The organism is Cryptosporangium minutisporangium, assembly GCF_039536245.1.
In the GTDB taxonomy this organism is placed as follows: Bacteria; Actinomycetota; Actinomycetes; order Mycobacteriales; family Cryptosporangiaceae; genus Cryptosporangium; species Cryptosporangium minutisporangium.
In genome coordinates, this window is the sequence record NZ_BAAAYN010000047.1 from 115,344 (window position 1) to 227,993 (window position 112,650).

Sequence of the window (112,650 nt, forward strand, 5' to 3'; positions counted from 1 at the left end):
GTCCAGCTGCGCGTCCGTCCACGGCAGCGGGTCGCCGTCGGGCTCGTCGGTCGCCGGCCGCACCGGCAGCCGGTTGCGGAAGTCCCGCACGGCGTCCGCCTGCAGGGACGGTGGGCAGTTGTCCAGGTACGGACGCTCGAGGATCGCGGTCGTCAGGTCGGGCACGTCCCAGTCGGCGCAGAGCGCACCGAAGCGGGCACCGAACCACTCCCAGGCCTCGGCCGGCAGCGGCCCCAGCCCGTGCACCGCGTGCCGGGCCCCGGTGCGCTCGGCTGCGATCGCACCGGCCAGCTCGGTGATCGGGTGGACGACCAGATCGGGCTGCCACCGCTCGGCGCGGGGCACCAGCGCCGCCGCCCGCTGCGGCGCGGCGGCACCGAACATCCGCCGGATGACCGTCGGCATCCGCTGGTCGGGTGGGAGCGCACCGAGATCGGGTGGGTCGGCCCGGAACGCGGCGTCCGCCTCCGCGCGGCTCGGCCCGACGTCCCAGACGGCGATACCTCGCCGGGACACCTCCGCCGCACCCTCGGCACCGGACGCCACGACGACGTCGTGCCCGGCGCGCTGGGCCGCCCGGATCAACGGCAACAGCGGAAGCACGTGGCCGTGCGCAGGCCAGGTACTGAACAGGATCCGCATCGATCGGTCCTTTCCCTACTTCGGGGCCGCCCGGTCCAGTAGACCGCGCCGTGCTGGCCGTTGCACCAACCTGCAGAAGGGCCGTGCCCCGGAGCGAGCAGCCGGGGCACGGCCCGCGGTCGACGGGGGTAGCGAATCCCGCCGACCCGGACCAGCGCGGTGGCACGGCCGGGGATGCAACGGCCCCGGCGGCGCAGCCGGGTGATGAGCCCGGCCGCCCAGCGCTGGTCGCAGTCGCCGTTCGCGCGACGCGCGGCCGCGGCGACTGCTGTGGTCACAGAGGAAGAAAGCCGCCCGATCCCGGGAGGGAGGGCGGCGAGGAACAGCGGCGCGCTACCCGCGCGCTACTCCTGCCACCGGCGGAAGTGGATCTGCGGTGTCATGCCGATCTCCTTCCGGGACGAGGTGGCGCTGACAGGTACCGAGCGTACGAGCACGCACGGCGCCGGCCCAACCGAATTTCAGGTCCGGCCGGTTCCTTTGCAGACGAAGCAGTGCCGCGTGCGTAATCGGCGCGCGGCCACGAACGTCGTCGTGCCCCGGCCGCGGCAGTGCGGGCAGAGGTCGGGATGACGCCGCGGCCAGCTGCGGATCGCCAACGACGCGGCGGCCGCCGTCGCCAGCACTAGCAGCACGTAGGTGACCAGGCGCATTCCGGTCGTGGTGAGCACCGGCTCCGCCGCGAGAGCGCCCACCCCCACCACGAGGATCGCGACGATGAGTCTCACTGCGTCCCCCAGCCAACGTGGTCCTGCTACCCCACGCCGAGTAAGAACGACACAATAGAGACAAGTCAATACATGCGTAATGCACCGGGGTATAACCACCGGGCACCGTCCATGGCGTCAGCATGGCTATCCCGGAAATGGCTGTCGGATCCCGTACCTCAGGGGGTACGGGATCCGACAGCCATTCACGGCGACGATTCGACAGCGAACCGATCACCCTCAGTACGGGTGTCCGCGGTACGTACCGAACGACCAGAGGTTGCCCTCGGGGTCACGGGCCGCGAAGTTCCGAGCCCCGTAGTCGGTGTCGACCAACGCCACCACGATCTCCGCACCGGCGGCCACCGCCCGGTCGTGGATCGCGTCCGGCGTGCTGGTCACCACGTAGGCACCGAACGAGCCCGGCGGCATCTTCCACACGTGCTCCGGGTCGTTCCGATCCTGCCCGAGCATGACGCCCCCGCCCTCCGGCCAGGCCAGCTCGGCGTGCTGGATGACGCCGCCGTCCGCGTGCGCCACGATCTCCTGGAAACCGAACGCGGTGACCAGGAAGTCGATCAGGGCCCTGGCGTTCGTGGCACTGAGGGTCGGCCACACCGTCGGCGGCGGTTCGGTGGCGGCTGTGGGGGCGGTGGTCTGCGCTGATGTGGTTTCGGTCATGGCGTCAGACTGCATCCAGCACGTCGCCGTGCGCTTGGATGAATCGGCGCTCCTCCCCCAGCCACTGGCTGGGCGAGACGCCGGCGAGCTCACGGAAGTCCCGCGCGAGGTGCGCCTGGTCGTAGTAGCCGCAGGCGACCGCCAGGTCGGCCAGACCCAGACCGGGTCCGCCCATCGGTCCGGCCGCGACCGGGCCGGGCACCGCGAGGAGCCGCCGGCGCGCCCGGTCGAAGCGGGCGATCTTCGCCGCGGTCTTCGGCGATATCCCCAGTTCGGCGCCGAACCGCTCGGACAGCCGGCGCGGGCTCCAGCCGACGGTGTCCGCCGCCGCGGCGACCGTGTACTCGCACGCGACGAGCAGGCGCCAGGCTTCGGCGAGCTCCGGTGCGGGGTACGGGTTGCGTCGGCCCGCGCACGCCCGCAGCAGGACGTCGTCGAGCGCCGCGAAGCGGGCCGGCCAGGTCCGCGCGGCGCGCAACCGCTCGTGCAGTTCCACCGCGACCGGGCCGAGCACCTCCTCGCCGCAGAGGTCGAGGTGACCGATCTCGCCGGCCGGCAGGCCGAGCAACGCGCGGGCTCCGAGCGGATGCAGGGCGAGCTGCACCCCGGACTGCCGGCCGTCGTGCGTGATCAGCGCCGGAACCGTGTGCAGCCCGCCGACGAGCGTGGTGTACGTGGCACCGGGTTGCGCTGGATCGGGGTGCGCCTCGACGACGAGCGGGTCGTCGAGCGTGACGATGAGGGTCAGGTAGGGCGAGGGCAGCCCGCGGTGCCGCCCCGGGGCGAGGCCGACCTGCCGGTAGCCGGAGTACCAGGCGACGTAGGGTCGCAGCGCCGGGGCGGGCCGGACGTGGACCGCCTCGTTGATCACCGCCCCATTCTCGCGCTGGTCAGCCGTGAGCATCCAGGAACGCTTTCGCCACGCGCTTCGGGGCGCGGAGCAGCCAGGCCTCGGTGACCACCTCGGCGAGCTCCTCGACCCCGATCCGGTCGAGCCGGACGAGCACCGCCGGGTACCCGTCGAAGTGCGGAATCGTGAAGAACACGTCCGGGTCGTCGGCGATCAGCGCGGCCTTCACCCCCTCGTCCGCGACCTGGACGCCGAGGACGGGGCCGTCGGGTGCGGCGGCTCCGAGCTGGTCATGATCGGCCTTGCGCAGCGGCCGGTCCCAGACGAAGCCCTTGTTCCGGACCTTCCAGGCCGGAGCGCCGTACGAGACGCTTTCGCTGGTCTCCGGCAGCGCGAGGGCCAACCGGCGTACGTCGTCCCAGGTAGCCATCGGCCGACCCTACCGGCGATTGGCGGCGAGCTCGCCGCGCAAGTGTCCCAGCGCGGCACGCGCGAACTCCGGCCATCGGTCGACGTGGTCGACCGGGACGACCACCCACCCCTTGGTCGGGCGCTGCATGCCGGACGGGTCGAACAGCTCCGCACCGGCGAGCTCCAGTGCATCCGCGTGCGCGGGCGTCCCGGCGCCGAGCCGGAACACCATGTCGTCGCTGTGCACGACCGCGAAGACCTTGCGGTCGAGCTTCAACGCCCGGCTGCCGAACATCTTCGAGGCGTGCACCCCCTCGGGGACCAGGTCGTCGACGATGTCGTCGAAATGCTCGTCCGGTGTCATGCCGGCCTCCTCGCAGTCGCGTCGCCCTCCGGTATAGCCCCTCCCTCCGACAGTATCGACACTGTACCTACTAGTATGTACAGTGCGGCCATGGACACTGCGGAGCGCCTGATCGCCGGGATGCAGGAGCTGCTGTGGGAGCGCGGATACGTGGGCACCAGCCCGCGAGCGATCCAGCAGCGGGCCGACGTCGGCCAGGGCAGCATGTACCACCACTTCACCGGCAAGCCCGACCTCGCCGGAGCCGCGATCCGGCGCAGCGCGGCCGATCTGCGTGCGCTCGCCTCCGCGGAGCTCGACGGCCCGGGTAGCGCGTTCGACCGGATCGCCGCCTACCTGCGCCGCGACCGGGACGTGCTGCGGGGGTGCCGGGTCGGCCGACTCACCCAGGACCCGGACGTGGTCGCCACGCCCGAACTGCGCGCACCGCTGGAGGAGACGCTCGGCTGGCTGCGCGAGCGGCTCGCGGGCCTGCTCGCCGAGGGCATCGCGGCCGGTGAGTTCGCCCGCGACCTCGACCCCGACGACGTCGCCAGGACGCTGGTCGCCGTCGTCCAGGGCGGTTACGTCCTCGCCCGCGCGGCCGACGACCCGGACGAGTTCCGCCGGGCCGTGAACGGGGCGCTCGCACTGCTCGCCGCCGCTCGATCCGAATAGGACCCGCCGGGTACGCCATGCAGTACGAGATTCCGCTGCCCGCCGATTACGACATGGACGTCATCCGACACCGGCCGCCACTGGTAGGCCGGCACCCGGCCGGTACCGGAGGGGGCGTTACCCGGGGTGCGCACCCGGTTTGATCCAGCCGAACGTCCGCTCGACCGCGCGCTGCCAGTTGTCGTACTCCTCCGCCCGGCGATCGGCCGCCATCGCCGGTATCCACTGGGCCGCCCGGTGCCAGTTCTGCCGCAGCGCCGCCAGATCGGCCCAGTACCCGACCGCCAGCCCGGCCGCGTACGCCGCGCCGAGCGACACGGTCTCGGCGACCATCGGCCGTACCACCGGCACGTCCAGCACGTCGGCGAGGAACTGCATCAACAGATTGTCCGAGGTCATCCCCCCGTCCACCCGCAGCGTCCGCAAGTCGAGCCCGGAGTCGGCGTTCATCGCGTCGACGACCTCGCGGGTCTGCCAGCCGGTCGCCTCCAGCACCGCACGGGCGAGGTGGCCCTTGGTGATGTACGAGGTCAGCCCGACGATGACACCCCGGGCTTCGCTCCGCCAGTACGGCGCGAACAGCCCGGAGAACGCCGGGACGATGTAGCAGCCGCCGTTGTCCTCGACCGTGCGCGCCAGCGTCTCGATCTCCGGTGCAGTGCTGATCAGCCCGAGCGAATCCCGGAACCACTGCACCAGCGACCCGGTGATCGCGATCGAGCCCTCCAGCGCGTACGTCGCCGGCTCGCCGGCGATCTGGTACCCGACCGTCGAGAGCAGACCGTGCGTCGACTGGACGACCTCGGCGCCGGTGTTGAGCAGCAGGAAGCTGCCGGTGCCGTAGGTGCACTTGGCGTCGCCGGGCGCGAAGCAGACCTGACCGAACAGCGCGGCCTGCTGATCGCCGAGGGCGGCCGTGATCGCCACCCCCGGCAGCACCGTGGAACACACCCCGTACACCTCGGCCGACGACCGGATCTCCGGCAGGATCCCGGCCGGGATGTCGAAGAACTCGAGCTGCTCCGGACTCCACTGCAGCGTCCGCAGGTCCATCAGCATCGTGCGGCTGGCGTTGGTGACGTCGGTGACGTGAACGCCGCCCCGCGGACCCCCGGTGAGGTTCCAGATCAGCCAGGTCTCCATCGTGCCGAACAGGATCTCGCCACGTTCGGCCCGCTCCCGCAGCCCCGGCACGTGCGCGAGCTGCCACCGCAGCTTGGGTGCGGAGAAGTAGGTGGCCAGCGGTAACCCGCAGCGCGTCTCGACGTCCTTGGCGTCGGCGTGCGCGGCCAGCTCCTCGACCACACCGTCGGCCCGGGTGTCCTGCCAGACCAGCGCCTGACCGACCGGCTCGCCGGTGCGCCGGTCCCACAGGACGCTGGTCTCCCGCTGGTTCGCGATGCCGATCCCGACCACCTGGCTCGCGTCGATCCCCGCCTCGGCGACCGCCCGCGGCACGATCCGCCGGACATTGCGCCAGATCTCCACCGCGTCGTGCTCCACCCAGCCGGGCCGCGGGTAGAGCTGGCGGTGCTCACGCTGCGCGACCGAGACCAGGCTCCCGCGTTGGTCGAAGACGATGCAGCGGGTGGAGGTGGTTCCCTGGTCGATCGCGATCACGTAGCGCGACACCATCAGCCCGACCTCCTCCGGTCGCGTCCCTGCGCCGGCGCCCACAGGGGCGTTTCGATCCTATGTCGCACAGCGCACTGCAGCAGTCACGATCTGACTAATGGCACCACATCGGCGGCGCCCAGCCGGGTGGCGTCCGCGGTCTCGTCGTCCGGTTGGTCCTGGGACGCCCGCTCGGCCTCGACCCGCCGGAGGTAGTGGTCGACCTCCCGGTCGACCTGCTCCTCGCTCCAGCCGAGCACGCCGGCCATCAGCTGCGCCGCCGGCCGGGGCGCGGCGACGCCGCGGTCGGCGATCTCGATCGAGATCCGGGTCCGCCGGGTGAGGACGTCCTCCAGGTGCCGGGCGCCCTCGTGCGAGGCGGCGTAGGCGATCTCGACGCGCAGGTAGTCCTCGGCGCCCTCCAGCGGGCTGCGCAGCGACGGGTCGGCGGCCATCAGCGCCAGCAACTCGTCGATCAGCGACCCGTACCGGTTGAGCAGGTGCTCGATCCGCGCCACGTGCAGCCCCGAACGGGCAGCGAGCGCGTTCCGCTGGTTGCGCAGCGCGGTGAACCCCTCCGCACCGAGCAGCGGCACGATGTCGGTGCACGACTTCGGCGCACCCCGGTCGAGGTTGTGGACGGCCGCGTCGACGGCGTCCCGGGCCATCACCCGATAGGTCGTGTACTTGCCGCCGGCCACCACGACGAGCCCCGGCTGCGGGCTGGCGACCGTGTGCTCGCGGGAGAGCTTGGAGGTCGACTCGGACTCCCCGGCCAGCAGCGGGCGCAGCCCGGCGTACACGCCGACCACATCCTCCTTGGCCAGCGGCGTGATCAGCACCTTGTTGACCTCGGTCAGCAGGTAGTCGATGTCGCGGCTGGACGCGGCCGGGTGCGCCTTGTCCAGCGCCCAGTCGGTGTCGGTGGTGCCGATGATCCAGTGCCGTCCCCACGGGATGACGAACAGGACGCTGGTGGCGGTGCGGAGGATCAGGCCGGTGGACGACTGGATCCGGTCACGGGGCACCAGCAGGTGAATGCCCTTGGACGCCCGGACGTTGAACTGGCCGCGCTCCCCGACCATCGCCTGGGTGTCGTCGGTCCAGACGCCGGTCGCGTTGATGACCTGCTTCGCGCGGATCTCCAGCACCCGGTCGTGCTCCAGGTCGCGCACCCGGACGCCGGTGACCCGCTCGGACTCCCGGAGGAACCCGACCACCTCGGCACGGGACAGCACATGCGCCCCATAGGCCGCGGCGGTGCGGGCCAAGAACAGCGTGTGCCGGGCGTCGTCCACCTGTGCGTCGTAGTACTGCAAGGCGCCGACCAGGGCGTCCTTGCGTAACGAGGGGCAGACGCGCAGCGCACCGCGTCGGGTCAGGTGCCGGTGGCGCGGCAGCTTCCGGCTGGCGCTCGACAGGCTCAGCGCGTCGTAGAGCGCCACGCCACTGCCGGCGTAGAGCCGTTCCCACCCGCGGTGCTTGAGCGGGTAGAGGAACTTGACGGGGCGCACCAGGTGCGGTGCGAGCCGCTGCACCAGCAGGCCCCGTTCGTGCAGCGCTTCCCGGACCAGCCCGAAGTCGAGCATCTCCAGGTAGCGCAGGCCACCGTGGATCAGCTTGCTCGACCGGCTGGACGTGCCGCTGGCGATGTCTCTGGCCTCGACCAGCGCGACGGACAACCCGCGGGTCACCGCGTCCAGCGCGGTGCCGGCGCCGACCACACCGCCGCCGATCACCACCACGTCCAGCTCGGTGCCGTCGGCGAGCGCGGTGAGTGCTGCCTCTCGTGCTTCCGGCGACAGTCGGCCCGTGTCCATGGTTCCTCCCCTGGAAATGCGTCCGGGTGGGTCGCCCCGCGTTTCCGCGGGGCGACCCGAGGTGGCACCGGGCGGCCGACGAGCGGGCCGCGGCGGCGCCGATCAGCGCGTCAGTCGACGTCCACCCAGTCGAGGGTGCGCTCGACGGCCTTCCGCCACTTCGCGTAGCCCACGGCGCGCCGATCCTCGTCCCAGCTCGGCTGCCAGCGCTCCGATTCGTTCCAGTTCTCCCGCAGCTCGTCGGTGTTCTTCCAGAACCCGACGGCCAGTCCGGCCGCGTAGGCCGCGCCGAGCGCGGTGGTCTCGGCGACGACCGGCCGGCTCACCGGCACGCCGAGGATGTCGGCCTGCAGCTGCATGCACAGGCTGTTGGCGGTGACACCCCCGTCGACCTTGAGGACTTCGAGGTGGACGCCGGAGTCGGCCTCCATCGCCTCGGCGACGTCCCGGCTCTGGTAGCAGATCGACTCCAGCGTCGCCCGGGCCAAGTGCGCGTTCGTGTTGTACCGGGAGAGCCCGACGATCGCCCCGCGGGCGTCCGAGCGCCAGTACGGCGCGAACAGGCCGGAGAACGCCGGCACGAAGTACACACCGCCGTTGTCCTCGACCTGGCGGGCCAGCGCCTCGCTCTGCGCCGCACCGCTGATGATGCCGAGCTGGTCGCGCAGCCACTGCACGGCCGAGCCGGTCACCGCGATCGAGCCCTCCAGCGCGAACACCGGCGCCTGCTCACCGAACTGGTAACAGACCGTGGTGAGCAGCCCGTGCTCCGAGCGCACCAGTTCGGTGCCGGTGTTGAGAAGCAGGAAGTTGCCGGTGCCGTAGGTGTTCTTGGCCTCGCCGGGCGCGAAGCAGACCTGCCCGACGGTGGCGGCCTGCTGGTCGCCGAGGTCGCCGGTGAGCGGGACCGCCCCGCGCAGCGGCCCGTGCGCGGCGGCCTCCCCGTAACCGTTGGGGTCGGACGAGGGTCGGATCTCCGGGAGCATCGCCCGCGGAATGTTGAAGAAGCCCAGCAGCTCGTCGTCCCAGTCGAGCGTCTCCAGGTTCATCAGCATCGTGCGGCTGGCGTTGGTGACGTCGGTGACGTGCGAGCCGCCGTCGGTGCCGCCGGTGAGGTTCCAGAGCAGCCAGGAGTCGGTGTTGCCGAAGATCGCGTGACCGGCCTCCGCGGCCTCGCGCACGCCGTCGACGTTCTCCAGGATCCACTGGATCTTGCCGCCGGAGAAGTACGTCGCCGGCGGCAGGCCGGCCTTCTGCCGGATGACCTTGCCGCGCTCGTCACGGTCGAGGGCGGACGCGATCCGGTCGGTGCGGGTGTCCTGCCAGACGATCGCGTTGTAGTAGGGGCGGCCGGTGCGCCGGTCCCACACCACGGTCGTCTCGCGCTGGTTGGTGACGCCCAGCGCCGCGAGATCGGACGCGGAGAGGTTGAGCTGGTTCATCGCGGTGCGGATCACCGAGGTGGTCCGCTCCCAGATCTCCACCGGGTTGTGCTCGACCCAGCCGGCCTGCGGCAGGATCTGCTCGTGCTCCAGCTGGTGACGGCCGACCTCGTTCCCACCGTGGTCGAAGACCATGAACCGGGTGCTGGTCGTGCCCTGATCGACTGCGCCGACGAAATCAGGCATGTGGTGCTCCTCGCGTGGTGAACGGTGGGTCAGGCGATCTTCTCGGAGGGGCGGGGCACGTCCCGTGCATCGGCCGACGGAACCTCACCGGGCTCCGGCGGCTCGGCCGACGGCAGGAACCGTCCGACCAACAGACCGTAGAGGGCAGCACCGATGAGTCCACCGACGATCGGGCCGACGATCGGCACCCACCAGTAGGGATTGCCGTATTGATCACTCCAGGCCGTTTCGTAACCGGTGAAGTACGACGCGAGCCGGGGACCGAAGTCGCGGGCCGGGTTGATCGCGTACCCGGCGTTCGTGCCCCACGCCATGCCGATCGCGACCACCAGGAACCCGATGATGAGCGGCGCCAGATTGGCCAGCGGCGGGTTGTTGCGCAGGTCGGTCACGGCCAGGATCACGAAGAGCAGGATCGCGGTACCGATGATCTGGTCGCGTAACGCGCCCCACTCGGAGACCGGCAGCGTCCCGTTGCCGGGCAGCGTCGAGAAGACACCCTGCGTCTTGATCGTGTTGCCGGGGTCGACCTTCGCCAGGACCTCGGAGTAGTTCCACCGCACGAGCAGGGCCGCGACGAACGCGCCCAGTGTCTGGGCGGCGATGTACGTCGGCACCTTGCGCCAGGAGAAGCCCTTGAACGCCGCCAGCGCGATCGTCACCGCGGGGTTGAGGTGCGCGCCACTGATCCGAGCGGCGACGAACACCCCCATCGTGACACCGAAGCCCCACGCCCAGGTGATGCTGTCGTGATCACCGATCTCGCCGCCCACGACCTGAGCGACCACACCCACGCCGAACAGGATCAGAATCATCGTCCCCGCGAACTCGGCCGCAAACTCGCCGACGATGCCGGGAACCTTCGGGATCTTCAACCGTTCCGCCATTGGACCTCCCGGGGCTGGGGCCGACGGCCGATGTTGGCCGTTCCGGCCAGGCACCCGTCAGACGGTAGGAACCCCGGGTAGCGCGCTCAACGAGGGGCGTTCGACATTGTCGAACCCGGCGCTTACGTACGATCGGGACATGCCCGGCTCCGTCCAGTCCATCGAGCGGGCCGCGGCGATTCTCCGGCTGCTGGCCGGCGCCTCCGGCCCGCTGGGCGTCAGCGAGATCGCCGAGGCGCTCGGGCTCGCGAAGGCGACCGCGCACGGTTTGTTACGGACGCTGCACCGCGTCGGTTTCGTCGATCAGGACGGGACCGGCGGCAAGTACCGGCTCGGCCACTCGCTGCTCGACCTCGGCGGCGGCCCGCTGGACCTCAACGAGCTGCGGTCGCACGCGATCAACTGGGCCGACCCGCTGGCGGCGCGCACCGGGGAGGCGGTACGCATCGGGGCGCTGCAGACCGGCGCGGTGATCGTCGTCCACCACGTGTTCCGGCCCGACGACACCCAGCAGAAACTCGACGTCGGCTCGTCGCTCCCGGCCCACGCGACCGCGCTCGGCAAGGCGCTGCTGGCCTACGCACCGAACGCCGCCGTGGTCCTGGCGAAGGGCCTGCCGCCCTTCAGCCACCGCACGATCACCGACCCCCGGATCCTGCGCGCCGGCCTGGAAGAGGTGCGTGAACGCGGCTGGGCCGCCGAGGTCGAGGAGATGACCGTCGGGCAGGCCGGTATCGCGGTGCCGATCCGCGGGCACGGCGGGCTGGTGGTCGGGGCGATCGGGGTGTCCGGCCCCGTCGACCGGATCTGCGACCCCGGCCTGCGGCCGCGGTCGGCGCTGGTCAACCGCGTGCGCGAGGCCGCGCGGGCGGTCTCCCGCGACCTGACGAACAACTGAGATCTACGCCCGGCAGGGCACCGAGAGTCGCGGCGGAACACCAGCGCCCGGCCCGAGTAGCGGCCCTCCCGCAAGCCACCGCCCCCAGGCCCCCGGACGGCCACCGCCCGACGCGCATTTTCGGAACACCACCCCTGGCGCAGCGCCGCGACGGCGGATTTCGGGACGACCACCTCTGGGGCGGCGCCGCGACACCGATCTTCGGGAACACCACCTCTGCGGGCCCCGGGGACACGGATTTTACGGAAAACCACCGCGGGGGCACCGCTCCCGGGCGAGCGATGTCCGTACGGCAGACTGCACGCCGTGCTCCGTCGCTGGACAGCTCCGCTCGTCGTGCTCCTCGCCACCGTGGCGCAGCTGGTGGTCGCCAGCGTCGCGAGTGACCTGCCGCAGTTCGCCGGCAAGGGCTTCGGGGCCCGCCTGGTCCTCTACCCGCTGATGATGCTGGTCGTCCCGCTCTGGTGGTGGCTGGCGCACCGGGGCCGAGTGGCCACCGCACCAACCGTCGGCTTCACGCTCGTCATGCTCCCGTTCCTGATCGACGTCACCGGCAACACGCTGGACCTCTACGACTCGATCTCCTGGTGGGACGACGCGAACCACTTCGCGAACTGGTTCCTGCTCTGCCTGGGCCTCGCGCTGGTGCTCGGTGTGGGCGAGATCCGGCCGGCGTGGGCCCGCGCGGTCGTGGTGATCGGCGGTGGCGCGCTCCTGGCACTGCTCTGGGAGATCGGCGAGTGGTACGCGTTCATCCGGCACGGCACCGAGCTGGACACCGCGTACGAGGACACGCTCGGCGACATGACGCTCGGCACCTGCGGCGCCGTCGCGGCCCTGCTCGTCGCGCAGGTCATCGCCCGCCGACGGAGTAGTGCCAGTGCGCGTGTTGCCGACACGTCTCCAAGTTCCGCTTGATCCCGAACATGATCGCGGACGCGTCGGCGTCGGTGGTCACGAGCCCGCAGCGGAGATCCACGGCCTGCCCTCGGTAGTGCAGCGAGCCCCGGCTGTGGCACTGCCCGAACAGGACGTTGATCGTGTAGGCGCCGTGGCTCATCCCGAGGTCGGCGAGGAACCGCAGGATCCGGATGTCCGGTCGGATCCGTACCAGCCGTCCGTCGTGGCAACGCCTGGACAGGTTCGCCCGCCGTCCGGCGGCGATGTCGACCAGCTGTTGGCTGGCGAGTGACCGGTCCGCCCGGTCGGCCTCCTTGCGGGCGGAGTAGTCGTAGATGCCGATCCGTCCGGCTGCCCGGAGGTCCAGGATCTGCTGGGCCAGTTCGGCTGCGGAGTACTGCGTGGCCGCTTCTCGACCGGCGACCGCTGAGGGCGCTTGACCTCGCAGAACGCCGGCGATTGAGAGGGGTTCCGCGGTCCGGCCGGGCGCCACGGGCAACAGCAGGCAGACGACGAGCGCGCCGATGACGCCCGTCCGGCGGGAGAGAGCCATGACGACACCCAAACGGCCGTTCGCCGTAGCGCCCCTGCGACACGCCCGAATGGCTCAATTATGGAACGAACACCCCTAAACCTTAGGACCATCCGGCCGGTGGGCGCGTGCGGTCGCTTTATCGCCTTTCAGTGCGGTATGAACCATCCCGCACTGAAAGGGGAACGATGTGCGTCGACGGGTGATCGTTGCGGTGCTTGCTGTTCTGACCGCGCTGGTGGTGGCACCGATGCCGCCAGCCGTGGCGGCCGACGTCGTCCTCGACGCGTTGACCGTGGCGGCCACCGCCGAGGAGGGCCAGGCGCTCTCCGCGACCGCCCGCCTCCGGTCGACCGGCGGGCCGGTCACCGTCGAGGCGATCACGGTGGCGGTTCGGGACTCCGAGGGTGCGCACTTCGACTTCCCCGGCGCGCGCGCCGGGGAAGTCCCCGCGGACGGACTCACGTTCACCACCGGTAGCCGGACGTTCCCGGCCGGGGACTACGAGATCCTCGTCGCGGTGCGGGTCGCCGGGCGCTGGGTCGGGCTGACGCCGCATCGGTACCTGACCGTACGGACCAACCCGGTGACGTTCCGCCAGGAGTTCAGCGGCCCGTCCGCGGCGGGTCCGAACTACGGTCTGTCCACCGCGATGTGGTTCGCCGATCCCTGCCGGCCCGGGGATTGCACGGGCGGGCTCACCCGGTACTCGCCGGACCAGGCGCGGCTCGACGGGCGCGGGCACCTCGCGCTGGTCGCCGAGCGCGTGGCGGACACCGACACCCGGTGCGGTGGTTCCTCCTGCCGGTACGCCAGCGCGCGGCTGACGATGCTCGACTGGACCGGCAACGACGGCGTCGCGGCCTGGTCCCAGCAGGGCGGACACTTCGCGGTGCGGCTGAAGGCACCAGCCGGCCGAGGCCTACGGCCCGCGCTCCGGACGATCGGCGCCGACCGGGCGGGCGCGGCCCAAGCGAGCGGAGAGCAGGCGAGCGCCGAACGAGCCGCGTCCGGGACCATCGACGTCGTCGAGGCGCCGGGGCACCGGCTGGAGTCGGTGCGGCAGCGGGCCTCCGGCGGCGTCTCCGACCTGGAATTCAGCCGGACCTCACCACTTCCGGACGGCGGCCGGACCACCGACTGGCACGTCTACGCGCTGGACTGGCGATCCGGGCCGGACGGCTACCTGAGGTGGTCGGTCGACGGCGCCGTCACCGCAGAGCTGACCGCAGCCCGGGCGGGAACCGCCTGGACGACGTTCCGCCGACCGCACACCCTCGTCCTGGAGCTCGCGGTCGACGATCCGGACACCACCGCCCGCTTCCCGGCCACCGCACTCGTCGATTGGGTGCGTGTCCAGCGCTACCCCATCCGGTAGCCCGGCGTCAGCCGGCGCCCGCGCTCCGCAGCAGGCGGGCGAGCAGGTCGGCCAGCACGGTGCGCTCCGCCGGGCTCAGGTCGGCGAGCAGCTCCTCCTCGGTCGCCAGGTGGTCGGGCAGCGTCTCCTCGACCGCGGCCTTCCCGGCCGGCGTGAGCGTGACGAGGCTCCCCCGGCCGTCCTCCGGGTTCGGCGCCCGGGCCACCAGGCCGCGCGCTTCGAGGCGGTTGAGACGCTGAGCGACCGCGCTCGACGTGATCATCGAGTCGGCGGCCAGCGCCGCCGGCGTCAGCCGGTGCGGCGGCCCGTTCCGGAGCAGGGTCGCGAGGACGTCGAAGGACGCGCGGTCCAGGCCGTGCGCGGCAAAGTTCCGGGCGAGCCGCGCGTCGACGGCGACCGCCGCTCGGCTCAGCCGCCCGATCACGGCCATCGGTGACACGTCCAGATCCGGACGCTCGCGGTGCCACTGGGCCAGGATTCCGTCGACGTGATCGGTCACGGCTCGAGGGTAGCAATTTACCTAAGCACTTAGCTATTATAGCTAAGTGCTTAGCAATCGAACCCGCGTCCTGCTCGCCACCGCAGTCGCTCCGGCGACGTGGGGCACCACCTACCTGGTCACGACCGAGCTGTTACCGCCGGGACGCCCGCTGCTGGCCGGGGTACTCCGCGCCCTCCCGGCCGGCTTGCTGCTGCTCGCGATCGTCCGGGTGCTGCCCCGCGGCTCGTGGTGGTGGCGCGCGGCGGTGCTCGGCACGCTGAACATCGGCGCGTTCTTCGCGCTGCTGTTCGTCGCGGCGTACCGGCTCCCCGGCGGGGTGGCCGCGATCGCCGGTGCGCTCCAGCCGCTCCTGGTCGCCGCGCTCGCCACCGTCGTGCTGCGCGAGCGACTGCGGCTCCGCACCGTCGGGGCCGGGGTGGCCGGAGTGGTCGGCGTGGCCCTGGTCGTCCTCACCGCGTCGGCCCGCCTGGACGCGATCGGCGTCGCCGCGGCCCTGGCCGGCGCCGGGTCGATGGCGGTCGGCATCGTCCTCGCGAAACGCTGGACGCCGCCCGCCTCACCGCTGGTCACCACCTCCTGGCAGCTGATCGCCGGTGGGCTCGTGCTCACGCCGGTCGCGCTGCTGGTCGAGGGCCCGCCGTCCGAGGTGGACGCCCCGGCGATCGGCGGTTACGTCTACCTGTCGCTGGTCGGTACAGCGCTGGCCTACGTGCTCTGGTTCCGCGGTCTCGCCGCGCTCCCGGCCGCGACGACGTCGTTCCTGAGCCTGCTCAGCCCGGTGGTGGCGGTGCTCGCGGGATGGGCGGTGCTCGGCCAGGGTCTGTCGCTGTTCCAGCTGCTCGGCGTGGCGGTCGTGCTCGCCGCCGTCCTCGTCGCGACCCGCCCGACGGACCGCCCCGCGGACCGGGCGGAAGCACCCGACCTGACTCGCCCCGTTCGGTACGGAACCGCACCGGTGGACGGGACGCCTTAGGCTCGACGCATGGGCATGCTCGTCGTCGGCGCGTGTTACGCCGCGGTGATCGGCGTCCTGCTGCTGCTCGCCGCCCGGGTCCGCCGCCGGGGCATCAGCGCACCGATCCTCGACGTCTTCGACCAGTGCACGGCCCGCCGAGGGCGAGCCTGACGGCCGCGCGCGACAACTTGGGTAATCATCTATTCGCGGCGTCGACGCGCGCGGACGCCAGCCTCGCCCTCAGCGGGCTCCAGGTCCGTTGAAGGGAAGTCAGCGGCCGACGGCCGCCGCGGCGGGTTCTGCCGCGCCGGTGGCCGGCGTTCGTGCCGCGGGCAACGTCACGGTGAACCGGGCCCCCGGCCCGGACGGATTGTCCGACGCGGCGATCGTGCCGCCGTGCCGCTCGACGATCCGCGCGCAGATCGCCAGCCCCAGACCGGTGCCGGCGTACCCGGCGTCCCGGTGGGCGCGGTGGAAGTTCGCGAAGATCGCCTCGTGCTGACCGGGCGGGATTCCGATTCCGCGGTCGGTGACCGTGAGGTGGACCCGGTCGTCGTCGAGCAGCTCGGTTCCGATCGTCACGTGCGGCACCGTCCCCGGCGCGGTGTACTTGACCGCGTTGCTGATCAGGTTGTCCAGCAGCTGGCGGGCGAGCACCGGGTCGGCCTCGATGTCGTGGAGCCGCCCGACCGAGAAGCGGGGCGGCAACTCACCGGCCGCCGTCGCCTGGTCGATCCGGGCGGACACGATCTCGTCGACCAGGTCGTCCAGCGACACCCGCGCGAGCGCCAGCGCGCCGTCCCGCGCGGTCGTGTACGCGAGCAGATCGTTGATCAGGTGCCGCATCCGCGTCGCTCCGCGGCTGATCCGGACGATGCCGTCGCGCGCCCCGGGAACCTCGGGATGCTCGGCGAGCAGTTCGGAGAGCGCCTCGGTCCAGCCCTCGACGGTGGTCAGCGGGTTGAGCAGGTCGTGCGCGACGACGCCGGCGAACGTGGTGAGCTCGTCCCGGTGCCGCCGGTCGGACGTCACGTCGTGGTACAGCACGACGGCCCGACGGCCGGAGCCGTCGTCCGCCAGGGGCGCCGCCGAGACCTGGAAGATCCGCTCGATTCCGGTGGCCGACTGCCGCACCGCGAGGTCACGGTCCACCACGGTCTTCCCGGCCAGCGCGTGGGTGAACGGCAGGTCGGCCACGTCGATCGGCCCTCCACCGGGTTCGGCCAGGATGATCTCGGAGTTGTCGCCGACGAACTCGCTGCGTCGCGAGACCCCCGGAAAGAGGTTCATCGCCGCCGGGTTGCGCAGCAGGATCCGACCGTCCGCGCCGATCACCATGAGCCCGTCGCTGATCGAGTCGACGATCGTGCTCAGCGTCTTCGCCTGGGCCGCGCTGGCCGCCGCGGCGTTGCGCAGTTCCTGGCTGAGCGCCTCCCGCTCGTCCCGGCCGAGCGCGAGCACCGGTCCGAGCACCCCCACCATCGCGACGAACGCCTGCGCGACCAGCGCGCGCATCGGGTGCGATTCGATCGCGGCGAACGGACCCGCGCCGTGCAGCGTGAACAACACGCCGACCGTCCCGACGACGACGCCGTGCACGGCCACCAGCGGCGTCGGGAACCGGGCACCGGCCCACACCGTGACCACGAGCAGCGGGAACGCCAGCGGCAGCCCGTGCGGGAGCGCGAACGCCACGACGTACGCGGCGAGCGAGCAGACGGCCAGCGCGACCAGCTCCACCAGCCGCCAGCCACGGAACCGCTCATCGACGCCCACACGGCCGATCAGCAGCAGCCCGAGGATGCCGATCAGCAGGATGCTCGAGATGTTGCGGGTGAGCCACACCAGCTCGCCGAGCCACGACCAGGAGCCCGCGTACCAACTGGCCAACGTCGGTCCGACGATCGCACCGCAGACCGTGCTCGCGGCGGTCGCGGCGATCATCCGCCAGAGGTCGCCGAGCCGGACGAGCGGCGGCGCGTCGCCACGCCGCCAGTCCGGTTTGAGACGTCCGAAGAGCGTCAGGAAAACACCGATCTGCACCGCGTTGGCGAGCACGAAGCCGACCGCGAGCACGACCGCTGCGCCGGTCGCGAGGTTCACCGCCAGCGTGACGCCGACCAGCAGCACCCAGTCCACCGCCGGAACCGGCGCGCCCCGCTGCGCGACGAACCAGACGACCGCGACCCCCGCAGCAGGCCAGACCAGACTGAGGCTCGCGCCCTCCAGAATCGTGAGCCGCCCCCCGATCGCGGCGAGGGTGAAGAGGCAGGCGAAGCCGACCGACCGGGCCAGGGCTGCGGCTGGGCTCATCCGGGCGCCGAGGGTTTGTCCGGGCCGGGCCCGCCGCTCCCACCGGGGCCGCCGGGGCCGCCGGGGCCGTCGCTCGCGGGCCCGTCGACGGTGGCACGCCCCTCGCCGCCGAGCAGGTCGTCGAGCGCGGCACGGAGGTCCGCGGCGGTGAACGGCTTGGTGAGGTAGGGACAGCCGGTCGCCTTCATGCGGGCGAGCAACTCTCCCGACCAGAGCACGGTGATGAACAGGGCAGGCAACTCGGGCTGACGCTGCCGGAGGTCGGCGAGCAAGGCGACGCCGTCCTGACCCGGTAGATCGACGTCGAGCACCGCAGCGTCCGGCAGACCGTTGTGCGCGAGCGTCCGGAGAGCAGCGGCACCGGTGGCCACCGGCATGACCTCGTGACCCACCGCCTCGATCCGCTGGACGAGCAGATCCCGCAGGTCCGGCTCGTCCTCGACCACCAGCAACCGCGCCATCCCCGGATCCCCCCGTCAGAGAATTCCTCTCCCCATCGGCACCTTCGGGGGTGCTCTGAGTCGTCGCCCGGTATTGCTTGTTTGGGCTTGTTATTTTTGACGCCCGGAAGCGTGTGGTAGACGTTCCGCATGTCGACGGGGTGGGTCTGGAACGAGCGGTACCTGTGGCACGACACCGGCACCGCCGGCGGCCCACTCCCGATCAGCCGCTGGGTCGAGCCGATGGCCCACATCGAAAGCCCGGACGCGAAGCGCCGCTTCGCGAACCTGGTCGCCGCGTCCGGCCTTCTGGACGATTTGACCCCGCTCCCGCCACGGCCGGCGACCGTCGCCGAGCTGACTCGCGTCCACACCGCCGAGCACGTCGCCGACGTCGCTCGGCAGGCCGCCGCGGGCGGCGGCAACCTGGGCGGCGGAACGCCGTTCGGCGAGTTCTCCTGCGAGATCGCGCTGCTGGCCGCCGGTGGGGTGCTCACCGCGGTCGAAGCCGTGGTCGACGGCACGGTCGACAACGCGTACGCGCTGGTCCGTCCGCCGGGCCATCACGCGGCCCCGGACCATGGCCGCGGGTTCTGCCTCTTCAACAACGTGGCGATCGCGGCCCGCCACGCGCAGGCCGCCCTGGGTGTGGAGCGGATCGCGATCGTCGACTGGGACGTCCACCACGGCAACGGCACTCAGGACGCGTTCTGGGACGATCCCTCGGTACTGGCCGTCTCGATCCACCAGGACGGCGTCTACCCGCCTGGGTCGGGGCCGGTCACCGACGTGGGTGGGCCCGGCGCCGAGGGCACCACGATCAACGTCCCGCTGCCGCCGGGCTCCGGCGACGGCGCCTATCGGGCCGCGTTCACCGAGGTGGTCGAGCCGGCGTTGGACCGGTTCGCTCCCGACCTGATTCTGGTCGCGTGCGGCTTCGACGCCAACGGCTTCGATCCGCTGGCCAGGCAGATGCTCTCCTCGGAGTCGTTCCGCGAGCTCACCCACCGGGTCAAGGACGCCGCGGAACGGCACTGCGGCGGTCGATTAGTGCTCGCTCACGAAGGCGGCTACTCCCCTTTCGCGGTGCCGTTCTGCGGGCTGGCGGTCGTCGAGGCGCTCAGCGGCGTCCGGACCGAGGTGGAGGACCCGTACCTGCCGATCGTCGAGAACTACGGCGGGCAGTTACGGCCGCACCAGGCGGAGGCCGTCGCCGCGGCGGCCGCCGTGGTGCCCCGCGTACCGCGCGGCCTGCCGGAGACCGTAGGGCGCGGGAACGACAGCGGATCAGGCGCGTTCCCGCGCGCCTGATCCGCGATCACTCAGCCGACCGCCGCACTCTCACCCCGCCGGGATGAGGGCTCGAACGCGTCGAGCCGCGAGGGTGGGAGGCCGGAGCCAATCCTGGAGGCGTCGATGAACGGCTGGCTGATGTGGGGCCTCATCCTGCCCGTCCTGCTCGTGGTCGCGGGTGTGATCACGATCCGGCGTCGCAACGGCCGTTGACCGCGGCGGCTAGAGGAACGACACGTCCTGCGCGAGCAGGAGCTGACCGGAGGCGTTGATCGTGTTCGTCGCGCGCCGCATGTACGCGCGCCACGCGTCCGATCCGGACTCCCGGCCACCGCCGGTCTCCTTCTCGCCGCCGAACGCGCCGCCGATCTCCGCGCCGGACGTCCCGATGTTGACGTTGACGATGCCGCAGTCGGCGCCGTCCGCGGCCAGGAACCGCTCCGCCTCCTGCTGGTCGCGGGTGAAGATGCCGGACGAGAGGCCCTGCGGCACGTCGTTGTGGAGCGCGATCGCCTCGTCGAGCGTCTCGTAGCCGAGGACGTAGAGGACCGGGGCGAACGTCTCGGTGCGCACGATCTCGGTTTGCGACGGCATCCGGACGATCGCCGGCTCGACGTAGTATGCGTCCGGCGCGCCGGGGACGTCCCGCCGCCCGCCGCCGACCAGCACCTCGCCGCCGTCGGCCCGGGCGGCGTCCAGCGCGCTGTTCATCGCGCGGTAGGAGTTCTCGTCGATCAGCGGCCCGACCAGCGTGCCGCTCTCCAGCGGACTGCCGATCGGCAGCTTGCGGTAGGCGGTGGTGAGCTTCTCCAGTAGCTCGTCGGCGACCGACCGGTGGACGATCAGCCTCCGCAGCGTCGTGCAGCGCTGCCCGGCGGTGCCGGCGGCGGCGAAGACGACCGCGCGGGTGGTGAGGTCGAGGTCGGCCGACGGCGTGACGACCGCCGCGTTGTTGCCACCGAGCTCCAGCAGGCTGCGGCCGAAGCGGGCGGCGACCCGCGGGCCGACCTCGCGACCCATCCGGGTGGAGCCGGTCGCGCTGACCAGCGGCACGAGGGCTGAGTCGACCAGCGCCTCGCCGACCGCACGGCCGCCGACGACGAGCCGGTGCAGGTCCGCCGGGGCGCCGTGCTCGGCGATCACCCGGTCGAGCAACGCGGTGCAGGCGAGCGCGGTCAGCGGCGTCTTCTCCGACGGCTTCCAGACCACCGCGTCGCCGCAGACCAGCGCGATCGCGGTGTTCCACGACCAGACCGCCACCGGGAAGTTGAACGCCGAGATGACGCCGACCACGCCGAGCGGGTGCCAGGTCTCCATCAGCCGGTGGCCCGGACGCTCGGACGGCATCGTGCGCCCGTAGAGCTGCCGGGACAGCCCGACCGCGAAGTCGCAGACGTCGATCATCTCCTGGACCTCGCCGAGCGCCTCGGAGCGGATCTTGCCCGCTTCGAGGGTCACCAGCGTGGCCAGTTCGTCCTTGTGCTCGCCGATCAGCTGGCCGAGCCGCTTCACCAGCGCCCCGCGCACCGGGGCGGGCACGGTCTGCCACTGCTGGTACGCGGCGTGGGCGGCGCGGACCGCGGCGTCGGTCTCCGGTCCGTCGGCCTCGTGGACGGAGAGCAGCTCGTCGCCGGTCAGCGGCGTGCGGACCGTTAGCGCGCCGGCGAGCGCGGAGTCCGCGACGCCACAGGACTTCAGCGCGCTCCGCGCACTCTCGCGGAACTCCTCGGGGGTCATCACAGTGTCTCCAGGTTCAGGATCTCGGCGAGCGCCTGCTTCGAGGCGCGCGTCAGTTCTTCGTTGCGGACGAGAGGGTCGGCGACGTCGCGGCCGAGCGCATCGCTCAGCCAGCCGGCGTCCCGATCGGCGCCGGTGAGCGCGTCGTTGCGGGCCCCGGCGTCGGTGAGGTTGGACTGGAAGATCCCGGCCGCGGATCGGGGCAGGAAGTCTTCGTAGACGATCGGCTCCCGGAGCGCGACCCCAGCCGTCACCAACGCGTGCACGTCGAGTATCCGCTCACCGCGCAGCGTCGAGTTCCCACCGGGCCCGGCCGCCGCCGCGAGGCGTTCGCGCGCGTCCGGCGCAGGGCGGTAGGTGAACGCACCGAGGCCCCGGCGGTCGAGGGTCTCCTCGGTTCCCGGGAGGTTCTCCCGCCATACCTCCGCGGCGACCTCCGTCCGGGCCCGCCCCGACTCCGCCCGGCGGGCGTCCACCTCGGTGAGCAGGCGGTCGTAGAGCGCCCGTCCGGCGGTGGTCAGCGCGATCCCCCGCGCCTCGACCTCGCCGAACCGGACCCGCAGCTCACCCGGCCCGTCGGTGAACGCACGGGGCTCGGCCAGCGCCCGGAACGAGGTCTGCCGGAGCAGCACGTCCGGGCCCTCCCACGCCGGTGGCCCCTGGATTTCGTCGATCATCGTGACGCCGAGGTCGGTCATCCGCCGGTAGAGCTCGTCGATGTCGAGCACCCGCGGCGTGAGGTGGTTGATGTGGGTCGACATGACACCACCGATGTCGGCGGCGACCGCGGAGATCCGGGACAGCTCGTCGTACCAGGCCCGATCGATCGGTTCCCGGGACAGCGCGAAGCACGCGGTGGCCCCGGCCACGAACTCGTCGGCGTCCGACCCGTCGAGGCCGTGCTCGGCCTCGGCCCGCGCGGCCAGCTCCAGCACCCGCGGCGGGAACAGGTCGCGCCGGGCGAGGAACGTTTCGAGCCGGGCCTGCAGGTCGGCGCCGAAGAACCGCCGGTCGTCGGTGACCAGGACGGACGTGAAGACGCGGAACGGATTGCGGGCCAGTTCGTCGGCGTCGAGCGGCCGGAACGCGGTCGAGACCACCGGTACCGAGCTCGCCGACGCATCGCGGAGGTCGTAGAACCCGACCGGGTGCATGCCGAAGCCGGCGAAGATCTGGCCGACCTGGCGCAGCTCCTCGGGCGTGCCGACCCGGATCGCGCCGTGCCGCTCGGCGGTCACCCGATCGATGCTGCCCAGCCGCTGGGCCGCCGCACCCTGCTTCGCCAGCACGTCGGCGTTGACCTCGGCCGATACCCGCAGCAGCGTCGTGTAGGCGGGCACCTCCCGGCCGTACATGTCCGACAGCGCGCGGGCGAACGCGGCCCGCAACTCCCATTGCTGCACAGACGTCACCGCCCTAGTCGAGTGAGCACCCGGTCGATCGCCGCCACGCCGGCGTCCAGCTCAGCCTCGCTGATCGTCAGGGCCGGACGGAAGCGCACGCTCCGGTTTCCGCAGCCGAGCATGAACACGCTCTCGTCTTGCCGCAGCCCGTCCAGGAGCGCGTCGCGGAGGCCGGCGTCGGCGAGCGTGAAGGCGCACATCAGGCCACGGCCGCGGACGTCGCTCACGCCGGGGTGGCGGTCGGCGAGCGCGCGCAACCCCGCCTGCAGGTGCGCACCGAGCGACGCCGCCCGCGCGACCAACTTCTCGTCGCGGATCACCTCGAGGATGCGGCGGGCCCGCACCATGTCGGTGAGGTTGCCGCCCCAGGTGGAGTTGAGCCGGGACGCGACCGCGAACACGTTCTCCGGCACCTCGTCGACCCTGCCGCCGGCCATGATGCCGCAGACCTGGGTCTTCTTGCCGAACGCGACGACGTCCGGGACGACGTCGAGCTGCTGGTAGGTCCAGGTGGTGCCGGTGAGGCCGACGCCGGTCTGCACCTCGTCGAGGATGAACAGCGCGTCGTGGGAGTGGCAGAGGTCGCGGAGGGCGCGGACGAACTCGGGGCGGAAGTGGTGGTCGCCGCCCTCGCCCTGGATCGGCTCCATGATCGCGGCGGCGATGTCGTGCGGATGGGCCGCGAACGCGGCGCGGGCGGCGGCGAGCGCCTCGCCCTCGGCGGCCTCGATGTCGATGCCGGAACGAAGGTACGGCGCCGGGATCCGCGGCCAGTCGAACTTCGGGAAGCGCGCGACCTTGTTCGGGTCGGTGTTCGTCAGCGACATCGTGTACCCGGTGCGTCCGTGGAACGCGTGTTCCAGGTGCAGCACGCGGGTGCCGAGCGCCGGGTCGATGCCGTGCGCCTCGTTCCACCGGCTCTTCCAGTCGAACGCGACCTTCAGCGCGTTCTCGACGGCGAGCCCGCCGCCCTCGACGAAGAACAGGTGCGGGAGCCGTTCGTCGCCGAGCACCTCGGCGAACGTCTCGACGAACCGGGCCATCTCGACCGTGTAGACGTCGGAGTTGCTCGGCTTGTTCGTCGCGGCCCGCAGCAGCTCGGCCCGGAATCCCGGGTCGGCGAGCGCGGGGTGGTTCATCCCCAGCGCCGAGGACGCGAAGAACGTGAACAGGTCGAGGTACTCGTGCCCGTCGCGGGCGTCGACGAGCGTGGAGCCGCGCGAGGCGTCGAGGTCGAGGACCAGGTCGAGCCCGTCGGCGAGGAGATGCTTCCCGATCACGGCGTGCACGTCGTGCGGGCGGAACGATCCGGGGGCGTCCACGATCTGGGTCATGACGACACGTTAAGGGGATCTTTCCTGTCCCACAACGTCTCGGCAGGAAATTTTACGGGTGCGAGAGCCTTCTCTCGTAGAAAGTCTGGAGGATCACGGTCGTCCGAGTGCGGACGTTGGCGACGGAACGGATCTGGCGGATCAGATCCTCCAGCGCGCGCGGCGAGGGCACCCGGACGAGCAGGACGTAGCTGTCCTCGCCGGCGACCGAGTAGCACGCCTCCACCGCGTCGAGCTCGGCCAGCTGCTCCGGGGCGTCGTCGGGCTGGGCCGGGTCGAGCGGCGAGATCGCGATGAACGCGGCCAGCGGCAGGCCGAGCGCCTCCGGGTCGATGTCCGCGGCGTAACCACGGATGACCCCGCGCTGCTCCAGGCGCCGAACCCGGGCCTGGGTCGCCGACACCGAGAGGCCGGCGGCGGAGGCGAGCGTCGAGAGCGTGGCACGACCGTCGGTGGCCAGCAGCGCGACCAGCGTGCGGTCGACGTCGTCTTCGAGTGGCGAGGTCACGCCTCGGGACGCTACCGGTCGGTTCAGCGCGAGCAGCGGCACACCGACCGCGATGTCGACGACGCTGCGAGATGTGTCCTACAGATGCTCGTAGTAGTTTTGGTGAGTTTATGGATGCCAAACCGCGAGACACCCGGCTCTGGAAGTCCGCACCGCGCCTAGCGGTCGCCGCCGCGCTGCTCACCGGCGTCACGACCACCGCGACCCTGACCACCGTCGTCGCGCCGGCCGCGGCCACCGCCCCGGCCACGCAGTCCCAGTTCCCCACCACGTACCGGCTTCCCGACGGCTTCCGCCCCGAGGGCATCGCGATCGGACGTCGTCCGGTCGCGTACTTCGGGTCGCTCGCCGACGGTGACATCCTCAAGGTCGACCTCACCAACGGGCGATCGCGGGTCATCGCACAGGGCCCGGGCACCCCGTCCGTCGGGCTCAAGCTCGACGACCGCGGCCGGCTGTTCGTGGCCGGCGGGGTGGCCGGCACCGGCCGCGTGATCGACACCGCGACCGGGAAGACCCTGTCGGACCTGACGCTCGCGACGAACCCCACCGCGACGCCGACGTTCGTCAACGACGTGATCCTGACCCGGTCCGCGGCGTACTTCACCGACTCGCGACGGCCCGTCCTCTACCGGGTCGCGATCCCGCGCAAGGGCGCCCCGACCCAGGCGGACGTCACGACGATCCCGCTGAGCGGCGCCATCCAGTACGTGCCCGACGTCAACAACGCCAACGGCATCGAGCGCACACCGGACGGCAAGGGACTGATCATCGTCCAGTCGAGTACCGGGAAGCTGTTCCGGGTCGACCCGCGCACCGGCGTCACCACGGAGATCCCGGTGACCCGGGACGGCGCGCCCTATCCGCTCACCAACGGCGACGGGCTGCTCCGAATCGGACAGACGCTGTTCGTCGTCCAGAACCGGCTGAACACGATCGCGGCGCTGCGGCTGGACGGCGGCCGCGCCGCCGTGAACGCGACGATCACCGACTCCCGCTTCGACGTGCCGACGACGCTCGCGGTATTCCGCGACCGCCTCTACACGCCGAACGCCCGCTTCACGACCCCGCCGACCCCCGCCACCCCCTATACGGCGGTGAGCGTCCCGCTCCCATGAGGAGTCGCACCGGCATGTGGACGCTACGGCGCGCGCCGTAGCGTCCACATGGCGTTGATCAGGATCCGGTGAACTTCGGCGGACGCTTCTCGACGAACGCGACCACCGCTTCGGCGACGTCGCTCGTCTGCAGCAGCCGGCCCTGGTTCTCCAGCTCGCGGCCGAGCGCCTCCTCGAGCGCGGTGAGCGTCGACGCGTTGATCGCGCGCTTCGTCGCGGCCAGCGCCAGCGGCGCCCCGGTGGAGAGCCGATCGGTGAGCGCCTTGACGGAGGCGTCCAGCTCGCCGGCGTCGACGACCTTGTAGATCAACCCCCAGGCCAGCGCCTCGGCCGCCGGGATCCGCTCCGGGACCAGCGCCATCGCCATCGCCCGAGCCCGGCCGATCGAGGTCGGCACCAGCGCGGTCGCACCACCGTCCGGCATCAGGCCGATGCTGGTGAACGAGAGCAGGAAGTACGCGTCCGCGGACGACAGCACCAGGTCGCAGGCGAGCGCCAGCGAACAGCCGATGCCCACCGCCGGCCCGTTGACCGCGGCGATCGTCGGCTGGCGCGCGTCCCGCAGGGCCCGGATGACCCGGTTGCCCGCCACGATCGTGTCGGTGCCGGGCGGCCCCTCCCCCGCCTGACGGGACTTGAGGTCGGCGCCCGCGCTGAACGCGCGTCCGGCGCCGGTCAGCACGATCACCCGCACCTCGGCGTCGGCCGCGGCCTCTTCGATCAGGTCGGCGAGGTCGTTGAGTACCGCGGCAGTGACGGCGTTCAGGCGCTCCGGACGGTTGAGCGAGATCGTCAGCGCGGCTCCATCCCGCTGCACCGTGACATCGGACGTCATCCCGCCACCCCCACCGGGTCGGCCGCCACCAGGCCGGCGAGCCTACCGCGGATCAGCTCGGCCGCCTCGTTCACGATCCGCGTCACGATCTCGCCCGCGGTCGGGATGTCGTGGATCAGGCCCTGGACCAGGCCGACCGACCAGATTCCGGCCTCGACGTCGCCCTTCTCGTAGACCAGCCTGCCGCGCGCACCGGCCACCAGATCCTTGACGTCGGCGAACTCGCCGCCTTCGTTGAGGATCCGCACGACCTCGGTGCTCACCGAGTTCTTCGCCACCCGGGCGGTGTTACGCAGCGGACGGAAGATCAGCTCGGTGTCCCGCTCGTCGCTGTCCACGATGGCCTGCTTCACGGCGTCGTCGATCGGCGACTCGACCGTGCACATGAACCGGCTGCCCATGTTGATGCCGTCCGCGCCGAGCGCCAGCGCCGCGACCAGGCCCCTGGCGTCCCCGAACCCGCCGGAGGCGATGAACGGGATCGTCAGCTTGTCGGCCGCGGCCGGGATCAGAATCAGGCCGGGGATGTCGTCCTCACCGGGGTGACCGGCGCACTCGAACCCGTCGATCGAGACCGCGTCGACGCCGATCCGCTGTGCCTTCAGCGCGTGCCGCACGCTCGTGCACTTGTGGATGACCTTGACGCCGTGCTCGCGGAACAGGTCCATGTGCGGCTCGGGGTTGGAGCCCGCGGTCTCCACGATCCGGATGCCTTCGTCGACGATGACCCGGCGGTACTCGTCGTACGGCGGCGGGCTGATCGTCGGCAGGATCGTCAGGTTGACGCCGAACGGCTTGTCGGTGAGCGTCCGCGCCCGGGCGATCTCCTTCGCCAGGTCGGCGGGGGTCGGCTGGGTCAGCGCGGTGATCAGCCCGAGGCCACCCGCCTCGGAGACCGCTGCGGCGAGTTCCGCCCGGCCGACCCACTGCATCCCGCCCTGGACGATCGGGTGCTCGATCCCGAACGCCTCGGTGAACCGGGTCTTCAACACGCTCACTGTGTCCCCTTGTGGCTCGCGGTTGTCGTGGGCGCACTCACCGGGGAGTCATCCGGATCGCGCCGTCGAGGCGGATGACCTCGCCGTTGAGCATCGGGTTCGCGATGATCTGCGACGCCAGCAGCCCGTACTCGGTGGGTGCGCCCAGACGCGACGGGTGCGGCACCTGGGCGCCGAGCGCGGTCTTGATGTTCTCCGGCAGACCACCGAGCAGCGGAGTGTCGAACAGCCCCGGTGCGATCGTGACGACCCGGATCTTCAGCGCCGCGAGGTCCCGCGCGATCGGCAGCGTCATGCCGACGATGCCGCCCTTCGACGCGGAGTACGCGGCCTGTCCGATCTGGCCCTCGAACGCTGCGACCGACGCCGTGTTGACGATGACGCCGCGCTCACCGTCGACCTCGTCGGCCTGTGCGATCTGCGCCGCGGCCAGCCGGATGACGTTGAACGTGCCGATCAGGTTGACCTGGATGACCTTCGTGAAGGCGTCCAGCGGGAACGGTGTGTTCTCCTTGCCCACGGTCTTGTGCGCGTTACCGATCCCAGCACAGTTGACCGCGGCCCGGAGCGTGCCCTGCTCGGACGCGACCCGCACCGCCTGGGCGACGTCGGGCTCGGACGTGACGTCGCCGGGCGAGAACGTGACCTTCGACCCGAACTTCTCGGCGACCGCCTTCCCGTCCGAGCTCGGCAGGTCCAGGACGACGACCGTCGCCCCGTCGTCGACCAGCTTCTCGACGGTCGCCAGGCCGAGCCCGGAGGAGCCCCCGGTGACCAGCGCGACGTCGCTGTCGGAAAACCTCACAGCCGTCCTCTCAGAGACGTTCGATGACTGTGGCGTTGGCCATGCCGCCGCCCTCGCACATGGTCTGCAGGCCGTACCGACCACCGGTGTCCTCGAGGTAGTTCACCAGCGTGGTGAGCAGCCGGGTACCGGACGAGCCGAGCGCGTGGCCGAGCGCGATCGCACCGCCGCGCGGGTTGAGCTTCGCCGGGTCGGCGCCCAGGTCGTGCGCCCAGGCCAGCGGCACCGGCGCGAACGCCTCGTTGACCTCGTACGCGTCGATGTCCTCGATGCTCAGGCCCGCCTTGGCCAGCACCTTGCGGGTGGCCGGGATCGGGCCGGTCAGCATCAGCAGCGGGTCGTCGCCGACCACCGAGAACGAGTGGAACCGGGCCCGCGGCCGGAGGCCGAGCTCGGCGGCCTTCTCGCCGGACATGATCAGCACCGCGGACGCACCGTCGGTCAGCGGCGACGAGTTGCCGGGCGTGATGTGCCAGCCCACCTCGGGGAAGCGGGCCGCGAACGCCTCGGTGTAGAAGCTCGGCTTGAGCCCGCCGAGCTTCTCGACGGTGGTGCCGCCGCGGACGGTCTCGTCCGTGGTCACGTCCCCGACCGGGATGATCTCCCGCGCGAACGCACCGGCCTTCGCCGCTTCGGCCGCACGCGCGTGCGAGGTGGCCGAGTACTCGTCCAGCGCTTCCCGGCTCAGCTTCCACTTCGCCGCGATGATCTCGGCCGAGACGCCCTGGTTGACCAGGCCCTCCGGGTACCGCTGCGGGAACTTCGTGCCGAACGGGTTCTGGCCCATCGTCGACGTGCCCATCGGCACCCGGCTCATCGACTCGACGCCGCAGGCGATCACGACGTCGTACGCGCCGGCGATGACGCCCTGCGCGGCGAAGTGAGCGGCCTGCTGGCTGGATCCGCACTGCCGGTCGACGGAAGTGGCCGGCACCGACTCGGGGAACCCGGCGGCGAGCACCGCGTTGCGGGTGATGTTCACCGCCTGCTCGCCCGCCTGGGCGACGCAGCCGCCGATCACGTCGTCGACCAGGGCCGGGTCGAGGCCGGCTCGCTCGACCAGCGCGGACAGCGCGCCGGAGAGCAGGTCGACCGGGTGGACGCCGGAGAGCGCGCCGCCTGGCTTGCCCTTTCCGGCCGGAGTACGGACGGCTTCCACGATGACCGCGTCGCGCACAGGTGCCTCCCAGGCTGCCCGTCGTCGGGCACCGTCGTTGGCGCCCGTGCCGATTCCGAGTCTCGTCGCGCGCCCCAGAAACAGTCAAGGCGGACCGTAAATTGCGGAGGGTGATCCAGGTCGCTTTTGTGCCGGCCACTCCGCGTCGCGGCCGCGTCAGGACGCCAGCAGAATCGCCTTCGCCAGCTGCTTCCAGTTCGCCAAGCTCGGCTCGGTGGACGGATCGCGCTGGTCGAACGCGTAGGTCAGCGCGACCCCACGCATGCTCGTGAACAACGTGTGGCGGACCAGCGGGTACCTCGGGTGCGCCGCCAGCTCCGCGCCGAACAGATTGTCCATGGACGCCCAGATCGCCCGTCCCAGGCGACGTTCGGCCGGGCGGATCACGTCGGCGAGCGCCGGCTCGGTGCGGGACGCCACCCAGAGCTCGGTCGCGGCCCAGAACTGGTTCTCGTTGAACGTCGACCAGAGCAGTTCGACGACCGCGTCGATCCGCGCGCCGGGCTCCGTGGGCAGCGACGTCTCGGCCCGCTGGTTCTCGCCGCGCCGCCGCTCCCAGACGTGGTGCGCGGCCGCGACCAGCAGCTCCTCCTTGGAGGGGAACTGGTGCAGCAGCCGGCCACGGGAGACCCCGGCCTTCGCCTGGATCGCCAGCGTGTTCGTTCGGGAGTACCCCTCCTCGACGAGTAGCGCCACCGCGGCGTCCAGGATCCGGGTGCGCGTCTCCTGGCTCCGCTCGGCCTGCGGACGGCGCTCCACGCCTCGCCGACGGGTCGGCGGCTCCTCCATCGGCGGGGCGTCCGGCGTGCTCGACATGCGGTCGAGCATACGAGCCGCCGGGAGCGTCCTAGGATTTCGTACGGCGAGAAGAGCAGAAAGGAAACACGGTGACCGGTCGTACCGAGACGCTGGAGTTCCAGGCCGAGACCCAGGCACTCATGCAGCTGATGATCCATTCGATCTACTCGAACAAGGACATCTTCCTGCGGGAACTGATCTCCAACGGCTCCGACGCCCTGGACAAGCTCCGGATCGAGAGCCTGGTGAACTCGGACCTGGACGTCGACCGGTCCGACCTCCACCTGGAGCTGGAGCCGGACGCCGAGGCGCGGACACTCACCGTCCGGGACAACGGCATCGGGATGTCGCGGGACGAGGTCGTGTCGCTGATCGGGACGATCGCCAAGTCCGGGACGGCCGAGCTGCTGCGGAAGCTCCGGGAGTCGAACTCGGCGGACAGCGCCGAGCTGATCGGCCAGTTCGGTGTCGGGTTCTACTCGTCGTTCATGGTCGCCGACCGGGTCACGCTGCTGACCCGCCGGGCCGGCGAGTCCACCGGCACCCGTTGGGAGTCGACCGGCGAGGGCACGTACACGATCGAAGACGTCGACGACGCTCCGCAGGGCACCGCGGTCACGCTGCACCTCAAGCCGGTCGATACCGACGACCAACTGCACGATTACGCCGATCCAGCGGTGGTGCGTTCGATCGTCAAGAAGTACTCGGACTTCATCGCGTGGCCCATTCGTCTGGCGGGCTCCGACGAGCCGATCAACTCGATGAAGGCGCTCTGGGCCCGCCCGCGCGCTGAGGTCACCGAGGCCGAGTACGCCGAGTTCTACAAGCACGTCAGCCACGACTGGACCGACCCGCTGGAGACGATCCACGTCAAGGCGGAGGGCACGTTCGAGTACGACGCGCTGCTGTTCCTGCCCGCCCGGGCGCCGTTCGACCTGTACACCCGGGACGCCCAGCGCGGCGTCCAGCTCTACGTCAAGCGGGTGTTCATCATGGCCGACTGCGAGGCGCTGGTGCCGCAGTACCTGCGCTTCGTCAAGGGGGTCGTGGACGCGCAGGACCTCTCGCTCAACGTGTCGCGGGAGATCCTGCAGCAGGACCGGCAGATCCAGGCCGTCCGGCGGCGGCTGGTGAAGAAGGTGCTGGGAACGCTGCGCGACCTGCAGACCCAGCACCCGGAGAAGTATCAGACGTTCTGGGCGGAGTTCGGGCGGGCGCTGAAGGAGGGCCTGCTCGAGGACTCCGCCAACCGCGAGCAGATCCTCGACCTGCTGTCGTTCTCCTCGACGGCGGACCCGTCGAAGCTGGTCACCCTTCGCGAGTACGTCGAGCGGCGTCCGGAGGGGCAGACCGAGATCTACTACCTCACCGGCGACTCCCGGGCGACGATCGAGAACTCCCCGCACCTGGAGGCCTTCCGGGCGAAGGGCTACGAGGTGCTGGTACTCACCGATCCGATCGACGAGGTCTGGGTCGACCAGGTCACCGAGTACGACGGCATTCCGCTGAAGTCGGTGGCGAAGGGCCAGGTCGACCTGGGTTCGACGTCGGCGGAGACTCCGGCCGAGTTCGACGGTCTGCTCACGTGGATGGCCGGCGCGCTCTCCGAGTCGGTCAAGGAGGTGCGACTCTCGACCCGGCTGGTCAGCTCACCGGCCTGCGTGGTCGGTGACGCGAACGACCTGACGCCGACGCTGGAGAAGATGTACCGGGCGATGGGACAGCCGCTACCGCCGGTGAAGCGGATCCTGGAGCTCAACCCGTCGCACCCGCTCGTCACCGGCCTCCGCGACGCCCACGCCCGGGCCGCCGACGACCCGGCGCTGCCGGAGACCGCGGAGCTTCTCTACGGGATGGCGCTGCTCGCCGAGGGCGGAGAGCTGACGGACCCGGCGCGGTTCGCGCGGGTGCTGGCGGATCGCTTGACGAAGACGCTGTAGGGCCACGCGGGGTGCGGCGGGTTCCGTACCCGCCGCACCGCAGGGCGCGGGGGGCCGCGGGGGGGCGCGGGGCCGATTTTCGGGAAGAGCACCTCACGCCGCACCTCGGGAGGCGCATTTTCGGGAAGGCCACCTCACGCCGCACGCCGCGAGGCGGATTATCGGGAAGTCCGCGGTGGCCCTGGCCCGGGCGCGGGTCAGCCTGCGCGGCGCTCTTGCCAGCGCCGCACCACGCGGTCGATGTCGATCGGCATCAGATTCAGCGGCGGTCCGACCGGCGGCACCCGGATCGCCGCCCGGATCTTCTTGTTGATCGGCTCGAGCAGGTCCCAGATCTGCTGCTCGCTACGCGCCGCGTAGGCCTTGTCGAGGGCGTCCTCGACCTCTTTGCGCAGGGCGAGCGACGGCGGGACCACCGAGAGATTCTCCCGGCGCATCTTCTGCTTCACCCACCAGAGCGGGTCGGGCGGATCGTCGATACCGGGGATCGGCTTGCCCTCACCCGGCAGGTTGTCGAACTCCCCGCGCTCGATGGCCTCGCTGATCATCCGCTCGACCCACGACTCGATCGGCCCCGTCGGCCGCTCCGTTTCCGCCATGACCCCAGTGTGCCTCGGCGCGATGGGCGGAAATCCGGCACAAAGGGGTGCACGCCGCGCGGCGTCAGCTGCGGGTGACGCGGAACGACGTACAGCCGGGGGCGGTGTCGATCGTGCCGGTGATCGTCGTCGCGGTGATGCTCGTCGAGGAGATGTTGACCATCTGGTACCCGTCCGGCTGGTCGATCCAGGTCGTCCCGATGAGCACCATCCGCCCGTTGGTGACGTTGCCGCCCATCTTGTACGAGCCCTTCTTCACGCTCGGATTCTCCGACGTCGGGTAGAACTCGAACGTGGCGGCCAGCGCCTCGTCCTCGCCCTCGATCGTGAGCGTCAGCCCGGTCGCGCCCTGGCTGCAGGTGTACGTCCCCTTCCACACCCCGGCGACGCCGTCCGGCTGCTCACTGGCGGCCGACGGGCTGCCGAGCGTCGTCGTCGACGGGGCGACGCCACGAGGCTTGGTGTCCGCGGCGGCCGACTCCCCGCTCTCCTTCCCGGTGAAGTACCCGGCGCCGAAGCAGCCGGCCCCCACCACGACGAGCGCGACGATCACACCGATGATCAGTGGTAACAGGCTGCGCTTCGGTGCGGGCGCTGGCGGCGGGAACCCGGACGGCGCTCCGAACGTGCCGGGCGGTGTTCCTGCGGCTCCCGGTGCCCCGCCGAAGTTGGGCGGCGGCGGCAGGGACGAGGTCGGGTAGCCCGACGCCGGGGCGTCCGGATACGAAGGGAACCCGGCAGCCGGGAAGTTCGACGTGGGCGGCGCAGCCGGGAAACTCGCCGTCGGCGAGTAGCCCGAGGACGGCGAGGCCGGCGCACCGGAAGCCGGCATCCCCGACGAAGGCGGGGCCGACGCGGGGTAGGCCGCCGGTCCGGACGGGTAGTAAGGATCGGCTCCTGATGTGGGGGGTTGCACCCGGCTCACTCCAGATCGAGAGACGGAGGGGTCTGCGCCGGCTGGCAGCCTACAGTGTGGAGACCAGCAGGATTTATCGGAACCGAGACCGGGAAGACGCGACGGATGAACGTCAACGAGCTGCTCACCGAGGGTTACGGCCGCCTGCCGGACCTCGTCCGCTCCGCCGTCGAGGGCCTCAGCCCGGAGCAACTGCGCTGGGCGCCGGCCGAGGGTGCGAACTCGATCGGCTGGCTGGTCTGGCACCTGACCCGGGTCCAGGACGATCACGTGGCCGAAGTGCTGGGACAGGAGCAGGTGTACGCGACCGGCGACTGGCCGGGGCGCTTCGGGCTGTCCGACCCGACCGACACCGGCTACGGCCACTCCCCCGCCCAGGTCGCGGCCGTGCGGCCGGAGAGCGACCAGGTGCTGATCGACTACTACGAAGCGGTCGCCGCCCGCACGAACAAGTTCCTCGCCGGCCTGTCCCCCGCCGACCTGGACTGGGTGGTCGACGAGCGCTGGGACCCGCCGGTCACGCTCGGCGTCCGCCTGGTGAGCATCCTCGACGACGACACCCAACACGTCGGCCAGGCCGCGTACGTGCGCGGGCTGCTGCCCTAGGGCGGACCGATGGAGGCGGACCGGGATCTGATCCACCAGGTGCTCACCGAAGAGCGCGTGGACACCGCGGCCCAGATCAGCGCGCTCACCGCAGACCTCGACGGGATCATCGAGGCGGCCGCGATGGTCGCCACCGACGACGAGCACGACCCGGAGGGCACCACGATCGCGTACGAGCGGGCGCACACGGCGTCGCTGCTGTCGGCCGCGGTGACCCGCCTCGGTGAGCTGGACCGCGCGCTGGCCCGGCACGCGGCCGGCGACTACGGCCGGTGCGAGTCCTGCGGTGGCCCGATCGCGCCCGAGCGCTTGGTCGCACGCCCCGCCGCCACCACCTGCATCACCTGCGCGCGCGCCTGATCGCACCCAACCGCGGGCCGCCGCCACCACCTGCATCACCTGCCCGCGCGCCTGATCGCACGCGACCACATGCAGCAGCGCCCGCCGGCTGAATTGTCGTAGGCGGTGGCTACGGTTCGGCACACATCGATCAAGGGAGTACCGCGTGCCGTTGCCCGCCGCCGACAGCCACGACGTCATCGAGGTCCGTGGAGCGCGCGTGAACAATCTGCGCGACGTCTCGCTCGACGTGCCCAAACGTCGCCTCACGGTCTTCACCGGCGTCTCCGGCTCCGGCAAGTCGTCGCTGGTGTTCGGGACGATCGCCGCGGAGTCGCAGCGCCTGATCAACGAGACCTACACCGCGTTCCTGCAGTCGTTCATGCCGAGCATCGGCCGGCCCGACGTCGACGCGCTGCGCAACCTCTCCGCGGCGATCATCGTCGACCAGGAACGGATGGGCGCGAACTCCCGCTCGACGGTCGGCACCGCCACCGACGCCCTTACGATGCTGCGGATCGTGTTCAGCCGCCTCGGCACCCCGCACGTCGGCACGTCCAGCGCGTTCAGCTTCAACCTTCCCGAGGGCATGTGCACGGAGTGCGAGGGCATCGGCAAGGTCTCGACGATCGACGTCGCCGAGCTCGTCGACGAGACGAAGTCGCTGAACGAGGGCGCGATCACCGTTCCGAACTTCACGCCGGACTCCTGGTACTGGCGGGCGTACCCGGAGTCCGGCCTGGTCGACCCGGATCTGAAGGTGCAGGACTTCAGCCCGCAGATGCGGGAGGACTTCCTCTTCAAACCGGCCACCAAGATGAAGCTGGGCGGGATCAACACCACGTACGAGGGCCTGGTGGTGAAGGTCAAGCGCCTCTTCATCGACAAGGGCAGCGAGAGTACCCAGCCCCACGTCCGGGCGTTCGTCGAGCGCGCGGTGACGTTCGCACCGTGCCCGGCCTGCGGTGGCGCCCGGCTCAACCCGGCCGCGCTGGAGTCGCGGATCGCCGGGAAGAACATCGCCGAGTGCGCGGCGATGCAGATCAGCGACCTGGCTGACTTCGTGCGCGCGATCGACGAGGAGTCGGTGGCCCCGCTGCTGGCCACGCTCCGCCAGACGCTGGACTCGCTGGTCGAGATCGGACTCGGCTACCTCAGCCTGGATCGCGAGTCGGGCACGCTCTCCGGCGGCGAGTCGCAGCGGGTCAAGATGATCCGGCACCTCGGGTCGAGCCTGACCGACATCACCTACGTCTTCGACGAGCCCACCGTCGGCCTGCACCCGCACGACATCCAGCGGATGAACGACCTGCTCCTGCTGCTGCGCGACAAGGGCAACACGGTGCTGGTCGTGGAGCACAAGCCCGAGGTCATCGCGATCGCCGACCACGTCGTCGACCTCGGTCCTGGCGCCGGCCCGCACGGTGGAACCCTCTGTTACGCCGGTGACCTGGCCGGGCTCCGCGCGTCCGGCACGCTCACCGGACGACACCTCGACCACCGGGTGACGCTGCGGGAGAACGTCCGGAAGCCCACCGGGCACCTGCCGATCAGGAGCGCGGCCCAGCACAACCTGAAGAACGTCGACGTGGACATCCCTCTGGGCGTGCTCACGGTCGTCACCGGCGTCGCCGGCTCCGGCAAGAGCTCGCTGATCCACGGCAACCTGACAGGGCAGGAGGGCGTGGTCGTCGTCGACCAGTCGGCGATCCGCGGCTCGCGGCGCAGCAACCCGGCGACCTACACCGGCCTGCTCGACCCGGTGCGCACCGCGTTCGCCAAGGCCAACGGTGTGAAGGCGGCGCTGTTCAGCGCGAACTCGCAAGGCGCCTGCCCGAAGTGCAACGGGATCGGGCTGATCTACACCGACCTCGCGATGATGGCCGGCGTCGCGACCGTCTGCGAGCAGTGCGAGGGCAGGCGGTACACGCCCGAGGTGCTCGGCTACACCCTGCGCGGCAAGAACATCGGCGAGGTGCTCGCGATGCCGGTAGCGGAGGCCCGTGAGTTCTTCGCCGAGGGTCCCGCGTCGGCGCGGGCCATTCTCGCGCGGCTGGACGACGTCGGGCTGGGCTATCTGGGCCTGGGCCAGCCGCTGACCACCCTCTCCGGCGGTGAACGCCAGCGGCTGAAGCTGGCGATCCGGATGGCGGAGAAGGCCGTCACGTACGTCCTGGACGAGCCCACCAGCGGGCTGCACCTGGCCGATGTGGACCAGTTGCTCGGCCTGCTCGACCGCCTCGTCGACGACGGCAACACGGTGATCGTCATCGAGCACCACCAGGCCGTGATGGCGCACGCCGACTGGATCGTCGACCTCGGGCCGGGCGCCGGTCACGACGGCGGCGAGGTCGTGTTCACCGGGACGCCGGCCGAGCTGGTGCGGGCCGGGAAGACCCTCACCGCCACACATCTCCGGACCTACCTGGAGCGCTAGCGCTACCGTGTGCGCGATGAGCCGCGCGCGCCTCGGGTGGTTGCTGCTGGCACCTGGCTTCGTCGCGCTGCTCTGGACCTACCTGATCCCGACCGGCACGACGCTCGGGAACTCGGTGTGGCGGCAGCCCGCCGGGAGCGAATGGCGCCTGACTCCCAGCGGGACGGCCGAACGCGTCGAACCGCTCGAGGGCCGGCTGAACCTGGGCAACATCGAATACGTCCTCAGCTCGTCCTATCCGGAGCAGCTGGGACGCTCCGTGTTGCTCGCCGTGGTGCCGCTCGTCCTGACCCTGCTGGTGGCGCCACTGCTGGCCATGGCGGCGCAGCGCACCGGCCGGGGTGGGCGCCTGTTCACCCGGGTGCTGATCTCGGTGCCGCTGGCCGGCTACGCCCCGGTGGCCTACCTGATCGCCTGGACGTTCGGAAACACCGACGGTCGTGTCGACCGGGATCCGTCGCCGCTGGTCGCGGCGGCGGTGTGCTCGCCCGGGCCGGTGCTCGCCGTGGCGGTGACGCTCTACCTGGCGGCGTTCCGAAGGACCGGCGCGAGGCCCGGCCGTGGGCCGCGGGAACGCGCGGCGTACGTCGTCGGGGGCGTGCTGGCGCTCGCCGTGCTGGCGGTGGCGATCCAGAGTTTCACCGCCCGGCACGTGGCGGGGGGTGCGCAAGTCCCCCGACGCGGTCCGACGGGTCTGCTGCCGGCGGCGGTCCAGGCCAGCACGCACCTCCAGCCGGTGCTCTCGACGATGATGCTCGTCCCGCTGGCGGCGCTCGGGCTGCTCGCGATGTGGCTGTTGCTCGCGGCCCGGACCCGGATCGACCTCGCTCCGCCATCCCTGCCCGACCGGCGCCACCCCGGCTGGTGGCTCGTGCTGATCGTCGCGCTGGTGCTGTTCGCGGCCGTCGTCGTGGTGGCCGCGCTGCCGTGGCTGCGGACGCTGGACGACGACCCCGGCGCCGGAGACTTCTCCGCGGCCGAGATCTACCGGGACACCTGGTTACCGCCGCTGCTCTCCGCCGTGGTGAGCGTGCTGGTGGCGGCGGGCAGCGGGTACGCGCTCGGCGTCCTGCGGCCGCTGGGCGAGCGGAGCACCTCGCTGCTGTGGCTCTTCGCCCCCTGGTTGTTCGTCGGGGTGGGGCCGCTCGCGTTCGCCTACCGCGACCGGGCCGAGGGCGCCCAGCAGGCCGACACGTGGTTCGACCTGGTTCCACCGGTGTGGATATCGATCCCCGCGCTGGTGGTCTTCACACTGTTCTTCCGCGCCCGGCGCGCCGACACCGCCCCGGTGCGGTCGGCACTGCCGCTGATCGGACTCGCCGTCCTCGCGCACTGGATGCTGGGCGCCCAGGATCTGCTCTGGCCCGGGCTGGTCGGCGACAACCTCGCCGCGCCGGTGCTCGCGTTCGGAACCGCTGCGCTGGGTCAGAGCCTGGAGCTCACGCTCGGACTCGGCATGATCCTCCCGCTGCCGGTGTTCCTCGTCCTGTTCGCGCTCGTCGTGACCGCCCAGGTCGGGTACCTCGACCGGCTGACGATCCGCACCGGCCACGGCTCCGAGGAGCGCACGTCGCCCGACGGACCGGGCCCCGCGGAGTTCAGGCCGTCGGCGCGGGGATCCGGACCGTGAACTGGCAGCCGCAGTCGGTGTTGTCCACGGCGATCCGCCCGCCGTGGACCTCGACCAGCCCGTGCGCGATCGCCAGGCCGAGCCCGCCTCCGGAGCCGAGCGGGTCCTCCGGCGCGGACGGCGTCCGCGCACTCTCGCCGCGGAACGCGGTGTCGAAGACGCGCGGCAGGTCCGCGATCGGAATCCCGCCGCACTCGTCGCTCACCGCGACCCAGCCTCCGTCGTCGTCGCTGCCGCCGACGACCGTGACGACGCCCTCGGCCGGGGTGTGCCGGATCGCGTTCACCAGCAGGTTCGCCAGCACCCGCCCGAGCTCCGGCTCGCTCGCCCGGACCACTCCGTACGGCGAGGGGTCGGCGACCAGCCGCACGCCCTTGGCCTTGGCGACCGGCGCGGCGCTGGCGACCGCGTCCGAGACCACCTCTCCGAGCGGCACCTCGCCGAGCGTCAGCTGGAGCGCCCCCGCGTTGATCCGGGACAGTTCGAACAGGTCGTCGACCAGCTCGGCGATCCGGTCGGCCTCCAGCCGGATCCGCCGGTGGTAGTCGGTTCTCTCGTCGGCCTCGATGACGCCGTCCTCCAGCGCCTCGGCCATCGCACGCAGGCCGGCCAGCGGCGTCCGCAGGTCGTGCGAGACCCAGGCAACCACCTCGCGGCGGCTGCGCTCCAGCGCCTGCTCCCGCGCGCGGGCTTCGGCCGCCCAGACGCTCGCCCTGGCCAGCCGACGCCCGGCGAGCAGCGAGAACCCGAGGCTGACGACGCCCGCCACGGCCAGCACGACACCGAGCACGCCGAGGTCGTGGGCGCTGAGGAACATCGCCTCGGCCACCACGACCACCGCGGTGACCACCGACGTGACCGTGACCGTGACCAGCATGCACAGGTGCGCGGTGACCGAGCGTCCGCGGAGGAACCGCAACCCGAGCAGGCCGGCCACCGCCACCGCACCGGACGACCCGAGCGCCAGCCCACTCACGATCAGCAGGTCAGGCATCAGCCACCGGCCCGTTCGTAGCGGTAGCCGACGCCCCACGCGGTGACGATCCGGGACGGGTGCGCCGGGTCCTCCTCGACCTTCTCCCGCAGCCGACGCACGTGGACGGTCACCGTCGACTGGTCGCCGACGCTCCAGCCCCACACCTGCTGGAGCAGGTCGGCCCGGCCGAACACCCGCCCGGGATGGCGGAGGAAGTGCGCCAGCAGATCGAACTCGCGGACGGTGAGCGCGAGCGGCCGCCCGGCCAGGAACGCCGACCGCGCCGCCGGGTCCACCTGCAGGTCGCCGTCGACGAGCAGCACGGGGGTCTCGGCGGCCGGCCGGTGTGGGGCTCGGCGCAGCACCGATTGCACGCGCAGTGCCAGCTCCCGCGGGGAGAACGGCTTGGTGACGTAGTCGTCGGCACCGATCTCGAACCCGACCACCCGGTCGGCCTCCTCGCCCAGCGCGGTCAGCATCACCACCGGCACGTCCGAGGAGGCCCGCAGCCGGCGGCAGACCTCCAGGCCGGACATCCCCGGCAGCATCAGGTCGAGGACCACCAGGTCCGGTTGCTGCTCGGCCGCGAGGCGGAGCGCGGCTGGGCCTCGCCGGCCCGCGCGACCGCGAAACCGGCCCGCTCCAGGTAGCGGCTCACGACCTCGCTGACCGTCGGGTCGTCGTCGACGACGAGCACGCGGTGGCCGGTCGGCGCGGAAGGCTGGTCCACGCACCGCAGGGTAGGCGCCCGCTCGGCGGCTGCCGAGCGCGCCGGGGACGCCGTACGAGAATCGTAAGAACGAGCGCGAACGACGCGGAGCGGCGGGCGGGGCGATCCCCGCGACGTTGACGCTGTGCAGGACCTCGCCGGTGCGGCCCGGCCAGGCCACGACGCCGCGGTCGCGCCGGCCATGTTCCCGGCGAAGAGGTGCAGCCCGCCGAGCTGGACGCCGGCGTTCCGGATCGAGCGGACGAAGCGGTCGGCGTCGGACGAGGTCCGTCCGGTATGCATTCTGTATGCAGTATCCGCGATCAGCTCACTGCGCTGGTGTCATCCGTGGCCGGGATGGGGCATTCGCGGAGGACGCTCCAGCCGAGCACTCCGGTGACTTGTGTGAGTTTGCTCCCGAGGGCGACGCCGCGGTCGGCGACGTGGCAAGTGTGCACGCCGTTGTCGTGGCCGCTGTTGCGCATCTTCAGGACGTTGAGGACGCGGCCGATCTGGGCGCAGTGTTCGATATAGCGGATCTGGACGACGTTGTGGAAGAGAAACATGAGGCCGGCCAGGGGCTCTTCCATCGGCCCGAAGGTTCTGGTCTCGCTGGTGACCCAGAGGGAAGCCCCGGCGGCGCGGACGATGCCCAGGAGACTGCGTAGATAGGCGGGAAACCGGTCGGCCTCGCGTGCGGCGCGGGCCATCTCGGCCAGGCTGTCGATCACGATCCGAGTGGTCGTGCCGTCGGCGAGACGGTGACGGATCACCGCCGCCAGGACGTCGAGCTCGAGTCTGCCTACCGGCACGTGGGAAATGACCAGGTGGTCGCTGGCTCGAGCGGCTTCGAAGTCCCAGCCGAACCTGCCCGCCATGTCTACCAGTTGGTCGACGGTGTCCTGGAAGGTGATGTAGAGGCAACGCTCGCCGCTGGCCAGGCCTTCGGCGACGAAGTTGAGACAGCCGATGGTCTTACCCACGCCGGACGGCCCCAGGACGAGAGTGGCATCAGCGTGCGGTATCCCGCCGCCCATCAACGCATCCAGGCCCGGAATCCCCGACGGGACGCGCCGACCCTTGGACGCCGCGCCTTCGGGCAGGAACGACTCGACTCGGGGATACACCTGGAGACCGTCAGCAGTGATCTGCACCGTGTGAGCGCCGCTGAGATGGTTGGTGCCCCGCATCTTGACCACCCGTAGGGTGCGCCGGTCGACGGGCTCGCGGGGCTGGTGCGACAGGTGCACGATGCCGTCGGCGAGGGCGAACTCCACCCCGGTCTGCATCTCCTCGGCGGTGTACTCACCCAGCAGCAGTAGCACCGCCCCGCTATGAGCGACCCGGCTGGTCAGGTCGTAGAGCGCCATCCGCAGGGCATGGTCGCTGACGAAGTCCCGCAGCATCTTGGTGCTGTCGATCACCACCAGCACCGGCTCGTCCTCGAGGGCCCGGCGGACCACCTCGTCGATCAGCGGTTCGAGGTCATCGGTGCCGCTTCCGCGCAGCATGTCACCCAGGTGCACGTACTCGACCTCGCGACCCAGGGTCGCGGGATCGAAGAACGCAAACCCGCGCAGGTGCTCGACTAGTTTGGAATGCGGCTCGGAGAGGGTCGTGTAGTAGACGGCTTTGCGCTCGACGGTGGCGTTGGCGAAACAGATCTGCTGCGCCAGGATCGTCTTACCCGATCCGGGCGGCCCGGCCAGGACCACCACCGACCCCGCCAGTAGGCCACCACCGAGGATCAGATCCAGGTCCGCCAACCCGGTCGACAGCCGCGTCACTGGCCCTCACGCCCCTTCTGGAGTAGGCCATCGACCGCTGCGAGTAGCTCGGCGCGCCGGTAAGGCTTCGCCAGCACGGCGTCAGCGTCGGCCGCCAGCTGCCAGTCGCCGCTGACCGCCAGGATCGGAATGGCTGCGGTCGCTGGGTCGTCGTGCAACCGTCGGATGAGTTCGACGCCGCCCATCACCGGCATCATCATGTCGGTCACCACCAGGTCCGGTGGCGCCTCGTGCACCGACGCTAGAGCGGTAGCACCGTTCCCCGCCTCAGCGACCTGATGACCAGCCCGCGTGAAGAAGAGCCGCAGGAGGTACCGCAGATCCGGCTCGTCATCGACCACCAGGATCATGCCCATCGAATCCGCCCGTTCGCCACGGCAGAGTCTCCGCGGACTCAGCCCCGACCAGGATAACTACACAAGGCGCCTTAAACGGATATTTCCTCATCGTGACGGCCGGGGATAGAACGGACTTGGGTGTCGTTCGGCGCCCCTCAGACCGCGCCGGATGCCTCGGCTGGGGATCCGGGGGGCGCCGTGGTTGGGGTCTCGGCTTCGAGCAGATCGCGACGCGGCAGTGCAGCGGCGATCGGAGGGTCCGAATACGACATACGCACCCCGGCTCGGCCCAGTTTGAAGGCGATGGTCTCGGACAGCGTTCACCCCACCCGGACAGATGCTCGGCGGCTACGGCAAGGAGGTCCGGTATCCCGCGGACATCGGCCCGGCCCTGCGAAGGGCCCCGAGAGTCTGGATCGCCGAGCCTGATCAGCGTCTGGATCGACCTCGACGTCGATCGTTACCCTCCGAGCCATGCAACGCCGCGGATCTGTGCTCGGTATCGACTTCGGAACGGTGAACACGGTCGCGGCGCTCCGCCACGCCGACGGCCGCACCGAGATGTTGGTGTTCAACGGCTCGCCGCTGCTGCCGTCCGCGGTCCACTTCGGGCCCGCCGGGCAGTTCCTGACCGGCCGGGACGCCCAGCACGCCGCCCAGGTACGGCCTGAGGGCTGCGAACCGCACCCGAAGCGGCGGATCGACGACGGCACGGTGGTGCTCGGTGGGCGCGAACTGCCGGTGACCCACCTCGTCGCTGCGGTGCTCGCTCGGGTGATGGACGAGGCGCGGCGGATCGCCGGAGAGGAGCCCGGCCACGTCGTCCTCACCTACCCCGCGACCTGGCACCAGCCCCGACAGGAGGTGCTGGAGCAGGCGGCGGTGCTCGCCGGGGTCCCCGTCCCCGTGCTGGTGCCGGCGCCGGTGGCCGCGGCCGCCAGTTTCCTGACGCTGACCCGCATCCCTCTCGACGACGGGCGCGGCGTCGTCGTCTACGACGTCGGCAGCGGCACGCTCGATGCCACGGTCGTCCGGCGGACCGCGGGCAGGCTCGCGGTCGCCGCAGCGGAGCACGTCGCCGATCCAGACGGACCGGACATCGACCCGACCGTCAGCGCGACGGACACCGCGGTGCGTGCCGCGGGCCTGCCACCGGCCGGGATCGCGGGAATCTTCCTGGTCGGCGACGTGCGCCGGATGCCGCTCGCGGCCCCACTGCTACACCAGCGGTTCGGGATCGCGCCGACGGTCGCCGCGAACCCCGAGTTCGTGGTGGCGCAGGGCGCGGTCGCCGTCGACCTGCTCAGCCCCACAGCCCCGGGCCCGGAGAACCCGGCCGGGACCCCCGTCCCGGGTCAGGTTCCGCACGCCTACCCGGCGAAGCCGTCCGGGCTGGGCGCGCCGGGGTTCCGACCACCGTCCTCGCGGAGGACCACCGCCGCCTGGACGGCCGCAGTGCTCGCGGCGACCACCGTGGTGGTGGTCCTGGTGTCCGTCCTGATCGTGCAGTTCGCCGGCGACGACGGAGGCACAGCCGACGCGGCGGGCACTCCGAGCGCCACCGAAGCCACGACCACTGCGAGGAGCCGTGTCCCGGCGTCCGGACCCACGAACTGCACCTATCTGGCCGCCGACGACAGCAACGGCAGGGTCAAGGAGGTCGGGCGGCCGCCGGCGACGGACGTCCCGACGACCGGGACCCGCACCGCGACGATGGTGACGAGCCTCGGCACGATCGAGTTCACGATCGACCGGACTGCGGCGCCTTGCACCGCCAACAGCTTCGCGTACCTGGCCGGGAAGCGCTTCTACGACCGTACCTCGTGCCACCGGCTGGTGACGCAGACGATCTATGTGCTGCAGTGCGGAGATCCGTTCGGCGACAGCACCGGCGGCCCGAGCTACCGGTACGGCACCGAGAACCTCCCCACCGACCGGGAATCGCGGTACCCGGCCGGCACGGTCGCGATGGCGACGACGACGGAGCCGAACTCGGTCGGCAGCCAGTTCTTCATCGTCTACCAGGGCTTCGACGATGCCTTGCTGGATCCGCTATACACCGTGGTGGGCACGGTCACCAAAGGCCTGGACCTGATCCTGGAGGCCGCGGAGGCGGGCGTCGTGGAGCCTGGCGCGTTCGGCCCGGGTGACGGCAAGCCCAAGCGTCCCGTGGACGTCACCTCGCTGCGGGTGGCGTAGGGAGCAGGCGCCCTTCTCGACCGGGGCGTCGACGGGGGCGTAGGACACGAATCGAACCCCTCGGCATCCGTGACCGTCATAAGCTCACGCGCGACCTCGTCACCGAGCACTGGAGAGGTTCATGGGCCCGGACGCCGCTCAGCCCGCCGCCGCGCCATCCGACGAGCCGGCCGGGGTACGCGAGCAGCCCTCGGCCGCGCCGCCGAGCCGGGTCGTGACGGCGGCCGGCGCCCGAGGCCTCGGGGACTTCGACCGGGTCGCCACCGGTACGAACCCGATCGTGAACTTCCTCGGGTTCCTGGTCTTCGCCGGGCTGCTGTTCGGCGTCGCCTGGGGGCTCTCCTGGATGGGTCGCATGTGGGCGGCCCGGATCGTCGCGATCCTCTGGATCCTGGTGATCTTCGGCGCGCTGTTCGTCGTCGGGTACGCCTTCCTCCAGCTGCTCAGCGGCTTCCGCGCGGTGTACGTGTTCCGCAACGGCCTGGTCTGGACGCACAACCGCGACGTCCAGGCCGCGACCTGGACCGAGGTCGACCGCATGGTGACCACGGCCGTGCAGGGCAAGGACCCGCACGAGGCCGTGATCCACCTGCTCGACGGGCGGCAGACGCGCGTCGAGTTCACCGCCGAGAACGAGGGTGTCCGGGAACAGCTCGCTGAGACGCTCACCCGCTGGCAGCGGCCGGTCGACTTCGAGATCGCCGGGTTCACGGAGAAGGACGAGGAGCGGCAGGCGTACCGGGGCGCCGCGGCCGTCCTCGGCGTCGCCGGGCTGTTCGCGGCTCTCTTCTTCAGCTTCGTCACCAACCGGGGCTTCGGGCTGCCGATCGGCTTCTCGCTCGTCGGCGGCTTCCTCACCGTCGCGCTGGTCCTCGCCGGACTGGCGCTGCGGTTCCCGCCGCTGCGTATCGTCGCCGGGATCTTCGCTGGGATCGCGGGACTGTGCCTGATGGTCGAGGTGAACCGCTGGACCGACGTGCACTTCGTCGTGGTGACCGGCGCCGTGATCGCGTTCGAGGCCGCGCTGGTCAGCATCTGGCGGACGCTGCACCGGCAGCTGCCCGCTCCCCGCTGGTTCGGACGCCGCCGGAGCTTGGCGAAGTCCAACGGCTGGCGCTACCTGGACACCGCTGAGATCCCCGTGCCCGGCCCGAAGTCGATCGCGCACCTGATCGGGGTCCCCACCGGCGCCACGACCACCACCGGCGAGGGCGTACTCGTCGCCACCGTGAACGGTATCGAGTGCACGGTCTACGACCGGGCGCGCCGGCGTCCGCTGATGGGCGATCCGGTGCTGACGGTGTGGCAGGTCCCGCTGCCTGCCACGGTGCCCTACGCCACGCTCAAGGAACTCTCGATGCGCGACATCTCGCTCGACGAGCGCGGCGACGTGCACATCTTCGAGCCGACCCCGCCGACCCGCGCCGCACAAATCCTGGACCGGGTCATCGAGACGATCCCGGCGCAGGTCCACCCCGACTGGTGGATCGAGGGCCGCTACCTCTGCCTCGCCGAGAGCGTGGCCCCGTCCGCGACGACGATCGCTCGGCGGGCCAATTACCTGACCTACCTCGCAACCCAAACCCCGTGGCAGCAACTGGCCGATCCCGCGGTCTGGCAGCCGACCGAGCCGACCCGCTGGGACGACGACTCGGTGTTCGCACCGGCGGTCGTCGAGGCGCTGCGCCTGGCCTGCGAGGGGCGGTTCCCCGGCAGTGACCTGCACACCGCCGAGACGCTCGGCGCGCTGATCCGGGCCGACCCTTCCGCCGGCTGGGACCGTGTCTGGCAGCTGACCGGCCCACCGGAGAGCCTCAAGCTCGAGAGCGGGGTCTTCCGCACGATCGACCCCCGCCGTTCCGACAGCGCTCCCCGGCCCGCGTACCGGGGCGACGCCCTGTTCTCGCCGGAGCTGGCCAGGGCCCTACTGGTGGCCCAGGCGATCCGCGAGCGGTACGGCCTCCTGGTGATCACCACCGGCGTGCTCGCGCTCGGGCTGGTGGGGTTCCGCGGTGCGGGGGCGACCGAGGCGCTGCTCGCCGGAGGCCGGCTCAGCCACGAGCAGTTACTGGCCGAGGTGCAAGCGGCTCTCCTCGGGACGCCCCTCGACGACCTCCGCACGATCGTCCCCGCCGCACCGAACTAGGGCCCGTGTCCCGCCCCTACCGGGTGTACTTCGCGCGAGCGGTCGACGAGCTGTCGCGGCCGGCGGTCCTGGCTCAGGGCGCGACGCTGGCCGCGCGTCTGCGGCCGCTCGGCGCGGAGCTGGTCGATCCGGTCGCCGTCTGGGATCTGAGTCCGCTCGATCCCTCGCCGGGCGATCTCGTGGCCTCGGATCTCCGCACGCTGCGCACCTGCGACGCAGTCCTGATGGACATGACGATCCCGAACCGCAACTACATCGGTTGCGTCTGCGAGCTGACTTACGCGTACCTCTGGGAGATCCCGTCCGTTGTCTGGGTCGGCGACACCGGGTACGAACGACGACCGTGGCTGCGCTTCCACGCCACTGCAATCGTCCCGGACGAACACCGAGCGGTACAGGAGCTTGGCACGCTACTGCGGTCAGGTCGGCGGCCCCCGCCGACCCAGTAGCAGTTGAACGAAGAGCAGAAGCACCGGAAAGATCATGCTGAGCGCGTACTCGTGCCAGGCCAACCGCCCGAGCCAGACCAAGGCACCGCCGAGCAGCACTACGACGCCGAGCAGTCCGACGGCCCATCGCCGCGCCAACCACCGGGCTCCGTCACCGATCGCTGCCCGGGCGAGCACCGCCGTGGCCGGCCGGTTCCGTCCTCGCTGCAGCAACACCGTGCTCGGAGACAGAACGCGCAGCACGTCCGTCGACCCGCCGGGGACGAGTCGGCGGACGTCCGCGAGCGCCTCGAGGAACGGCCACACGGTCCACATCGACCGGCTCGCGACGCTGTCCCCGCCGGGCCACCGTCCGTCCAGGCTTTGGGTGGCGAGGATCGTCCGAACACTCTGCACGACGAGATCGAGCCGCACCCCGTCCGGCGCGCGGGTCAGCGCGGAGAGTGCATACGGAAGACCGGGATGCCACACCGTGCTCTGCCAGGTGAAACCCTTGACGTTGTCCTCCGCCAGCGACACGTTGTACTCCTCAGTCCTCGCGTCCTCGTCGTGGATGCGGCCAGTCTTCACGTTCCCGGCGAGCCAGGCGTATCCCGCCGCGAGTGCGTCGGTCACGTCCTCGCGCCGGCGCCGCAGCTGCAGGTCGGCGAGGGTCGTGAGCACGATCGCGGTATGGGTCACGGTCGGTGGTCCACCCGGCACCTCGCCCCACGCCCGGGCCCGGAGATCACGGCTCTGGAGCAACCACTCGACGCCGGACCGCACACCTGGGTCGAACGGCTCCGCAACCGTCAAGGCGCGGATCGCCATGGCCGTCAGCCAGATCCGGGAGGACTGCCCCCGGAACGATCCCCAGCCGCCGTCAGCGTTCTGATTGAAGAGCAGCCAGCGACCGGCACGGCGAAGGTCCGGACCGTCGGCCGCGAACGCGAGACCGGCCCGGTGCAGCAGCCACGTCACCAGGGCCGTCGCCTCAGTCACCGGTCGGCCGACGCTGGTGTTCACCGCCCAGCCGCGGTCGAGCGTCGGATCTGCGGCCGTGATCTGACGTTCGCGGAGGAACGCGAGCGCAGCCGGGAGGGGGTCGAAGTCTCGCCCGAACACGAGGAAGGCGGCGAGCCCGGCTGCGGTCGCGGACGGTCCCGGCTGATCGGCGTCGAGCCGGTGATACCAACCGGCACTTCCTGGGCTGCTCCGGTACGTGTGCCGCAGCAGCCCGAGCGCGCGCTCCACGCAGGCGTCGACCTCGCCGAAGTCGAGAGTGGGTAAGCCTCCGCGATCACTCACTCCACGGAGTGTCTCCTGTGCGGTGCGTGCTGGAGGTCAAAACGAGCGACGTGCGACCAGACGGAGGAAGTGGCTCTGCTCGGGGCTGGCGTACTGCCCGGAGTAGGAGTCGATACGGTCGATCGCCCAGTCGGCCAGCAGGTCCTTGAGTTCGTGCTCGGTGAAGAATCGTCGGATGCGGCCCTTACGCAACCACGTGTGATGCGCGAGCCGGTCTCCCTGGCCGCAGTACGGGTCGTCAACCGACTTGACGACGAGCACCAGCACGCCACCCGGCCGCAGCACACGGGCGGCCTCCAGGCAGATGGCCTGGGTGGTCGGCTCGTCGAAGTACTGGATCGCCAAATGGCTGAAGATCCCGTCGAAGGCCCGGTCCGCATAGGGCAGCGGCTCGACCAGGTCATGGCAGCGGACTCGGCCGTGCGCGTCCGAACCACCGACCCGTCGCAGCGCCTCCCGCGCCTGTCGGACCGCCACCGGCGAATAGTCCAGTCCGTGGGCATCGAGACCGCCCTGGGCAAAGGCGGCGACGTCATGGCCCTGACCGCAGCCGAGGTCCAGCACCCGGCGCGACGCAGACTCGGCGAGCAGGTCGAGGAAGACACGGCGGGACTCGCGGTGGCCCGGATCGTCTCCGGTCGCACCGCGCCGTGCGTGCCAGTCGTTCCAGAACGCGAGTTGATCCGGGAAGTGGACCGAGGTGTTAAGCATGTTCCTCAATCGATCAGGCGCTCGACGCCAGCGTTGGCGGGGATGAACGCGGGGTGCCGCACGGTTCGGATTGAAGCCCCTCGTGGGTCTTACGCAGGTTTTCCCATCCGGGACACACCGCGTAGTCCCATTCCTGCGGCCGCCCGAGTACATGAGCAATGCGACGACGGAAAAACTGGGAGACTCCGGGATCTGAAGCGAGACAGACGGCTCCGCCGGGCTCCTGATACAGGAGATAACCCTCGGCGGAATCACCCGGGGCAGTATGCACCGCCTCAGCTAACGTCGGGTAACAATCCACAGGGAGTTCGAGCGCCGTGAATGAATAGTGGCCGGGAACTATGTGGACGTGCGAGTGCACCAAACAGGCCGACCGGCGCCGACACGCCTCCTCGCACGAACCGTGCTCGAAGAGCGTCGCCGGGCCGAGACAGTCCTCCACCCGACGCCGCACCTCGGTCACGAACTGCAGGAACGTGACCTTGTCCGGACTCGGCAGGCGACGCACGGACGGCGCGTGCCGGGCCGGGGCAGCGAGTACGTAACCGGGCACCAACGACCCCACAGCCGCGATCGCCACCGCGGTACCGTCACGACGAAAAAGCGGCGTGTCGTACCAGGGAAGCGCCTCCCCCTCCTCGCAATAGGCCGCGCAGAACGGACAGTCGTCCAAAGTAGTGCGGTAGTCGATCTCCATCACAGCGGCCCCCACCGTGCGACGAGCATCCCTGCCGCAGCGCGCCACAATTTCGCTGCAAGCAATTACCGGAACGCACCGAGCGTAGCAGTCGGGTCGCTCGACGCAATATTCGCGGAAGATTGACCGTGGAATCGAACGCATGAACACAAAGTCGTGTCACTTTTCACAGTGCACACTCATCCGCTCGCCAGTCACGCTATTCAGGTAGCCCGGATGGCGGAGTCACCAGAAGAGCGGCGACGAGGGCGGCCATCGTCGTCGGATCGCCGTCGGACGGGCGGAGCACCAGGTCCGGTGACTCCGGCGGCTCGTAGGGCGCGTCAACGCCGGTCAAGCCGGGCTCGCCGCGCGCGTAGAGCCCCTTCGGATCGCGCGCCGCACAGACGTCGACCGGGGTGTCCACGAACACCTCGACGAACGGCAGGCCGGCGGCCCGGTGCCCCGCCCGCACCGCGTCCCGGTCGGCGCGGTACGGACTCACCAGCGATACCACGGCCACCGTGCCGGCGTCCGCGAACAGCCTGGCGACCTCGCCCACCCGGCGCACGTTCTCGGCCCGGTCGGCCGGGGTGAAGCCCAGGTCGGCACAGAGCCCGTGCCGCAGGTTGTCCCCGTCGAGCAGGTAGGCGGGGCGCCCGGCGGCGACCAGGCGCCGCTCCAGCTCGACCGCGACCGACGACTTCCCCGACGCCGGCAGTCCGGTGAGCCACACGGTGGCTCCGCGCGATTCACGTTCGGCGCGTGTCACCCCGGAGGCGTGCCACGTCACCGCAGGCGATGTTGTCACCGTCGGCGATGTCACCGAGGGGGACCGGGCCGGCACCGCGGCGGACGATGCGGGCAGGGGCGGAGCCGCCGGTCCGGTGAGCATCCCGGCCGCGACGGTCTCGTTCGTCACCTCGTCGACCAGGATGAAGCCGCCGGTCGCCCGGTTGCGCCGGTACGGGTCGAACGCCAGCGGCTGCTGCGTGTGCAGACGCACCCGGCCGATCTGGTTGAGCCGCAGGTCGGTCGCGGCCGGATCCCGATGCAGCGTGTTCACGTCCAAGCGGTACTCCAATGCGCTGACCTGCGCCCGCGTCTGGAGGGTGGTGTGCCGCAGGACGTACCGGCCACCGACCGTCAGCGCGCTGCGCTCGGCGAACCAGCAGAGCATCGCGTCGAGGTCAGACCCCACGTGCGGCCGGTTCCCCGGCCGGCACAGCAGGTCACCCCGGCCGACGTCGAGGTCGTCGGCGAGTTCCAGCGTGACCGCCTGGGGCGCGAACGCTTCCTCCAGCCGGATGCCGCCCGGCGCCCAGATCGCCCGGACGGTGGTCGCGAACCCGCTCGGTAGCGCGACGACCTCGTCCCCCGCCCGCATGACCCCGCCGCCGAGCGTGCCGGAATAACCGCGGAAGTCCCCGGAGCGGATCACGTACTGCACCGGGAACCGGACGTCGATCAGGTTCCGGTCGGACGCGACGTGGACCTGCTCCAGGTGGTGCAGCAGCGGCAACCCTTCGTACCAGGGCATGTTCACGCTGCGGTGGACGACGTTGTCGCCGTGCAGTGCGGCGACCGGGATGACGCTGAGGTCGTGCACGTCCAGCCGGGCGGCGAAGCGCTCGAAGTCGGCGCTGATCTCGTCGAACCGCTCGGCGGAGAACCCGACCAGGTCCATCTTGTTGACGCAGAGCACCACGTGCGGGACGCCGAGCAGGCTGGCCAGGAACGCGTGCCGCCGCGACTGCTCGGTCAGCCCCTTCTCCGCGTCCACCAGGATCAGCGCCAGGTCCGCGTTGGACGCCCCGGTCACCATGTTCCGGGTGTACTGGACGTGGCCCGGCGTGTCGGCGACGACGAACGAGCGCTTCGGCGTCGCGAAGTAGCGGTAGGCGACGTCGATCGTGATGCCCTGCTCGCGCTCCGCCCGCAACCCGTCGGTGAGCAGCGCGAGGTTGAGTTCCTCACCGCGGTCGCGGCTGGCCTGCTCGACCGCGGCGAGCTGGTCGGTGAACGTCGACTTCGAGTCGTAGAGCAGCCGGCCGACCAGCGTGGACTTGCCGTCGTCGACGCTGCCGGCGGTGGCGATGCGCAGGGTCCTGGGTGCGCGCGACATCAGAAGTACCCCTCCCGCTTGCGGTCTTCCATGCCGGCCGCGGAGATCCGGTCGTCGGCCCTGGTCGCGCCGCGCTCGGTGATCCGGCTGGCGGCGATCTCGGCCACCACGTCGTCCGGGGTGGCGGCCGTCGACGTGACGCAGCCGGTGCAGGTGGCGTCGCCGACCGTGCGGAACCGGACCGTGGCCTCGGCGGGCTCCTCGCCGTCGAGCAGCGTCAGGAACCGGGTGTGCGCGAGCAGCATGCCGTCCCGGGCGACGACCGGCCGGCGGTGCGCGTAGTAGAGCGACGGCAGCGCGATGCCCTCGTCCCGGATGTAGCGCCAGATGTCCAGCTCGGTCCAGTTCGACAGCGGGAACACCCGGATGTGCTCGCCGGGGCGGTGGCGGCCGTTGTAGAGATTCCACAGCTCCGGGCGCTGCCCGCGCGGGTCCCACTGACCGAACCGGTCGCGGAAGCTGAACACCCGCTCCTTCGCCCGCGCTTTCTCCTCGTCCCGCCGGGCGCCACCGAACACCGCGTCGAACCGGTGCTCGGCGATCGTCCGCAGCAGGGTCGTCGTCTGCAGGCGGTTGCGGCTGGCGGCCGGTCCGTGTTCCTCGACCGCGGCTCCGCTGTCGATGTCGTCCTGGACCTTCCCGACGATCAACCGGACGCCGAGCCGCTGCACGGTCTCGTCCCGGAAGGCGATGACCTCGTCGAAGTTGTGGCCGGTGTCGACGTGCAGGACACCGAACGGCAGCGGAGCGGGCGAGAAGGCCTTCACCGCGAGGTGCAGCATCACGACGGAGTCCTTGCCCCCGGAGAACAGCAGCACCGGACGCTCGAACGTCGCCGCGACCTCACGGACGATGTGGACCGACTCGGCCTCCAGCGCCTCCAGGTGCGTCATCTCATACGTTCCGGTCGTCATGGTCTCCTCCGGGAAGAGCGTGGCCTTCCGAATTAGAACAGGTTCTTGTGCTGAGGTGAAGTAAGCGGGAGGCTGTGGGGCATGGAGAGCCGCACACTCGACTACCTGCTCACGCTGGAGGACCTCCGCCAGCTGAAGTACCGCTACCTGCGTAGCGTCGACCACAAGTTGTGGGACGAGCTAGCCGACACGCTGACCGAGGACGCGGTCGCGGACTACGGCACGCCCGCGATGGGCGGTGACAACCTATTACTGACCGGCCGGACCGCGATCGTGGAGTTCATGCGGAAGAACCTCGGCCCCGGGCTGATCAGCGTTCACCTGGCGGGGCAGCCCGAGCTCTCGGTGAACGGCGATCAAGCGACCGGCACCTGGGGGTTCTCCGACCTGATCATCGCGCCGGAGTACAAGGTCGTCATCCAGGGCGCCGCCTTCTACGAGGACACCTACCGGCGCGGCGACGACGGAGTGTGGCGGATCAGCCGCACCGGCTACACCCGCACCTACGAAGCGTCGATGTCACTCGACGACCTGCCGAGCTTCCGGCTGACCGCGAACCGCTGGGCGGACGCGACAGCGAACCCGTGAACGTTGACGGCTGATCAGAACGCGTTCTAGTGTTCGTCCACCTCGTGGAAGGGGGTCCGGTGCTGACGCAGCCGTTTGCGGACGCCATCGCCGAAGCCGAGAAGATCATCGCCGACGCGCCGCACGTCCGTACCGAGCAGGACCTGCTCGAGGGGTACGAGTACCTGGCCGGAAGCATCAAGGCGTCCCTGCACATGGCGTGGGCGTACGACCGCGACTTCCCGTTCTTCGCGGAGTCGACCGGGCCGTATCACAAGATGGGCCTGGACAATCCGGACACGCTCTACTTCCACGCGAACCTCCGGGACGACGCCGAGTACGTCGTCACCGGGCGGCGGGGCACCACCCGCGACCTGAGCTTCCAGGTGCTGTCCGGTGACTACTCCCCCGCCGAGGTGCCGGACAGCCCGGCCGCGTTCGACGACCGGTCGATCGACATCGCCGACGACGGGACGTTCGAGCTGCGGTTCGGTCCGGAGCCGGCGGCCGGGCGGCGCAACTACGTGACGCTGGCCAAGGGCGCCTCGATGCTCGCCGTCCGCGAGGTCTACAGCGACTGGGGCGCCGAGGAACGCGGGGTGCTGAGCATCCGCCGGGCCGGCCTGGCCGGCGCCGCACCCACCCCGCCCACCGCCGAGCAGATGCGCAAGCGGTACCAGGTGGCCGGGAAGATGCTGCTCTCCCGGTTACGCACCTGGCTGCAGTTCCCGGAGTGGTTCTACCTGAAGCTGCCGGTCAACACGATGACCGAGCCCCGGCTCACGCCGGGCGGCCTGTCCACCCAGTACTCCGCGGTCGGGCACTACGAGCTTCCCGACGACGTCGCGATGGTGGTCACCGTCCCGAAAGCCGACGTGCCGTACCAGGGAATGCAGCTCGGGAGCCGGTGGTACGTCTCGCTCGACTACGTCAACCACCAGACGAGCCTCACCGCCGATCAGGCCAAGGTGGACCCGGACGGACGGATCCGGTTCGTGATCAGCGAGCGAAATCCCGGGCTGACGAACTGGCTGGAGCGCACCGGCCACGACCGCGGCTTCGTCCAGATCCGCTGGCAGCGGGTGTCGCAGGCACTCACCGCCGAGGACGGCCCGACCGTCGACCTGATTCCGGTGGACGAGCTGCCGGAGCGGCTGCCGTTCCACGCCGACCAGCGCATCACGCCGACCGACTGGGCCGCGCGGATCGCGGCCCGGCAGGACGGGTTCGCCGTCAGGATGCTCGGATGACCGGCCTCCTGACCGACAAGGTCGTCGTCGTCTCCGGAGTCGGGCCGGGCCTGGGCCGGTCGATCGCTCTGCGCAGCGCGGCGGCCGGTGCGGACGTCGTCCTGGCCGCCCGCACCGAGGCCCGACTGGTCGAGGTCGCGAAGGAAGTCACCGCGCTGGGGCGACGGGCGGTGACGTTCCGGACCGACGTGCGCTCGGAGTCCGACACCGAGGCGCTGGTCGAAGGTGCGCTGACGGCGTTCGGGCGGGTCGACGCGTTGGTGAACAACGCGTTCGCGATCCCACCGCTGGAAGATCTGCTCGACGTCGACCTGGACGGGATCCGGCGTGGCTTCGAGACCAATGTGCTGGCCGCGCTCGCGCTCACCCGGCGGTTCCTCCCAGCGCTGCAGGACAGCGCGGGCGCGGTCGTCATGATCAACTCGGCCGTCCTGCGGCACTCCCGCCGCACGTTCGGCCCCTACAAGATGGCCAAGGCCAGCCTGCTGGCACTGGCGCAGAACCTCGCCACCGAGCTCGGCCCACGCGGTGTCCGGGTCAACTCGGTGGCCCCCGGTTACATCTGGGCCGACAACCTGAAGTGGTATTTCAACTACCTCGCCGAGCAGCGCGGCGTCACCCAGCAGGACATCTACGACGAGACCGCGGCCGACCTCGATCTGCGCCGGCTGCCCGAGCCGGACGAGATCGCGGACGCGGTCGTCTTCCTCGCCTCGCCGATGGCCCGCGGCATCACCGGCCAGTGCCTCGACGTCAACTGCGGCGAGTTCCACCACTGACCACGTTGGCCGGCGGCCAACCACTGACCTCAACGAGGAGGCACCCATGGTCGGCCGCGAACGGGTCGGCACCGTCGAGGATCTGCACGCCTCGGCCACGAAAATCACCGGCCTCACCGACTTCGGCGACGACGACTACCAGGAGGGCTTGGCCGTCCTGCTGGAGTCGTACGCCGCGGATGCCGCGCTGACGCCGCTCGGCAACGCGGTGAAGCGGTCGTTCCTCCGGGGCGCGCTGGTCGCCCGGCTGCTGAGTGAGACGGCGTGGAAGCAGTACCCGGAGTACGCGGCCGTACCGATCGAGCGGCCGATCTTCGTCACCGGTCTGCCCCGCACCGGCACCACCGCACTCCACCGGCTACTCACCGCCGACCCGGCCCACCAAGGCCTCGAGATGTGGCTGACCGAGGCGCCGCAGCCCCGCCCGCCCCGTGACACCTGGGACGACAACCCGCTCTACCAGCGGCTGCAGTCCGCCTTCGAGCAGCACCACGTCGAGCACCCGGAGTTCATGGGCCTGCACTACATGTCCGCCGACCAGGTGGAGGAGTGCTGGCAGCTGCTCCGGCAGTCGATGGAGTCGATCTCGTTCGAGTGCCTGGCGCACCTCCCCCGGTACTCGGCCTGGCTGGCGCAGCGCGACTGGCTCGCGGCCTACCAGCGGCACCGGCGCAACCTGCAGTTGATCGGAGTGCGCGACGCGGGCAAGCGCTGGGTGCTGAAGAACCCGAGCCACCTGTTCGCGCTCGACGCGCTGTTCGCCGCGTACCCGGACGCGCTGGTGATCCAGACCCACCGCGCGCCGCGCACCGGGATGGCGTCGATGTGCAGCCTCGCGCAGGCGGCCAGCGAGGGCTGGTCGACGGTGTTCCGGGGTGAGGTGGTCGGCCACGACCAGCTCGAGCTCTGGTCGCGCGGGCTCGACCGGTTCCGCGCCGACCGGACGAAGTACGACGCGGCGCAGTTCTACGACGTCGAGTACGAAGACTTCGTCGCCGACCCGATCGGCACCGCCGAGCGGGTGTACACGCACTTCGGCCTCGATCTGACCGACGACGCCCGCGCCGCGATGGCGGCGCTGCACGCGGAGTCCAAGACCGGCGCCCGCAAACCCGCGCACCGATACACGCTCGACGACTTCGGCCTCACCCCGGAGCAGGTCGACGAGCGGTTCCACGACTACCTCGCCACGCCCCGAAGCTCGTAGGAACCTGTCCAGCTGTCGACGTATGGGGCGCGCCCGATACGTCGTCCGATCAGTCCGTACGGCGGGGCAGCAGCAGGCAGAGCAGCGCGCCGGTCGCCGCCGCGACCGCCGCGACCACGTAGGCCAGCCGGAACGCGCCGAGCCCGCTCGGCAACGCCCCGCCGCCGTCGGTCAGGAACGCGTCGGCGAGCAGCACCGCCATCACCGCGCTGGAGAGCGAGGTGCCGAGCGACCGCATCAGCGTGTTCAGGCCGTTGGCCGCCGCGGTCTCGCCGAGCGGCACGTTCTGCATGATCAGCGTCGGCATCGCGGCGTAGGCCAGCGCGACGCCGAGCCCGGTCACCGTGCCGACGAGGACGACCTGCCAGGTCGCGTGCATGAGGAACGACGCGGTCCCGAACGCGGCTGCGAGCACCCCGGCGCCGACCATCAGCGTCGTCCGGGCCCCGCGGGCGGCCGACAGCCGGGCGGAGAGCGGCGACGCGACCAGCATGACCAGCCCGCTGGGCGCCATGCACAGCCCGGCGGCCAGCATCGACTGGCCGAGCCCGAACCCGGTGCTGGTCGGTGCTTGCAGCAGCTGCGGCAGGATCATCACGCTGGCGTACATCGAGAATCCGATCATCACCGACGCGAGGTTGGTCACCAGCACCGGCCGGCGCATGGTCGTCCGCAGGTCGACCAGAGGTCCGGAGCGGCGCAGCTCGTAGAGCACCCACACCGGGACGACGACCGCGACCACCCCCGCGAGGCCGAGGATCGGGGCGCTGGTCCACCCCCAGGCGTTCCCCTTCGAGATGACCAGCAGCAGCGCGGTCAGCCACACCGCGAGGCCGAGCATGCCGAACACGTCGAACCGGCCGCCGGGGCGCAGGCCCGACTCCGGGACGGTGACCGCCACCGCGATCAGCGCGAGCAAGCCGATCGCGGCCGCGCCCCAGAACAGCACGTGCCAGTCGAGGTGTTCGGCGACCAGCGCCGAGGCGGGCAGGCCGATCGCCGCACCGGTGCCCATCGTCGAGCTCATGAACGCGATCGCCGAGCCCTGCTTCTCCGCCGGGAGGATGTCTTTCATCAGGCTGATGCCGAGGGGGATCGCCCCGGAACCGGCGCCCTGCAGCACCCGGCCGACGACCATCAGCGCCAGCGAGCTGCTGAGCGCGGAGAAGACCGCACCGACGACCAGCAGGCCGAGCGAGATCAGCATCATCCGGCGCTTGCCGAACATGTCCCCGAGCCGGCCGGCGACCGGGGTCGCGACCGAGCCGGCGAGCAGCGTCGCGGTGATCACCCAGGTCGCGTCGGTGGGGGCCGCGTCCAGCAGGTTGGGCAGGCTCGGGATCAGCGGGACGACGATCGTCTGCATCACGGCGGCGACCAGGCCACCGCTGGCCAGCACCGGAACGATGAACCGCGGCGTCGCGGCGGCCTCCGGCCGGGCGTCGGACCGGGCGCTCGGCCGCAGCATCTCGTTCACCACGCCGCGTTCCCCCACAGGGTTTGGTTGTTGAAAGCAACAACAAGCTAACATGGCGCTCGGCGGCTGTCGACATCCTTACCGCGAGCCTTTCCGGAACGAATCGACTGCTCGAACGACGCCGATCTGGTCGCTCCCGACGGGCTTCTCGCCCGCTAAACCCCCGGAAAGTGAACGTTTGGCGAACACTGGATGCACTCTGCACGCGAATGCTGTCAACATGTAGTTGACGCGCGCACTCTGTAAATTGTGACGACTGCAACAGTTGTTCTCGTGTTGGTCGTGATCACCGCCTTGGCGTTCGACTTCACCAACGGTTTCCACGACACCGCGAACGCGATGGCGACGTCCATCGCCACCGGGGCGTTGCGGCCGAAGACCGCGGTCACGCTGGCCGGGATCCTCAACCTGATCGGCGCGTTCCTGTCCGTCGAGGTCGCCCTCACGGTCACGAACGCCGTCGTGACGATCCAGAACTCCGACGGCTCACCCAAGGATTCGCTCGCCGCCGACGGCGGCCAGGCGCTCCTGCTCATCGTGCTCGCCGGGCTGGCCGGCGGCATCATCTGGAACCTGTTCACCTGGCTGCTGGGTCTGCCCTCCAGTTCGTCACACGCGCTGTTCGGCGGTTTGATCGGCGCCACGATCGCCGGCCTCGGCTGGGCCGGCGTCAACTGGAACGGGGACGGCAGCAAGCTCGACGGCGTCGTCGGGAAAGTGCTCCTGCCTGCGGTCCTGTCCCCGGTGATCGCCTGCCTGATCGCCGCCACCGCGACCTGGCTGATCTACGCGGTCGTGCGCGGGGTCGCCCAGCGCTACACCGAAACCGGATTCCGCTGGGGCCAGATCGGATCGGCCTCGCTGGTCGCGCTCGCGCACGGCACCAACGACGCCCAGAAGACGATGGGCGTCATCACGCTGGCGCTGATCGCCAGCGGGCACTGGACCGACACCGAGAACATTCCGTTCTGGGTGAAGGCGGCGTGCGCGGTCACGATCGCGGTCGGGACGTACCTCGGCGGCTGGCGGATCATCCGCACGCTCGGCAAGGGCCTGGTCGAGATCGCGTCGCCGCAGGGCATGGCCGCCGAGGCGTCGTCGGCCGCGGTCATCCTCACCTCCAGCAACCTCGGCTTCGCGCTCTCCACGACGCACGTCGCGACCGGCTCGATCCTCGGCAGCGGCATCGGCAAACGCGGCGCCACGGTCCGCTGGCGGGTCGCCGGCCGGATGGTCACCGCATGGCTGATCACGATTCCCAGCGCGGCGACGGTCGGCGCCCTGCTCTGGTTCATCGCCGACCTGCTCGGCGGCGGGCTGCTCGGCGCCGTCGTCGTGTTCGGACTGCTCTGCGCCGCGGCCGGCGCGATGTACCTGCGCTCGCGGCTCGCTCCGGTCAACGCCGGCAACGTCAACGACGAGTGGGACGGAGCCGAGGGAGCCCCCGCGCCGTCCGACCGCACCCCCGCGTCCGTCTGATCGGAGGAACCGTGCACAACGTGTCACTGGCGCTCGAGGCGGCCTGGAAGGTTCTGCTGATCGGCCTCGTGCTCGGCGCGGGCCTGCCGACGCTGTTCGCGTTCGGTATCCGCGCGATGGCCTGGGGCCAGGGCGGCGAGGCCGAGGTACACGCCGCCGGAGCCGCGGCAGCGGGGCCGCACCCGGTCGGTCGGGCGCTCGGGATCGCCTGCTTCGCGCTCGTCGTCGCGGCAGTGCTGCTCGGCATCGCGTACGTCGTCGGGTTCGGACTGGGGAAGGAGTTGAGCTTCGAGCACGTCTACCCGACGATCCGGGACAAGGGCTGACCGATGAGCGAATCGCGCTCGAACTTCGTCGCGCGCACGCTGGAGTGGCTGCGCGCCGGGTACCCCGGTGGCGTGCCACGGCAGGACTACGTCGCGCTGCTCGGCCTGCTGCGGCGCAAGCTGACCGACCACGAGGTCCACGCGATCGCCTCCGAACTCGCGCTGCTCGCGATCCTGGGTGCGGAGATCACCACGGCGGACGTCGAGCAACTGATCAACGAGACGACGCTGGACGAGGCGTCGACCGAGGACGTCGCCCGCGTCTCGGCCCGGCTCGCCGCAGGCGGCTGGCCCCTCGCCGACGCCCCGGCGGACGACCCGGTCTGACCCGGAGGTCGGAACTCCGCTCTCACAGGAGCAGCACGACCATCGCCGCGATCAGGACCACGACCATCCCGCCCAGGGCCAGCAGCCAGCCGAAACGGTGCCAGACGACCTCGAGGCGGGCCGACGGTTCGGTGGGGTCACGGTGGGCCGGGCCGATCCCGGGACGACGGAACACCGAGACGCTCCCGGGCCGGCGGCGGACCGGAAGCCCACCGTCCGGACGGCGGGGTCCGGGTAACGCCGTCCGCCGCGGCGGCCCGGTGATCGCCCCTTTCGGACGCCGGACGAACCGGACGGCCACCTGCACCCCGGCCAGAACCGCCGCGGCGGCGGGCCGGCGCTGCGTCGGCACCACGATCGGCGGCCGCGCTGCGCCGGTGACCGGCTCGATACCGGGCGGAAGCGCGACGTCCGCCGCGAGCTGACCGAGCGCGCCACCGACGACCGCGAACGCCGGCTGCTCCACTCGCACCGGCTCGATCCCGAGCGCCTCGTGCAAGGCCGGCGCCAGCGTCGGTAACGGCGCCGAACCGCCGACCAGCACCACGGCGTCCAATTCGGACGGGCGGATCCCGACCTCACGCAGCACCCGCGCGGTCACCCGGACGACACGGTCGGCCAGCGGCCGGGAGTAGCGCTCCAGGTCGCTCCGGGTCAGCGGAGAATCCGCCAGCCCCGGCACGGCGACCGGTACCGACTCCGCCAGCCCCAGCGCGCTCTTCGCCGCCCCCACCTCCGCCCAGAACGCCCGCTGCACCCGACGATCGTCGGCGGTACGGGGACGGTCGATCGCGCGCCAGATCTCCCGTCGCTGCCGCCCCGCGGTGGCGGCGAGGTGGGCGGCGATCGCGGCGTCGACCCGCCGGCCGCCGATCGTCGGGTCACCGCCGATCGCCACGACCGCGAACCGCTCCGGCTCGCGGCGCACCACCGAGACGTCGAACCGCCGGGCACCGACGTCGACGACGACGAGACGGCCCCCGACCGCCCCCGGTATCCCGGCGCCGACCGCGGCCGCGACCGGCTCGGTGACCAGGGTGACCGCGGCGAAGCCGGCGTGGCCGGCAGCACGCCGGTACGTGTCCTGCTCCGCCGGCGTCCACGTCACCGGGTGCGTCAGGACGGCCGGCGGTACGGTCCCGATCGTTGCGGTGGCCGCCTCCGCCACGGCGGCGAGGACGGCGGCCAGCAGGTCGGTCGGGGTGGTGTCGCGCACGCCGAGCCGGAACTTCTGCTCGCCGATGTGGCGGCGGGGCGTGGGCTCGAAGTGGTCCGGATCGTCGGCGGCGCGGCGCTCGGCGTCCCGGCCGACGCGGACGATCCCGTCCGCGTCGAGCAGTACGCCGGACGGCAGGACGGGCTCGCCGTCGAAGAGCAACGGCGCCGTACGACCGTCCGGCCGCCGGACCAGCGCGACCGTGTTCGTCAGTCCGAGGTCGACGCCGAGCAGGTGGTCACCGCCGGCAGCGGCCGGATCACTGGTAGGGCCTGGCACGCGCGCGCTCCCGGGGGTGTGACGTCGACACCCCAGTGTCCCGCGCCGACGGCGGGCACTGGGCCCGGGACGGGACACCGAACCTCACCGGTTCGCTGACCGGCCAAACAACCACCATTGACCGAAATCCGTCATACATGGGTAATCTGCGCGAGAAGAGTTCTCGGCACACGGAGGTGGCGGATGGCGCTCGGCCTCGACCCGGAGATCCGCACGGCGCTCGACGCCCGGCAGGCAGCCGACCGACCCGGCGCCGTCGACGGGCTACCGATCGGCGGCGACGCCCTAGCGGTCCGGGCCTCGCTCGAGCCGGCGCTCCGTGCGCTGACGGCCGAGCCGGCGGTGCCGACCGGCATCGAGGTCACGCGGTACGCCGTGAACTCGGCCGACGGCACGGAGGTGCCCCTCCGGCTCTACCGGCGCCCCGGCGGCCCCGTGACCGGGCTCGTCGTCTACTTCCACGGTGGCGGCATGATCGCCGGTGACCTGGACATCTACGACCCGGTCGTGCGCCGGTACGTCGGCGCGGGCGGCATCCCGGTGCTCGCCGTCGACTACCGCCTCGCGCCCGAACACCCCTACCCGGCGGGCGCGGAGGACGCATACGCGGCGATCGTCTGGGCCGCGAAGCGCGCCGGGGAGCTGGGGATGGATCCCACCCGCATCGCGGTGGCCGGTGACTGCGGCGGCGCGGCGATCACCGCCGGTGCCGTGCTGCTCGGCCGGGATCGTGGTGGGCCGACGCTCGCCGGCCAGTTGCTGATCCACCCGTTGCTCGACGACCGCACGGTCACCCCCGACCCGCTGCTCGGGCGCGGCCCGCTCTGGAGCTACCAGGCCAACCGGGCGGCGTGGGCCGCGGTGCTCGGCCGGCCACTGGACGCCGAGCCCGGGCACGCCCCGGCCTACGCCGCACCGGCCCGGGCCAGCGACGTCGCCGGGTTGCCGCCGACCTACCTCGAGGTGGCCGGCGTGGACGTCGTCCGGGACGAGGGCCTCACCTTCGGTGCGCGGCTGGCCCGCGTCGGCATCGCGGTGGAGATGCACCTGCACGCCGGTGCGCCGCACGGGTTCGACCTGCTGGCCCCGGAGGCGGCGGTCACCCAGCGCGCGACCGCCGACCGCCTCCGCTTCCTGGAGGCCGTCGCGGGCTAGGACCTGGGCTGGTGGAAGACGCTGCTGCCGCGGGGGCGGAACAAGGCTTCCTGCGCGATCGTCGCGCCGAGCGTTCCGTCGGCGGTGCGGATCATACCGTGGTAGAAACCGCGGCCCCGCGCCACCGAGTGCGGCACCAGGTCCATCAGCACCCACCCGTCCAGCGGGATCGGGCGGTGGAACCAGATCGCGTGGTCGAGGCTCGACCCGGACGCGGACGTCTCGTCGTGGTACGGCGCCAGGCCGGTGGAGATGTCCGAGAGGTACGTCAGCACACACGCGTGGATCAGCGGATCCTTGTGCACGGCGGGCAGCTCCGCGGTGCAGCGGGCCCAGAACCGGGTCGGCCACTCGCTGCCCGGGTAGGGCGCCGGCGGCAGCGAGCCCTCCATCGAGAACAGCCGGGGCATCGGCGCGGGCGGGAGCGTCGTCGGGTCCGGAACCTCAAGGGCCTCCGCGGCGTCGACATCGGGACCGTCCTCGACCACGGAGAACGAGCACGACATCGTGAAGACCACGCGGTCACCCTGCCGGGCGACGACCCGGCGGGCGGAGTACGACCGGCCGTCCCGGTCCCGCTCGACCGAGAAGTCCGTCGGCACTCCCGAGTTCCCGCCGCGCAGGTAGTAGCCGTGCAGCGAGTGCGGCGGCCGCCCCTCGGGAACGGTCAGCCCGGCCGCCCGCAGTGCCTGCGCCGCCACCTGGCCCCCGTAGAGCGGGAACGGGTCGTCGAAGACGGTGTTCGCGCGGTAGACATCCCGCTCGATCTCCTCCAGCGTGAAGAGGTCGAGGATGGTCGGCGCACCCGTGGTCGTCTGCTGCACGAGCCGCACGGTAGCCCGGCGCGGGTGCTCCCCCACCGGTTCGCACAGTGTGATGTGACCGCTCTCTCAGAGCATTTCCGGTCAGGTCTGACCGAAAAGCTCCACGCGGTGCGAGGCCGCTCCGATACGTTGCGAGCAGAGGCGGAACCCAACGGCGGGAGGTTGCTCACGTGAGCGACGAGGTGCAGGTCGAGCACGTCGACGGCGTAGCGGTCATCACGATCAACCGGCCGAAGGCACGGAACGCGGTCAACAACGCGGTGGCCGTGGGCATCGCTGCCGCACTCGACGAACTGGACGAGCGAGACGACCTCACGATCGGAATCCTCACCGGAGCCGGTGGCACGTTCTGCGCGGGCATGGACCTCAAGGCGTTCGTCACCGGCGAGAACCCCAACGACGAGCGACGCGGCTTCGGCGGCATCACGATGCTGCCGCCGCGAAAGCCGCTGATCGCCGCGGTGGAGGGCTGGGCCCTGGCCGGCGGCTGCGAGATCGCGCTCGCCTGTGACCTGATCGTCGCCGCCGAGGACGCGAAGTTCGGCATCCCCGAGGTCAAGCGCGGTCTGGTGGCGGCCGCCGGTGGCCTGGTGCGGCTCCCCCGCCGGATCCCGCCGGCGGTGGCGATGGAGCTCGCGCTCACCGGTGACCCGCTCACCGCCGCGGACGCCCACCGCCACGGCCTGGTCAACACGCTGACGCCGAGCGGCGGGGCGCTGGACGGCGCGAAGGCGATGGCCGCCCGGATCGCCGCGAACGGGCCGCTCGCGGTCGCCGCGTCCAAGCAGCTGATCGTGGAGTCGCAGGACTGGGCCGACGCCGACCTGTGGAAGAAGCAGGGCGCGATCGTCGGGCCGATCTTCGGCTCCGAGGACGCCCAGGAAGGCTCGCGGGCGTTCGCCGAGAAGCGTCCGCCGGTGTGGAAGGGTCGCTGACATGCCGGGACCGCTCGCCGGGCTCAAGGTTCTCGAGCTGGCCGGCATCGGACCCGGGCCGCACGCGGCGATGATCCTCGCCGACCTCGGCGCCGACGTCGTCCGGGTCGACCGCCCGGTGCCCGGGTTTGACCCGACCGTCGGCTCCTCCGACCAACTGCTGCGCGGACGCCGCTCGATCGCACTCAACCTCAAGGACCCCTCGGACAAGGCGCGCCTACTCGCGCTCGTGGAGAAGGCCGACGTCCTGGTCGAGGGGTACCGACCGGGCGTCACCGAGCGGCTCGGCCTCGGTCCGGACGACTGCGCCGCGGTCAACCCCCGGCTGATCTACGCCCGGATGACCGGATGGGGTCAGGACGGCCCCTGGGCGCGGACCGCCGGCCACGACATCAACTACATCTCGGTCACCGGCGCGCTGCACGCGATCGGCCGCAGCGGTGAGCGCCCGGTACCCCCGCTGAACTACGTCGGCGACTTCGGCGGCGGTTCGATGCTCGTCCTGGTCGGGATCCTCTCCGCGCTCTGGGAGCGGGAGCGGTCCGGACGGGGCCAGGTCGTCGACGCGGCGATGGTGGACGGCGCCACGCTGCTCTCCCAGATGTTCTGGTCGTTCCGGGGCGCCGGTGTCTGGAGCGACGAGCGCGGCGCCAACCTGCTCGACGGCGGAGCACCCTGGTACGACACCTACGAGTGCGCGGACGGGCAGTACGTGGCCGTCGGCGCGCTGGAGCCGCAGTTCTGGGCGGCGCTGCTCACCGGGCTCGGCGTCGACGACCTGCCGTCCCGGGACGATCCGGGCAACTGGCCGGCGATCCGGAAGCGGTTCACCGAGGTGTTCGCCACGAAGACCCGCGACGAGTGGGCCGCGGTGTTCGACGGCACCGACGCGTGCGTCACGCCGGTGCTCACGTTCGCCGAGGCGTCCGCGCACCCGCACCTGGCCGCGCGGGACACGGTCGTCGACCTGAACGGCGTCCCGCAGGCCGCGCCGGCGCCCCGGTTCTCCCGGACGCCGCCCGCCACGCCCGCGCCGCCCCCCGGAGCCGGTCAGCACACCGACGAGGTCGTCGACGACTGGCTCCGCACCGATTGACCTACGCGGCGCTGCGGTTGGTCCAGGGGAGATCGGGCAGCTCGATCCCGAATCGCTCGGCGAGCAGCCGCCGCTCCTCGGCCTCGTCGACCGTGCGATCCGGCTGCCCGGTCTCGCTGAACACACCGTTGACCAGCGAGATCCGGCCACCCGGCACGGACAGGACGGCCAGCCGCCTGGCGACGAACGGCGACGCGGGGTCGCTCTCCTGGTACCGGCACCGCGGCAGGAACTCCGCCAGCCGCCGCGGCGTCGGCCGCCAGGCCCAGCCGGTCTCGGCGTCCCGGCCGGGACGCCGCTCGTTGCTCCACCACAGGTCGCCGTCGCGGCAGATCTCCACCTCGCCGCCGCTCTGGGCGCTCACCCCGAGCGCGAGCGGCACCGGGTGCAGCCATCCGGCCCCGTTGCCGACGTCGGCGATCCAGGCGTCGTCCACGAGCAGGCGGGCGTGCTCGAAGTCCGGGCCGGGCGTCCGATCGGGGTCGAGCGAGAACGCCGAGACCAGCGTCACCCGGTGCCCGAGCGCGGACAGCAGCGCCGCGAACAGCCCGTTGAGCTCGTAACAGAACCCGCCGCGCCGTCGGCCGACGACCTTCGCCGCGATCGCGTCCAGGTCCAGGTCGATCGGTATCCCGAGGTGGATGTCGTAGTCCTCGAACGGCACCGACAGGACGTGCGCCGCGTGCAGCTCCGCGAGCGAGTCCCCCCGGTGCGCACCGATCCGGGTCAGGTAGGCATCGACGTCGATCACGACCTCCACTCTGCCCGAGCCGTGCCCGTCCAGGTGTACTCCAGCTCCGGACGCCCGGCACGGCCGTAGCGTGCCGCGCGGGTCACCAGGCCCGCGTCGGTGAGGTGCTCCAGGTAGCGTCGGGCGGTGATCCGGGACATCCCGAGGTCTTCGGCCAGCTCGCTCGCGGAGACCGGGGCGGCCGCGCTGCGAAGTGCGGTGGTCACCGCGTCGAGCGATTCGGGGCTCATCCCCTTGGGCAGGCCGGTCAGTCCCCGGCCGTGCAGCAGGGCGAGCGCGCGGTCGACCTCGTGCTGGCCGCTCAGCACGCCGCCGCCGGCCACCCGCGAACGGTACGCGGCGTACTGCTCCAGCTTCTCCGCGAACGTCCCGAACACGAACGGCTTGATCAGGTACTGGACGATGCCGAGCGAGACGGCCGAGCGGACGGTGTCCAGATCGCGGGCGGAGGTCACCGCGACGACGTCCGCCCGGTGGCCGGCCGCGCGCATCCGCCGGCAGACGTCCAAGCCGTGCAGGTCGGGCAGGTGCATGTCGAGCAGCACCAGGTCGATCGGTGCCCGGTTCATCCCACGGAGCGCGTCCGCGGCCGTGAGCGCCACCCCGGCGACCGTGAAGCCCGGGACCCGCCGGACGTAGGCGGCGTGCGCGTCGGCCGCGATCGGGTCGTCCTCCACCACCAGCACCCTGATCACGACGGCACCCGGGCTCGCACCGGAAGCCGCACGGTGAACACCGCACCCCCGTCGCCGGTGACGTCGATCCGCCCGCCGCGCCGGTGCACGGTCTGACCCACCAGCGCCAGCCCGAGCCCTCGCCCGATCAGCCGCTCGTCAGTCTTCGTCGACCAGCCGCGCGCGAACGCCTGCTCGACCTGCGCGGCGTCGAGCCCGGTGCCCGAATCCGCCACCTGGAGCACCAGCTCCTCATCGTCCAGCCAGGCGCCGACCTCCACCCGCCGCGGCGGGGGCGCGGCCACCGCCGCGTCCACCGCGTTGTCGATCAGGTTGCCGACGATCGTGACGAGGTCGCGAGGGTCGGCGACGCCGGGCGGTACCTGGGCGTCCGGGTCCAGCACCAGCTCGACGCCCCGCTCGGAGGCTTGCGCCACCTTGCCGAGCAGCAGCGCGACCAGCACCGGCTCCTCCACCGACTCGACGACCCGGTCGGCCAGCCGCTGGCTCAGTGCCAGCTCACCGGTGGCGAACTCCAGCGCCTCGGTCACCCGCCCCAAGCCGATCAGCGACACCACGGTGTGCAGTCGGTTCGACGCCTCGTGCGCCGCCGACCGGAGCGACTCCGCGAAGCCGCGCACCGAGTCCAGCTCACCGGTGAGCGCTTGCAGGTCGGTGTGGTCCCGCAACGTGACGACGCTGCCGTCGCCCGCCGGTCGCTGGTTGACCACGAGGACCCGGTCGCCGGTCAGGTGGATCTCGTCGACCCGGGGTCCGCCGTCGCCGAGCATCGGCAACGTGTCGAGCCGACGTCCCACGACGTCGGTGGGGAGCGCGAGCAACCGGCGCGCCTCGTCGTTGACCAGCTGCACGCGGCCGTCCCGGTCCAGCAGCAGCAAGCCTTCGCCGACGGCGTGCAGCACCGCGTCGTAGTAGGCGTACATCCGGCTCAGCTCCCGCGGGCCCAGATCGTGGGTCTGCCGCCGGAGCCGCCGGTTGACCAGCCAGGTGCCGCCCGCCGCGAGCAGGAGCGCCAGCACGCCCGCGAGCGCCAGCGTCGGCAGCTGGCCCTGCAGGCTGCGGTCGATCGCGCTCCGGACGATGCCGACGGCGACCAGCCCTCGCACGGCGCCGTCGGCGATCACCGGCACCACCGCACGCACCGACGGTCCGAGCGTGCCGGTGTAGGTCTCGGTGAACGCGTCGCCGCGCACCGCGTCGTCGATGTGGCCGAGGAACTTCTTCCCGATCTGCGTCGCGTCCGGATGGCTGTACCGGATCCCGTCGGTGCTCATCACCACCACGAAGTCGGTGCCGGTGGCCCGGCGCACGCCTTCGGCGTGCGGCTGCAGCACGGTGCTCGGTGCGGGCAACGCCAAGGCGGTCCGGACGTCGGGCGTCGCCGCGACGGCGCGGGCGATCGCCAGCGCCCGGGTGGCCGCGCGCTCCTCGGTGGCGTGTTCCGCCTGCGCGATCGCGCCACCCAGCCCGGCCGCGACGACGACCGTCACCACCGCGATCTGCAGGGCGAGCAGCTGCCGGGCCAGGCTCCAATCCCGCGGACGTAACACCAGCGCGACCTTCCTTCGATGATCGCAATGTACAGAACAGTGACCGGTGTCACTGACGCCGAAATTCTGGGCATCCACCTACCTGAACGCTTTCGACCTCCGGCCTTCTCGGCGGTCGCCGGTCGAAATGGGTTCGCCTGCCGTGCCGTCGACGACATCGCGCAGAAAGAAGGGCCCCATGTCCAGTACTGCTGCCCCACCCGGCAACACGCCCCCCGGTGACACCCCGCCCGGCGACACCCCTCCGGAGCAGACCCCGAAGCGTCGGGACCGCACGCACTACCTCTACATCGCGGTCATCGTCGCGGTGGTCGCCGGCGCGATCGTCGGGCTCGTCGCGCCCGGCGTCGGCGTAGCGCTCAAACCCCTCGGAACCGGCTTCGTCAACCTGATCAAGATGATGATCGGCCCGGTCATCTTCTGCACGATCGTCCTGGGCATCGGGTCGATCCGCAGCGCGGCCAAGGTCGGCAAGGTCGGTGGCCTCGCACTCGGCTACTTCCTGGTGATGTCGACGTTCGCGCTGACGATCGGCTTGATCGTCGGCAACCTCCTCCAGCCGGGTTCCGGACTCGACCTCGAGGCCAACGCCGACGCCGGTAAGGACCTGGCCGCCGAGGGCGAGGGCGGAACCGTCGACTTCCTCCTCGGCATCATCCCCACCACGCTGATCTCCGCGCTGACCGAGGACTCGGTGCTCCAGGCGCTCTTCATCGCGCTGCTGGTCGGCTTCGCGATCCAGGCGATGGGGCGCACCGGCGAACCGATCCTGCGCACGATCGGGTACTTCCAGAAGCTCGTCTTCCGGGTGCTCGCGATGATCATGTGGGTCGCGCCGATCGGTGCGTTCGGTGCGATCGCCGCCGTGGTCGGCGAGACCGGCTGGGAGGCGCTGGCCGCCCTGCTCCAGGTGATGCTCGGCTTCTACGTCACGTGCGCGATCTTCGTGTTCGGCATCCTCGGGGCGCTGCTCTGGGTGGTCGCCAGGATCAACATCTTCTCGCTGCTGAGGTACCTGGCCCGCGAGTTCCTGCTGATCCTCTCGACGTCGTCGTCGGAGTCGGCGCTGCCGCGGCTGATCGCCAAGATGGTGCACTTCGGCGTGGACCGGCCGGTCGTCGGCATCACGGTGCCGACCGGATACTCGTTCAACCTGGACGGCACCGCGATCTACCTGACGATGGCGTCGCTGTTCATCGCCGACGCGCTGAACCAGCCGCTCTCGATCGGCGAGCAGATCGGGCTGCTGCTGTTCATGATCATCGCGTCGAAGGGCGCGGCGGGGGTCACCGGCGCCGGTCTCGCGACGCTCGCCGGCGGCCTGGCGTCGCACAAGCCCGCGCTGCTCGACGGCGTCGGCCTGATCGTCGGCATCGACCGGTTCATGTCCGAGGCCCGCGCGCTGACGAACTTCGCCGGCAACGCGGTGGCGACGATTCTGATCGGTGTCTGGACCGACAGCATCGACCGGGAGCAGGCACGGCGGGTCCTCGCCGGGGAGTCGCCGTTCGACGAGACGACGATGCTCGACGACGACGACCACGGCGGACCGCGGCCCGACGAGAAGGAGCCGGCGCTCGTCGGCTCGGGCAGCAAGCCGTAGCGGCTCGGGTGGGGCGCCCTCGTCGCGCCCCACCCGGGCGGACGGCCGGTCCGCCGGTGCCGCCCCGTCAGCCACCGGCGGACCCCGCGGCCGTCCGCGCGCAGGACGCGTGGCACCCGGCCCAGGCGCACTCGCAGCTCAGTCGCCTGGTCCGGGTGCTCCGTGCGTGGCGGGGAGACAACTACGCTGGCGACGTGTTCTCCGCGCGCTGCCGCCCGTCGCTCCGCGAGGAGGGCGAACACGTGGCACGCGTCCTGGGCACCGCCGTGCCCGCCGACGACGCAGCGGCTCCGTGCGCGGTCGAGACGTGGTTCGGCTGGGGCCTGGCCGAGCTGACCGGCGCGCCGGACGGTCCCCCGACGGCTCCCGGCGCTCCGGTGACCGCGCGGGTCGGCGCGCTGCTCGACGCGCTGTCCCCGCTCGCGATCGACGCCGCGCACGTGCTGGCCGGGCGTGCCGCGCTGCACGGCTGGGCCCGCGCCGGGCGGACGTCGGCGAACGGCAGTTGCCGGCTCCTGGCGGCGGCCGACGGCTGGCTCGCGGTGAACCTGTCCCGCCCGACCGACCTCGACCTGCTTCCGGCCCTGCTCGAGGCCGAGGTCGACGGCGATCCCTGGGACGCCCTGGCCACGGCCGCCGCAGCCGCACCCGCCGCGACGCTGGCGGCACGCGCCCAGCTGCTCGGCATCCCCGCCGCCGTCCCGGGCAGCGCGACCGGTATCCCGCCGCTCCGGACGCACCACCTCGGCGGCTCGGCACCGGTCGGCGGCTCGTTCGTCGTGCTGGACTTCTCGGCGATGTGGGCCGGCCCGCTCTGCGTCCACGTGCTCGGCCGCGCCGGGGCGCAGGTGGTCAAGGTCGAGGACGTCCGGCGTCCGGACGGCGCCCGGTTCGGACCGCCGGAGTTCTACGCCGAGCTGCACGACGGGCACGCGAGCCTGGTCCTGGACTTCTCGACGCCGGAGGGGCGCGCCGCGCTCGCCGCGCTCGCCGCCGACGCCGACGTCGTCGTGGAGAGCAGCCGCCCGCGGGCCCTGCGTCGGCTCGGGCTGGTCGCCGAGGAGTGGCTCGCGGCCCGACCGGGCCGGACCTGGATCTCGATCACCGGATACGGCCGGGACGACCCGGAGCAGCGGGTGGCGTTCGGCGACGACGCGGCGGTGGCAGGCGGCCTGCTCGCGACCGCGCCGGACGGGACGCCGGTGTTCTGCGGTGACGCGATCGCCGATCCGCTGACCGGGCTGTACGCGGCCGCCGCCGCGCTGGCCTCCCGGCGAACCGGCGGCGGCCACCTGCTCGACGTCGCGATGGCCGGGGTCTGCGCGGACCTGAGCCGTCCGGGTGACGCCCCCGTGGTGGAGCACCCTCGCGACGCCGACGGCGTCCTCCGTCATCCGGGCGCCACGACGCCCGGCGGCGACCCTCACGACCGGGCCGGTGACGGGTGGGCGGCGCCGTGCTGATCCGGAACGCCGAAGTGGACGGCGTCGCGCGCGTCGACGTCCGCACCGACGGCGCCCGGATCACCGCAGTGGGCCCGGGGCTGGACCGGTCGCCGGACGAGGCCACGGTGGACGCCCGCGGCGGCGCGTTGCTGCCCGGCCTGCACGACCACCACGTCCACCTCCGGGCCTGGGCGGCGACCCGCTGGTCGGTGCGGCTCGCGGTGGCCGACGGGCCGGACGACTTCGACCGGCGCGTCCGAGAGGCCGTCGCCGCCGCACCGCCGGACGTCTGGCTCCGCGGCATCGGCTGGCACGAGAGCACCGGCGGCCCGCTCGACCGGCACCGGCTGGACGCGTTGACCGGCTCGCGCCCGACCCGGATCCAGCACCGCACGGGTGTGCTCTGGGTGCTCAACAGCGCGGCGCTGGCGCTCACCGGAGCCGCGGGCAGCACGGCGGACGGCGTCGAGCGGGACGCGACCGGCGAGCCGACCGGGCGGCTCTGGCGGGCCGACGGGTGGCTGCGGGAGCGGACCGCGCCGTTGCGTGACCCGTTCCCGGAGGTGCTGGCCGACCTGGCCCGGCAGGCCGCGGCGTGGGGAGTGACACGCTGGACGGACGCCACCCCCGGCCGGGACCAGGCGGAGACGACCGCGTTGGCGGCCCTGTGGTCGAGCGGCCGGGGCGATTCCCCGGCTGGGACGAGTGCGCCGGCCGAGCGGGGCGCGGCCGACCCGGGCGCGGGTCGACCGGGCGCGGGTCGACCGGGCGCGGCTGGGGCGAGCGGGCTGCGGCTGCCGTGGCTCGTGCTGATGTCGCCCCCGGGCCTGAGCCTCCCGGCGGGTACCGCGGTGCGGCTCGGTCCGCAGAAGCTGATCCTCGATGACGCCACACTGCCCACCGTGGACGCGCTCGCCGCCACGATCGGCGACAGCCACGCCACCGGATCCCCGGTCGCCGTGCACTGCGTCACCGCCGAGCAGCTGGTGACGCTCGTCGCCGCGATCGAGGAGGCCGGCGCCGTCCCCGGCGACCGCGTCGAGCACGCCGGGATCGTGCCGCCCGGGTACACCGCCCGGCTCGCCGCGTTGGGACTCGCGGTGGTGACCAACCCGGGCTTCCTCGCCGACCGCGGCGACGCCTACCAGCGGGACGTCCCGGCACCCGAGCGCGACTGGCTCTACCCGGTGCGCTCGCTGCGCGACGCGGGCGTTCGAGTCGCCGCCGCGACCGACGCCCCGTTCGGGCCGCCCGACCCGTGGGTCGCGATCGCCGCCGCGAGAGACCGCCGGACGCCGGACGGCGACGTGCTCGGCCCGGACGAGCGAGTACCGGCCTCGGTCGCGCTCGGCCTGTTCCTCGCCGACCCGGACCGTCCGGGGCACCAACGCCGGATCGCGCCCGGTCACCCGGCCGACCTCTGTCTGCTGCACACCCCGCTCGCGACCGCCCTCGCGGCCCCATCGTCCGAGCACGTACGGACGACGCTCTAGGACGTCGGGGCAGGCGCCGCGCGACCGAAGGGCGCTACCAGGGGACCAGACCGTGGCGGTCGCGGAAGGTGCCGGTCGGAGCGTCGGCGCCGATCGTCGCGAGGGCCACGATCGCGTCGGTGCCCTCTTCGACGGTCTGCGGACCTGCGGATCGTCACGTACACCGCACCGGCCGACTCCGAGGACGCCGCCAAGCTCGACTTCCTGCGGGTGGCCGCGCCCGTCGCGGCGGGTTGACGCGGGCACACACCGGCCGCCGGCAGGAAGGTCGGAACAGGTGCGGGACTGTCGGAGGGCGCCGCTACCGTCGGCGGCATGATGGGATCCAACGATGCGCTGGCCGCCCTCGCCGCCGACCCGTCCGGTGGGTCACTCGGCCTGACGCTGCCACCCGGCCGCCTCCGGCACGAGACCGAGGACGGCCCCCGCGACCAGCCGATGCTCTGGCTCAGCGACGATCAGCCGGCCGCCGATGCGTGGACGGTACTTCGAGCCGCTCACGCCCGCACCGGACTATGGCCGCTGCTGCTGAGTGGCCTCTCGGAGGACGAGCCCGATCGTCCGTGGGCCAGTGGCGAACTCGACCCCACGATGGTCACCTCCGAACCCGGCGCCCACGACGCCGAAGAGCTCCTCGCCGGCTGGTGGGCCGCGTACACCCCGGACGACGATTCACAGTCCGCGGCCACTGCTCCGTTCGGCACCCGGTGGCCCGGCCTGGCTCCGCCCGGGGTCGATCAGGACGATCCCGACGACGCCGCTGCCGAGGTCGCGTACATCCTGGCCGACGCCGACGTACTGACTGAGCCGAGGCTGGGCCTGGTGCCGAGCCGACGCGGTGCCGACGCCCCGGCCGCCCTGGGCTGGGGCGGGCCGCTGAACTACGAGAACGACACCGCCCAGTTCTCCGCCGTGCTGCGCAGCTGGGAGGATCGGTTCGGGGCCCGGCTGGTCGGGCTCGGCTTCGACACGCTGCTCCTGAGTGTCGCCGCACCCCCGACCGACCACGATCATGCGTTGCGGGTGGCCGCCGAGCACTTCGCGTTCTGCCCGGACAACATCTGGCAGGGCGCCGGCTCGCTCGAGCAGTACGCGGCCGACCTGACCGGGGTGTCCGTCTGGCGCTTCTGGTGGGACTGAACCTAGGGAATGAGCACGACCTTGCCGGCGAGCTTCCCGGCCTCCGACCGCTCGTGCACCGACGCCAGCTCGTGCAGCGGCAGCCGCTCGGCGACGTCGATCTCCAGCTCACCGGCGTCCACCCGGGACACCAGCGTGGCCAGCTGGGCCGCGTCACTGCGGACGTACATGCGCACCGCCCGCACCGGGCCGTCGGACGGCGGGTCGGTGATCGTCGAGACGTAGACGCCGCCGGGCGCGACCAGCCCCAGCAGCGGGTCGTCCGCACCGGCCACCAGGTTGAGTACGACGTCGACCGGCTCGGCGACGGCGTCCACGACCGCGGTGACCGTGTGATCGACGATCTCGGCCGCGCCGTACCGGTGGGCTCGCTCCGCGGTGCGCGAGCTGGCGGTGGCGAGCACGTGGGCACCGGCGCGGGCGGCCAGCTGCACCGCGTAGCCGCCCACCGCTCCCCCGGCGCCGTTGATCAGGATGCGCTGCCCGGCTTGCAGGTTCGCGTGCTCGAACAGCGCCTGCCAGGCGGTGAGGCCGCCGACCGGCAGCGCGGCGGCGTCGGTGAGCGGGACCCGGGTGGGTGCGGCGGTGAGCACCGACGCCGGAACCAGCGCGTACTCGGCGGACGCACCGGCGACGTCCAGCGGTAAGAGCCCGATCACCGCGTCACCGGGGGTGAGGCCGGCGACGTCCGGGCCGACCTCGGCGACCCGGCCGGCCAGCTCGATGCCGGGGACGTACGGGAACGCGCCCGGAAACATCGGCTGGAGGTACCCGGCGCGGATCGCGGCGTCGACCGGGTTGAACGCCGCCGCCGCGGTCTCGAGCAGTACCTGGCCGGGGCCGGGCACCGGTCGGTCGAGGTCCACAGTGGTGAGAACCGACGGCGATCCGAACTCGGCGTAGCGCTGAGCCTTCATGACACACTCCTCCTCAGTTGCTTCGAACTCGAAGCACTCTTGTACCGTAGCATGCTTTGAATTTGAAGCAAGTAGAATCGACGAGTGACGAAACCCGGCCTCGACGCCGCCGAACTCGGCGCGTACTTCGCGCTGATGGACGTCAGCAGCCTGCTCCAGCACGCGATCGAGCAGCAGCTCCGTAGCGCAGGGGAGCTCACGAACGTCCAGTTCAAGATCTTGATGCGGCTGTTGGAGGCGTCGGACGGGCAGCTGCGGATGACCGACCTGGCCGACAGCCTGGTGGTCAGCCGCAGCGGGCTGACCTACCAGGCGGGCCTGCTGGAGAAGGCAGGGCTGATCACGCGTACCCCCTCCCCCGACGACGAGCGCAGCACGACACTCGGCCTCACCGCGGCGGGCCGGGAGCGGATCGCCGCGGTCCTCCCCGGCCACGTGGACGTCGTCCGGCAACTGTTGCTCGACCCGCTCACCCGGGACGACCTCGGAGCGCTGGCCGACCTGCTGACCCGCGTCCGGGACCACATGCGAGCGGCGCCGCCCCGGTCCGCGGCACAGCGCGCCCGCAAGCGGGCGGACTCGTGACGCCCGACGTCCCACGACTCGACGTCAGGGCCCTGCTGGACGCGCTCGGCGACCCGCGAGCCACCGAGACGTTCTCCCCCGTGCTCGGGGTGCCGCTGGTGGCGGTGGAGGTTCCGGACGGTGCCGCCGCCGCGGGCCTCGCCGGGCTCGTCGACCCGAGTCGGTCGGCGGTCGACGTCCGGGCGCTGCCGTGCGTCGTCGTTCTGGTCGCGCCGGACCCGGCGGTGTTCACCGGGGTGGGGCACGTGCCGCTGCTGCTCGGCGACGTCCTGCTCACCGATGACCCGGACGCCGCACGGCCGTTCGTCGCCCCGTCCGACGGCAGCGCCGCGGGGCTGGACGCGCTCACCGCGGTGGCCGCGGCCAACCCGCTCGCGGCGTCGGCGCTGGCCCTGCTGCTGCGCTCGGCCGAGGGGCTCGACGTCCCGGCCGGGCTGGTGGCCGAGTCGGCGACGTACTCGACGCTCCAGGCCGGGGCGGAGTTCCTCCGCTGGCGATCCGGGCGGCCGGTCAAGCCCGCGGAGGGGAGCGGCGACCGAGTGCGCGTCGAGCGGGAGGGCAGCCTCGTCCGGATCACTCTCGTGCGGTCCCAACGGCGCAACGCGCTCGACGCGGCGATGCGGGACGCGCTCGCCGAGGCGTTCGCGCTGGTGATCGCGGATCCGGACGGTCGCCTGGAGCTCCGCGGCGACGGTCCGGACTTCTGCGCAGGCGGCGACCTCGACGAGTTCGGAAGCCGCCCCGACCCCGCACTCGCGCACCTCACCCGGCTGACGCGCAGCCCGGCCCGGCTGCTGCACACCGTCGCCGGTCGCGCCACCGTCCACCTGCACGGCGCCTGCCTGGGCGCGGGGATCGAGCTGCCGGCGTTCGCCGGACGCGTCGTGGCCGCCGAGAACACGTCGATCGGCCTGCCGGAGGTGACGCTCGGGCTGGTGCCCGGCGCCGGCGGAACCGTCAGCCTGCCGCGCCGGATCGGCCGCCAACGCACGGCCTGGCTCGGCCTGTCCGGGCAGCGCGTGGACGCCACCCAAGCGCTCCGCTGGGGCCTTGTCGACAGGGTCGAAGAAAACTGACCAGGTAGCGACGTATCACCCGCCGCGATACGTCGATACCTGGTCAGAACGCTGAGTCCACGAACGCGTGGACGTCGCGCTCGAGCGGGACGGTCACCGACTCCCGCGTCGGAAGCACGGGCTCGCCCACGCCCAGGTCGCGCAGCAGCGCACGCGCGGACTCCAGATCGTGCGCGGACGCGTACGGCGGGCCGTCCCGCCACGCCTGCGTGTAAGCGTTCAGGGCGTGTTTCGTCGCCTCGTCCGCGCGGCCGAGCGCGAGCAACGCCATCGCGATCCGGTGGTGCGGACGTGCGGCCGGGTGCAGTCGGGCGAGCCGCTGCAGCGCCTCGTCCAGCGCGCCTTCCGCCTCCTCGCGCCGGTCGAGCTGGGCCAGCAGGTACGCGGTGGTCGCCGGCGCGGTCTCCCGCCCGGCGTCCCGGTCGTAGCGCTCCACGTCCTGCTGCACGGCGAGCGCGTCCGCGTACCGCCCGGCGCGGAGCAGCCACTCCGCACGCAGCTCGGCCACCCGGCGGCGGTGCCGCCAGTCACCGGCGTACGCCGCGGCGGCGTCCAGCGCCTCCTCGGCAAGGTCGCCGGACGCCAGCGCGGCGACGCACCGCCAGTACGCCAGGGCCGCCTCCGACCACGCGGCCGGTGGGATCCGCACGGACGCCGCTGCGGCCGCCGACTCGTCGAGCAGCGCCAGGCCCTCGTCGAGCCGTCCGCACCGGATCGCGCCGATGCCCCGCTCGCCGAGCAGCCAGGCGTCACCTTTCGCCAGGTCTCCCGCCGCGTCCCGCACTGCCGCGTAGAGCTCCAGCGTCCGGGCCGCCGCGAGCTCCTGGCCGGCGGCGGCCAGTCCGACGGCGAGCCGCGCCAGGCTCCGCGCCACCGCCTCGGCGTCCCGGGCGAGCAGCGCGTCGGCGAGCAGGCTGGTGTCCTGCGCGACCGCGACCGTGTACTGGCCGAGCAGGTAGTACGCGATCGCGAGGTCGGCACGCACCGCTCGGCTGCCGTCCGCGGCGAGCGGCGTCAGCAGCTCGACCACCGTGGCCGCTGCGCCGAGGTTGAGTAACAGCGGGTCGCCCAGCGCCCGCGACCAGACCGCACTCGCCTCCGTCCGCTGCCCGGCGCCGACCAGCGCGTAGAAGAGCGTGAGCGTCTGCCGGAGGTCCTCGACGCTGGTCGCGGTCGCCGGATCCTCCGGTGGCAGGCTCTGGAAGTGGTCGCGGATCCGTTCGTTCGCGGCGACGCGCTCCGGAGCGTCCAACGTGTCGTGCACGTAGGAGCGGACGATCGGGTGCAGGTCGTACGCGGTGGCCGCCGTCGACCGATCCCACCAGAGCAGTCCGCGCTCCTCGAGGTCGGTGAGCGCGGCGTCCAGCCGGACGCGTGCCTCCACGTCCTCCGCGGCCCCGTCCCAGTCCCGCGCGTTGCCGGGGCGGAACGGGTTGATCGCCTCCATCGTGGTCCGGTCGACCGCCCCGGGCAGCACCGAGATCCAGCCGAGCAGCTGGCGGTGCGGCGCCGGGGTGGCGGCGAGCGCGGCGTCCAGCAGGTGCGCGCGGCGCCTCGCCAGGTCGAGCCCCGCGAACTCGGGCCCGACGCCGTCGGCCAGCCAGCCGTCGAGACCGCCGGGGTGGGTCCTGGCCAGCCCCGCGACGACGCCGACCAGCAGCGGATGGTTCTCCAGCTGCCGGAAGAACGGGGTGACGCGCTCCGGGACGCCCGGCGCGCCCAGCCGGTCGAGCAGGACGCGCGTGTCCGCGTCGGTCAGGCCGGGGAGCCCCAGGTGCGTGACGCCGGGCACCGGGCGCCCGTACCGGCCGGCTAGCGCGTCCGGCATCAGACGGGTGCTCACCAGCACCTTCGACGGCCCCACCGAGGCCAGCGCCCGGACCACCTCGTCCGCGTGCGGCTCGATCAGCGACCGGCGTGCCGATTCCACGTCCTCGTCGCGGAGCTTGGACGGGTCGAACCGCCCGAACGCCGTGAGCAGCCGCTCGAAGCCGTCGAGCACCAGCAGGTACGGACGTTCGCGTAACGCGGCGAGCACTCGCTCGGTGAGCTCGGTGCGGCCCAGCCGACCCACTTCGTCGCGGGGCAGACCGGAGACGTACACCAGCGTCTCCCGCAGGAACCGGGTGATCGACGCCGAGCCACCGTAGAAGCTCCACCAGAGCCGCCCGTACAGGCCGTCGACGACCTCCGGCGCCCGGGCCCGCGCCCACTCCCAGGTCAGCGCGCTCTTCCCGATGCCGCCGATGGACTCCACCACGAGGACCGGGTCATCCGAGCGGCCCCAGGCGTCGAGCGTCTCCAGCGCGTCGGCCCGCCCGGTGAACGGTGCGCTGCCGACGTACGGCGGCACCGCGTGGAAGGCCGGCGGAGCCGGTACCGCCGGAGCAGGCTCGGGCTCCGCGCCGCCACCGTACGGGGCCAGCGCCCGCAGCAACGCCGCCCGGAACTCCGGCACGCTCGCCACCCGGGTCAGCCCGTGCCGCGTCCGGAGCACGGTCGCGAACCGATCGACGCCGTCGTCGGCCGGGTCGTTCTCGCTCCTCGGTGCCACCGCGAACGCCAGGATCCGGGGGCGCTGCCGTCCGGCCGCCCACTCGTACTCCAGCTCCAGGTAGGAGGCGTGGGTGCCGGGCGGTCCGCTCCCGAAGCCGGCCCCGAGCAGCAGGACCAGCAGATCGCATCCCCCGACCGCGGCCCGGCGCGCCGCCGGGTCGGGAAGGTCCGCGGCGTCCACCGGTTGCAGACCGAGCCGATGGCAGACCGCGATCGCGGCTCCACGGTACCGAGCCGACTCCTCCGACGTGCTGCTGACGAAGACCCGCACCGACCCCTCCCGCGTCGCCCGTCAGCGTACGGAATCGGTACGGCTTGGCTAGGCCGTGTCCTGTTGATCCATGCTCGCAGCGAGATCCACAGGACACGGCCTACGGCAGGATCGAGTCCACGTAGCCGCCGTCGACGCGGATCGCGCCCCCGGTCGTCGCGGATGCGAGGTCGGAAGCCAGGTACGTCACGAGATGCGCGATCTCCGGCGGCTCGATCAGGCGCTGGAGCAGCGACTGCGGACGGTGCTCGGCCATGAACCGGCGCTGGGCCTCGTCCCACGGGAGGTCGTCGCCGACCAACTCGGCCACGAAGTCCTCCACGCCGCGGGTGTGCGTCGGTCCGGCGAGTACCGAGTTGACGGTCACCCCGGTACCGGCGGCAGCCTTCGCGAAGCCGCGGGAGACCGCGAGCAGCGCGGTCTTCGTGACCCCGTAGTGCACCATCTCCACCGGCGTGACGACCGACGAGTCGCTGCTGATGTACATCACCCGGCCCCAGCCGCGCTCCATCATGCCCGGCAGATACGTGCGGGTGAGCCGGACGCCGGTGAGCACGTTGACGTCGAAGTAGCGCCGCCACTCGTCGTCGTCGATCTCCAGCACCGGTTTGGCCCCGAAAATGCCGAGGTTGTTGACGAGGATGTCCAGCTCGGGTGCCTCCGCGCGGACGGCGTCCGCGCCCGCAGCGGTCGTCACGTCGGCGGCGACGCCCCGGACGTCGGCGCCGGACACCTCGTAGCGGATCGTCTTCACCGCCTCGTCCACCCGCTCGGCGGACCGTCCGTTGACCAGGACCCGCGCGCCCGCGGCCGCGAGCCCGGCGGCGATCGCGTAGCCGATGCCCTGGGTCGAGCCGGTCACCAGCGCGTGCCGGTCGGACAGGTCGATCGCGACGGTGGGGCGGATCGAGAAGATCGATGGGTGCTCCCTCATGCGAAGGTCATTCCCTTCCCGGGAGCGCCGCACGCCGAAAATGCCGGTCCGGGCCGCACTACCCTTCCCAGCGTGGGGATCGACCTGGCGCTGCTCTCCCGCGTCGCGTGGCGGGGCCGGGAGGTCACCGCGCCCCGGCTGCGGGCGCTGCTCGCCCTGCTCGCCGACGATCTCCGCACCGGGGCGAGTGTTCCCCGGTTGGTGGACGAACTGTGGCCGGGCGCGCAACCCGAGCACCCCACCAAGGCTCTCCAGGTCCTGGTCGCCCGCGCCCGGACGCTGCTCGGCCCGGACGTCGTGGTCAGCACCCCGAGCGGATACCGGCTGGCGCTCGCTCCGGAGCGCGTCGACGCGTCCGCCGTCGTTCTGCACGCGACCGCGGCCGACCGCCACGCGGACGCCGGGGACCACGCGGCGGCGCTCACCGCCGCCGAGGCGGGGCTGGCGCTCTGGGACGCGCGCCCGGACGATGCCGTGGCCGCGGACGATCCGCTGGCCGCGCTCCGGGCCGCCCGGGCGCCCACCTACCGGGTCCTCGCCCGGGCCCGCGCGCTGGCGCTGGCCCGCCTCGGCCGGACCGCCGAGGCGGCTCCCCTGCTGGCCGAGCTCTCCGCGGAACTACCCCGGGACGAGGGGTTACTGCTGGAGGCGCTGCGTACCGAGTCCGTCCCGGCGGCGCTCGCCCGCTACGACGCGTACCGCCGGGCGATCCGGGACGAGCTGGGCACCGACCCCGGCCCGGAGCTGACCCGCTGGCACCAGCAGACGCTGCGCGGCACCGTCCGGCAGGGCGTCCCGCTCGACCCGAATCCCCTCCTCGGACGCGACGCCGACCGCGCGGCCGTGCTGCGCCTGCTCCGCACGGCGCGGGTGACGTCGATCGTCGGGCCGGGCGGGCTGGGGAAGACCCGGCTGGCCCAGGCCGTCGCCCGCGACGCCGAGCAGCCGATCGTCCACCTGGTCGCGCTGGCCGGCGTGACCGACGACGCGGACGTGCTCCCCGAGGTCGCCACCGCGCTCGGGGCGAGCGACCGGGCCGGACGACCGGGCGGCTCCCCAGACCTGCTGAGCGGCGTCGTGGCGGCGCTCGCCCCGGGTCCGGCGCTGCTCGTGCTGGACAACTGCGAGCACGTCGTCGACGGCGTCGCCGCGCTGGTCGGTGCGCTGGTCTCCCGGGCCGCGGGTCTGTGCGTCCTGACCACGAGCCGGACGCCGCTCGGCCTCTCGTCCGAGTCGGTGTATCCGCTGCCCCAGCTCGACCTGCCCACCACCATCGAGCTGTTCGCGCAGCGGGCCCGGGCTGCCCGGCCCGGCGTCGACCTCCCGCCCGACACCCTCGCGGCCCTCTGCCGCCGGCTGGACGGTCTGCCGCTCGCGGTCGAGCTGGCCGCGGCGCGGGTGCGGGCGCTCTCGGTGCCGGAGATCGCCCGCCGGCTCGACGACCGGTTCGCGCTGCTGCGCGGCGGCGCCCGGGACGCGCCGGCCCGGCACCGGACACTGCACGCGGTCGTCGACTGGAGCTGGAACCTGCTGGAGGAGCCCGGGCGGGACGCGCTGCGGGCGCTGTCCGTCTTCCCCGGTGGTTTCACCGCCGACGCCGCGGCGTACCTGATCGGCGCGGACGACGTGCTGCGCGTCCTGGAGAGCCTCGTCGACCACTCGCTGCTCGGAGTCACCGAGGACCGATGGGGTGTCCGGTTCCGGATGCTGGAGACGGTCCGGGCGTACGGCGCCGAACAGCGGGAGGCCGCCGGTACGGAGAAGGCGGTCAGCGGGCTGCTGGAGTGGGCCCGGACGTTCGGTGCGGCGCAGGCCGGGACGCTCTTCGCCGACCAGCCGTTCGCCGCCGCCGACCGGGTTCTGGTCGAGCTGGACAACCTGACGCTCGCTCTCCGGCACGCGCTGGCGCGCGAGGACGGCGGCACGGTCGCCGCGCTGGCCGCGGTGCTCGGCGCGACCTGGACGGTTCAGTTCGAATACGCGCGCCTCTCCGCACTGGTCCGGAACACCGAGCCGCTGCTCTCGCACTACCGGCCGGAGCCCGCACTGGTCGAGTCGGTGCGCACCGCGGCGGCGCTGGGCGTCGTCCACTCGTACCTGGTCGGCGGGGTGCGTGCGACGCGGTCACTGACGACCCTGCGGCGGCTTCCGCCGGCGCCCCCGACGACGCTGCCCCGGGCGGTGGCGACGATCGTCGACGGACTGCGCACCGGCCCGGCCGGGCTGGACGCGCTGTGCGCGCGGGACGAGCCGCTGCTGGCCGGCGTCGCGAACGTCGTCGCCAGTTACCAGGCCGAGCGGGCGAACGATCCGGACGCCGCCCTGCGCGCGGCCGACCGCGCCCTAGCGGCCGCCGAACGCAGCAGCGGCCCGCTCTGGCGGATCGGCGCACACTCCCGGATCAGCGAGCTCTGCCTCGAGCGTGGCGACGGTGCCCACGCGCGGCACCACCTGCTCGCCGCCCTCCGCCTGCTGGAATCCCTCGGTGGCTCGCCCGACTTCGCCCAGGTGCGGTGGGGAATGGTGCTCGCGAACCTGCAGCTCGGCGACGTCGAGCAGGCCGAGCGGTGGCTCGGACCGGCGCCAGCAGAGCCGACGACGAGCGACGCGTCGCCGCTCACGTTCCATCTCGCGGTGCGGGCGCAGATCCAGCTGGTCAGGGGCGAGGTCGACGCCGGACTCGCGACCTGGCGGACGGCAGTGGCCACGCGGGAGACGCCCGGGCCCGCGGAGGCGGCGATCCACCGTCCCGACCCGGATCCGTGGGACCTGCAACTGCGCGCGGCGCTGGTGGTCGCGCACGCCGCCCACGGCCGGCTCGCGCTGGTCACCGACACCCTGGAGGGTCTGCCCGAGCGGCTGGCCGAGCTGATCCGGACGTCGTCGACGCCGTCCGTGGCCGCGCAGACCGTGGCCGCGGGGACCGTCGCGGCGCCGGCCGTCGGTGCGCTGCTGCTCGCGCTGGGCACCGCGCTGCTCGCCGACGACCCCCGCGGGGACGCGCCGGCGACGGCCGCCCGGCTGGTCGCGCTCGCCGAGCGGTTCCGCTACGCGCGGAGCCTCACCCCGACGATGCGGCCGGAGTGCGTCGCTCCGGTCCCCGCCCGCGTCGACCCGTCGGCGTACCGGGAGGCCGTCTCCGGCTACGCCGACCTGGACGCCGCCGGGCTGCGCGAGGCCGCGCGGGTGGAGCTGGACGCCTATCGCACGGCGCGGGAGAAGAGCCACCGGGCGCCGACGTAACCGGCGAGCGCCAGCCCTCCGCACCAGCCCAACGCCCACCACGCCTGGGTTCCGATCGCATCGCCCATCAGCAGCCCGCGAAGGGTCTCGATGATCGGGGTGAACGGCTGGTGCGCCGCGAACCACCGCACTCCGCTCGACATCGAGTCGGTCGGGACGAACGTGCTGCCCAGGAACGGCAGGAACTGGATCAGCGTCGCCATCGAGCTCGAGCTCTCCGGCGTCGTGAACGCCAGCCCGATCCCGATCGCCAGCCAGCTGACCGCCGCCGACAGCAGCACGACCAGGCCGGCCACCGCGAGCCACTCCCCCGCGGTGGCGGTCGGACGGAACCCGATCAGGACACCGATCGCCAGGACCAGCGCCACCGAGAGCAACGTCCGGACGACGTTGGCGACCGCGTGGCCGGTCAGCACCGACGTGCGGGCGATCGCCATCGTGCGGAACCGGTTGATGATGCCCTTCGCCCCGTCCGCCGTGACGCTCACCGCGGTCGCACCGGCGGTGGCGCCCACGGCGATGACGAGGATGCCGGGCATCACGTAGTCGGCGTAGGTCCCGCTTCCGCTCCCGGCGGCGATCGCGTTCCCGAAGAAGTAGCGGAACAGCAGCAGGAAGAGCGTGGGCGTGGCGATCGATGCGCCCAGCCAGATCGGATCGCGCAGCGTGTGGCGCAGCGCCCGCTGCGACATCGTTCGCGAGTCGGCGAGAGCGGAGGTCAGCGTGCTCATCGGGCGTCTCCGGTCAGCGCGAGGAAGACGTCGTCGAGGTCGGGCAGGTGGACGGAGAGCTCGGACACGTCGATCGCGTCCTCCTCCAGCCGGCCGAGCAGGCTCCGCAGCGAGGGGACCCCGCCGTCGCTGGATACCCGCAGCGTGAGCGCGTCGCTGTCCGGGGACGGACTGGATTCAGCCAGCAGCGCGGTGGCGCGCGCCAGCGTCTCCCCGTCGGCGAAGCGCAGCTGCACGTGTCCCCCGGAGACGCGCCGCTTGAGCTCGGTCGGTGTGCCCTCGGCGACGACCACACCGCCGCTCAGCACCGCGATCCGGTCGGACAGGTCGTCGGCCTCCTCCAGGTACTGGGTGGTGAGGAAGACCGTGACGCCGTCGGCGACCAGCCCGCGGATGATCTGCCACATCGTGCGGCGGCTGCGGGGGTCGAGTCCGGTGGTCGGCTCGTCGAGGAAGAGCACCCGCGGCCGGCCGACCAGCCCCATCGCCAGGTCGAGGCGGCGTCGCATGCCTCCGGAGTAGGTCGCGGGCCGCTTCCGCGCGGCGTCGACCAGGTCGAACTGCTCCAGCAGTTCGGCGGCGCGCCGCCTGCCCTCCCGCTTGCCCAGGTGGTGCAGGTCGGCCATGAGCAGCAGGTTCTCCTCGCCGGTGAGGACGTCGTCCACCGCGGCGAACTGCCCGGTGACGCCGATCGAGGCGCGGACGCCGCCCGGGTCGGACGCGAGGTCGGAGCCGGCGATCCGCGCCGAGCCGCCGTCCGGCGCGAGCAGCGTCGAGAGGATGTGGACCGTGGTGGTCTTGCCGGCACCGTTCGGGCCGAGCAGCGAGAAGATCGTGCCCGCGGGAACGGTGAGGTCGACGCCGTCCAGCACGGGATGGTTGCCGAAGGATTTGCGGAGACCGGTCGCGGCGATCGCCGGTGTCATCTACTCACTCCTGGTTCCGCGTGACCCCGGTGGTCACGCCCAGGAGGAGAGTGCGGGTGTCCGGCTTCAGTCCGGTTCCAGCCCGCTTTCAGCGCCGTTGAACGGCCGCGCTCCGGCGGTTGACGCGGAGGCGGATGCCGTCGGCGTCGAGGTCGGCGCCGGACGCCGAGCGGGCGCGGACCTCGACCGGCTCGCCGGTGGAGTCCTCGACCACCGCGAGCGGCCCCTCGCCGTCGGTCTGCAGGTACCGGTCGCCCCAGCGCATCAACGCGAGCACCGCCGGCAGCAGGTCCTGCCCCATCGGCGTCAGGACGTACTCGTAGCGGGTGCGCTGCCCCGGCTCGCGGTACGGGCGCTTGGCGAAGATTCCGGCCGCGACCAGCTCCTTCAGCCGGGCGGACGCGATCGCGTCGGTGATGCCCACCCGCGCGGCGAAGTCGTCGAACCGGGTCGTGCCGTAGAACGCCTCCCGGATCAGCAGCATCGCCGACCGCGTCCCGACGACGTCCATCGCTTTACCGATCGAGCACGCGGACGCCTGCCACCGGGATCGGTCGGCGAGTGGTCCTTCGAGTCGCATCGGCATGTGGAACAGCTTACTCCTGGCTAGACACAACCGTAGTCAGACCTCTAGCGTGCCTGGCTATGCAGAAGTCAAGCCAGAAGGTGCTCTTCCGATTTCAGGGTGGGCGGGTGGGGGGTGCGGGGCCGGATCTGGCAATCCTGTGCGGCGCCCCGTTCCTCGCCGGTCTTGACCTGTTCGTCGTCAACGTCGCCTTCTCCGAGATCGGCCGGAGCTTCCCCGACCACTCGCTCGGCGACCTCAGCTGGATTCTCAACGGCTACGCGATCGTCTACGCCGCGCTGCTCGTTCCGGTCGGGCGATGGGCCGACCGGGTCGGCAACAAGCCGGTGTTCGTCGCCGGGCTGGTGCTGTTCACCGCGGCGAGCGCAGCCGCCGCCGCGAGCCCGACGCTCGCCGCGCTGGTCGGCTTCCGGATCGTCCAGGCGGTCGGCGCCGCCGCACTGACGCCGACCAGCTTGGGCCTGCTGATCCACGCGGCGCCGCCGGAGCGGCGGGCGGTCTCGGTGCGGATCTGGGCCGCGACGAGCGCACTGGCCGCCGCCGCCGGGCCGGTCGTCGGTGGGCTGCTGGTGGAGCTGTCCTGGCGGTGGATCTTCCTGATCAACGTGCCGCTCGGCGTCGTCCTCGTGATCGGGGCGCTCCGGCGGGTGCCCGACCACCGGGCCGCCGACCCCGACCGCAGCCTCGACCTGGTCGGCGCCGCGCTGCTGACGCTCGGCATCGGCGCGCTCGCGTTCGGGTTGGTCGAGGGCAACGACCGGGGCTGGACCAGCACCGGCATCCTGGTCGCGTTCGGAGTGGCCGCGCTCGCGCTGGCGGGCTTCGGGCTCCGCAGCGCCCGGCACGCGTCGCCGTTGGTGGACCCCGCGCTCTTCGGAGTACGGACGTTCACCTGGGCCGCGATCGCCACCGCGGTCTTCAGCGCGGCGTTCGCCGCCGGTCTGCTCGCGGTGATCCTCTGGATGCAGGACGTCTGGGGCTACTCCGCGGTGCGGACGGGCCTCGCCATCGCGCCGGGGCCGTTGATGGTGCCGCTGTTCGCGCTCGGCGGCGCGGGCCTGCTGCGGCGGATCCCGGCCGGACGGCTGGCCGCCGTCGGCTGCGCCCTCTGGGCGGTGGGCAGCGTCCTGCTGCTGACGTCGGTCGACACGCAGCCCGCCTACCTGACCGCGGTGCTCCCCGGCTGGCTGGTCTGCGGAGTGGGGGTCGGGCTGGCGCTGCCGACGCTCCTGGCGTCCGCGACCGCGCAGCTGCCCCCGGCACGGTCGGCGACCGGCAGCGCGGTCGTGAACATGGGGCGGCAAGTCGGCACCGTGCTCGGGGTGAGCGTGCTGGTCGCGGTGCTGGCGTCGCCGGCCGGGTCCGACGCCACCCTGGAGGCGTTCCAGCGAGCGTGGTGGGTGGTCGCCGCGGTCGCGGTCGTCGCGGCGGTGACCGCGCTCGGCCTCAGCTCCCGCCGCACCGGCCCGCCGACGGTGCCGGCTGGGCCGCCCGTGGCCGTCTCGGCCGCCGCGGCCGACCGGGCCCCGAGCGCCGGTGAACGTGCCGACGACCACGACCACGACCACGAGCACGGCGCGACGCGGCCGGAGGGTGCGCGATGACCACGACCACGGCGGAGACAACGCTGGTCTACCCGGCGGACGAGACGTGGCAGGGCTTCACCGGAGTGCACGGCGGCGTGGTGGTCGCCGCGCTGCTGGCCGCCGCCGACGCGCTGGTGCCCGGCACTCCGGCGACGATCACCACCCATTTCCTGGCGCCGGTCCCGCCCGGCGACCTCCTGGTCGACGCCGCGCTCGTCCACCCGGGCCGGACCGCTGCGGTGACCGCGCGGATCGGCACGGCGGTGACCGGCCTGGTCCGAGTGGTCCGCCCGGCGAGTGCCCGGCCCTCCGCCGCCCCCGGGACGCCTCCCGGCCGCGCGGACGCCGGGACGGCAGGCACCGGGGACACCGGCACCGGGGCGGCTGGCGGGGTTGCGCCGGCGTGGCCGCTACCGGACGCGGCACCCGAGCCGGAAGCCTGCCCCCGGCTCGACCTGCCGGTGCAGCTGGTGCCGGTCGGCCAGCACTTCGAGATCCGGCCGGTCAGCGCGTCGCGTCCGCTCGCGGGCGGGGACGAGCCCGCGTTCGACGTCTGGATCCGCCTTCGCCCTGCGGTGTTCACTCAGCGGGCGTTCGCCGCCCCGGAAGCCGCCGCGATCCTGCTCGACGCGCTGCCGCCCGGGCTCTTCGCGACGCTGCGCCGCCCGGTGCCGATCCCGACCGCGGAGCTCACCGCGCACTTCACTCCGGTCGGCTACCGGCCCGACGGCTGGTTCCGCCTCCGCCAGCGCACGGCCTGGGCGACGGCCGACCTCTGCGTCGACGAGACCGAGCTGCGCACCGCGGACGGCGAGCTCGCCGCCCAGGCCCGCCAACTCCGCCGCATCGTCCGCTAGGCCCCATCGACCGCTAAGCCAGGGGGCGGTGTGCGTTCCGGCGACCCATAGGCGGCCCGAACGCACAACGCTCCGAGCGGATCACGCCCCCAGGTACTGGAGCACGGCGAGCACACGGCGGCTGTAACCGCCGTCGGCGGACAGGCCGAGCTTGTCGAAGATCGCGTTGACGTGTTTCTCCACCGCGCTCTGCGAGATCGACAGGTCCGCGCCGATCCGCCCGTTGGTCTGGCCCTGCGCCATCCGGTCGAGCACTTCCCGCTCCCGCGCGGTCAGCGCCGCCAGCGGATCGGCGTGGGACGAGCGGGCCAGCAACTGCCGCACCACCTCCGGGTCGAACGCGGCGCCGCCGGAGGCCACCCGGGCCAGCGCGTCGAGGAACTCCTCCACCCGCACGACCCGGTCCTTCAGCAGATATCCGATGCCGGACGCGGTGCTGCCCAGCAGCTCGGTCGCGTACCGCTTCTCGACGTACTGGGAGAGCACGAGCACACCCACCGACGGCCACTGCTCGCGGATCCGCAGCGCCGCCCGCAGCCCCTCGTCGGTGTGGGTGGGCGGCATCCGGACGTCCACCACGACGACGTCCGGCGGCTCGGCGGCGACCGCGGCGAGCAGCGCGTCGGCGTTCCCCACCGACGCGACGACCTCGTGCCCCTCGTCGGCGACCAGCCGTTCCAGGCCCACCCGCAGCAGCGCGGAGTCCTCGGCGAGCATCAGCCGCACGGCAGCACCGCCTCGATCGTCGTCGGCCCGCCCTGCGGACTCTCCACCCGGAACCGGCCGTCGAGCGCGGACACCCGTCGGGAGAGCCCGGTCAGGCCGCCGCCGGACGGCTCCGCACCGCCCACCCCGTCGTCCCGGACGACGATCCGCAGATCGTTCCCGGTCTGCCGCACGGTCACCTCCACCGTGGACGCCTGCGCGTGTTTGATCGCGTTCGTCACCGCCTCGCTCACCACGAAGTAGGCGACGGTCTCGGCCACGCTCACCATCGCCGCCGGCCCCTTCTCCGGCAGCTCCACGGTGAGCGCGACCGGCACCGGCGACCGCTCGGCCACGGTCTCCAGCGCCACCGGGAGCCCACCGGCGTCCAGGGCAGCCGGGAACACCCGCCAGGAGACCTCGCGCAGCTCGACCAGCGCGTCCGCCGCCTCGTCGTGGGCCTGCCGCAGCAACTCCGCGAGCCGGTCGTTGTTTCCCTGCTCCACCCGCCGGGCGCGCCCCAGCAGCATTCCGACCGCCACCAGCCGCTGCTGGACGCCGTCGTGCAGGTCACGCTCGATCCGGCGCCGCTCCGCGTCCACCGCCACCACCACCTCGGCGCGCGCGGTGGACAGCTCGGCGATCCGCCGCTCGTACGCCTCCCGGTGCCCGGGGCCGAGAAGGTGCTCGGCCACCCAGCGGTCGACTCGCGCCAACGCCATGATCCCGGAGAAGTTGAGGAACGCCAGCACGACGCCCAGCCCGGTCAGGTAGGCGATGTTGAACGGGCTGGGCTCGATGCCGTCCACCGGCCAGCCGATGAACCAGCCGACGACCAGCGCCACCACCGTCGCCGCGCCCCAGGCCAGCAGCGTGTAGAGCAGGCCGCCGAACAACCCGACCGGCACCCTGGCCGCGAGGTAACGCCACGCCCGTGCGGTGGTCACCACCCGGATGGCTACCGGTCCGTACGCCCGGGTGACCCGCTCCTCGTCGAGCCGCACCAGCGCGCGAGCCCCCGCCCCGAGCCGCTCCCGCGCCCGGCCGCCGGTCAGCACCCACGCCCCGCCGGCGGCCACCAGGTAACCCAGGGCGACCATCCCGGTGCACGCGCCCAGCGCGACACCGACGAACGGCCGCAGCCGACCGGACAGGACCTTCACCGGACCAGTGTCCCCCGGCGCAGCCGACGCAGGACGAACCACCCCACCGCCGCCATCACCACTGCGATCACCGCGTACTGGAGCCACCCGGCGTACCGCTCGACCCGCCACCACTGCTCGCCGAGCTGGTACCCGGCCATCACGAACAGCGTGTTCCACAGCAGGCTCCCCGCGGTCGTGTAGAGCAGGAACCGTCCGAGCGGCATCCGCTCGACGCCCGCCGGTATCGAGATCAGGCTCCGGAACAGCGGGATCATCCGCCCGAAGAACACCGCCTTGCCACCGTGCCGAGCGAACCACGCTTCGGTCCGGTCGACGTCGGTGAGCTTGACCAGCGGCAGCCGGTCCACGACCGCCCGCAGCCGGTCCCGTCCGAACACCGCGCCGAGCCCGTAGAGCAGCAGCGCGCCCACCACCGACCCCACCGTCGTCCAGAACAGCGCGCTGGCCAGGCTCAGTTCACCCCGGCTCGCGGCGAACCCGGCCAGCGGCAGGATCACCTCGCTCGGGATCGGCGGAAAGAGGTTCTCCGCGGCGATCGCCAGCCCGGCGCCGGGGCCGCCGAGTTCCTCCACCAGGTCGACCGCCCAGCCGGCCGGTCCCCCGTCGTCCATCGTCAGTTCCACAAAGGTCATGGCTTGACGCTAGAAAGCACGCCATCGCCCAACCATGGGGCCGACCACCCGGTTGACCAGGCACTCCGCACTACCGCACTGCGGAAAACCCCACCATTGTCGTGGGTCGGAGGTTCGTAGCGCAGAAGTAGAAGGCAAACGCTTCGTCAAGCCAGGCGCCAGGCGCGAACGAACTCACGCGTCAAGACACTAGCGCCGGGACGTCCGCGAGCTGCCGGAGCTGATCGTTGAGGTGCGTGCAGGTCGAGATCCCGGTGAACTCCCGCCGCACCAACGGCCGGAGCTCCCGCACGTCCTGACCCACCAGTCGGGCCGCGCTGGCGCCCGCCGACGGGCACTCCACCCATGGCAGCACCTGCGGCGTCGCGGTCATCGTGCGGATCCGGTGGTCGTCCGGGTCCACCTGTCCGCGCACCGTCCACTCGTGGATGACCGTCTCCCGGCCGTCGGCGTCGACGTGCGAATCGCGGTACAGGCTGTCGATCTCCCACCGCCCGTCCGCCGGCCAGACGTCGAGCCGGCGTGCCCGCCGGACGGCGTGCGGTGGGAGCGGCGGCCGCTCGTGCCACGCCTCCGGGTCGTCCGGAACCACCACGTCCGGAGCGTCCGGGCCGGTCACCGCCGGGATCAACCGGTCGCGCCGGATCCCGACCATGATCGTGCCGTCGCTCCGCCATCCGGAGCACAGATCTTCCCGGGCGATCCGGTCCAGCATTTCACCGCTGGCAGAGAAGCCCCCGGCGCTGAGTGCGACGCCGCTGACCAGCGTCGCCACCGGGAAGTCGTCGAGCAGCAGATGCAGCCGGGTCGCCTCCGCGTACTGCTCGGGCAGGGTCTCCTGGACCCGGCGTCGGAACCCACCCGCCAGCGACGCCCCGGCCAGCGCGGCGAGCCGCTCGTCCGGCGGGTCGGCCGAGATCGCCCGCAACGTCCAGCCGCCGACGTAGTCGACCTCGGCCTCGATCCGGGTGTGCGCCGCCGATCCCTCGGCGACTGTGCCGACTGTGGCGGTGCGCAGGTCGCGCGCCCGGGCGTCGACGACGACCCGGCCGGTCAGCCCATCCGGCCGCAGCATGTCGACGGTGCTGGTCCGGCGCACCGACCCGGGACGCCGGGCGGGCGTTCCGCGCGTGGGATCGTGGGTGCCGTGTCTCGGATGCAGGGCTCGGCCGGACGTCATCGACTCTCCTCACCGAGGACGGGCCAGGTTGCTTCAGCGAACCAACCTCCTTCATACGCCCTGCGCCCGCCCTCGGGCAGGCGAACGCACGCTCCCGCTCGTCCCCTACGGTCGTCGTCATGACCGACCTCCCCGACACCGTCCTCAGCGGCTTCCACCCGGCCCGCTCGGCCGAACAAGTGACCCTGGGCGCGGGCAGCGTGGCCCGGTTCGTCGCCCCCGGCTCCGCCACCCAGGGCCGGTTCGGCCTGTTCGAATGGCGGATACCACCCCGGACGGGCGGCACCGACACCCATCTCCACAAGACGTTCTCGGAGTCGTTCTACGTCACCGCGGGGACCGTCACGGTCTACGACGGCAGCCGCTGGGTCGAGGCGGAGCCGGGCGACTTCCTCCACGTGCCCGAGGGCGGCGCGCACGGGTACTACAACGGCACCGACGAGCCCGCCGCGATGCTGGTCGTGTTCGCCCCCGGCGCACCACGCGAGGCCTACTTCCGGGAACTCGCCGAGATCGCCACCGAGGGCCGCAGACTGACCGACGACGAGTGGATCGAGCTGTGGGCTCGCCACGACCAGTACCCGGTCACCGGTCCTACCACCTAGATGAGGCGGGCCACGGTCGCCCGTGGCCCGCCTCCGGGAGCTCAGCCGGCCGCGCCGTTGAGCGGCTGCTCGCCGGGGCGCAGCCCTTGGTGCCCCATCCGCTCGGCCTTCGTCGTCAGGTAGGCCTCGTTGGCCGGCAGCGTCGCGGCCGGCATCGCGTGGACCTCGGCGGTCCGGATACCGGCGGCCCGTAACGCCGCCACCTTGTCGGGGTTGTTCGTCAGCAGCCGGATCTCCTCGACCCCGATCTGCCGCAGGTAGGCGGCGGCCGGGCCGTAGCTGCGGCGGTCGACCGGCTCCCCGAGCTCGAGGTTCGCCTCGACCGTGTCCAGCCCGGTCTCCTGCAGCGCGTAGGCCCGGATCTTCTGCGCCAGGCCGATCCCGCGGCCCTCCTGGCCGCGCAGATAGAGGACCATGCCTCGGCCCTCCTCCGCGACCAGCCGCAACGCGGTGTCGAGCTGGTCACCGCAGTCACAGCGCTGCGAGCCGAGGGCTTCCCCGGTCAGACACTCGGAGTGCACCCGGACCAGCGGCGGTTCGCCGCCCGGTGGCGCTGAGTGCTCAGTGGGCGGCGTCCGCATCGAGAGAGCCAGGTGTTCGACGTCGTCAGCGCCGGAGAAACAGACGGCGTCGAAGACGCCGTGGCGGGTCGGGAGCTTGGCCCGCGCGAGTACACGAACGGTCGCCGGAGCGGTCGTGGTCACCGGTCACCACCTTCCACTGTCGGGTCCGGAGCAATATGCGAGCTCGGCAGAGGTCACCGCATGGGTGCGACAGAAGTTCACCAGGTGAGCACGTCGCCCGACGAGTTCTGGTTCACCCAATTACCGCAGTGAACACTAGACGCACACCGAACCTTCCCTTCGTCCCTTTCCGGTTCGAGATCGCCGATGCGTCGGTACGGATCGGCGCGGGAGCGGGCGCGGCGGCGTCCCGGGAGGTCGGACGCTGCTCCCGGGACGCCGGAACGAACCGTAAAACATGAAGTCCAGTTCAGGTCAAGCGCGCCGGTCACGCCAGTACCGCGCGACGCTTTCCAGGATGGTGAAGTCCTCCGTGAGCGGGCGCCGATCGTGCGGATCGTCGGGGTTGGTGTCGAGGACGACGTAGCTTGCGCCGAGATCCGCGATCGTGTCCAGATCCTGGGCGATCTGCTGGAGTGTTCCGGTGCCCGCCGGGCGGTCGGGCCGGTCGACGGGCGTCTCCCGCACGTCCAGCTGGATGCGGGGCGCCACCGGCGGGGCGGGCCGGCCGAGAGCGGCGGCGGCCGCGGCGAGCCCCGGGAGCCCGACGTCCCGGAGCCAGGTGAGGTCGGGGTTGCCGGGGTGCCAGGCGTCGCCGAACCGAGCCGCCCGGCGCAGTGCCGCCGGCGCCGCGCCACCCACCCAGATCGGCGGGTGCGGCGTGCGGACCGGCGCCGGCCCGGTCGCGACGTCGGTGAACGTGGCGAACTCCGAGTCGTGCGAGATCCGGTCGTGGGTCCAGAAGTCGACGAGGATCTGCAGGTAGTCGTCGGTCATCGCGCCGCGCCGGGCGTACGGGACGCCGAGCGCGGCGAACTCCGGCTCCGACCAGCCGGACGCCACCCCCAACACGAACCGCCCGTCGCTGAACCGGTCGATGTTGGCGACAACCCGGCCGGTCTGCAACGGATGCCGGTACGGCGCGATCGTCACGCTGGTGCCCAGCTCCAGCGTCGTCGTGTGCGCGGCCAGCCACGCGATCGTCGGAAACGGGTCGTAGAACGGCGCCGGGTAGGTCTCGTCCACGTCCGGCGTGGAGGCGACGTGGTCGGACATCATCGCCAGGGCGAAGCCCGCGTCCTCCGCGAACCGCACCCATGCCCGCAGGCCCTCCGGATCGGCGCTGGGGCCGAAGTTCCGGACGTTGAGCCCCAACTTCACGGCAGCTGCGCCAGGTAGCGGCGGAACGGCTCGTCCGCGCCGGGCGTCGGCACGTGCTGGATCTGCTCCGGCGCGAGCGCCCGCAGCGCCGCCTGCATGCTCGTCGCCAGCGGCGCGCTGTCCGGCGGCGCGGGGTACCGCAGGTCGGGCGCGAACTCCTTCGGCGCGGCGTAGACCAGCGCTGTCACGCCCGCCGTGGCCGCCACCGCGTGACAGATCGCGCACGGCTCGCAGCTGGCGTAGACGACCGCGCCGGTCAGGTGCACGGTGCCGAGCGCCCGGCACGCATTCCGGACCGCGGCGACCTCGGCGTGCGCGGTCGGGTCGCAGTCGGCCAACGCCGTATTGACGCCGGTCGCCAGCGTCTCGCCGTCCCGCACGACGAGCGCCGCGAACGGTAACTGCCCCGCGTCCGCGTTGGCCGTCGCGAGTCGTACCGCTTCCTGCAGCCATCGCTCCGCTGTCACGATCGGGAGCCTAGGCCGTGTCCCGCGATCTCGCTCGCAGCGAGGCCCCACCCAGGCGTCGACCGGCAAGGCGGAGGGGTCCGCGGCTGCCGCTAGCTCTTTGGCAGCTGTTGTATCGGTGGATCCCCGACAACGCGGCCGGTCGGCGCCTGCGCGGGCCGCAGCCGAGCACGGATCCGCAGGACACGGCCTAGTTCTGGAACCAGGTGCGTTGGGCGGTGACGACGAGGAACGCACCGCCGTACCGGGACGCCGCGTACTGCAGCGGCGTGAGGTCGAGTGCCGGGGCGTGCCGCTCCCACTCCCGCTCGTCCGACGAGACGAGCACGACGTCCTGGAGGCCTTCGACGTACCCGACGGAGTCTTCGTCCGCCTGGGCGAAGTGCAGCGCGAGTTCGACCCCGTCCCGTTCGTACACGGCGGCGTTGACCGCGACCGGGCCGGACGGCGCGGGCGACGACGAGTTGTCCTCCGGCAGCGGGACCGGCTCCGACCCCGACAGGTTCGCCAGCTGCTGGTCGGCGTCGTCGGCATGGACGGCCCAGCCCGCCTGCACGACCTGCTCCCGGCTCTGCCGGAGTGCCGCCTCCAGCCCGGTGAACGGGACCTCCAGGACCACCGTGTGCTGGCTGGCGCAGATCCAGCTGTAGTCGTCCCACCGCCACAGCGCCCGACCACCCCGCTCGCACGCCTCGTGCCGGGCGACCCCCAATCGGGCCGCTCCGGTGGGTGCGACGACCGAGAGGGCCGCGGCCAGCCGCTGGGCCGCAGCGTCCCGGGCTCCGACGACCGCCGCGCTCTCCAGCTCCGGTGGCGGGTCGCGGTGCACGAACCGGCTGAACCCCACCGCCCCGACCCCGCACGCGACGAGCAGGAACACCAGCGCACCGGCGAGCAGCGCGACCGTGCGCCGCAGCCGGCGCTGCGGCGGCGCGGGCTGTCGCGCCGCGTCCACCAGCCACTCCACGGAGTCGTCGTGCAGGTCCTCCCCGGCAGGCGCCTCGACGGGATCCGCCTCGACGAGGTCCTCCTCGACGGGGGGTGCGGTGGGTGGGGGCGCGGACTCGGACACCTGTCCGACCCTAGCCTCGCCTGCGGACACGCGTCAGCGTCCGGAGAGGTAGTCGGCCGCGACCCGCTTCGGAACGACCATTCGCCACGCGTCCAGCACCAGTTCTTCGAGCTCGGGAAGCTCGACGGCGGCCATCCGGAGCTGCAGCCAGTTGAACCTCTCGTCGGTGCGGTCCGGCGGCAGGAACACCTCGGGCCGCGCCGCGAGGAGCGCGCCGCGCTCCTCGCGCGGGAACGCGAACCCGAGCACGGTCTCGTCCCGGGAGAACGCCAGGTAGACGATCTTCCCGACGCGGAACTTCACCCGGTCCCGGACGACGACCTCGTAGCTCCGCGGCAACGGCCGGGCGATCGTCCGGACGTCGTCGATCGTGACGGTCACAGATCCACGGTGACCAGGTGGCGCCCTGCGGTGGTCACGATCTCGATCGATTCGACCGCGTCGGGTGCGATCGCGGCGTTGCCGGTGATCGGCCAGCCGTCGGGGGCGGACGCCGCCTTCTCGGTGATCACCCAGCTGCTGGCGATCTCCTCGTTCTCGGCCGAGCGCACGATCATCCGGCACTCCTCGCCCGCTTTGATGCCCCTGAGCGTGGCGTTCACCTTCACCCAGCCGGCGGCCGGGACGACCTGTGCGGTCATCTCCGCGCCGGTGTCCGGATCCTTCGCACTCGCCGTACGGGTGCCCGCCACGGCTGAGGATTGCGACGGGTCGGCGACGAACTCCTGCGGCTCGCCGGAGCGTCCGAGGAAGACGCCGCCGCCGACCGCGAGCGCGAGCGCGACCACCGCCGCCGCACCGGCCAGCAGCGCACGGCCCCCGGATCGGCGGGAGGCCGACTCCTCGCGGGCCGCCCGTAGCGTCCGCTGCATCAGCATGTCGGTCTCCGGGTCCGGGCCGTCCAGGAAGAGCTCCGGGGGCACCTCGTCCAGCGCGTTCTCGATGTCGCGCAGGACCGTCACCTCGTGCCGACACGCCGGGCAGGTGGCGAGGTGCTCCTCGACGCGGCGGTACTCGACCGGGTCCAGCAGGCCGAACAGGTAGCCGGCGATATCGACGTGTCCGTGCGGCGCGGTCATCGGGTCACCATCCCGAGGCCCGCATCCCGGCCACCGAACGTGTCCCGCAAGGTTCTCAGCGCGTAGAACGTTCTGCTCTTCACGGTGCCGACCGGTACTCCGAGCGCATCGGCCGCCTCCTTGATCGTGCGGCCCTTCAGGTAGATCTGGATGAGGACGTCCCGGTGTTCGACCGGCAACTGCTCCAGCGCGTCCATCACGACCATCTGGTTCACCACGTGGTCGGCGTGGTCGCGGGCGACCGGCGGCTTGTACGGCACCTCCGGGACCTCGGCCGGCCGGGCCGCGCGAGCCCGGGACTGGTCGATGACGATATTGCGAGCAACGGTCAGCAGCCAGCCCCGCACCGAGCCCTTGCCGTTCACCATGACCTCCGGGTTCCGCCACGCCCGGAGGATCGTCTCCTGGACGATGTCCTCGGCGAGCGCGCGGTCCTCGGTCAATCTGGTGACGTACGCCAGGAGCGCCCGTCCGTGCTCGGCGAACAGCGACCGGATCAGCGCCTCGTTGCCCGCTGGGGCTCGTCGCTGACCAGCGCTTCGGACCATCCGCCGCTCCCCTCGTGGCGCCGCATCCCGAGACCGCCCCTGACTGTAGGGCACCCCACCGTCCGGCCGCTCGAAGGCATTTCCACAGTGGTGCTGTGGTAACGAACCGTCCAGGAATGGGGCGGTTCGCAGATTGACGCGGCGGTCGGCACGGTGTGCGCGGTCGGCGCGGTCCGTAGCGAAGGCGCCGTGCGGAAGGCTCAGGACGGTCACGATGGCCCCTCATGCTGGGTGATCCCACGCTCACACGGGCCGGCGCGCGAATAGGTTCACGACCCGCTCCGGGCCGGGACGCGCGCGGCTCGCCGCCCGCGCCGTAGCGTTCGGTCCATGCAGATCGTGACGATGCGGGACGAGCACGCCTCGCCGGTGCTGGACGTCTACCGGCTCGGCATCGGGACCCGCCAGGCGACGTTCGAGACCGAGGTGCCGGATTGGGCGGCGTTCGACGCGGCCCGCCTGCCCGAGCACCGGTTCGTGGCGCTCGACGCCGACGGTTCGCTGCTCGGCTGGGTGGCGTGCAGCCCGGTGTCCGGACGCCCGGTCTACGCCGGTGTCGTCGAGCACTCCGTCTACGTGCATCCGGACGCCCGGGGGCGCGGCGTCGGCCGGACGCTGCTCGACGCGCTGATCGCCTCGACCGAGAAGGCCGGTATCTGGACGATCCAGTCGGCGGTGTTCCCGGAGAACACCGCGAGCCTCGCCCTTCACGTCGCCTGCGGGTTCCGGGTGGTCGGGACCCGAGAGCGGATCGGACGCCACTACGGCGCGTGGCGAGACGTCGTCCTGATCGAACGCCGCAGCCCCGTGGTGGACTAACCCCGCCGGACGTATTTCGGGCGCGGGATCGGCGCCCGAATGTCACGATCCGGCCATGCCGATCGATCCGCACTTGCTCGCTCTGTTCACCCTCACGACGATCGTCGCGATGATCACGCCCGGCCCCGACATGCTGTTCGTCCTCGGCTGCGGCATGCGCGGCGGTCCACGCGCGGGGCTGCTCGCCACCGCGGGCGTCGCGACCAGCGAGGCGGTCCACGTCACGCTGGCCGCCGTCGGGCTGACCGCGCTGTTCGCCGCGGCGCCGGTGGCGTTCACCGTGGTCCGGGTCGTCGGCGGGATCTACCTCATCTACCTCGGCGTCCAGATCATCCGGGCGCGCAAGGGCAGCACGGCGGATCTCCCGGACGGCGGCGGCACGATGTCCGGACGGCGGGCGTACCTCAACGGCCTGGCCACGAACCTGCTCAACCCGAAGATGGTGACGTTCACGATCGCGTTCCTGCCCCAGTTCATCAACCCTTCGCTGGGCCGGGTCTGGCTGCAGTTCGTGATCCTCGGCGTGATCCTGATCGTGATCGAGTTCCTCGTCGACGGCTCCGTCGGTGTCCTCGCCGGACGGATCGGCGGATGGCTGCGCGCCCGCCGGGCGGCCCGGCGCCGGATCGACGTCGCCACCGGTGGCCTGTTCATCGGCCTCGGGGTGCGGCTCGCCGCGGAGCGGTAACGCCCGCGGCGGCAGCGTCCCGGTCTACACCGCCGCCGGCGTGTTCCACCGCAGCTGGGATGCGGCGAACTGGTTGCAGATTTCGACGATCCGTCCCTTGTCGACGGGTCGGTACCCGACCACCGCGCGGATCGTCAGCCCGTCGAGCAGCGCGGAGAAGCCCTCGACGAACGTGTCGACGTCGAGGTCGGGTTCCAGCTCGCCGGTCGCGACACCGTACTCCAGCACCTCGCGCACCAGCCCTTGCCAGCCGGCCTCCAGCTCGCTGATGAGCTTGTGCACCGCCGGGTCGTGGACCGCCTCCGACCACGCCTCCAGCCACATCATCAGGTTGCTGTCGCGCAGTCCGCTCGGCGCGGCGGCGTCGACCAGCCAGCGCCACCGCTCCTGCGCCGTGGCCAGCTCGGAGAAGGCGGCGACCGCCCGCTCCCGGAGGTCGGATTCGACGATCCGTAACGCGGCCATGAACAGGTCGGTCTTGCTCTCGAAGTAGTAGAGGAGGTGCGCGCCGGTCATTCCGAGACCCGCGCCGATGTCAGCGAGCCGGGCGTTCCGGACACCGTGTTCGCTGAGCACGGAGATCGCCGACCGGGCGATCTCGCGGCTCTTGCCGCGCCGCTTCGTCGTCATAACAATGTGACCCGTTTCGTCGCCTGAGGACGCTGAACGCTTCCCCAAACAGTGATATCGCACCGGAGCGCGGTCGTGGGGTCACACAGCGAAGCGGAACGACGCAACTCCCGAATTTTCCCGTTCTCGACGGGTCATCGAACCGGCGAGGGCCGGGCCCCGAACGGGCCCGGCCCTCGNCCGTTTTCTGCTCGGCGGCGGCGTCCCGCGCCTCCGCCGAGGCCTCGACGGCCGGCGCGCCGGCACCGGTCGTGATGGCGATCCGACGCGGCTGCGCCTCGGCCGGGACCGCGTACGCACCGGCCACCCGGACGCTCAGCACGCCGGCGTCGTAGGACGCGGTGACGGCGTCGGCGGTCAGGTGCTCCGGCAGGCCGAAGCTGCGACGGAACGAGCCGTAGCGGACCTCGCTGAAGGCACGACCGTCGCGCTCCTCGGTGCGCTCGTTCCTGCGTTCACCACGGACGACCAGCTGTCCGTCGGCGACCTCCACGGCGACGTCCTTCTCGACGTCGACGCCCGGCACCTCGAGGCGGACGACCGCGTCGTCGCCGTCGCGGGTCACCTCGGCGGCGGGCGTGAACGTGGCCGCCCGGCGGTCGCCGACCGGCCGCGTGGCGACCGGACCGAACGAGCGGCGAACCAGCGCGTCGAACTCAGCGAACGGGTCCCGACGCGTCCAGAGAGTGATGCTCATGATGTCTCTCCCCTGAGTTTCTCCGGCACGGTCTCGGTTCGACCGGCCACATGTCAGGAAACCTGAGTCGCCTCGACTCAATTCCCGCGTCGATGTGATCCGGACCACGGCAACCCTTGCGGGGTCCGAAAAATTGCGTGGTCCGCAAGGAGCCGTCTACGGTGACGCCATGTCCGACGACGAGCCGACGTACGTCACGCTCGAAGAGCACCCGTCCGGGCTGGTGACCTGGCGCCAGCGCAAGAAGCAGGCCACCCGCGAGGCGATCGCCGATGCGGCGTGGCGGCTCGCCCTGAAGGTCGGCCCCGACAACGTCCGGGTCGACGACATCGCCGCGGCGGCGGGCGTCTCGCCGCGGACGTTCAACAACTACTTCTCCAGCCGGGAGGAGGCGATCTGCGCGCAGCGCCTGCGCTGGGCGGAGAAGCTCACCTCCGCTCTCCGGAACCGGCCCGCGGACGAGCCACTGGACCAGGCGCTGGGGGCCGCAATCCTGGAGGTGCGCGGCCGGAACGACGCCGACAAGGCGATGATCCGCCTGGTCGCCGCAACGCCGGCGATGCGGGCCGAGTACCTCCGGCACTCGGTGGCGACCGAGTTCACGCTCGCCGAGATCATCGCCGAGCGAACGGGGTGCGACTCGCTCGCCGCCCGCGTCGTCGGCGGTGCGTACGCGACCGCCGCCCGCGTGGCGGGCGAATATTGGCTACGCGACGACGGCGACGTGCCGTTCACTGACTTCTTGCGCGCCGCACTCGAACGGGCGGCTCCCGCCGCCCGTGCCCTCGAGGCGAGCCTGTCGGCCCCGCACCACCCGTTCCGAGAGGGTCACCAGTGCTGATCACCCTGTTGCGGGCGCATCTGCGCCCTTATCGGCGGCCGCTCGCCGTGGTCGTCCTGCTGCAACTGCTCCAGACGCTGGCGATGCTCTACCTGCCGACACTCAACGCCGACATCATCGACCGCGGTGTGGTGACCGGGGACACCGACTACATCGTGCGGACCGGCGGCGTGATGCTGGCGGTCAGCCTCGGGCAGATCGTCTGCGCGATCGGCGCGGTGTACGTCGGGGCGAAGGTCGCGATGGCCCTCGGCCGGGACGTCCGGGCCGCCCTGTTCGACCGGGTGCAGTCGTTCTCCGCCCGCGAGGTCGGCACGTTCGGTACCCCGTCGCTGATCACCCGGATCACCAACGACGTCCAGCAGGTGCAGATGCTGGTCGTGATGACGCTGACGATGGTCATCGCGGCTCCGGTGATGTGCGTGGGCAGCCTCCTGCTCGCGCTCCGCCTGGACGTTCCGCTGGCGTCGATCCTGCTGGTCGCGCTCCCGGTCCTGGTGGCGATCATCGGGGTACTGATCGCCCGCTTGGGGCCGCAGTTCCGGCTCATGCAGGCGAAACTCGACGACATCAACCGGGTGCTCCGGGAGCAGATCGGCGGTGCCCGCGTCATCCGGGCGTTCGTCCGGGAACGGTACGAGCGGCAGCGCTTCGCCCGGTCCAACGACGAGCTCTACGACGTGTCGGTGCGCGTGGGTCGGCTGCTGTCGGTGATGTTCCCGGCCGTGATGGCGGTCGTGAACGTCTCCAGCGTGGCGGTGGTCTGGTTCGGTGGGCACCGGATCGACTCGGGCGCCATGCAGATCGGCGCGCTGACCGCGTTCCTCAGCTATCTGATGCAGACCCTGATGTCGGTCATGATGGCCACGTTCATGTTCATGATGGCGCCGCGCGCCCAGGTGAGCGCCGAGCGCATTCAGGAGGTCCTCGGCACCGACACCAGCGTGGTCCCGCCGGAGCGACCGGCGTCGCTGCCGGACGTCCACGGCCGGCTGGAGATACGCGGCGCCTCGTTCCGCTTCCCCGGTGCCGAGCAACCGGTCCTGTGCGACGTCGACCTGGTGGCCAATCCGGGCGAGGTCACCGCGATCATCGGCAGCACCGGCAGCGGGAAGACCACGCTGCTCAACCTGATCCCCCGGCTGTCCGACGTCACCGACGGCGCGGTGCTGGTCGACGGCGTGGACGTCCGGGAACTCGATCCGGTGGACCTGGCCCGGCTGATCGCGCTGGTGCCACAGCGTCCGTACCTGTTCACCGGCACGATCGCGTCGAACCTGCGCTACGGCAACCCGGACGCCAGCGACGACCAGCTCTGGCACGCGCTGGAGATCGCCCAGGCGGCGGCGTTCGTCCGCGGGCTGCCCGACGGGTTGGACACCCGGATCGCGCAGGGCGGCACCAACGTGTCCGGCGGCCAGCGGCAGCGACTCGCGATCGCCCGTGCACTCGTGCGGAAACCCGAAATCTACCTGTTCGACGACTCGTTCTCCGCCCTCGACTACGCCACCGACGCCGCCCTGCGCGCCGCGCTGATCCGGGAGACCGCCGACGCCACCGTCGTCATCGTCGCCCAGCGCGTCAGCACGATCCGTACCGCCGACCGGATCGTCGTCCTCGACCAGGGCCGCGTCGTCGGCTCCGGAACCCACGCGGAACTCATGGACACCAACGACACCTACCGCGAGATCGTCCTGTCCCAGCTGACCGAGCAGGAGGCCGCGGCATGACCGGCCCGGCACGCCCCGCTGCGGACGCCGACTCCGACGGAGCCGCCGTCGCCACCGCGGTCGGCGAGCGGCCGACCGCCGCGCGCGGCCCGGGCGGACCGCCCGGCCCGGGCCCGGCCCGCTTCATGAGCGGCCCCGGTGAGAAGGCCCTCGACTTCAAGTCCTCCGGACGCCGCCTGCTGGCCACGCTGCGACCGGAGCGGCCGCTGATGGCGCTGGGGCTGCTGCTCGCGGCGGCCAGCGTGGCGCTGTCGGTGACCGGGCCGAAGATCCTCGGCGACGCCACCGACCTGGTGCTGGCCGGCGTGCTCGGACGCGACCTGCCGGACGGCGCCACCAAGGCGCAGGCGGTGGAGACCCTGCGCGCCCAGGGCGACGACACGACGGCCGAACTGATCAGCCACCTCGACGTCGTACCCGGACAGGGCATCGACTTCGACGCGGTCGGCCGGGTGCTGCTGATCGTCCTCGCCATCTACTTGGCGGCCTCGGTGTTCGCGCTGCTCCAGGGCCGCGTGACGACGACGATCGTCCAGCGGGTCGTCTACCGGATGCGGGAGCAGACGCAGGCCAAGCTGGCGCGGCTGCCCCTCAACTACTTCGACCGGCAGCCGCGGGGCGAGATCCTCTCCCGGGTCACCAACGACATCGACAACCTGGCGCAGACGCTCCAGCAGACGCTCAGCCAGATCATCATCTCGCTGTTCACGATCGTCGGCGTGCTGAGCCTGATGTTCTGGATCTCGCCGCTGCTGGCACTGATCGCGCTGGTCACGATCCCGGTGTCGACGTTCGTCGCGGGCCGGATCGGACGCAAGGCCCGCCCGCAGTTCGTCGGGCAGTGGGCGACGACCGGGCGTCTCAACGGCCACGTCGAGGAGATGTTCACCGGGCACGCGCTGGTGAAGACGTTCGGCCGCCAGGAGGAGGCCCGGGAGGTGTTCGCGGCGCAGAACGAGGCGCTGTTCCAGTCCAGCTACCGGGCACAGTTCATCTCCGGGCTGATCCAGCCGGCGATGATGTTCATCGGCAACGTCAACTACGTGCTGGTGGCGGTGGTCGGCGCACTGCGGGTGGCGTCCGGGGCGCTGACGCTCGGCGAGGTGCAGGCGTTCATCCAGTACTCCCGCCAGTTCAGTCAGCCGCTCACCCAGGTGGCGAGCATGGCCAACCTGCTGCAGTCCGGCGTCGCGTCGGCCGAGCGGGTGTTCGCGCTGCTGGACGCGCACGAGCAGGACCCGGACCCGACGACGCCGGCGCGGCCGGAGCGGATCCGCGGCCGGGTCGAGTTCGACCACGTGTCGTTCCGCTACGCCCCGGACAAGCCCCTCATCGAGGACCTGTCGCTCGCCGTCGACCCGGGTCAGACCGTGGCGATCGTCGGCCCCACCGGCGCTGGCAAAACCACCCTCGTCAACCTCCTCATGCGCTTCTACGAAGTCACCGGCGGACGCATCACGCTCGACGGCGTCGACATCGCCACCATGACCCGCGCCGACCTCCGCGCCGCCACCGGCATGGTCCTCCAAGACGCCTGGCTCTTCGGCGGCAGCATCGCCGAGAACATCGCCTACGGCGCCCGCCGCGACGTCACCCAAGCCGACATCGAAACCGCCGCGGTCGCCACCCACGTCGACCACTTCGTGCGCACCCTGCCCGAGGGCTACGACACCGTCCTCGACGAAGAAGGCAGCAGCGTCAGCGCCGGCGAACGCCAGCTCATCACGATCGCCCGCGCCTTCCTCGCCGAACCCGCCATCCTCATCCTCGACGAAGCCACCAGCTCCGTCGACACCCGCACCGAACTCCTCATCCAACGCGCGATGAACACCCTCCGACAAGGCCGCACCAGCTTCGTCATCGCCCACCGCCTCTCCACCATCCGCGACGCCGACCTCATCCTCGTCATGGAAGACGGCCGCATCGTCGAACAAGGCACCCACACCGAACTACTCACCGCCGACGGCGCCTACACCCGCCTCTACAACGCCCAGTTCGCGCAGCCGGTCGCCGATCTCTGACAGCGCGGGCCGCGGCGGTCACCTCCGCCGCGGCCCCGCTCCGGGTCAGCCCTGCGGCTTCTTCTTGCTCGGTTTCGGCGCCTGCTCGGTGTAGCCCGGCGGGGGCGTCAGCGTGAACCGGGCCAGGTTCTCCTCCGTCCGGGACAGGTAGGTGTAGTCCCACTGCGCGACCGCCGGCTCCGCGTTGGGGTTCGGACGCTTGTGCGCGACGACCCGCACGAGCTCGTACGTCTCGGCGTTCACCCACAGCTCGTACTTCCCGTGCTCCTTGGGGATCGCCAAGTCGCCGGAGAGCTTCAGATGCAGCGTCTCCGTGCCGTCGAGCGTCTCCTTGCCGAGAACCGCGAGCGTCGTCTGCTTCTCCAGGGCTGCCTTGATCTCATCGGCAGTCCGGGGCACCTGCACCTCGCCCTTGTCCTCGTCGTTCGCCGCGTAGGTGTCGCGGAACCACGTCCGCGCGGAGTGGTCGACCGTCGTGGTCGTCACCCGGTCACCGTCGTGTTTCATCGCGTACTCGAGCTTCGTACCGTTCTCCAGGACGTCGATCCGGCGGACGTCCCCGGTGACGCCGTCCCGCCAGTCCTCGCCCGACGACGTCTTTCCCTGGTACGAGTAGCGCTGCGTCGAGTGCTCGATCTTGTCCTCGCTGCGGGTGATCGCCTCGCTGACCTCGGTGGCGACGTAGCGGGCGGGCTTCAGCGCGGTCTGTTCGGTCGGCGCGGTCGGCGGCGCGGACGTCGTCGGGGTTCCGCTCACCGCCACGACGCCGGCCACCGCAGCCGCCAGCGTGAGGCCGCCCAGCGCGGTGGCGCCGCGCCGGACCGACCGGCGACGGGAGTTCGCGCGTGCGGCCGCGGCGACGACGTCGGTGGTCAGCCGAGCGTCGGCGACGTGGGTGCGCATCGCCGCGGTGAGGTGCTCTTCCAGCTCGGTGCTCATGCTCGCGCTCCGTTCGTGGTGCGGTCGTCGACGGCCCAGTCGGCGGTGAGCTCGCGCAGACGGGCCAACCCGCGGGAGGTGGTGGACTTGACCGTGCCGATCGAGCACCCCAGCCGGTCGGCAGCCTCGGCCTCGGTGAGGTGCTCCCAGTACCGCAGGACGAGCACCGCGCGCTGCTTCGGTGGCAGCAGCGCCAGCGCGCGGATCAGCGCGTCCCGGAGGTCCAGGGTCGCGGTGACGTCGGGCACCGTGCGGGCGTCCAGGCTGGTGAGGACCTCGGGTCGTCTGCTCCGCCGGCGCCAGGTATCGACCGCCAGGTGGTAGAGGATGCGGCGGACGTACCCCTCGGGGTCTCCGTCGATCCGGTTCCACCGTCGCATCAGCCGCTCGATCGCAGCCTGGAGCAGGTCCTGGCCGGCGTCCCTGCCGCCGGCCAGGAGGATCGCCGTGGCCAGCAGTGCGTCGCCGCGCTCCGCGACGAACGCGTCCAGGCCGGCGAAGGCTTCCGGTTTCCCGCGCACGGGCAACTCCTTCCGTCGCCCACCAAGTACGACGCCCCCGCCCGAATGGTTGCGCCGATCGCCGGAGGAACCCGAGCGCTGTGCGAAACGGCCGGCTACGGGCGGCCCGAACGCACAACGCTCGGACGGTGTGCGTTCCGGTCGCGCCTCAGGCGTCTTCGCCGAGCCAGCGGGCGACGGTGGTGGCCAGGTCGTGGGTGGCCTCCGCGAGCAGCCGGGCGCCGTCGTCGGCGTTCGCCCCGGCCGGGTCGCCGAGGATCCCGTTCGCGGTCACGGGCCGCAGCCCTCGCTCCCGCATCACCGGCAGCAGCTCGGCGAGCGGAGCGGTGTTGCCTGCCTCGGCCCGGTCCAGCCGCACCCGCCCCGGATCCAGCGCGAGCTGGACGGACGTCTCGGTGCGTCCGGCGTGCGCGTCACCGCGCCAGCGCGGCGCCCAAGCCAGCGCGTCGCGCCCCTCGCTCCGCAGCCGCCGGACCGCCCGGTTGACCGGGATCGCGTTGCCGCCGTGACCGGAGATGAGCAGGATCCGGCCGAACGTCTCCGAGGCGGATCGCCCGAGCTCGACCAGCACCCGCTCGATCGCGTCCGGACCGATCGACAGCGTCCCGGGGAACGCCTGGTGCTCACCGGACGACCCGTACGGCATCGCCGGCGCGACCAGCACGTCGTCGCGGCGCGCCGCCAGCGCACGGGCGAGCGCGACCCGCTCGTCCGTGTCGGTGGAGAACGGGAGGTGCGGGCCGTGCTGCTCGGTCGACCCCACCGGGATCGCGAGCACGCGGTCGCCGGAGATCTCCGGCCAGGTGGCGTCGGCCAGCTCGCTCATGCGCGCGATCCTCCCAGGTAACCCCGCTCGATCAGAAAGGCGACCAGCACGTCGGCGGCGGGCGCGGCGGCGAGCGGCGGGACGGGCCGTACCGGCCCGGACGGTACCCCGGTCAGCATCCGCAGCCGTTCGTGCGGCGTCCCGACCGGTACGACCAGATTCACGCCCGGCACGGCCCCACCCGCCGGACGGTGGCCAGGGTCCGGGTCGGCTGCCGCGATCCGCCGCTCGACGTCCGGGTGACGGCCCGGCAGCCGCAACGCCAACTCGTCGACGAGCGCCGCCGCGTCGGTACGGAGCATCAGGTCCGCGGCGTCCGCGAGCGGCGCCGCCGGATCGGTGTTCACGCTGACGACGTGCACCGGCCGGCCCCGCTCGTGCCACACCGCCCCGGACACGCCGAACCCGACGTAGAGCACGGGGGCGATCGGAACGCCGGTCGCGCCGATCAGGCGGTCCCGGCCGAGCCACCCGGCGTCGACCACCGCCCGGGTCGCGCCGACCTCCCCACCCAGTGCGTGCGCCACGTCCGTCAGTCGAGTGCACACCGCCCGGGGGTCGGCCCCGAGCAAGCCGCTGCCCGCACACAGCACTACCGAAGCCCGGGAAAGGTTCACAGCGGCCCCACGCTCACAGGGACATCGCCACGCGCTCACCCTCGAGCACCGCGGCGTCCGCCCGCCGCGGCGCGAGGCAGTCCCCCACCCGGTGGACCGGGAACGGCGCGCCGCGCAGCGCGTGCCAGAGTGCGTCCTCCGGCTCCGGGTGGACCACCGACACGACCCAGTCCACGGTCCGCACCGCCTGCGTCCCGGTCGGGTGGTGCGCAAGTACCACTCGGACGCGGCCCGCCGAGTCCTCCGCCGTGGCCACCGTGACGTCCGGCGTCTGCCGGATCCCGCGCGCCTCCGCCGCGATCGTCCAGAGCTCCAGATCGAGCGTCACCCCGAGGTCCTGCCCGACGATCATCCCGGGCGTCGCGATCTCGACCGTGCACCCCCGATCGGCGAGCAGCTCCGCCACCGATGTCGCCTGGTGGAACCCGAGTTCGTCGTGGACCAGCACGTCCCCGTACGGCTCGACGCGCCCGGACAGCACCTGCCGGACGTCGACCACCCGGGACGAGCGGGCCCAGGAGGGCCGCACCGGCCGCGCGCCAGTCGCGAGCACGACGGCCTCGGATCCGGCCAGCAGCGCGGGGGTCGCCGTCACGCCAGCGCGCACGGACACCCCAGCCCGGGCAGCCGCCAGCGCGAGCGACCGGGTGAGCTCCGCGAACTCCGCCCGGCTCGGTACCCGCGCGGCCAGCGGCACTTGCCCACCGAGCTGCGCGGACCGCTCGTAGAGCGTCACCCGGTGGCCGCGTTCGGCCGCGGTCACCGCCGCCCGCAGCCCGCCAGGGCCCCCTCCCACCACCGCTACCCGCAGTGACCGCCGCATGGGGGAAGCGAGCACGACCGGGTTGACCACGCACCCGATCCACCGGTTGAACCCGACCCGGCCGACGCACTCCTGGTTGCAGGACAGGCAGGTGCGGATCTCGTCCGCCCGTCCTGCCGCGGCCTTCGCCGCGAACGAGGGGTCGGCGATCTGCCCACGCACCACGCCGATCAGGTCGGCGTACCCGGCGTCCAGTGCCTTCTCCGCCTGCGCCGGATGCTTGAACCGGCCGACGCCGATCACCGGCACGGACACGGCCGCGCGCATCGCCGCCGGGACGTGCAGCGCGTACCGCGGGGGCACCCGCATGCTCGCCTGGATGAGGAACAGCGTCTCGGTGGCCAGCCCGATCGACGTGTTCAGGTAGTCGACCGCGCCGGTGGCGTCGACCGTCCGGGCGGTGGCCACCCCCTCGTCCAGCGTCACGCCGTCGTCGATCATCTCGTCACCGCCGAGGCGGACGCCGAGCACGGCGTCGGGGCCGATCGCCGCGCGGACCGCGGCGATGACCTCGCGCAGGAATCGGGACCGGTCGACGCCGTAGTCGTCGGTCCGCCGGTTCGTGGCCCGGGAGAGGAAGCCGCGGATCAGCGACGAGTGCGACGCCTGCAGCTCGACGCCGTCGAACCCGCCGTCGACGCAGTGCCGAGCGGTCGTCGCGTACCCCGCGACGATCTCCGTGATCCCGGCGGTGTCGAGAGCGAGCGGAACCTCGCGGAAGAGCGCGTCCGGCACCGGGCTCGGCGCCAGTACCGGTCGTCGCGTGTACATCCCGGACGCCTGCCCGCCGTTGTGGTTGAGCTGCGCGAGGATCGGCGTCCCGTGCGCGTGCACGGCGGCGGTCAGCGCCCGGTACCGCGGCACCACGGCCGGGTCGTACCCGCGGATCATCTTCTCGTACGGCTGGTCGGACGGGTGGACCGTGTGTTCCTCGGTGATCACCAGCCCGGCGCCGCCGGCCGCCCGCTCCCGGTAGTACTCGACGTGCCGGGCGCTGGGCAGCCCGTCCTCCGCGAAGTTCGTCAGATGGGCGGAGAACACCACCCGGTTGCGGAGGGTCAGGCGACCCAGCCGCAACGGGGTGAACAGCGAGGTCACGCCGGGAGGGCGCCCTTCGCCGGGTCGCCGGCCGGCAATGCCTCGAGCACGACGATGTCCAGCGGCGCGGACAGCTTGCCGTCCAGCGCCTTGCCCATCGCCGTGAACGCCTCGCCCTGCGCGTGGGCGCCCATGTCCTCCAGCGACTCCCAGCTCTCGATCACGACGAACCGGTCGGCGGCCTCGTGCATCGCGTAGAGGTGGCAGCCCTTCTCCTGGTGGACGGCGGGGGCGGCCGCCAGCAGGGCCTCCTTGACCTCGTCCCGGTGCTCGGTCTTGGGCAGGACGGTGGCGACGATGATCGGCATGTGCGGCTCCCTGGGCTCAGTTAACTGGCGCTGTGTAACTACCGAGCTAAAACAGGGACGTCAGAGCGGGCGCGACGTCCCGGTGCGAGTAAATCGGACGGAGCCGCCCACGTCCGGCGTGTGCCAGATCCCGTCCCAGGTCCAGGTCGTGCTCCCCCGGCGGTGTCCCGATGTCGAGCAGCACGTCCAGCCGGGGCAGGCGGGCGGCGAGCGGACGCGGATCCGGCCCGGCGTTGTGCACGCAGTCCGAGAGCAGCAGCACCCGGGCGTCCCGCGCCGGTACCCGGGCCAGCTCGCGGGCGGCGAGCGTCAACGGGAAGCCGACGTTGGTCAGCCCGCGCGCCGGTACCGAGAGCAGCAGGTCGAGCAGCTCCGCCGGGCGGGCGGGGGCGCCGATCCGGTGCAGCACCGCCGCGTCCGACCAGAACGCGATCACGGCCAGGTCGTCGTCGGCCAGCTCACCGGCGACCGCGCCGACGGTCGCCGCCGCCGTCCGGATCCGCTCACCCTTCATCGAGCCAGAGACGTCGACGACGAGCACGACCGACCGCCGGGTCTGCACGCGTTCGCGCACGACGATCCGCCGGTCGACGCCGGACTCGTCGTCCACCTCGTCGGGGTTTCCGATCAGCGCCTCGATCGTGCGATCCAGATCCAGGTCGGCGGAGCCGTCCCGGTAGGGCAGCGACGCGATGTTCCCGACGCCGCGGTGCTGACGCCGGTCGCGGCGCGGCCGCCGCAGCGAGAGCCGGGCCGCGATCTCCCGCGCCCGCGCGCGGACGGCCGGATCCGGCCCGTTCTCGTTCGGCTCAAGCGTCACCAGGTCGGCGTCCTCGTCGGTGACGCCGGGCGCGACGCTGCCGGGCAGCTGCGGGCCGCCCTTCTTCGGCTTACCGCGTCCGGTCAGCACCGTCCCGGAGCCGTTCGACGACCGGCTCGGCTGGTACTCGGTGGGATCCTCGGACAGCTGCTTCGGCTTGCGCTTCAGCGGCTTCCCACGGCCGTTCGCGCGACGGTCCCGCTGCACCGGCGAGTCGGCGTCGACCGCTCTTCAACCGGGCTGCGCCGCCGACGGCTGGAGGATGAACCGGTCCTCCCAGATCTCCTTCAACACCCGCTCGGCTGTGGTGTCGACGGCCTCGTCAAGGTGGATGCGCCCGGAGAGCGCCACGAGCATCGCGTCCAGCACGAGCACGGCGTAGGGCTCGGCCGACCCGCGGGTCACCTCCTCGTCCACCCGGAGCCCGCGCAACGTCCCGAGCTGCACGGCGACCAGCGCCAGGTCGATCGCGCCGCGCACGCTGCTGCCCTGGCGGACGTCTGGGTGCTCACGGGTCGTCCGGGTGACCGCAACCGCGTCGGCGACGAGCGACGCGCCCAGTGTCGAGTCGAGGGTGCCGGGCAGGCCGGTGCGCAGGGCGACGATGCCGCGCTCCGCCTCGTCGTCCTGGTAGTCGACCGCGAGCCGGCAGAGCCGGTCGTGAACGCTGGAGCTCAGCCGGGTGGTGCCCACGTTGTCGTACGGGTTCATCGACGCGATGATCCGGAACGTCGGCAGCGCCTCGACCGTCCCCACCCGCGGGATCGACAGCCGGCGGTCGGCCATCGCGGTGAGCAGCGTGTTGAGCGTGTCGTCGGGGGCCCGGTTGAACTCCTCGATGTAGAGGAACCCGCCGGACCGCATCGCCTCGGTCAGCGGGCCGGCGACGAAGTTGTCCTCGCTGTAGTCCTCCTTGAGGACTCGCGCCGGGTTGTGGTGCCCGACCAGCTTGGCCGGGGTCAGGTCGGCGTTGCCCTCGACGAACAGCAGCGGGATGCCCCACTCCGCCGTGATCGCGGTGAGCATCGTCGTCTTGCTGGTCCCGGGCGGGCCCTCCAGGACGAGGTCCCGGCCGGCGGCGAC

Annotated in this window: 107 protein-coding genes and 4 pseudogenes (2 of these 111 running past the window's edge); 42 read left to right on the top strand and 69 right to left on the bottom strand. The window is 72.0% G+C overall.

The window, feature by feature from the left end; all coding sequences use genetic code 11:
- The 6 genes from ABEB28_RS33370 to ABEB28_RS33395 form a co-directional block, all read right to left on the bottom strand.
- Positions 1–642: the 5' portion of a glycosyltransferase gene (locus tag ABEB28_RS33370; protein ID WP_345732240.1), read on the bottom strand. It extends 519 nt beyond the left edge of the window; 642 of the gene's 1,161 nt are visible here — the first part of the coding sequence; it begins with the start codon at positions 640–642; its stop codon lies off the left edge, out of view.
- A gap of 461 nt (positions 643–1,103) precedes the next feature.
- Positions 1,104–1,370 (bottom strand): hypothetical protein, encoded by a 267-nt coding sequence (locus ABEB28_RS33375; protein WP_345732241.1) that lies wholly within the window; start codon positions 1,368–1,370, stop codon positions 1,104–1,106.
- Positions 1,371–1,589: 219 nt separating this feature from the next.
- A complete protein-coding gene (locus tag ABEB28_RS33380) occupies positions 1,590–2,030 on the bottom strand; it encodes a VOC family protein (RefSeq protein WP_345732242.1) in 441 nt (146 codons plus the stop codon).
- Positions 2,031–2,034: 4 nt separating this feature from the next.
- The gene (locus ABEB28_RS33385; RefSeq protein WP_345732243.1) at positions 2,035–2,934 is read right to left on the bottom strand and encodes a helix-turn-helix domain-containing protein; all 900 of its coding nucleotides are present in this window, start codon (positions 2,932–2,934) and stop codon (positions 2,035–2,037) included.
- Entirely contained in the window at positions 2,921–3,310 is a 390-nt protein-coding gene (locus ABEB28_RS33390) for an MmcQ/YjbR family DNA-binding protein (protein WP_345732244.1), read from the bottom strand. The genes ABEB28_RS33385 and ABEB28_RS33390 overlap by 14 nt, the downstream gene beginning before the upstream one ends.
- Positions 3,311–3,319: 9 nt before the next feature.
- Entirely contained in the window at positions 3,320–3,655 is a 336-nt protein-coding gene (locus tag ABEB28_RS33395) for a TfoX/Sxy family protein (protein ID WP_345732245.1), read from the bottom strand.
- A 90-nt stretch (positions 3,656–3,745) separates the two neighbouring features.
- Here ABEB28_RS33395 and ABEB28_RS33400 point away from each other — a divergent pair, with 90 nt between their 5' ends.
- Positions 3,746–4,312, top strand: a complete 567-nt coding sequence (locus ABEB28_RS33400; protein ID WP_345732246.1) for a TetR/AcrR family transcriptional regulator — start codon at positions 3,746–3,748, stop codon at positions 4,310–4,312.
- Entirely contained in the window at positions 4,309–4,455 is a 147-nt protein-coding gene (locus ABEB28_RS43250; protein ID WP_376980469.1) for a DUF4865 family protein, read from the top strand. The genes ABEB28_RS33400 and ABEB28_RS43250 overlap by 4 nt, the downstream gene beginning before the upstream one ends.
- Here the strand turns inward: ABEB28_RS43250 and glpK (ABEB28_RS33405) are convergent.
- The 4 genes from glpK (ABEB28_RS33405) to ABEB28_RS33420 form a co-directional block, all read right to left on the bottom strand.
- Positions 4,430–5,947, bottom strand: coding sequence for a glycerol kinase GlpK (gene glpK / locus ABEB28_RS33405; protein ID WP_345732247.1), 1,518 nt, complete (start codon positions 5,945–5,947; stop codon positions 4,430–4,432). The genes ABEB28_RS43250 and glpK (ABEB28_RS33405) overlap by 26 nt on opposite strands.
- 83 nt (positions 5,948–6,030) lie before the next feature.
- A complete protein-coding gene (locus ABEB28_RS33410; RefSeq protein ID WP_345732248.1) occupies positions 6,031–7,746 on the bottom strand; it encodes a glycerol-3-phosphate dehydrogenase/oxidase in 1,716 nt (571 codons plus the stop codon).
- Positions 7,747–7,856: 110 nt separating this feature from the next.
- A complete protein-coding gene (gene glpK / locus ABEB28_RS33415) occupies positions 7,857–9,374 on the bottom strand; it encodes a glycerol kinase GlpK (protein ID WP_345732249.1) in 1,518 nt (505 codons plus the stop codon).
- Positions 9,375–9,403: 29 nt separating this feature from the next.
- The gene (locus ABEB28_RS33420; RefSeq protein WP_345732250.1) at positions 9,404–10,261 is read right to left on the bottom strand and encodes an MIP/aquaporin family protein; all 858 of its coding nucleotides are present in this window, start codon (positions 10,259–10,261) and stop codon (positions 9,404–9,406) included.
- Between the two features lie 139 nt (positions 10,262–10,400).
- On the opposite strand from ABEB28_RS33420, the gene ABEB28_RS33425 reads away from it, so the two are divergent.
- Positions 10,401–11,159 carry an IclR family transcriptional regulator gene (locus tag ABEB28_RS33425; protein ID WP_345732251.1) on the top strand — a complete coding sequence of 253 codons (759 nt, stop codon included), beginning with the start codon at positions 10,401–10,403 and terminating at the stop codon, positions 11,157–11,159.
- 306 nt (positions 11,160–11,465) lie between these two features.
- Positions 11,466–12,077, top strand: coding sequence for a DUF2238 domain-containing protein (locus ABEB28_RS33430; RefSeq protein WP_345732252.1), 612 nt, complete (start codon positions 11,466–11,468; stop codon positions 12,075–12,077).
- Here ABEB28_RS33430 and ABEB28_RS33435 read toward each other — a convergent pair.
- Positions 12,013–12,612, bottom strand: coding sequence for a hypothetical protein (locus tag ABEB28_RS33435; RefSeq protein ID WP_345732253.1), 600 nt, complete (start codon positions 12,610–12,612; stop codon positions 12,013–12,015). The two genes, ABEB28_RS33430 and ABEB28_RS33435, sit on opposite strands and share 65 nt — an antisense overlap.
- Before the next feature lie 169 nt (positions 12,613–12,781).
- Between ABEB28_RS33435 and ABEB28_RS33440 the strand changes: the two genes are divergently transcribed.
- A complete protein-coding gene (locus ABEB28_RS33440) occupies positions 12,782–13,969 on the top strand; it encodes a glycoside hydrolase family 16 protein (RefSeq protein ID WP_345732254.1) in 1,188 nt (395 codons plus the stop codon).
- A 7-nt stretch (positions 13,970–13,976) separates the two neighbouring features.
- Here the strand turns inward: ABEB28_RS33440 and ABEB28_RS33445 are convergent, their stop codons facing one another.
- Positions 13,977–14,468, bottom strand: a complete 492-nt coding sequence (locus ABEB28_RS33445) for a MarR family winged helix-turn-helix transcriptional regulator (RefSeq protein ID WP_345732255.1) — start codon at positions 14,466–14,468, stop codon at positions 13,977–13,979.
- 46 nt (positions 14,469–14,514) lie between these two features.
- On the opposite strand from ABEB28_RS33445, the gene ABEB28_RS33450 reads away from it, so the two are divergent.
- Positions 14,515–15,444: an EamA family transporter gene (locus ABEB28_RS33450; RefSeq protein ID WP_345732256.1), complete on the top strand. Its 930-nt coding sequence runs from the start codon at positions 14,515–14,517 to the stop codon at positions 15,442–15,444.
- Positions 15,445–15,453: 9 nt separating this feature from the next.
- Positions 15,454–15,597: a hypothetical protein gene (locus tag ABEB28_RS33455; protein WP_345732257.1), complete on the top strand. Its 144-nt coding sequence runs from the start codon at positions 15,454–15,456 to the stop codon at positions 15,595–15,597.
- A 99-nt stretch (positions 15,598–15,696) separates the two neighbouring features.
- On the opposite strand, the gene ABEB28_RS33460 is transcribed toward ABEB28_RS33455, so the two are convergent.
- Together ABEB28_RS33460 and ABEB28_RS33465 are read right to left on the bottom strand one after the other, a co-directional pair.
- The gene (locus ABEB28_RS33460) at positions 15,697–17,739 is read right to left on the bottom strand and encodes an ATP-binding protein (RefSeq protein ID WP_345732258.1); all 2,043 of its coding nucleotides are present in this window, start codon (positions 17,737–17,739) and stop codon (positions 15,697–15,699) included.
- Positions 17,736–18,200: a response regulator transcription factor gene (locus tag ABEB28_RS33465; RefSeq protein ID WP_345732259.1), complete on the bottom strand. Its 465-nt coding sequence runs from the start codon at positions 18,198–18,200 to the stop codon at positions 17,736–17,738. Before ABEB28_RS33465 ends, ABEB28_RS33460 begins: the two co-directional genes overlap by 4 nt.
- A gap of 129 nt (positions 18,201–18,329) precedes the next feature.
- On the opposite strand from ABEB28_RS33465, the gene ABEB28_RS33470 reads away from it, so the two are divergent.
- Positions 18,330–19,490 carry a class II histone deacetylase gene (locus ABEB28_RS33470; protein WP_345732260.1) on the top strand — a complete coding sequence of 387 codons (1,161 nt, stop codon included), beginning with the start codon at positions 18,330–18,332 and terminating at the stop codon, positions 19,488–19,490.
- Between the two features lie 204 nt (positions 19,491–19,694).
- Here the strand turns inward: ABEB28_RS33470 and amaB are convergent, their stop codons facing one another.
- The 4 genes from amaB to ABEB28_RS33490 are packed head-to-tail and all read right to left on the bottom strand — an operon-like array spanning position 19,695 to position 24,454.
- Positions 19,695–21,209, bottom strand: coding sequence for an L-piperidine-6-carboxylate dehydrogenase (gene amaB / locus ABEB28_RS33475; protein ID WP_345732261.1), 1,515 nt, complete (start codon positions 21,207–21,209; stop codon positions 19,695–19,697).
- Positions 21,209–22,621, bottom strand: a complete 1,413-nt coding sequence (gene hglS / locus ABEB28_RS33480) for a 2-oxoadipate dioxygenase/decarboxylase (RefSeq protein ID WP_345732262.1) — start codon at positions 22,619–22,621, stop codon at positions 21,209–21,211. Before hglS ends, amaB begins: the two co-directional genes overlap by 1 nt.
- Entirely contained in the window at positions 22,618–23,946 is a 1,329-nt protein-coding gene (lat, locus tag ABEB28_RS33485) for an L-lysine 6-transaminase (protein ID WP_345732263.1), read from the bottom strand. Before lat ends, hglS begins: the two co-directional genes overlap by 4 nt.
- Positions 23,947–23,998: 52 nt before the next feature.
- Positions 23,999–24,454 carry an Lrp/AsnC family transcriptional regulator gene (locus ABEB28_RS33490; RefSeq protein WP_345732264.1) on the bottom strand — a complete coding sequence of 152 codons (456 nt, stop codon included), beginning with the start codon at positions 24,452–24,454 and terminating at the stop codon, positions 23,999–24,001.
- A 110-nt stretch (positions 24,455–24,564) separates the two neighbouring features.
- On the opposite strand from ABEB28_RS33490, the gene ABEB28_RS33495 reads away from it, so the two are divergent.
- Positions 24,565–25,572, top strand: coding sequence for an SMP-30/gluconolactonase/LRE family protein (locus ABEB28_RS33495; protein ID WP_345732265.1), 1,008 nt, complete (start codon positions 24,565–24,567; stop codon positions 25,570–25,572).
- A gap of 58 nt (positions 25,573–25,630) precedes the next feature.
- On the opposite strand, the gene ABEB28_RS33500 is transcribed toward ABEB28_RS33495, so the two are convergent.
- From ABEB28_RS33500 to ABEB28_RS33520, 5 genes are all read right to left on the bottom strand, one after another.
- Complete coding sequence (locus tag ABEB28_RS33500; RefSeq protein WP_345732266.1) at positions 25,631–26,407, bottom strand: enoyl-CoA hydratase; 777 nt, start codon at positions 26,405–26,407, stop codon at positions 25,631–25,633.
- Positions 26,404–27,399 (bottom strand): NAD(P)H-dependent flavin oxidoreductase, encoded by a 996-nt coding sequence (locus ABEB28_RS33505; RefSeq protein WP_345732357.1) that lies wholly within the window; start codon positions 27,397–27,399, stop codon positions 26,404–26,406. Before ABEB28_RS33505 ends, ABEB28_RS33500 begins: the two co-directional genes overlap by 4 nt.
- A 43-nt stretch (positions 27,400–27,442) precedes the next feature.
- Positions 27,443–28,210 (bottom strand): 3-hydroxyacyl-CoA dehydrogenase, encoded by a 768-nt coding sequence (locus tag ABEB28_RS33510; RefSeq protein ID WP_345732267.1) that lies wholly within the window; start codon positions 28,208–28,210, stop codon positions 27,443–27,445.
- 10 nt (positions 28,211–28,220) lie between these two features.
- Positions 28,221–29,387 carry a thiolase family protein gene (locus ABEB28_RS33515; protein ID WP_345732268.1) on the bottom strand — a complete coding sequence of 389 codons (1,167 nt, stop codon included), beginning with the start codon at positions 29,385–29,387 and terminating at the stop codon, positions 28,221–28,223.
- Positions 29,388–29,543: 156 nt separating this feature from the next.
- Positions 29,544–30,203, bottom strand: coding sequence for a TetR/AcrR family transcriptional regulator (locus tag ABEB28_RS33520; protein WP_345732269.1), 660 nt, complete (start codon positions 30,201–30,203; stop codon positions 29,544–29,546).
- 71 nt (positions 30,204–30,274) lie between these two features.
- On the opposite strand from ABEB28_RS33520, the gene htpG reads away from it, so the two are divergent.
- Positions 30,275–32,125, top strand: coding sequence for a molecular chaperone HtpG (htpG, locus tag ABEB28_RS33525; RefSeq protein WP_345732270.1), 1,851 nt, complete (start codon positions 30,275–30,277; stop codon positions 32,123–32,125).
- 197 nt (positions 32,126–32,322) lie between these two features.
- Here the strand turns inward: htpG and ABEB28_RS33530 are convergent, their stop codons facing one another.
- Both ABEB28_RS33530 and ABEB28_RS33535 read right to left on the bottom strand, forming a co-directional pair.
- Positions 32,323–32,724: a DnaJ family domain-containing protein gene (locus ABEB28_RS33530; protein ID WP_345732271.1), complete on the bottom strand. Its 402-nt coding sequence runs from the start codon at positions 32,722–32,724 to the stop codon at positions 32,323–32,325.
- Between the two features lie 64 nt (positions 32,725–32,788).
- Positions 32,789–33,556 carry a flagellar basal body-associated FliL family protein gene (locus ABEB28_RS33535; RefSeq protein ID WP_345732272.1) on the bottom strand — a complete coding sequence of 256 codons (768 nt, stop codon included), beginning with the start codon at positions 33,554–33,556 and terminating at the stop codon, positions 32,789–32,791.
- A 189-nt stretch (positions 33,557–33,745) separates the two neighbouring features.
- On the opposite strand from ABEB28_RS33535, the gene ABEB28_RS33540 reads away from it, so the two are divergent.
- From ABEB28_RS33540 to ABEB28_RS33555, 4 genes are all read left to right on the top strand, one after another.
- Positions 33,746–34,246, top strand: a complete 501-nt coding sequence (locus ABEB28_RS33540; protein ID WP_345732273.1) for a mycothiol transferase — start codon at positions 33,746–33,748, stop codon at positions 34,244–34,246.
- 9 nt (positions 34,247–34,255) lie between these two features.
- Positions 34,256–34,606: a TraR/DksA family transcriptional regulator gene (locus ABEB28_RS33545; RefSeq protein ID WP_345732274.1), complete on the top strand. Its 351-nt coding sequence runs from the start codon at positions 34,256–34,258 to the stop codon at positions 34,604–34,606.
- Positions 34,607–34,751: 145 nt separating this feature from the next.
- Positions 34,752–37,022 (top strand): ATP-binding cassette domain-containing protein, encoded by a 2,271-nt coding sequence (locus ABEB28_RS33550; protein WP_376980459.1) that lies wholly within the window; start codon positions 34,752–34,754, stop codon positions 37,020–37,022.
- 16 nt (positions 37,023–37,038) lie between these two features.
- Positions 37,039–38,652: a hypothetical protein gene (locus ABEB28_RS33555; RefSeq protein ID WP_345732275.1), complete on the top strand. Its 1,614-nt coding sequence runs from the start codon at positions 37,039–37,041 to the stop codon at positions 38,650–38,652.
- On the opposite strand, the gene ABEB28_RS33560 is transcribed toward ABEB28_RS33555, so the two are convergent.
- From ABEB28_RS33560 to ABEB28_RS33575, 4 genes and pseudogenes are all read right to left on the bottom strand, one after another.
- Positions 38,621–39,646, bottom strand: coding sequence for a sensor histidine kinase (locus tag ABEB28_RS33560; protein ID WP_345732276.1), 1,026 nt, complete (start codon positions 39,644–39,646; stop codon positions 38,621–38,623). The two genes, ABEB28_RS33555 and ABEB28_RS33560, sit on opposite strands and share 32 nt — an antisense overlap.
- A pseudogene (locus ABEB28_RS33565) lies at positions 39,646–40,367 on the bottom strand (response regulator transcription factor). Before ABEB28_RS33565 ends, ABEB28_RS33560 begins: the two are co-directional and overlap by 1 nt.
- Before the next feature lie 293 nt (positions 40,368–40,660).
- Positions 40,661–42,124: a DUF7125 family protein gene (locus ABEB28_RS33570; RefSeq protein WP_345732277.1), complete on the bottom strand. Its 1,464-nt coding sequence runs from the start codon at positions 42,122–42,124 to the stop codon at positions 40,661–40,663.
- Positions 42,121–42,474, bottom strand: a complete 354-nt coding sequence (locus ABEB28_RS33575; protein WP_345732278.1) for a response regulator — start codon at positions 42,472–42,474, stop codon at positions 42,121–42,123. The genes ABEB28_RS33570 and ABEB28_RS33575 overlap by 4 nt, the downstream gene beginning before the upstream one ends.
- A gap of 462 nt (positions 42,475–42,936) precedes the next feature.
- Here ABEB28_RS33575 and ABEB28_RS33580 point away from each other — a divergent pair, with 462 nt between their 5' ends.
- From ABEB28_RS33580 to ABEB28_RS33590, 3 genes are all read left to right on the top strand, one after another.
- A complete protein-coding gene (locus ABEB28_RS33580) occupies positions 42,937–44,661 on the top strand; it encodes a peptidylprolyl isomerase (RefSeq protein WP_345732279.1) in 1,725 nt (574 codons plus the stop codon).
- Positions 44,662–44,782: 121 nt separating this feature from the next.
- Positions 44,783–46,807 (top strand): hypothetical protein, encoded by a 2,025-nt coding sequence (locus ABEB28_RS33585; protein WP_345732280.1) that lies wholly within the window; start codon positions 44,783–44,785, stop codon positions 46,805–46,807.
- A 5-nt stretch (positions 46,808–46,812) separates the two neighbouring features.
- Positions 46,813–47,256 (top strand): hypothetical protein, encoded by a 444-nt coding sequence (locus ABEB28_RS33590; protein ID WP_345732281.1) that lies wholly within the window; start codon positions 46,813–46,815, stop codon positions 47,254–47,256.
- On the opposite strand, the gene ABEB28_RS33595 is transcribed toward ABEB28_RS33590, so the two are convergent.
- From ABEB28_RS33595 to cysD, 5 genes are all read right to left on the bottom strand, one after another.
- Positions 47,227–48,543, bottom strand: coding sequence for a prenyltransferase/squalene oxidase repeat-containing protein (locus ABEB28_RS33595; protein WP_345732282.1), 1,317 nt, complete (start codon positions 48,541–48,543; stop codon positions 47,227–47,229). The genes ABEB28_RS33590 and ABEB28_RS33595 overlap by 30 nt on opposite strands.
- 36 nt (positions 48,544–48,579) lie before the next feature.
- On the bottom strand, positions 48,580–49,254 hold the full coding sequence (locus ABEB28_RS33600; RefSeq protein ID WP_345732283.1) for a class I SAM-dependent methyltransferase: 675 nt from the start codon (positions 49,252–49,254) through the stop codon (positions 48,580–48,582).
- 13 nt (positions 49,255–49,267) lie between these two features.
- Positions 49,268–49,951, bottom strand: coding sequence for an HIT family protein (locus tag ABEB28_RS33605; RefSeq protein WP_345732284.1), 684 nt, complete (start codon positions 49,949–49,951; stop codon positions 49,268–49,270).
- 199 nt (positions 49,952–50,150) lie between these two features.
- Positions 50,151–52,055 carry an adenylyl-sulfate kinase gene (gene cysC, locus ABEB28_RS33610; RefSeq protein WP_345732285.1) on the bottom strand — a complete coding sequence of 635 codons (1,905 nt, stop codon included), beginning with the start codon at positions 52,053–52,055 and terminating at the stop codon, positions 50,151–50,153.
- A complete protein-coding gene (gene cysD / locus ABEB28_RS33615) occupies positions 52,055–52,969 on the bottom strand; it encodes a sulfate adenylyltransferase subunit CysD (RefSeq protein WP_345732286.1) in 915 nt (304 codons plus the stop codon). Before cysD ends, cysC begins: the two co-directional genes overlap by 1 nt.
- 81 nt (positions 52,970–53,050) lie before the next feature.
- On the opposite strand from cysD, the gene ABEB28_RS33620 reads away from it, so the two are divergent.
- The 4 genes from ABEB28_RS33620 to ABEB28_RS33635 are packed head-to-tail and all read left to right on the top strand — an operon-like array spanning position 53,051 to position 56,772.
- Complete coding sequence (locus tag ABEB28_RS33620) at positions 53,051–53,557, top strand: nuclear transport factor 2 family protein (RefSeq protein ID WP_345732287.1); 507 nt, start codon at positions 53,051–53,053, stop codon at positions 53,555–53,557.
- 59 nt (positions 53,558–53,616) lie between these two features.
- Entirely contained in the window at positions 53,617–54,786 is a 1,170-nt protein-coding gene (locus ABEB28_RS33625) for a hypothetical protein (RefSeq protein ID WP_345732288.1), read from the top strand.
- Positions 54,783–55,565 (top strand): SDR family oxidoreductase, encoded by a 783-nt coding sequence (locus ABEB28_RS33630; protein WP_345732289.1) that lies wholly within the window; start codon positions 54,783–54,785, stop codon positions 55,563–55,565. Before ABEB28_RS33625 ends, ABEB28_RS33630 begins: the two co-directional genes overlap by 4 nt.
- 46 nt (positions 55,566–55,611) lie before the next feature.
- On the top strand, positions 55,612–56,772 hold the full coding sequence (locus ABEB28_RS33635; RefSeq protein WP_345732290.1) for a sulfotransferase family protein: 1,161 nt from the start codon (positions 55,612–55,614) through the stop codon (positions 56,770–56,772).
- 49 nt (positions 56,773–56,821) lie between these two features.
- On the opposite strand, the gene ABEB28_RS33640 is transcribed toward ABEB28_RS33635, so the two are convergent.
- Entirely contained in the window at positions 56,822–58,252 is a 1,431-nt protein-coding gene (locus ABEB28_RS33640) for an MFS transporter (protein ID WP_345732291.1), read from the bottom strand.
- Between the two features lie 246 nt (positions 58,253–58,498).
- Between ABEB28_RS33640 and ABEB28_RS33645 the strand changes: the two genes are divergently transcribed.
- The 3 genes from ABEB28_RS33645 to ABEB28_RS33655 are packed head-to-tail and all read left to right on the top strand — an operon-like array spanning position 58,499 to position 60,381.
- A complete protein-coding gene (locus ABEB28_RS33645; protein ID WP_345732292.1) occupies positions 58,499–59,728 on the top strand; it encodes an inorganic phosphate transporter in 1,230 nt (409 codons plus the stop codon).
- Between the two features lie 11 nt (positions 59,729–59,739).
- Positions 59,740–60,054 carry a hypothetical protein gene (locus ABEB28_RS33650; protein WP_345732293.1) on the top strand — a complete coding sequence of 105 codons (315 nt, stop codon included), beginning with the start codon at positions 59,740–59,742 and terminating at the stop codon, positions 60,052–60,054.
- 3 nt (positions 60,055–60,057) lie between these two features.
- The gene (locus tag ABEB28_RS33655) at positions 60,058–60,381 is read left to right on the top strand and encodes a DUF3349 domain-containing protein (protein ID WP_345732294.1); all 324 of its coding nucleotides are present in this window, start codon (positions 60,058–60,060) and stop codon (positions 60,379–60,381) included.
- Positions 60,382–60,403: 22 nt separating this feature from the next.
- Here ABEB28_RS33655 and ABEB28_RS33660 read toward each other — a convergent pair whose 3' ends face one another.
- Positions 60,404–61,876: an Hsp70 family protein gene (locus tag ABEB28_RS33660; RefSeq protein ID WP_345732295.1), complete on the bottom strand. Its 1,473-nt coding sequence runs from the start codon at positions 61,874–61,876 to the stop codon at positions 60,404–60,406.
- A 183-nt stretch (positions 61,877–62,059) separates the two neighbouring features.
- Here ABEB28_RS33660 and ABEB28_RS33665 point away from each other — a divergent pair, with 183 nt between their 5' ends.
- Positions 62,060–63,031 carry an alpha/beta hydrolase gene (locus tag ABEB28_RS33665; protein WP_345732296.1) on the top strand — a complete coding sequence of 324 codons (972 nt, stop codon included), beginning with the start codon at positions 62,060–62,062 and terminating at the stop codon, positions 63,029–63,031.
- Here ABEB28_RS33665 and ABEB28_RS33670 read toward each other — a convergent pair.
- Positions 63,028–63,864, bottom strand: coding sequence for an acyl-CoA thioesterase (locus tag ABEB28_RS33670; RefSeq protein ID WP_376980471.1), 837 nt, complete (start codon positions 63,862–63,864; stop codon positions 63,028–63,030). The two genes, ABEB28_RS33665 and ABEB28_RS33670, sit on opposite strands and share 4 nt — an antisense overlap.
- A 161-nt stretch (positions 63,865–64,025) precedes the next feature.
- Between ABEB28_RS33670 and ABEB28_RS33675 the strand changes: the two genes are divergently transcribed.
- The gene (locus ABEB28_RS33675) at positions 64,026–64,790 is read left to right on the top strand and encodes a crotonase/enoyl-CoA hydratase family protein (RefSeq protein ID WP_345732298.1); all 765 of its coding nucleotides are present in this window, start codon (positions 64,026–64,028) and stop codon (positions 64,788–64,790) included.
- Between the two features lies 1 nt (position 64,791).
- A complete protein-coding gene (locus tag ABEB28_RS33680) occupies positions 64,792–65,886 on the top strand; it encodes a CaiB/BaiF CoA transferase family protein (protein ID WP_345732299.1) in 1,095 nt (364 codons plus the stop codon).
- A 1-nt stretch (position 65,887) separates the two neighbouring features.
- On the opposite strand, the gene ABEB28_RS33685 is transcribed toward ABEB28_RS33680, so the two are convergent.
- The 3 genes from ABEB28_RS33685 to ABEB28_RS33695 are packed head-to-tail and all read right to left on the bottom strand — an operon-like array spanning position 65,888 to position 68,882.
- The gene (locus tag ABEB28_RS33685; RefSeq protein WP_345732300.1) at positions 65,888–66,637 is read right to left on the bottom strand and encodes an arylamine N-acetyltransferase family protein; all 750 of its coding nucleotides are present in this window, start codon (positions 66,635–66,637) and stop codon (positions 65,888–65,890) included.
- Positions 66,634–67,332 carry a response regulator gene (locus tag ABEB28_RS33690; RefSeq protein ID WP_345732301.1) on the bottom strand — a complete coding sequence of 233 codons (699 nt, stop codon included), beginning with the start codon at positions 67,330–67,332 and terminating at the stop codon, positions 66,634–66,636. Before ABEB28_RS33690 ends, ABEB28_RS33685 begins: the two co-directional genes overlap by 4 nt.
- Positions 67,329–68,882: a sensor histidine kinase gene (locus ABEB28_RS33695; protein WP_345732302.1), complete on the bottom strand. Its 1,554-nt coding sequence runs from the start codon at positions 68,880–68,882 to the stop codon at positions 67,329–67,331. The genes ABEB28_RS33690 and ABEB28_RS33695 overlap by 4 nt, the downstream gene beginning before the upstream one ends.
- 178 nt (positions 68,883–69,060) lie before the next feature.
- Here ABEB28_RS33695 and ABEB28_RS33700 point away from each other — a divergent pair, with 178 nt between their 5' ends.
- From ABEB28_RS33700 to ABEB28_RS33710, 3 genes are all read left to right on the top strand, one after another.
- Positions 69,061–70,485, top strand: a complete 1,425-nt coding sequence (locus ABEB28_RS33700; protein ID WP_345732303.1) for a cation:dicarboxylate symporter family transporter — start codon at positions 69,061–69,063, stop codon at positions 70,483–70,485.
- A gap of 194 nt (positions 70,486–70,679) precedes the next feature.
- Positions 70,680–71,948 (top strand): CoA transferase, encoded by a 1,269-nt coding sequence (locus ABEB28_RS33705; RefSeq protein ID WP_345732304.1) that lies wholly within the window; start codon positions 70,680–70,682, stop codon positions 71,946–71,948.
- Positions 71,942–73,423 carry an amidohydrolase family protein gene (locus ABEB28_RS33710; RefSeq protein WP_345732305.1) on the top strand — a complete coding sequence of 494 codons (1,482 nt, stop codon included), beginning with the start codon at positions 71,942–71,944 and terminating at the stop codon, positions 73,421–73,423. Before ABEB28_RS33705 ends, ABEB28_RS33710 begins: the two co-directional genes overlap by 7 nt.
- Before the next feature lie 34 nt (positions 73,424–73,457).
- Here the strand turns inward: ABEB28_RS33710 and ABEB28_RS33715 are convergent.
- Positions 73,458–73,571 (bottom strand): annotated as a pseudogene (locus ABEB28_RS33715) (SDR family NAD(P)-dependent oxidoreductase); the annotation flags it as partial.
- 167 nt (positions 73,572–73,738) lie between these two features.
- Here ABEB28_RS33715 and ABEB28_RS33720 point away from each other — a divergent pair.
- The gene (locus ABEB28_RS33720; protein ID WP_345732306.1) at positions 73,739–74,563 is read left to right on the top strand and encodes a DUF4253 domain-containing protein; all 825 of its coding nucleotides are present in this window, start codon (positions 73,739–73,741) and stop codon (positions 74,561–74,563) included.
- Between the two features lie 2 nt (positions 74,564–74,565).
- On the opposite strand, the gene ABEB28_RS33725 is transcribed toward ABEB28_RS33720, so the two are convergent.
- Positions 74,566–75,480 (bottom strand): NADP-dependent oxidoreductase, encoded by a 915-nt coding sequence (locus ABEB28_RS33725; protein ID WP_345732307.1) that lies wholly within the window; start codon positions 75,478–75,480, stop codon positions 74,566–74,568.
- A gap of 135 nt (positions 75,481–75,615) precedes the next feature.
- Between ABEB28_RS33725 and ABEB28_RS33730 the strand changes: the two genes are divergently transcribed.
- Complete coding sequence (locus ABEB28_RS33730) at positions 75,616–76,065, top strand: MarR family winged helix-turn-helix transcriptional regulator (RefSeq protein WP_345732359.1); 450 nt, start codon at positions 75,616–75,618, stop codon at positions 76,063–76,065.
- Positions 76,062–77,141 carry an enoyl-CoA hydratase/isomerase family protein gene (locus ABEB28_RS33735; RefSeq protein WP_345732308.1) on the top strand — a complete coding sequence of 360 codons (1,080 nt, stop codon included), beginning with the start codon at positions 76,062–76,064 and terminating at the stop codon, positions 77,139–77,141. Before ABEB28_RS33730 ends, ABEB28_RS33735 begins: the two co-directional genes overlap by 4 nt.
- A 43-nt stretch (positions 77,142–77,184) precedes the next feature.
- Here ABEB28_RS33735 and ABEB28_RS33740 read toward each other — a convergent pair whose 3' ends face one another.
- Both ABEB28_RS33740 and ABEB28_RS33745 read right to left on the bottom strand, forming a co-directional pair.
- Positions 77,185–79,968 (bottom strand): DUF4062 domain-containing protein, encoded by a 2,784-nt coding sequence (locus ABEB28_RS33740; protein ID WP_345732309.1) that lies wholly within the window; start codon positions 79,966–79,968, stop codon positions 77,185–77,187.
- 100 nt (positions 79,969–80,068) lie between these two features.
- Positions 80,069–80,902 (bottom strand): SDR family NAD(P)-dependent oxidoreductase, encoded by an 834-nt coding sequence (locus tag ABEB28_RS33745; protein WP_345732310.1) that lies wholly within the window; start codon positions 80,900–80,902, stop codon positions 80,069–80,071.
- Between the two features lie 72 nt (positions 80,903–80,974).
- On the opposite strand from ABEB28_RS33745, the gene ABEB28_RS33750 reads away from it, so the two are divergent.
- Positions 80,975–84,145 (top strand): ATP-binding protein, encoded by a 3,171-nt coding sequence (locus ABEB28_RS33750; RefSeq protein WP_345732311.1) that lies wholly within the window; start codon positions 80,975–80,977, stop codon positions 84,143–84,145.
- On the opposite strand, the gene ABEB28_RS33755 is transcribed toward ABEB28_RS33750, so the two are convergent.
- The 3 genes from ABEB28_RS33755 to ABEB28_RS33765 form a co-directional block, all read right to left on the bottom strand.
- On the bottom strand, positions 84,103–84,876 hold the full coding sequence (locus tag ABEB28_RS33755) for an ABC transporter permease (RefSeq protein ID WP_345732312.1): 774 nt from the start codon (positions 84,874–84,876) through the stop codon (positions 84,103–84,105). The two genes, ABEB28_RS33750 and ABEB28_RS33755, sit on opposite strands and share 43 nt — an antisense overlap.
- Positions 84,873–85,802, bottom strand: coding sequence for an ATP-binding cassette domain-containing protein (locus ABEB28_RS33760; protein ID WP_345732313.1), 930 nt, complete (start codon positions 85,800–85,802; stop codon positions 84,873–84,875). The genes ABEB28_RS33755 and ABEB28_RS33760 overlap by 4 nt, the downstream gene beginning before the upstream one ends.
- 88 nt (positions 85,803–85,890) lie before the next feature.
- Positions 85,891–86,388, bottom strand: a complete 498-nt coding sequence (locus ABEB28_RS33765; RefSeq protein WP_345732314.1) for a winged helix-turn-helix transcriptional regulator — start codon at positions 86,386–86,388, stop codon at positions 85,891–85,893.
- Between the two features lie 59 nt (positions 86,389–86,447).
- On the opposite strand from ABEB28_RS33765, the gene ABEB28_RS33770 reads away from it, so the two are divergent.
- Both ABEB28_RS33770 and ABEB28_RS33775 read left to right on the top strand, forming a co-directional pair.
- Positions 86,448–87,992, top strand: a complete 1,545-nt coding sequence (locus ABEB28_RS33770; protein WP_345732315.1) for a DHA2 family efflux MFS transporter permease subunit — start codon at positions 86,448–86,450, stop codon at positions 87,990–87,992.
- Entirely contained in the window at positions 87,989–88,831 is an 843-nt protein-coding gene (locus ABEB28_RS33775) for an acyl-CoA thioesterase domain-containing protein (RefSeq protein ID WP_345732316.1), read from the top strand. Before ABEB28_RS33770 ends, ABEB28_RS33775 begins: the two co-directional genes overlap by 4 nt.
- An 81-nt stretch (positions 88,832–88,912) precedes the next feature.
- Here the strand turns inward: ABEB28_RS33775 and ABEB28_RS33780 are convergent, their stop codons facing one another.
- From ABEB28_RS33780 to ABEB28_RS33795, 4 genes are all read right to left on the bottom strand, one after another.
- The gene (locus ABEB28_RS33780; RefSeq protein ID WP_345732317.1) at positions 88,913–89,557 is read right to left on the bottom strand and encodes a response regulator; all 645 of its coding nucleotides are present in this window, start codon (positions 89,555–89,557) and stop codon (positions 88,913–88,915) included.
- Entirely contained in the window at positions 89,548–90,699 is a 1,152-nt protein-coding gene (locus ABEB28_RS33785) for a sensor histidine kinase (RefSeq protein WP_345732318.1), read from the bottom strand. The genes ABEB28_RS33780 and ABEB28_RS33785 overlap by 10 nt, the downstream gene beginning before the upstream one ends.
- Positions 90,696–91,334 (bottom strand): DedA family protein, encoded by a 639-nt coding sequence (locus ABEB28_RS33790; RefSeq protein WP_345732319.1) that lies wholly within the window; start codon positions 91,332–91,334, stop codon positions 90,696–90,698. The genes ABEB28_RS33785 and ABEB28_RS33790 overlap by 4 nt, the downstream gene beginning before the upstream one ends.
- Positions 91,335–91,515: 181 nt before the next feature.
- Positions 91,516–92,514, bottom strand: coding sequence for a DUF2889 domain-containing protein (locus ABEB28_RS33795; protein ID WP_345732320.1), 999 nt, complete (start codon positions 92,512–92,514; stop codon positions 91,516–91,518).
- 119 nt (positions 92,515–92,633) lie between these two features.
- Between ABEB28_RS33795 and ABEB28_RS33800 the strand changes: the two genes are divergently transcribed.
- Positions 92,634–93,119, top strand: coding sequence for a cupin domain-containing protein (locus tag ABEB28_RS33800; RefSeq protein WP_345732321.1), 486 nt, complete (start codon positions 92,634–92,636; stop codon positions 93,117–93,119).
- 41 nt (positions 93,120–93,160) lie between these two features.
- Here the strand turns inward: ABEB28_RS33800 and ribA are convergent, their stop codons facing one another.
- The 7 genes from ribA to ABEB28_RS33835 all read right to left on the bottom strand — a co-directional run bounded on the left by ribA (position 93,161) and on the right by ABEB28_RS33835 (position 98,189).
- Entirely contained in the window at positions 93,161–93,823 is a 663-nt protein-coding gene (gene ribA / locus ABEB28_RS33805; RefSeq protein ID WP_345732322.1) for a GTP cyclohydrolase II, read from the bottom strand.
- A gap of 294 nt (positions 93,824–94,117) precedes the next feature.
- Positions 94,118–95,023: a TIGR03619 family F420-dependent LLM class oxidoreductase gene (locus ABEB28_RS33810; protein WP_345732323.1), complete on the bottom strand. Its 906-nt coding sequence runs from the start codon at positions 95,021–95,023 to the stop codon at positions 94,118–94,120.
- Complete coding sequence (locus tag ABEB28_RS33815) at positions 95,020–95,490, bottom strand: nucleoside deaminase (protein ID WP_345732324.1); 471 nt, start codon at positions 95,488–95,490, stop codon at positions 95,020–95,022. Before ABEB28_RS33815 ends, ABEB28_RS33810 begins: the two co-directional genes overlap by 4 nt.
- A 190-nt stretch (positions 95,491–95,680) precedes the next feature.
- Positions 95,681–96,562, bottom strand: a complete 882-nt coding sequence (locus ABEB28_RS33820) for a hypothetical protein (RefSeq protein WP_345732325.1) — start codon at positions 96,560–96,562, stop codon at positions 95,681–95,683.
- 33 nt (positions 96,563–96,595) lie between these two features.
- The gene (locus tag ABEB28_RS33825) at positions 96,596–96,943 is read right to left on the bottom strand and encodes an MmcQ/YjbR family DNA-binding protein (RefSeq protein WP_345732326.1); all 348 of its coding nucleotides are present in this window, start codon (positions 96,941–96,943) and stop codon (positions 96,596–96,598) included.
- Entirely contained in the window at positions 96,940–97,641 is a 702-nt protein-coding gene (locus ABEB28_RS33830) for an anti-sigma factor family protein (protein ID WP_345732327.1), read from the bottom strand. The genes ABEB28_RS33825 and ABEB28_RS33830 overlap by 4 nt, the downstream gene beginning before the upstream one ends.
- Positions 97,638–98,189: a sigma-70 family RNA polymerase sigma factor gene (locus tag ABEB28_RS33835; RefSeq protein WP_345732328.1), complete on the bottom strand. Its 552-nt coding sequence runs from the start codon at positions 98,187–98,189 to the stop codon at positions 97,638–97,640. Before ABEB28_RS33835 ends, ABEB28_RS33830 begins: the two co-directional genes overlap by 4 nt.
- Positions 98,190–98,519: 330 nt before the next feature.
- On the opposite strand from ABEB28_RS33835, the gene ABEB28_RS33840 reads away from it, so the two are divergent.
- The gene (locus ABEB28_RS33840) at positions 98,520–99,008 is read left to right on the top strand and encodes a GNAT family N-acetyltransferase (RefSeq protein ID WP_345732329.1); all 489 of its coding nucleotides are present in this window, start codon (positions 98,520–98,522) and stop codon (positions 99,006–99,008) included.
- Positions 99,009–99,063: 55 nt separating this feature from the next.
- Positions 99,064–99,696, top strand: a complete 633-nt coding sequence (locus ABEB28_RS33845; RefSeq protein WP_345732330.1) for a LysE family translocator — start codon at positions 99,064–99,066, stop codon at positions 99,694–99,696.
- A gap of 24 nt (positions 99,697–99,720) precedes the next feature.
- Here ABEB28_RS33845 and ABEB28_RS33850 read toward each other — a convergent pair whose 3' ends face one another.
- The 3 genes and pseudogenes from ABEB28_RS33850 to ABEB28_RS33855 all read right to left on the bottom strand — a co-directional run.
- A complete protein-coding gene (locus ABEB28_RS33850) occupies positions 99,721–100,212 on the bottom strand; it encodes a TetR family transcriptional regulator C-terminal domain-containing protein (RefSeq protein ID WP_345732331.1) in 492 nt (163 codons plus the stop codon).
- A gap of 3 nt (positions 100,213–100,215) precedes the next feature.
- Positions 100,216–100,326 (bottom strand): annotated as a pseudogene (locus ABEB28_RS43255) (hypothetical protein); the annotation flags it as partial.
- 247 nt (positions 100,327–100,573) lie between these two features.
- Positions 100,574–101,023 (bottom strand): annotated as a pseudogene (locus tag ABEB28_RS33855) (Hsp20/alpha crystallin family protein); the annotation flags it as partial.
- 169 nt (positions 101,024–101,192) lie between these two features.
- Here ABEB28_RS33855 and ABEB28_RS33860 point away from each other — a divergent pair.
- Genes ABEB28_RS33860 through ABEB28_RS33870 form a run of 3 tightly spaced genes read left to right on the top strand, consistent with a single transcriptional unit; the run spans position 101,193 to position 105,615 of the window.
- Entirely contained in the window at positions 101,193–101,864 is a 672-nt protein-coding gene (locus ABEB28_RS33860) for a TetR/AcrR family transcriptional regulator (RefSeq protein WP_345732332.1), read from the top strand.
- The gene (locus ABEB28_RS33865) at positions 101,858–103,594 is read left to right on the top strand and encodes an ABC transporter ATP-binding protein (RefSeq protein ID WP_345732333.1); all 1,737 of its coding nucleotides are present in this window, start codon (positions 101,858–101,860) and stop codon (positions 103,592–103,594) included. The genes ABEB28_RS33860 and ABEB28_RS33865 overlap by 7 nt, the downstream gene beginning before the upstream one ends.
- Positions 103,591–105,615, top strand: coding sequence for an ABC transporter ATP-binding protein (locus ABEB28_RS33870; RefSeq protein WP_345732334.1), 2,025 nt, complete (start codon positions 103,591–103,593; stop codon positions 105,613–105,615). The genes ABEB28_RS33865 and ABEB28_RS33870 overlap by 4 nt, the downstream gene beginning before the upstream one ends.
- Positions 105,616–105,660: 45 nt before the next feature.
- On the opposite strand, the gene ABEB28_RS33875 is transcribed toward ABEB28_RS33870, so the two are convergent.
- From ABEB28_RS33875 to ABEB28_RS33910, 8 genes are all read right to left on the bottom strand, one after another.
- Positions 105,661–106,554, bottom strand: coding sequence for a hypothetical protein (locus ABEB28_RS33875; RefSeq protein WP_345732335.1), 894 nt, complete (start codon positions 106,552–106,554; stop codon positions 105,661–105,663).
- Positions 106,551–107,075, bottom strand: a complete 525-nt coding sequence (locus ABEB28_RS33880; RefSeq protein WP_345732336.1) for a SigE family RNA polymerase sigma factor — start codon at positions 107,073–107,075, stop codon at positions 106,551–106,553. Before ABEB28_RS33880 ends, ABEB28_RS33875 begins: the two co-directional genes overlap by 4 nt.
- Before the next feature lie 148 nt (positions 107,076–107,223).
- Positions 107,224–107,901 (bottom strand): mycofactocin biosynthesis peptidyl-dipeptidase MftE, encoded by a 678-nt coding sequence (mftE, locus tag ABEB28_RS33885; protein ID WP_345732337.1) that lies wholly within the window; start codon positions 107,899–107,901, stop codon positions 107,224–107,226.
- Positions 107,898–108,557: an FAD-binding protein gene (locus ABEB28_RS33890; protein WP_345732338.1), complete on the bottom strand. Its 660-nt coding sequence runs from the start codon at positions 108,555–108,557 to the stop codon at positions 107,898–107,900. Before ABEB28_RS33890 ends, mftE begins: the two co-directional genes overlap by 4 nt.
- Entirely contained in the window at positions 108,532–110,439 is a 1,908-nt protein-coding gene (locus ABEB28_RS33895; RefSeq protein ID WP_345732339.1) for a mycofactocin system FadH/OYE family oxidoreductase 2, read from the bottom strand. Before ABEB28_RS33895 ends, ABEB28_RS33890 begins: the two co-directional genes overlap by 26 nt.
- Positions 110,436–110,747 (bottom strand): putative quinol monooxygenase, encoded by a 312-nt coding sequence (locus ABEB28_RS33900; RefSeq protein WP_345732340.1) that lies wholly within the window; start codon positions 110,745–110,747, stop codon positions 110,436–110,438. Before ABEB28_RS33900 ends, ABEB28_RS33895 begins: the two co-directional genes overlap by 4 nt.
- A gap of 46 nt (positions 110,748–110,793) precedes the next feature.
- Entirely contained in the window at positions 110,794–111,774 is a 981-nt protein-coding gene (locus tag ABEB28_RS33905; RefSeq protein ID WP_345732341.1) for a vWA domain-containing protein, read from the bottom strand.
- Between the two features lie 24 nt (positions 111,775–111,798).
- Positions 111,799–112,650, bottom strand: partial view of an AAA family ATPase gene (locus ABEB28_RS33910; RefSeq protein WP_345732342.1) — the 3' portion only. The gene runs 99 nt beyond the window's last position; 852 of the gene's 951 nt are visible here — the last part of the coding sequence; its start codon lies beyond the right edge, outside the window; it ends in the stop codon at positions 111,799–111,801.

Excerpts from the sequence above, each read along its gene's own strand:
- ABEB28_RS33680 (WP_345732299.1), top strand. The coding sequence starts at position 64,792 with ATGCCGGGACCGCTCGCCGGGCTCAAGGTTCTCGAGCTGGCCGGCATC.
- ABEB28_RS33420 (WP_345732250.1), bottom strand. The coding sequence starts at position 10,261 with ATGGCGGAACGGTTGAAGATCCCGAAGGTTCCCGGCATCGTCGGCGAG.
- ABEB28_RS33840 (WP_345732329.1), top strand. The coding sequence starts at position 98,520 with ATGCAGATCGTGACGATGCGGGACGAGCACGCCTCGCCGGTGCTGGAC.
- ABEB28_RS33575 (WP_345732278.1), bottom strand. The coding sequence starts at position 42,474 with ATGATCCTGGTGGTCGATGACGAGCCGGATCTGCGGTACCTCCTGCGG.
- mftE (WP_345732337.1), bottom strand. The coding sequence starts at position 107,901 with ATGAGCGAGCTGGCCGACGCCACCTGGCCGGAGATCTCCGGCGACCGC.
- ABEB28_RS33830 (WP_345732327.1), bottom strand. The coding sequence starts at position 97,641 with ATGACCGCGCCGCACGGACACGTCGATATCGCCGGCTACCTGTTCGGC.
- ABEB28_RS33425 (WP_345732251.1), top strand. The coding sequence starts at position 10,401 with ATGCCCGGCTCCGTCCAGTCCATCGAGCGGGCCGCGGCGATTCTCCGG.
- ABEB28_RS33435 (WP_345732253.1), bottom strand. The coding sequence starts at position 12,612 with ATGGCTCTCTCCCGCCGGACGGGCGTCATCGGCGCGCTCGTCGTCTGC.
- ABEB28_RS33520 (WP_345732269.1), bottom strand. The coding sequence starts at position 30,203 with ATGTCGAGCACGCCGGACGCCCCGCCGATGGAGGAGCCGCCGACCCGT.
- ABEB28_RS33725 (WP_345732307.1), bottom strand. The coding sequence starts at position 75,480 with ATGAAGGCTCAGCGCTACGCCGAGTTCGGATCGCCGTCGGTTCTCACC.
- ABEB28_RS33395 (WP_345732245.1), bottom strand. The coding sequence starts at position 3,655 with ATGACACCGGACGAGCATTTCGACGACATCGTCGACGACCTGGTCCCC.
- glpK (WP_345732247.1), bottom strand. The coding sequence starts at position 5,947 with ATGGTGTCGCGCTACGTGATCGCGATCGACCAGGGAACCACCTCCACC.
- ABEB28_RS33555 (WP_345732275.1), top strand. The coding sequence starts at position 37,039 with ATGAGCCGCGCGCGCCTCGGGTGGTTGCTGCTGGCACCTGGCTTCGTC.
- ABEB28_RS33795 (WP_345732320.1), bottom strand. The coding sequence starts at position 92,514 with ATGACGTCCGGCCGAGCCCTGCATCCGAGACACGGCACCCACGATCCC.
- ABEB28_RS33835 (WP_345732328.1), bottom strand. The coding sequence starts at position 98,189 with ATGGTCCGAAGCGCTGGTCAGCGACGAGCCCCAGCGGGCAACGAGGCG.
- ABEB28_RS33755 (WP_345732312.1), bottom strand. The coding sequence starts at position 84,876 with ATGAGCACGCTGACCTCCGCTCTCGCCGACTCGCGAACGATGTCGCAG.
- glpK (WP_345732249.1), bottom strand. The coding sequence starts at position 9,374 with ATGCCTGATTTCGTCGGCGCAGTCGATCAGGGCACGACCAGCACCCGG.
- ABEB28_RS33535 (WP_345732272.1), bottom strand. The coding sequence starts at position 33,556 with ATGCCGGCTTCCGGTGCGCCGGCCTCGCCGTCCTCGGGCTACTCGCCG.
- ABEB28_RS33845 (WP_345732330.1), top strand. The coding sequence starts at position 99,064 with ATGCCGATCGATCCGCACTTGCTCGCTCTGTTCACCCTCACGACGATC.
- ABEB28_RS33745 (WP_345732310.1), bottom strand. The coding sequence starts at position 80,902 with ATGAGGGAGCACCCATCGATCTTCTCGATCCGCCCCACCGTCGCGATC.
- ABEB28_RS33585 (WP_345732280.1), top strand. The coding sequence starts at position 44,783 with ATGGGCCCGGACGCCGCTCAGCCCGCCGCCGCGCCATCCGACGAGCCG.
- ABEB28_RS33760 (WP_345732313.1), bottom strand. The coding sequence starts at position 85,802 with ATGACACCGGCGATCGCCGCGACCGGTCTCCGCAAATCCTTCGGCAAC.
- ABEB28_RS33390 (WP_345732244.1), bottom strand. The coding sequence starts at position 3,310 with ATGGCTACCTGGGACGACGTACGCCGGTTGGCCCTCGCGCTGCCGGAG.
- ABEB28_RS33385 (WP_345732243.1), bottom strand. The coding sequence starts at position 2,934 with ATGCTCACGGCTGACCAGCGCGAGAATGGGGCGGTGATCAACGAGGCG.
- ABEB28_RS33465 (WP_345732259.1), bottom strand. The coding sequence starts at position 18,200 with ATGGCGCGGTTGCTGGTGGTCGAGGACGAGCCGGACCTGCGGGATCTG.
- ABEB28_RS33860 (WP_345732332.1), top strand. The coding sequence starts at position 101,193 with ATGTCCGACGACGAGCCGACGTACGTCACGCTCGAAGAGCACCCGTCC.
- ABEB28_RS33495 (WP_345732265.1), top strand. The coding sequence starts at position 24,565 with ATGGATGCCAAACCGCGAGACACCCGGCTCTGGAAGTCCGCACCGCGC.
- ABEB28_RS33620 (WP_345732287.1), top strand. The coding sequence starts at position 53,051 with ATGGAGAGCCGCACACTCGACTACCTGCTCACGCTGGAGGACCTCCGC.
- ABEB28_RS33600 (WP_345732283.1), bottom strand. The coding sequence starts at position 49,254 with ATGCTTAACACCTCGGTCCACTTCCCGGATCAACTCGCGTTCTGGAAC.
- ABEB28_RS33700 (WP_345732303.1), top strand. The coding sequence starts at position 69,061 with ATGTCCAGTACTGCTGCCCCACCCGGCAACACGCCCCCCGGTGACACC.
- ABEB28_RS33500 (WP_345732266.1), bottom strand. The coding sequence starts at position 26,407 with ATGACGTCCGATGTCACGGTGCAGCGGGATGGAGCCGCGCTGACGATC.
- ABEB28_RS33560 (WP_345732276.1), bottom strand. The coding sequence starts at position 39,646 with ATGCCTGACCTGCTGATCGTGAGTGGGCTGGCGCTCGGGTCGTCCGGT.
- ABEB28_RS33540 (WP_345732273.1), top strand. The coding sequence starts at position 33,746 with ATGAACGTCAACGAGCTGCTCACCGAGGGTTACGGCCGCCTGCCGGAC.
- ABEB28_RS33875 (WP_345732335.1), bottom strand. The coding sequence starts at position 106,554 with ATGAGCACCGAGCTGGAAGAGCACCTCACCGCGGCGATGCGCACCCAC.
- ABEB28_RS33800 (WP_345732321.1), top strand. The coding sequence starts at position 92,634 with ATGACCGACCTCCCCGACACCGTCCTCAGCGGCTTCCACCCGGCCCGC.
- ABEB28_RS33580 (WP_345732279.1), top strand. The coding sequence starts at position 42,937 with ATGCAACGCCGCGGATCTGTGCTCGGTATCGACTTCGGAACGGTGAAC.
- ABEB28_RS33720 (WP_345732306.1), top strand. The coding sequence starts at position 73,739 with ATGATGGGATCCAACGATGCGCTGGCCGCCCTCGCCGCCGACCCGTCC.
- ABEB28_RS33410 (WP_345732248.1), bottom strand. The coding sequence starts at position 7,746 with ATGGACACGGGCCGACTGTCGCCGGAAGCACGAGAGGCAGCACTCACC.
- ABEB28_RS33605 (WP_345732284.1), bottom strand. The coding sequence starts at position 49,951 with ATGGAGATCGACTACCGCACTACTTTGGACGACTGTCCGTTCTGCGCG.
- cysD (WP_345732286.1), bottom strand. The coding sequence starts at position 52,969 with ATGACGACCGGAACGTATGAGATGACGCACCTGGAGGCGCTGGAGGCC.
- ABEB28_RS33530 (WP_345732271.1), bottom strand. The coding sequence starts at position 32,724 with ATGGCGGAAACGGAGCGGCCGACGGGGCCGATCGAGTCGTGGGTCGAG.
- cysC (WP_345732285.1), bottom strand. The coding sequence starts at position 52,055 with ATGTCGCGCGCACCCAGGACCCTGCGCATCGCCACCGCCGGCAGCGTC.
- ABEB28_RS33635 (WP_345732290.1), top strand. The coding sequence starts at position 55,612 with ATGGTCGGCCGCGAACGGGTCGGCACCGTCGAGGATCTGCACGCCTCG.
- ABEB28_RS33850 (WP_345732331.1), bottom strand. The coding sequence starts at position 100,212 with ATGACCGGCGCGCACCTCCTCTACTACTTCGAGAGCAAGACCGACCTG.
- ABEB28_RS33775 (WP_345732316.1), top strand. The coding sequence starts at position 87,989 with ATGACCACGACCACGGCGGAGACAACGCTGGTCTACCCGGCGGACGAG.
- ABEB28_RS33545 (WP_345732274.1), top strand. The coding sequence starts at position 34,256 with ATGGAGGCGGACCGGGATCTGATCCACCAGGTGCTCACCGAAGAGCGC.
- ABEB28_RS33765 (WP_345732314.1), bottom strand. The coding sequence starts at position 86,388 with ATGCCGATGCGACTCGAAGGACCACTCGCCGACCGATCCCGGTGGCAG.
- ABEB28_RS33730 (WP_345732359.1), top strand. The coding sequence starts at position 75,616 with ATGGACGTCAGCAGCCTGCTCCAGCACGCGATCGAGCAGCAGCTCCGT.
- ABEB28_RS33470 (WP_345732260.1), top strand. The coding sequence starts at position 18,330 with ATGTCGACGGGGTGGGTCTGGAACGAGCGGTACCTGTGGCACGACACC.
- ABEB28_RS33790 (WP_345732319.1), bottom strand. The coding sequence starts at position 91,334 with ATGACCTTTGTGGAACTGACGATGGACGACGGGGGACCGGCCGGCTGG.
- ABEB28_RS33665 (WP_345732296.1), top strand. The coding sequence starts at position 62,060 with ATGGCGCTCGGCCTCGACCCGGAGATCCGCACGGCGCTCGACGCCCGG.
- ABEB28_RS33900 (WP_345732340.1), bottom strand. The coding sequence starts at position 110,747 with ATGCCGATCATCGTCGCCACCGTCCTGCCCAAGACCGAGCACCGGGAC.
- ABEB28_RS33770 (WP_345732315.1), top strand. The coding sequence starts at position 86,448 with ATGCAGAAGTCAAGCCAGAAGGTGCTCTTCCGATTTCAGGGTGGGCGG.
- ABEB28_RS33630 (WP_345732289.1), top strand. The coding sequence starts at position 54,783 with ATGACCGGCCTCCTGACCGACAAGGTCGTCGTCGTCTCCGGAGTCGGG.
- ABEB28_RS33380 (WP_345732242.1), bottom strand. The coding sequence starts at position 2,030 with ATGACCGAAACCACATCAGCGCAGACCACCGCCCCCACAGCCGCCACC.
- ABEB28_RS33870 (WP_345732334.1), top strand. The coding sequence starts at position 103,591 with ATGACCGGCCCGGCACGCCCCGCTGCGGACGCCGACTCCGACGGAGCC.
- ABEB28_RS33655 (WP_345732294.1), top strand. The coding sequence starts at position 60,058 with ATGAGCGAATCGCGCTCGAACTTCGTCGCGCGCACGCTGGAGTGGCTG.
- ABEB28_RS33460 (WP_345732258.1), bottom strand. The coding sequence starts at position 17,739 with ATGAGCCCAGCCGCAGCCCTGGCCCGGTCGGTCGGCTTCGCCTGCCTC.
- ABEB28_RS33400 (WP_345732246.1), top strand. The coding sequence starts at position 3,746 with ATGGACACTGCGGAGCGCCTGATCGCCGGGATGCAGGAGCTGCTGTGG.
- lat (WP_345732263.1), bottom strand. The coding sequence starts at position 23,946 with ATGACCCAGATCGTGGACGCCCCCGGATCGTTCCGCCCGCACGACGTG.
- amaB (WP_345732261.1), bottom strand. The coding sequence starts at position 21,209 with ATGACCCCCGAGGAGTTCCGCGAGAGTGCGCGGAGCGCGCTGAAGTCC.
- ABEB28_RS33455 (WP_345732257.1), top strand. The coding sequence starts at position 15,454 with ATGGGCATGCTCGTCGTCGGCGCGTGTTACGCCGCGGTGATCGGCGTC.